Annotated in this window: 101 protein-coding genes and 1 tRNA gene (2 of these 102 running past the window's edge); 62 read left to right on the top strand and 40 right to left on the bottom strand. The window is 39.4% G+C overall.

Annotated elements, in window-relative coordinates:
- A protein-coding gene (locus ACH784_RS09420) for a SulP family inorganic anion transporter (protein WP_404389576.1) crosses the window boundary here: on the bottom strand, positions 1 to 207 show its 5' end (the start). The gene continues 1,446 nt to the left of window position 1, outside the view; only the first 207 of its 1,653 coding nucleotides appear in the window; it begins with the start codon at positions 205 to 207; its stop codon lies off the left edge, out of view.
- Between the two features lie 155 nt (positions 208 to 362).
- On the opposite strand from ACH784_RS09420, the gene ACH784_RS09415 reads away from it, so the two are divergent.
- From ACH784_RS09415 to ACH784_RS09400, 4 genes are all read left to right on the top strand, one after another.
- Positions 363 to 1,571 (top strand): lipoprotein-releasing ABC transporter permease subunit, encoded by a 1,209-nt coding sequence (locus ACH784_RS09415; RefSeq protein WP_404395237.1) that lies wholly within the window; start codon positions 363 to 365, stop codon positions 1,569 to 1,571.
- Complete coding sequence (lolD, locus tag ACH784_RS09410) at positions 1,564 to 2,253, top strand: lipoprotein-releasing ABC transporter ATP-binding protein LolD (RefSeq protein ID WP_404389574.1); 690 nt, start codon at positions 1,564 to 1,566, stop codon at positions 2,251 to 2,253. The genes ACH784_RS09415 and lolD overlap by 8 nt, the downstream gene beginning before the upstream one ends.
- On the top strand, positions 2,243 to 3,472 hold the full coding sequence (locus ACH784_RS09405) for a lipoprotein-releasing ABC transporter permease subunit (protein ID WP_404395236.1): 1,230 nt from the start codon (positions 2,243 to 2,245) through the stop codon (positions 3,470 to 3,472). The genes lolD and ACH784_RS09405 overlap by 11 nt, the downstream gene beginning before the upstream one ends.
- A gap of 80 nt (positions 3,473 to 3,552) precedes the next feature.
- Positions 3,553 to 3,981: a DUF4826 family protein gene (locus ACH784_RS09400; protein ID WP_404389572.1), complete on the top strand. Its 429-nt coding sequence runs from the start codon at positions 3,553 to 3,555 to the stop codon at positions 3,979 to 3,981.
- Here the strand turns inward: ACH784_RS09400 and ACH784_RS09395 are convergent.
- The 8 genes from ACH784_RS09395 to cspD all read right to left on the bottom strand — a co-directional run bounded on the left by ACH784_RS09395 (position 3,968) and on the right by cspD (position 12,447).
- Entirely contained in the window at positions 3,968 to 4,426 is a 459-nt protein-coding gene (locus ACH784_RS09395) for a GNAT family N-acetyltransferase (protein ID WP_404389570.1), read from the bottom strand. The genes ACH784_RS09400 and ACH784_RS09395 overlap by 14 nt on opposite strands.
- Before the next feature lie 87 nt (positions 4,427 to 4,513).
- A complete protein-coding gene (locus ACH784_RS09390) occupies positions 4,514 to 5,665 on the bottom strand; it encodes a JmjC domain-containing protein (protein WP_404389568.1) in 1,152 nt (383 codons plus the stop codon).
- A gap of 62 nt (positions 5,666 to 5,727) precedes the next feature.
- The gene (purB, locus tag ACH784_RS09385) at positions 5,728 to 7,098 is read right to left on the bottom strand and encodes an adenylosuccinate lyase (RefSeq protein ID WP_404389566.1); all 1,371 of its coding nucleotides are present in this window, start codon (positions 7,096 to 7,098) and stop codon (positions 5,728 to 5,730) included.
- A gap of 39 nt (positions 7,099 to 7,137) precedes the next feature.
- Positions 7,138 to 7,740, bottom strand: a complete 603-nt coding sequence (gene hflD, locus ACH784_RS09380) for a high frequency lysogenization protein HflD (RefSeq protein ID WP_404389564.1) — start codon at positions 7,738 to 7,740, stop codon at positions 7,138 to 7,140.
- Positions 7,740 to 8,840 carry a tRNA 2-thiouridine(34) synthase MnmA gene (gene mnmA / locus ACH784_RS09375; RefSeq protein ID WP_404389562.1) on the bottom strand — a complete coding sequence of 367 codons (1,101 nt, stop codon included), beginning with the start codon at positions 8,838 to 8,840 and terminating at the stop codon, positions 7,740 to 7,742. The genes hflD and mnmA overlap by 1 nt, the downstream gene beginning before the upstream one ends.
- Before the next feature lie 87 nt (positions 8,841 to 8,927).
- Positions 8,928 to 9,569 (bottom strand): pseudouridine synthase, encoded by a 642-nt coding sequence (locus ACH784_RS09370; protein ID WP_404389560.1) that lies wholly within the window; start codon positions 9,567 to 9,569, stop codon positions 8,928 to 8,930.
- Positions 9,570 to 9,686: 117 nt separating this feature from the next.
- The gene (locus ACH784_RS09365; protein ID WP_404389558.1) at positions 9,687 to 11,909 is read right to left on the bottom strand and encodes an NADP-dependent isocitrate dehydrogenase; all 2,223 of its coding nucleotides are present in this window, start codon (positions 11,907 to 11,909) and stop codon (positions 9,687 to 9,689) included.
- A 319-nt stretch (positions 11,910 to 12,228) separates the two neighbouring features.
- Positions 12,229 to 12,447: a cold shock domain-containing protein CspD gene (gene cspD / locus ACH784_RS09360; protein WP_138482390.1), complete on the bottom strand. Its 219-nt coding sequence runs from the start codon at positions 12,445 to 12,447 to the stop codon at positions 12,229 to 12,231.
- Positions 12,448 to 12,648: 201 nt separating this feature from the next.
- On the opposite strand from cspD, the gene clpS reads away from it, so the two are divergent.
- The gene (gene clpS, locus ACH784_RS09355; RefSeq protein ID WP_138482388.1) at positions 12,649 to 12,966 is read left to right on the top strand and encodes an ATP-dependent Clp protease adapter ClpS; all 318 of its coding nucleotides are present in this window, start codon (positions 12,649 to 12,651) and stop codon (positions 12,964 to 12,966) included.
- Between the two features lie 29 nt (positions 12,967 to 12,995).
- On the top strand, positions 12,996 to 15,263 hold the full coding sequence (clpA, locus tag ACH784_RS09350; RefSeq protein ID WP_404389555.1) for an ATP-dependent Clp protease ATP-binding subunit ClpA: 2,268 nt from the start codon (positions 12,996 to 12,998) through the stop codon (positions 15,261 to 15,263).
- 152 nt (positions 15,264 to 15,415) lie between these two features.
- Here the strand turns inward: clpA and infA are convergent, their stop codons facing one another.
- The 4 genes from infA to trxB form a co-directional block, all read right to left on the bottom strand.
- Entirely contained in the window at positions 15,416 to 15,634 is a 219-nt protein-coding gene (gene infA, locus ACH784_RS09345; protein WP_058029687.1) for a translation initiation factor IF-1, read from the bottom strand.
- A 95-nt stretch (positions 15,635 to 15,729) separates the two neighbouring features.
- Positions 15,730 to 16,437, bottom strand: a complete 708-nt coding sequence (locus ACH784_RS09340) for an arginyltransferase (RefSeq protein ID WP_404389552.1) — start codon at positions 16,435 to 16,437, stop codon at positions 15,730 to 15,732.
- On the bottom strand, positions 16,430 to 17,149 hold the full coding sequence (gene aat, locus ACH784_RS09335) for a leucyl/phenylalanyl-tRNA--protein transferase (protein WP_404389550.1): 720 nt from the start codon (positions 17,147 to 17,149) through the stop codon (positions 16,430 to 16,432). The genes ACH784_RS09340 and aat overlap by 8 nt, the downstream gene beginning before the upstream one ends.
- A 77-nt stretch (positions 17,150 to 17,226) precedes the next feature.
- Complete coding sequence (gene trxB / locus ACH784_RS09330) at positions 17,227 to 18,177, bottom strand: thioredoxin-disulfide reductase (protein WP_138482380.1); 951 nt, start codon at positions 18,175 to 18,177, stop codon at positions 17,227 to 17,229.
- A gap of 252 nt (positions 18,178 to 18,429) precedes the next feature.
- On the opposite strand from trxB, the gene pssA reads away from it, so the two are divergent.
- The 6 genes from pssA to ACH784_RS09300 all read left to right on the top strand — a co-directional run bounded on the left by pssA (position 18,430) and on the right by ACH784_RS09300 (position 26,431).
- Complete coding sequence (gene pssA / locus ACH784_RS09325) at positions 18,430 to 19,755, top strand: CDP-diacylglycerol--serine O-phosphatidyltransferase (protein ID WP_404389548.1); 1,326 nt, start codon at positions 18,430 to 18,432, stop codon at positions 19,753 to 19,755.
- A gap of 118 nt (positions 19,756 to 19,873) precedes the next feature.
- Positions 19,874 to 21,082: an ABC transporter substrate-binding protein gene (locus tag ACH784_RS09320; protein ID WP_404389546.1), complete on the top strand. Its 1,209-nt coding sequence runs from the start codon at positions 19,874 to 19,876 to the stop codon at positions 21,080 to 21,082.
- Between the two features lie 3 nt (positions 21,083 to 21,085).
- The gene (locus ACH784_RS09315) at positions 21,086 to 24,391 is read left to right on the top strand and encodes a response regulator (protein WP_404389544.1); all 3,306 of its coding nucleotides are present in this window, start codon (positions 21,086 to 21,088) and stop codon (positions 24,389 to 24,391) included.
- A gap of 33 nt (positions 24,392 to 24,424) precedes the next feature.
- Positions 24,425 to 24,775, top strand: a complete 351-nt coding sequence (locus ACH784_RS09310) for a DUF1294 domain-containing protein (protein ID WP_404395234.1) — start codon at positions 24,425 to 24,427, stop codon at positions 24,773 to 24,775.
- A gap of 78 nt (positions 24,776 to 24,853) precedes the next feature.
- Complete coding sequence (locus ACH784_RS09305; RefSeq protein ID WP_404389542.1) at positions 24,854 to 25,609, top strand: Nif3-like dinuclear metal center hexameric protein; 756 nt, start codon at positions 24,854 to 24,856, stop codon at positions 25,607 to 25,609.
- Between the two features lie 9 nt (positions 25,610 to 25,618).
- Positions 25,619 to 26,431, top strand: a complete 813-nt coding sequence (locus ACH784_RS09300; RefSeq protein ID WP_404389540.1) for a methyltransferase domain-containing protein — start codon at positions 25,619 to 25,621, stop codon at positions 26,429 to 26,431.
- A gap of 80 nt (positions 26,432 to 26,511) precedes the next feature.
- On the opposite strand, the gene ACH784_RS09295 is transcribed toward ACH784_RS09300, so the two are convergent.
- Positions 26,512 to 28,284 (bottom strand): DUF885 domain-containing protein, encoded by a 1,773-nt coding sequence (locus ACH784_RS09295; protein ID WP_404389538.1) that lies wholly within the window; start codon positions 28,282 to 28,284, stop codon positions 26,512 to 26,514.
- A gap of 12 nt (positions 28,285 to 28,296) precedes the next feature.
- Positions 28,297 to 28,806, bottom strand: a complete 510-nt coding sequence (soxR, locus tag ACH784_RS09290; protein WP_404389536.1) for a redox-sensitive transcriptional activator SoxR — start codon at positions 28,804 to 28,806, stop codon at positions 28,297 to 28,299.
- Positions 28,807 to 28,911: 105 nt separating this feature from the next.
- Here soxR and ACH784_RS09285 point away from each other — a divergent pair, with 105 nt between their 5' ends.
- Together ACH784_RS09285 and ccoG are read left to right on the top strand one after the other, a co-directional pair.
- A complete protein-coding gene (locus ACH784_RS09285; protein WP_404389534.1) occupies positions 28,912 to 30,348 on the top strand; it encodes a sigma-54 interaction domain-containing protein in 1,437 nt (478 codons plus the stop codon).
- 134 nt (positions 30,349 to 30,482) lie between these two features.
- Entirely contained in the window at positions 30,483 to 31,865 is a 1,383-nt protein-coding gene (ccoG, locus tag ACH784_RS09280) for a cytochrome c oxidase accessory protein CcoG (protein WP_404389532.1), read from the top strand.
- 179 nt (positions 31,866 to 32,044) lie between these two features.
- Here the strand turns inward: ccoG and ACH784_RS09275 are convergent, their stop codons facing one another.
- Positions 32,045 to 32,881, bottom strand: a complete 837-nt coding sequence (locus ACH784_RS09275) for a transporter substrate-binding domain-containing protein (RefSeq protein ID WP_404389530.1) — start codon at positions 32,879 to 32,881, stop codon at positions 32,045 to 32,047.
- A 189-nt stretch (positions 32,882 to 33,070) separates the two neighbouring features.
- Between ACH784_RS09275 and ACH784_RS09270 the strand changes: the two genes are divergently transcribed.
- The 4 genes from ACH784_RS09270 to ACH784_RS09255 all read left to right on the top strand — a co-directional run bounded on the left by ACH784_RS09270 (position 33,071) and on the right by ACH784_RS09255 (position 40,611).
- A complete protein-coding gene (locus ACH784_RS09270; RefSeq protein WP_404389528.1) occupies positions 33,071 to 33,667 on the top strand; it encodes a hypothetical protein in 597 nt (198 codons plus the stop codon).
- 122 nt (positions 33,668 to 33,789) lie between these two features.
- Positions 33,790 to 36,033, top strand: a complete 2,244-nt coding sequence (locus ACH784_RS09265) for a TonB-dependent receptor (RefSeq protein WP_404389526.1) — start codon at positions 33,790 to 33,792, stop codon at positions 36,031 to 36,033.
- 42 nt (positions 36,034 to 36,075) lie between these two features.
- A complete protein-coding gene (locus tag ACH784_RS09260) occupies positions 36,076 to 38,742 on the top strand; it encodes a 7TM diverse intracellular signaling domain-containing protein (RefSeq protein WP_404389524.1) in 2,667 nt (888 codons plus the stop codon).
- 186 nt (positions 38,743 to 38,928) lie between these two features.
- Complete coding sequence (locus ACH784_RS09255; RefSeq protein WP_404395232.1) at positions 38,929 to 40,611, top strand: MFS transporter; 1,683 nt, start codon at positions 38,929 to 38,931, stop codon at positions 40,609 to 40,611.
- A 233-nt stretch (positions 40,612 to 40,844) separates the two neighbouring features.
- Here ACH784_RS09255 and ACH784_RS09250 read toward each other — a convergent pair whose 3' ends face one another.
- A complete protein-coding gene (locus ACH784_RS09250) occupies positions 40,845 to 42,005 on the bottom strand; it encodes a putative manganese transporter (RefSeq protein ID WP_404389522.1) in 1,161 nt (386 codons plus the stop codon).
- Between the two features lie 71 nt (positions 42,006 to 42,076).
- A complete protein-coding gene (locus tag ACH784_RS09245; RefSeq protein ID WP_404389520.1) occupies positions 42,077 to 43,702 on the bottom strand; it encodes a M28 family peptidase in 1,626 nt (541 codons plus the stop codon).
- Positions 43,703 to 43,842: 140 nt separating this feature from the next.
- Here ACH784_RS09245 and ACH784_RS09240 point away from each other — a divergent pair, with 140 nt between their 5' ends.
- Positions 43,843 to 44,643 carry a DUF3025 domain-containing protein gene (locus ACH784_RS09240; RefSeq protein ID WP_404389518.1) on the top strand — a complete coding sequence of 267 codons (801 nt, stop codon included), beginning with the start codon at positions 43,843 to 43,845 and terminating at the stop codon, positions 44,641 to 44,643.
- A 57-nt stretch (positions 44,644 to 44,700) separates the two neighbouring features.
- Here the strand turns inward: ACH784_RS09240 and ACH784_RS09235 are convergent, their stop codons facing one another.
- Positions 44,701 to 46,425 (bottom strand): proline--tRNA ligase, encoded by a 1,725-nt coding sequence (locus ACH784_RS09235; RefSeq protein ID WP_404389516.1) that lies wholly within the window; start codon positions 46,423 to 46,425, stop codon positions 44,701 to 44,703.
- Positions 46,426 to 46,508: 83 nt separating this feature from the next.
- Entirely contained in the window at positions 46,509 to 47,213 is a 705-nt protein-coding gene (gene tsaA / locus ACH784_RS09230) for a tRNA (N6-threonylcarbamoyladenosine(37)-N6)-methyltransferase TrmO (protein ID WP_404389514.1), read from the bottom strand.
- Positions 47,214 to 47,361: 148 nt separating this feature from the next.
- Here tsaA and ACH784_RS09225 point away from each other — a divergent pair, with 148 nt between their 5' ends.
- On the top strand, positions 47,362 to 47,550 hold the full coding sequence (locus tag ACH784_RS09225) for a hypothetical protein (RefSeq protein ID WP_404389512.1): 189 nt from the start codon (positions 47,362 to 47,364) through the stop codon (positions 47,548 to 47,550).
- Complete coding sequence (locus ACH784_RS09220; RefSeq protein ID WP_404389510.1) at positions 47,540 to 47,833, top strand: hypothetical protein; 294 nt, start codon at positions 47,540 to 47,542, stop codon at positions 47,831 to 47,833. The genes ACH784_RS09225 and ACH784_RS09220 overlap by 11 nt, the downstream gene beginning before the upstream one ends.
- A gap of 6 nt (positions 47,834 to 47,839) precedes the next feature.
- On the opposite strand, the gene ACH784_RS09215 is transcribed toward ACH784_RS09220, so the two are convergent.
- Entirely contained in the window at positions 47,840 to 48,316 is a 477-nt protein-coding gene (locus ACH784_RS09215) for an acyl-CoA thioesterase (RefSeq protein ID WP_404389508.1), read from the bottom strand.
- 105 nt (positions 48,317 to 48,421) lie between these two features.
- Entirely contained in the window at positions 48,422 to 50,068 is a 1,647-nt protein-coding gene (locus ACH784_RS09210; protein ID WP_404389506.1) for an electron transfer flavoprotein-ubiquinone oxidoreductase, read from the bottom strand.
- 284 nt (positions 50,069 to 50,352) lie between these two features.
- On the opposite strand from ACH784_RS09210, the gene ACH784_RS09205 reads away from it, so the two are divergent.
- Both ACH784_RS09205 and ACH784_RS09200 read left to right on the top strand, forming a co-directional pair.
- Complete coding sequence (locus ACH784_RS09205; protein WP_138482334.1) at positions 50,353 to 51,105, top strand: electron transfer flavoprotein subunit beta/FixA family protein; 753 nt, start codon at positions 50,353 to 50,355, stop codon at positions 51,103 to 51,105.
- Entirely contained in the window at positions 51,102 to 52,028 is a 927-nt protein-coding gene (locus tag ACH784_RS09200) for an electron transfer flavoprotein subunit alpha/FixB family protein (RefSeq protein ID WP_404389503.1), read from the top strand. Before ACH784_RS09205 ends, ACH784_RS09200 begins: the two co-directional genes overlap by 4 nt.
- 59 nt (positions 52,029 to 52,087) lie before the next feature.
- Here the strand turns inward: ACH784_RS09200 and ACH784_RS09195 are convergent, their stop codons facing one another.
- Both ACH784_RS09195 and ACH784_RS09190 read right to left on the bottom strand, forming a co-directional pair.
- The gene (locus ACH784_RS09195; protein ID WP_404389501.1) at positions 52,088 to 54,832 is read right to left on the bottom strand and encodes a methyl-accepting chemotaxis protein; all 2,745 of its coding nucleotides are present in this window, start codon (positions 54,830 to 54,832) and stop codon (positions 52,088 to 52,090) included.
- A 128-nt stretch (positions 54,833 to 54,960) separates the two neighbouring features.
- Complete coding sequence (locus ACH784_RS09190) at positions 54,961 to 57,429, bottom strand: TonB-dependent receptor (protein ID WP_404389499.1); 2,469 nt, start codon at positions 57,427 to 57,429, stop codon at positions 54,961 to 54,963.
- Between the two features lie 140 nt (positions 57,430 to 57,569).
- Between ACH784_RS09190 and ACH784_RS09185 the strand changes: the two genes are divergently transcribed.
- A complete protein-coding gene (locus ACH784_RS09185) occupies positions 57,570 to 58,094 on the top strand; it encodes a YaeQ family protein (RefSeq protein ID WP_404389497.1) in 525 nt (174 codons plus the stop codon).
- Between the two features lie 2 nt (positions 58,095 to 58,096).
- Here ACH784_RS09185 and yfaE read toward each other — a convergent pair whose 3' ends face one another.
- From yfaE to ubiG, 5 genes are all read right to left on the bottom strand, one after another.
- A complete protein-coding gene (gene yfaE, locus ACH784_RS09180) occupies positions 58,097 to 58,369 on the bottom strand; it encodes a class I ribonucleotide reductase maintenance protein YfaE (RefSeq protein ID WP_404389495.1) in 273 nt (90 codons plus the stop codon).
- A complete protein-coding gene (gene nrdB, locus ACH784_RS09175) occupies positions 58,369 to 59,499 on the bottom strand; it encodes a class Ia ribonucleoside-diphosphate reductase subunit beta (protein ID WP_138482323.1) in 1,131 nt (376 codons plus the stop codon). Before nrdB ends, yfaE begins: the two co-directional genes overlap by 1 nt.
- Positions 59,500 to 59,559: 60 nt before the next feature.
- Positions 59,560 to 61,845, bottom strand: a complete 2,286-nt coding sequence (nrdA, locus tag ACH784_RS09170; RefSeq protein ID WP_404389492.1) for a class 1a ribonucleoside-diphosphate reductase subunit alpha — start codon at positions 61,843 to 61,845, stop codon at positions 59,560 to 59,562.
- 357 nt (positions 61,846 to 62,202) lie between these two features.
- Entirely contained in the window at positions 62,203 to 62,847 is a 645-nt protein-coding gene (locus ACH784_RS09165) for an HAD family hydrolase (protein WP_404389490.1), read from the bottom strand.
- Positions 62,847 to 63,557: a bifunctional 2-polyprenyl-6-hydroxyphenol methylase/3-demethylubiquinol 3-O-methyltransferase UbiG gene (gene ubiG / locus ACH784_RS09160; protein ID WP_404389488.1), complete on the bottom strand. Its 711-nt coding sequence runs from the start codon at positions 63,555 to 63,557 to the stop codon at positions 62,847 to 62,849. The genes ACH784_RS09165 and ubiG overlap by 1 nt, the downstream gene beginning before the upstream one ends.
- Before the next feature lie 178 nt (positions 63,558 to 63,735).
- Here ubiG and gyrA point away from each other — a divergent pair, with 178 nt between their 5' ends.
- The 9 genes from gyrA (at position 63,736) to pyrF (ending at position 74,016) form a co-directional block, all read left to right on the top strand.
- Positions 63,736 to 66,420, top strand: coding sequence for a DNA topoisomerase (ATP-hydrolyzing) subunit A (gene gyrA / locus ACH784_RS09155; protein ID WP_404389486.1), 2,685 nt, complete (start codon positions 63,736 to 63,738; stop codon positions 66,418 to 66,420).
- A gap of 105 nt (positions 66,421 to 66,525) precedes the next feature.
- On the top strand, positions 66,526 to 67,605 hold the full coding sequence (serC, locus tag ACH784_RS09150; protein ID WP_404389484.1) for a 3-phosphoserine/phosphohydroxythreonine transaminase: 1,080 nt from the start codon (positions 66,526 to 66,528) through the stop codon (positions 67,603 to 67,605).
- Positions 67,605 to 68,885, top strand: coding sequence for a 3-phosphoshikimate 1-carboxyvinyltransferase (gene aroA / locus ACH784_RS09145; protein ID WP_404389482.1), 1,281 nt, complete (start codon positions 67,605 to 67,607; stop codon positions 68,883 to 68,885). Before serC ends, aroA begins: the two co-directional genes overlap by 1 nt.
- Before the next feature lie 154 nt (positions 68,886 to 69,039).
- On the top strand, positions 69,040 to 69,753 hold the full coding sequence (cmk, locus tag ACH784_RS09140) for a (d)CMP kinase (RefSeq protein ID WP_349287301.1): 714 nt from the start codon (positions 69,040 to 69,042) through the stop codon (positions 69,751 to 69,753).
- 92 nt (positions 69,754 to 69,845) lie between these two features.
- Positions 69,846 to 71,513, top strand: a complete 1,668-nt coding sequence (rpsA, locus tag ACH784_RS09135; protein ID WP_058029725.1) for a 30S ribosomal protein S1 — start codon at positions 69,846 to 69,848, stop codon at positions 71,511 to 71,513.
- A 58-nt stretch (positions 71,514 to 71,571) separates the two neighbouring features.
- Complete coding sequence (gene ihfB, locus ACH784_RS09130; protein ID WP_404389479.1) at positions 71,572 to 71,862, top strand: integration host factor subunit beta; 291 nt, start codon at positions 71,572 to 71,574, stop codon at positions 71,860 to 71,862.
- A gap of 14 nt (positions 71,863 to 71,876) precedes the next feature.
- The gene (locus ACH784_RS09125; protein WP_138568557.1) at positions 71,877 to 72,143 is read left to right on the top strand and encodes a lipopolysaccharide assembly protein LapA domain-containing protein; all 267 of its coding nucleotides are present in this window, start codon (positions 71,877 to 71,879) and stop codon (positions 72,141 to 72,143) included.
- The gene (locus ACH784_RS09120; protein WP_404389476.1) at positions 72,143 to 73,279 is read left to right on the top strand and encodes a lipopolysaccharide assembly protein LapB; all 1,137 of its coding nucleotides are present in this window, start codon (positions 72,143 to 72,145) and stop codon (positions 73,277 to 73,279) included. Before ACH784_RS09125 ends, ACH784_RS09120 begins: the two co-directional genes overlap by 1 nt.
- Before the next feature lie 32 nt (positions 73,280 to 73,311).
- Positions 73,312 to 74,016 carry an orotidine-5'-phosphate decarboxylase gene (pyrF, locus tag ACH784_RS09115; protein ID WP_404389474.1) on the top strand — a complete coding sequence of 235 codons (705 nt, stop codon included), beginning with the start codon at positions 73,312 to 73,314 and terminating at the stop codon, positions 74,014 to 74,016.
- A 58-nt stretch (positions 74,017 to 74,074) separates the two neighbouring features.
- On the opposite strand, the gene ACH784_RS09110 is transcribed toward pyrF, so the two are convergent.
- Together ACH784_RS09110 and ACH784_RS09105 are read right to left on the bottom strand one after the other, a co-directional pair.
- Complete coding sequence (locus tag ACH784_RS09110) at positions 74,075 to 74,911, bottom strand: S1 RNA-binding domain-containing protein (RefSeq protein ID WP_404395230.1); 837 nt, start codon at positions 74,909 to 74,911, stop codon at positions 74,075 to 74,077.
- The gene (locus ACH784_RS09105) at positions 74,908 to 76,233 is read right to left on the bottom strand and encodes a DEAD/DEAH box helicase (protein ID WP_404389472.1); all 1,326 of its coding nucleotides are present in this window, start codon (positions 76,231 to 76,233) and stop codon (positions 74,908 to 74,910) included. Before ACH784_RS09105 ends, ACH784_RS09110 begins: the two co-directional genes overlap by 4 nt.
- A 198-nt stretch (positions 76,234 to 76,431) precedes the next feature.
- Here ACH784_RS09105 and ACH784_RS09100 point away from each other — a divergent pair, with 198 nt between their 5' ends.
- From ACH784_RS09100 to ACH784_RS09080, 5 genes are all read left to right on the top strand, one after another.
- Positions 76,432 to 77,421, top strand: a complete 990-nt coding sequence (locus tag ACH784_RS09100) for a rhodanese-related sulfurtransferase (RefSeq protein ID WP_138568562.1) — start codon at positions 76,432 to 76,434, stop codon at positions 77,419 to 77,421.
- 113 nt (positions 77,422 to 77,534) lie between these two features.
- Positions 77,535 to 77,906, top strand: coding sequence for a hypothetical protein (locus ACH784_RS09095; protein WP_404389469.1), 372 nt, complete (start codon positions 77,535 to 77,537; stop codon positions 77,904 to 77,906).
- Positions 77,907 to 77,990: 84 nt separating this feature from the next.
- Positions 77,991 to 78,081 (top strand) — tRNA-Ser (locus ACH784_RS09090).
- A 49-nt stretch (positions 78,082 to 78,130) separates the two neighbouring features.
- Positions 78,131 to 78,502 (top strand): hypothetical protein, encoded by a 372-nt coding sequence (locus ACH784_RS09085; protein ID WP_404389467.1) that lies wholly within the window; start codon positions 78,131 to 78,133, stop codon positions 78,500 to 78,502.
- 65 nt (positions 78,503 to 78,567) lie between these two features.
- Complete coding sequence (locus ACH784_RS09080) at positions 78,568 to 79,185, top strand: FKBP-type peptidyl-prolyl cis-trans isomerase (protein WP_138482268.1); 618 nt, start codon at positions 78,568 to 78,570, stop codon at positions 79,183 to 79,185.
- A gap of 160 nt (positions 79,186 to 79,345) precedes the next feature.
- Here the strand turns inward: ACH784_RS09080 and asnS are convergent, their stop codons facing one another.
- Positions 79,346 to 80,743: an asparagine--tRNA ligase gene (gene asnS, locus ACH784_RS09075; RefSeq protein ID WP_404389465.1), complete on the bottom strand. Its 1,398-nt coding sequence runs from the start codon at positions 80,741 to 80,743 to the stop codon at positions 79,346 to 79,348.
- Between the two features lie 230 nt (positions 80,744 to 80,973).
- Here asnS and ACH784_RS09070 point away from each other — a divergent pair, with 230 nt between their 5' ends.
- A complete protein-coding gene (locus ACH784_RS09070) occupies positions 80,974 to 81,408 on the top strand; it encodes an ATP-binding protein (RefSeq protein WP_404389463.1) in 435 nt (144 codons plus the stop codon).
- A gap of 149 nt (positions 81,409 to 81,557) precedes the next feature.
- Complete coding sequence (locus ACH784_RS09065; protein ID WP_404389461.1) at positions 81,558 to 82,889, top strand: IS4 family transposase; 1,332 nt, start codon at positions 81,558 to 81,560, stop codon at positions 82,887 to 82,889.
- 43 nt (positions 82,890 to 82,932) lie between these two features.
- On the opposite strand, the gene ald is transcribed toward ACH784_RS09065, so the two are convergent.
- Entirely contained in the window at positions 82,933 to 84,054 is a 1,122-nt protein-coding gene (ald, locus tag ACH784_RS09060) for an alanine dehydrogenase (protein WP_404389458.1), read from the bottom strand.
- Between the two features lie 143 nt (positions 84,055 to 84,197).
- Here ald and lrp point away from each other — a divergent pair, with 143 nt between their 5' ends.
- The 7 genes from lrp to rmf all read left to right on the top strand — a co-directional run bounded on the left by lrp (position 84,198) and on the right by rmf (position 91,798).
- A complete protein-coding gene (lrp, locus tag ACH784_RS09055; protein WP_404389456.1) occupies positions 84,198 to 84,677 on the top strand; it encodes a leucine-responsive transcriptional regulator Lrp in 480 nt (159 codons plus the stop codon).
- Positions 84,678 to 84,860: 183 nt separating this feature from the next.
- On the top strand, positions 84,861 to 87,470 hold the full coding sequence (locus ACH784_RS09050) for a DNA translocase FtsK 4TM domain-containing protein (RefSeq protein WP_404389454.1): 2,610 nt from the start codon (positions 84,861 to 84,863) through the stop codon (positions 87,468 to 87,470).
- A complete protein-coding gene (gene lolA / locus ACH784_RS09045) occupies positions 87,471 to 88,103 on the top strand; it encodes an outer membrane lipoprotein chaperone LolA (protein ID WP_404389452.1) in 633 nt (210 codons plus the stop codon).
- Positions 88,104 to 88,108: 5 nt separating this feature from the next.
- Complete coding sequence (locus ACH784_RS09040) at positions 88,109 to 89,446, top strand: replication-associated recombination protein A (RefSeq protein WP_404389450.1); 1,338 nt, start codon at positions 88,109 to 88,111, stop codon at positions 89,444 to 89,446.
- Positions 89,439 to 89,819, top strand: a complete 381-nt coding sequence (gene crcB, locus ACH784_RS09035; protein WP_058029743.1) for a fluoride efflux transporter CrcB — start codon at positions 89,439 to 89,441, stop codon at positions 89,817 to 89,819. The genes ACH784_RS09040 and crcB overlap by 8 nt, the downstream gene beginning before the upstream one ends.
- Before the next feature lie 7 nt (positions 89,820 to 89,826).
- Complete coding sequence (serS, locus tag ACH784_RS09030; protein WP_404389448.1) at positions 89,827 to 91,128, top strand: serine--tRNA ligase; 1,302 nt, start codon at positions 89,827 to 89,829, stop codon at positions 91,126 to 91,128.
- Between the two features lie 499 nt (positions 91,129 to 91,627).
- Positions 91,628 to 91,798, top strand: a complete 171-nt coding sequence (rmf, locus tag ACH784_RS09025; protein ID WP_058029745.1) for a ribosome modulation factor — start codon at positions 91,628 to 91,630, stop codon at positions 91,796 to 91,798.
- Between the two features lie 73 nt (positions 91,799 to 91,871).
- Here rmf and fabA read toward each other — a convergent pair whose 3' ends face one another.
- Positions 91,872 to 92,387, bottom strand: coding sequence for a 3-hydroxyacyl-[acyl-carrier-protein] dehydratase FabA (fabA, locus tag ACH784_RS09020; RefSeq protein ID WP_138559954.1), 516 nt, complete (start codon positions 92,385 to 92,387; stop codon positions 91,872 to 91,874).
- A gap of 201 nt (positions 92,388 to 92,588) precedes the next feature.
- Between fabA and ACH784_RS09015 the strand changes: the two genes are divergently transcribed.
- The 3 genes from ACH784_RS09015 to ACH784_RS09005 are packed head-to-tail and all read left to right on the top strand — an operon-like array spanning position 92,589 to position 94,697.
- Positions 92,589 to 93,446: a 6-carboxytetrahydropterin synthase gene (locus ACH784_RS09015; RefSeq protein ID WP_404389445.1), complete on the top strand. Its 858-nt coding sequence runs from the start codon at positions 92,589 to 92,591 to the stop codon at positions 93,444 to 93,446.
- Entirely contained in the window at positions 93,439 to 94,257 is an 819-nt protein-coding gene (locus tag ACH784_RS09010) for a M23 family metallopeptidase (protein ID WP_404389443.1), read from the top strand. The genes ACH784_RS09015 and ACH784_RS09010 overlap by 8 nt, the downstream gene beginning before the upstream one ends.
- Positions 94,258 to 94,265: 8 nt before the next feature.
- Positions 94,266 to 94,697: an acyl-CoA thioesterase gene (locus ACH784_RS09005; protein ID WP_404389441.1), complete on the top strand. Its 432-nt coding sequence runs from the start codon at positions 94,266 to 94,268 to the stop codon at positions 94,695 to 94,697.
- A 28-nt stretch (positions 94,698 to 94,725) separates the two neighbouring features.
- On the opposite strand, the gene ACH784_RS09000 is transcribed toward ACH784_RS09005, so the two are convergent.
- The 3 genes from ACH784_RS09000 to bioA form a co-directional block, all read right to left on the bottom strand.
- Positions 94,726 to 95,565 (bottom strand): HDOD domain-containing protein, encoded by an 840-nt coding sequence (locus ACH784_RS09000; RefSeq protein WP_404389439.1) that lies wholly within the window; start codon positions 95,563 to 95,565, stop codon positions 94,726 to 94,728.
- A gap of 124 nt (positions 95,566 to 95,689) precedes the next feature.
- Entirely contained in the window at positions 95,690 to 97,027 is a 1,338-nt protein-coding gene (locus ACH784_RS08995) for a KamA family radical SAM protein (RefSeq protein WP_404389437.1), read from the bottom strand.
- A gap of 131 nt (positions 97,028 to 97,158) precedes the next feature.
- Complete coding sequence (gene bioA, locus ACH784_RS08990) at positions 97,159 to 98,454, bottom strand: adenosylmethionine--8-amino-7-oxononanoate transaminase (protein WP_404389435.1); 1,296 nt, start codon at positions 98,452 to 98,454, stop codon at positions 97,159 to 97,161.
- Positions 98,455 to 98,576: 122 nt separating this feature from the next.
- Between bioA and bioB the strand changes: the two genes are divergently transcribed.
- Genes bioB through bioD form a run of 4 tightly spaced genes read left to right on the top strand, consistent with a single transcriptional unit; the run spans position 98,577 to position 102,204 of the window.
- The gene (bioB, locus tag ACH784_RS08985) at positions 98,577 to 99,611 is read left to right on the top strand and encodes a biotin synthase BioB (protein WP_404389433.1); all 1,035 of its coding nucleotides are present in this window, start codon (positions 98,577 to 98,579) and stop codon (positions 99,609 to 99,611) included.
- Positions 99,612 to 99,614: 3 nt separating this feature from the next.
- Complete coding sequence (locus ACH784_RS08980; RefSeq protein ID WP_404389431.1) at positions 99,615 to 100,763, top strand: aminotransferase class I/II-fold pyridoxal phosphate-dependent enzyme; 1,149 nt, start codon at positions 99,615 to 99,617, stop codon at positions 100,761 to 100,763.
- Complete coding sequence (locus ACH784_RS08975) at positions 100,760 to 101,521, top strand: methyltransferase domain-containing protein (RefSeq protein WP_404389429.1); 762 nt, start codon at positions 100,760 to 100,762, stop codon at positions 101,519 to 101,521. The genes ACH784_RS08980 and ACH784_RS08975 overlap by 4 nt, the downstream gene beginning before the upstream one ends.
- Complete coding sequence (bioD, locus tag ACH784_RS08970; protein WP_404389427.1) at positions 101,521 to 102,204, top strand: dethiobiotin synthase; 684 nt, start codon at positions 101,521 to 101,523, stop codon at positions 102,202 to 102,204. Before ACH784_RS08975 ends, bioD begins: the two co-directional genes overlap by 1 nt.
- 225 nt (positions 102,205 to 102,429) lie before the next feature.
- On the opposite strand, the gene ACH784_RS08965 is transcribed toward bioD, so the two are convergent.
- Positions 102,430 to 103,932, bottom strand: coding sequence for a sensor histidine kinase (locus ACH784_RS08965; protein ID WP_404389425.1), 1,503 nt, complete (start codon positions 103,930 to 103,932; stop codon positions 102,430 to 102,432).
- On the bottom strand, positions 103,929 to 104,471 hold the full coding sequence (locus tag ACH784_RS08960) for a heme NO-binding domain-containing protein (RefSeq protein WP_404389423.1): 543 nt from the start codon (positions 104,469 to 104,471) through the stop codon (positions 103,929 to 103,931). The genes ACH784_RS08965 and ACH784_RS08960 overlap by 4 nt, the downstream gene beginning before the upstream one ends.
- A gap of 109 nt (positions 104,472 to 104,580) precedes the next feature.
- Between ACH784_RS08960 and ACH784_RS08955 the strand changes: the two genes are divergently transcribed.
- The 6 genes from ACH784_RS08955 to ACH784_RS08930 all read left to right on the top strand — a co-directional run bounded on the left by ACH784_RS08955 (position 104,581) and on the right by ACH784_RS08930 (position 113,060).
- Positions 104,581 to 105,867 (top strand): HD domain-containing phosphohydrolase, encoded by a 1,287-nt coding sequence (locus ACH784_RS08955; RefSeq protein ID WP_404389421.1) that lies wholly within the window; start codon positions 104,581 to 104,583, stop codon positions 105,865 to 105,867.
- A 115-nt stretch (positions 105,868 to 105,982) separates the two neighbouring features.
- On the top strand, positions 105,983 to 107,551 hold the full coding sequence (locus ACH784_RS08950) for an ABC-F family ATPase (RefSeq protein ID WP_404389419.1): 1,569 nt from the start codon (positions 105,983 to 105,985) through the stop codon (positions 107,549 to 107,551).
- Positions 107,552 to 107,673: 122 nt separating this feature from the next.
- Positions 107,674 to 108,156, top strand: coding sequence for a 5-(carboxyamino)imidazole ribonucleotide mutase (purE, locus tag ACH784_RS08945; protein WP_130254288.1), 483 nt, complete (start codon positions 107,674 to 107,676; stop codon positions 108,154 to 108,156).
- A 1-nt stretch (position 108,157) separates the two neighbouring features.
- Positions 108,158 to 109,297, top strand: coding sequence for a 5-(carboxyamino)imidazole ribonucleotide synthase (locus ACH784_RS08940; protein ID WP_404389417.1), 1,140 nt, complete (start codon positions 108,158 to 108,160; stop codon positions 109,295 to 109,297).
- A 76-nt stretch (positions 109,298 to 109,373) separates the two neighbouring features.
- Positions 109,374 to 110,306 (top strand): YeiH family protein, encoded by a 933-nt coding sequence (locus ACH784_RS08935; RefSeq protein WP_404389415.1) that lies wholly within the window; start codon positions 109,374 to 109,376, stop codon positions 110,304 to 110,306.
- A 273-nt stretch (positions 110,307 to 110,579) separates the two neighbouring features.
- Positions 110,580 to 113,060: a prolyl oligopeptidase family serine peptidase gene (locus ACH784_RS08930; protein ID WP_404389413.1), complete on the top strand. Its 2,481-nt coding sequence runs from the start codon at positions 110,580 to 110,582 to the stop codon at positions 113,058 to 113,060.
- A gap of 49 nt (positions 113,061 to 113,109) precedes the next feature.
- Here the strand turns inward: ACH784_RS08930 and ACH784_RS08925 are convergent, their stop codons facing one another.
- Positions 113,110 to 114,435, bottom strand: a complete 1,326-nt coding sequence (locus ACH784_RS08925) for an IS4 family transposase (protein ID WP_404389411.1) — start codon at positions 114,433 to 114,435, stop codon at positions 113,110 to 113,112.
- 287 nt (positions 114,436 to 114,722) lie between these two features.
- On the opposite strand from ACH784_RS08925, the gene ACH784_RS08920 reads away from it, so the two are divergent.
- Positions 114,723 to 114,992: a hypothetical protein gene (locus ACH784_RS08920; protein WP_404389409.1), complete on the top strand. Its 270-nt coding sequence runs from the start codon at positions 114,723 to 114,725 to the stop codon at positions 114,990 to 114,992.
- On the top strand, positions 114,989 to 115,343 hold the 5' portion of the coding sequence (locus tag ACH784_RS08915; protein ID WP_404389407.1) for a hypothetical protein. The gene runs 119 nt beyond the window's last position; only the first 355 of its 474 coding nucleotides appear in the window; its start codon is at positions 114,989 to 114,991; its stop codon lies off the right edge, out of view. Before ACH784_RS08920 ends, ACH784_RS08915 begins: the two co-directional genes overlap by 4 nt.

Below are 115,343 nucleotides of genomic sequence, written 5' to 3'. Positions count from 1 at the left end.
AGTTGGCTCGGAAATCAGAGAAGTAGAACCACCAAATAAGGCAGCGAAGAGACCGACTAAAATTGCACCCCACATTCCTGCTTCAGCACCGGCTCCTGAAGCAACACCAAAGGCGAGGGCAAGCGGGAGAGATATTATGGCAGTGGTCACACCACCGAATAAATCACCCTTTAAATTCATATGCTTATATCGAGATAGAGATAACATAGAACTTCCATACCGCGAGATTTCACGCATTTTACACCAAAATTTCTTTTTAACTATCGGATTTACAAACTTTTTTACAAGTTAGTATTTATATAAGTGATGTTAGTTTGTGATAGTATGCATGCACGTGGAAAATGATAATAAATTTATTGCATATGTTTCAACCAGTTAGCCTTTTTGTTGGGCTGAGATATGCCAAGGCTAGTAAAGGAAATGCGTTTATTTCGTTTATTTCTTTTTTTTCTATTGCGGGCATTGCTTTAGGACTTATGTCCTTGATCACAGTTAGTTCTGTAATGAATGGATTCGAGCAAACATTGAAGAATGCCATGCTTGATATGATCCCACATGTACAAATAAAGCCTAAAAATGATGAAGTGACTACAGATTTTAAATCTCAATTATCTCAACTACCATCCGTTAAACGTGTTCAATCATATTTAACATCTGATGTAATTTTACAGACTAACGATGAGTTACTTGGGGTCCGTTTGCAGGGACTTTTTGACAATGGAACGAGTCTTTTAGAAAGTCATATAGAATCAGGCAGTGTCAAACAATTCCAAACAGAAAAATACCAATTGGCAATTAGCCGTTACTTGGCAAATACATTAAAAGTACAAATTGGTAGTCAAGTTCGCGTAATTATGCCAGAAGTGACCAGCTATTCACCCATGGGGAGAGTGCCTGCGCAAAGACTTTTTACGGTTGCCTTGATTTATAACTCTCGAAGTGAAGCTGATACACAAATTGCATTTGCCAATGGCGATAGTCTAGCAAGACTAATGAGGAAGAAGTCAGAAGAACAGCTTGATATTAGTGTTTCTCTTTATGATGCCTTTTCACTTGAACAATTTTATCTAGAGTTTGCTACTTTGGAATCCAAAAACTACGAAATAACAGATTGGAAAGTACAACAAGGCGCTTTATTTGCAGCCGTAGCAATGGAAAAAAGAGTCATGTCATTACTGCTTGGTTTAATTGTTTTAGTTGCGATTTTTAACATAATTTCTGGTCTTTCAATGATGGTCAAAGAAAAACAAGGAGAAGTGGCAATTTTACAAACTTTAGGCTTTACCCCTGTAATGATCTCAAAAGTATTTATGGTTCAAGGTCTTTATAACGGCTTAATTGGTACCGTGTTGGGATTAATTGGGGGAGTATTGTTAGCCCAATATATAAACGAAGTTATGTCGTTTTTTGGCTTGTCACTTTTAGGCGGAATGGCTTTGCCAGTTAAATTTGAAATAGTTGGATTAGTTGTTATGGCATCTTTAAGCATTTTATTAAGCTTTATTGCGACCCTTTATCCTGCAAAGGAAGCAGCGAAAGTTATGCCAGCTGAGGTTTTAAGATATGAGTAATTTAGTAATTGAATGTAATAGCTTAGGCAAAACTTACCAAGACGGTAAAAATGAAGTCGAAGTGCTTAAAGGAGTAAATCTCACTCTAAAACAAGGTGAAATGCTGGCAATTGTAGGTAGTTCAGGTTCAGGGAAAAGTACTTTGCTACATATATTGGGCACGCTTGATCAAGCAAGTACTGGATTTGCCAAAATTAAGGGTGTGAACGTTTCTGAATTAACTAGAAATCAGCAGGCTGAATTCAGAAATGAATATATGGGATTTATTTACCAATTCCATCACTTGTTGATGGAGTTTTCTGCTCTAGAAAATGTAGCTATGCCGTTATTGATCAGTGGAAAAAAAGCACCATCGGCACAAAAACAGGCTTTAGAGATGCTTGAAAAAGTTGGTTTAGGCCATAGGGCTCAGCATAAACCTTCTGAATTATCAGGTGGCGAGCGTCAACGAGTTGCAATTGCTAGAGCTTTAGTAACAAAACCAGCACTGGTTTTAGCTGATGAGCCTACAGGGAACTTGGATAAACAAAACGCCATAAAGATTTATGATTTACTCAACGAGCTAAATCAACAGTTACAAACTAGTTTTGTAATTGTTACACATGATTTAGAGCTCGCAGAGAAACTAGGTAGAACAGTTCAGCTTGATGATGGTGTTTTAACTGAGGTTAATCATGCTTAGTTTGTTACTGTCTAAACGCTTTAGTCAATCACGACAAAAAGGGTTTGCGTCAATATTGAATAAAGCTTCGACGATCGGCGTGCTTTTGGGCGTTAGTGTTTTAATCGTTGCCCTTTCGGTCATTAACGGTTTTGAAGAACAATTAGAAAATCGCCTTTTGTCAGTTGTATCTCATGTAACTTACGATGCACCCTATGAACCAATTAATGATTGGCAGACTAAAGTTACAATTTTGGAGCAACAAAAAGGGGTCGTTGCTGCTGCACCTGAAATAAATTTAACCGGTATGGTGCAATTCAAAGGTAAACTTAAAGCGGCGCAAATTAAAGGCATTGATGTAAAAGCTCACCAATTTGTGTCTAGTGTTGGTGAATTTGTCGAAGAGTTTGATTTTAGTAATTTACAACAAAACCAAGTTGTATTGGGCTCACAAATTGCAAACAGTTTAAACCTAAATCTAGGTGACACCTTCACATTGTTAATCGCCAACAAAAACTCAAAGTCACCCCTCGCTGCGCCAAAGCGGCTTAAAGTTACACTCGTTGGTTTGATCAAAATGGGTGGGCCAATTGACCAGTCTATGGCACTCATCAGCCTTGGCTCTTTACAATCAGTTCTTGAATTTAAATCAGATCAAGTGACGAGTCTCAGAGTAAAAGTTGCGGACGTATTTGAAGCGCATAATATCGCTATGTCAGCAGGACGCAGTTTGCCCGATTTGGTATATGTGAATAGTTGGTTCAGAACACAAGGCAGTTTATATCAAGACATACAAATGGTCAGAACGATTGTATTTTTGGTTGTGATTTTGATTATAGCAGTTGCCAGTTTCAATATTGTGTCCTCTATGGTAATGGAAGTTAAAGACAAGCAGTCAAATATCGCCATTTTAAAAACGATGGGTGCGAAAGATAGAACCATATTTGCTACATTTGCTTTTAAGGGAGTGGGTAATGCGTTAATCGGCTCTTTAATAGGCAGTACTTTGGGCGTCATTTTATCACTATATTTACCTGATATATTTGTATGGTTTTATGATGAGGGAACAACAAACCCATTATCTGGCGTTTATTTTGTTGAATTCTTACCGTCAAAGTTATTGTGGAGTGATATTGCAATCACTTTAAGTGTGACGGTCGTACTTGCTCTTTTGGCTAGTATTTATCCTGCTTGGCAGGCTACAAAAACAGATCCTGCCAAAGTGTTAGGAAATGGTTAAGGGATTTGGTATATCGTGCTTTGAACAGTTGACTTAGTGTTCTAAAGCCGTAAAGTGATGAAAAAAAATTGAGAAGTAAAATGACAGAAAAAAGCACACAACAAGTACAAATGACCGAAGAACAAGTCAATGCATGGCAAAGAGAGTGTTTAGATAACGCTCAAAAATACATAGCTGATAAAGGTATATTACCAGTTAGCATTATTGAAAAAGAGTGTCGAGTTCTACCTCCTCTATGTGCAGTTTGGAAAATTAAAGGTAATGACGGTAATACCTACTGGGTAATTACCGGCAGGTTGCCAACAGATGCCGTTCAAGCTGGTGCAGCAGACACAGCTAGGGACGTTATGCGACACTTTTCGCTACAATGGCAGCTGAAAGCGAATAGCATCATGGAAAACAAACCCGTTGATAAAACACAAGCTGATTTTGCCAACTTATTAGTTCATCGTGCACATGGTTTATATGAACTATTTGAAAAAGATGAGCTATGGGCTAATGAAGCATAGTAAAAGGCTCAGCACAAAACTCATTTACCGGGCAGCATAACTGCTGCCTTGGTATTCCTGCCTCCATAAAAACACAGCCTTTTTTACAAAAACCGTATTCAATAAAAGAAGGTACCTCATCTAACACTGAGTTGATAAAAATATTGCTCAACCCCTTTTCTTTAGCGATCACAACTAAATAATTCAGTATTGAGTAATACGCATCTTTATTTCTATGCTGACTTATAATTGCAACTCTACTAATTAGGCCATTAGGGCACAGTCTTCCGGTTCCAACTGGCGTATTAGAATCGTCGTATATAATTGCATGCTCAGATTGCTTATCAAGCGAGTCAAACTCAACTTTTTTTGGTAGGTTGAGCTCGTATACAAATACCTTTTCTCTCAGTTCGGTCAACAATGTTTGTTGTTCAAACCAGTTAACCTTTGATACATGGTAAACCATGTTCCCTCCAGTAAGATTCAAATCAAATGTGCAAGCCTGAGCGCTCAAAAGTAAGTTTGCTAGGCTTTGCTTGCACATGGGAGATTTTTATTCTTCCTCTAGGATATAATAAAAGCCTTCATTAATAAGCTTAGTTAACATTTCGGCAAACTCCAAACATTCTAGTGACGAGATTATCTCGTCAGCATCAAAGCTTGTTTTATCTGTGAGAAATTTAACTGCACTTAATGTATTGAAAGGTAATTGAAAACTTTCATTGTTAACACTGAGAAGTAAGCAATCTTCTAGATTTTGGAAAAAGGTTCTAACACCGCCAGCTCTGTTAATTACTTGTGATGATAAGTAGTTAGCTAACTCATCTGATGAGATTGGTTCATCTAATGGCAGTAAATCCATATCATGCTTTGGCTGGCTTAAATAATTGCCAAGCCAACGTTTAATAACATCTTTGTCTTGAATTGCATTTAGCATTAAGTTTTGGATCTGCTCGACTTCATCGTTTTTGAGTTCACCAGATGACTCTCTGAGTGTAAGTGTTTTGTCAGAATAGCGTGTTTTTCCGAGCTCATTATCAATTAAGTAATCGGCAAAATTACTTAAGAAATCTTTGGTGTCTGGCGCTCTGAAGCCAACAGAGTAGTTTAATGCATTCTCAACGGCATAGCCTTCATGCGGGCAGCCCGGTGGAATATAAAGGATATCTCCGGGTTCAAGGACCTCGTCAATGATTGCATTGAATTGCTCAACTTGTAGGAGACTCTTATTTTGTGCAAACTCTTTTAGGTTTGCGTCAGGCATACCCACTCGCCAATGTCTTTTACCTTCACCTTGAATTATGAACACATCATACTGATCAAGGTGAGGGCCAACACCGCCGCCAGGCGTTGAATAGCTTATCATTAAGTCATCAATTCGCCAGTTAGGAATGAATCGAAATGGCTCTAACAATTCAGCAGCAACAGGGTGCCAATGGTCCACAGCTTGAACAAGTAGGGTACTATTTGTTTCTGTTAATAGTGAAAAGTCTTCAAATGGGCCATGGTAAGACTCCCACTTATTGTCATGGTTTGTGATAAGACGAGACTCAATGTCATCTTCCATGGCAAGACCCGCTAACTCTTCAGGCTCAATCGGATCTTCGAAATCAGCAAAACCACCTTTGATTAATAACGGCTTTTTTTGCCAATACTCTTTTAGAAATTCGGCGTGAGTTAATGCGTTAATTTTTAAATCAAACATATTTTTTCCATAAAAAAAGCGAAAGGAAACCCTTTCGCTTTATAAACTAAATTTGTGTGTAATTACACTAATTCGTCAATGAATGCTTCAGCACGGCCAATGTAGTTAGCCGGTGTCATTAGCTTCATTTCAGCTTTTACAGCATCAGGTAATTCTAAACCATCAATGAAATCAGCCATGATTTCTTGGTTTACACGCTTACCACGCGTTAGCTCTTTAAGCTTCTCGTAAGGCTTTTCGATACCGTATTTACGCATAACTGTTTGAATTGGTTCTGCAAGCAGTTCCCAGTTTTGATCTAGCTCTTCTAGAAGACGATCAGCATTTACTTCTAATTTGCTTACACCTTTTAATGTTGCTTGGTACGCAATCAGTGTATAGCCCATACCAACGCCAAGGTTACGAAGAACTGTTGAGTCAGTTAGGTCACGTTGCCAGCGAGATACTGGAAGTTTTTGCGCCAGGTGTGCAAAAATTGCGTTAGCTAGACCTAGGTTACCTTCTGAGTTTTCAAAGTCGATAGGGTTAACTTTGTGTGGCATAGTTGACGAACCAATCTCACCAGCAACTGTTTTTTGCTTGAAGTGGTTTAGTGCAATGTAACCCCAAACGTCACGGTCGAAGTCTAATAAGATCGTGTTGAAACGTGCGATTGCATCGAATAGCTCAGCAATGTAATCGTGTGGTTCGATTTGCGTTGTGAATGCATTCCAAGTTAAGCCAAGGCTAGTTACGAATTGCTCTGCATGTGCATGCCAATCGTAATCAGGGTACGCGCTCAAATGAGCATTGTAGTTACCTACAGCACCATTGATTTTGCCTAGTAATTCTACGTTTGCGATTTGCTGACGTTGACGTTGTAAACGAACATACACGTTTGCAAACTCTTTACCCATAGTTGAAGGAGAAGCTGGCTGACCGTGTGTACGAGTCATCATAGGTACGCTTTTGTACTCAACTGCTTTTGCTTTGATTGCTGCAAGTAGCTCATCACAATATGGTAAAAGTACTTTGTCACGCGCTTCTGCTAACATTAAACCGTGAGAAAGGTTATTGATGTCTTCAGATGTACATGCAAAGTGAATGAATTCATTGATTGCATTTAATTCTGCATTATCTGCAACTTTCTCTTTTAGAAGATACTCAACCGCTTTAACGTCATGGTTCGTTGTGCGCTCGATTTCTTTAACGCGCGCAGCATCTGCTTCGCTAAAGTTGTCAACAATGCTGTCTAAAAGCGCATTTGCTTCGTCACTGAAAGCTGGTACTTCATCAATACCTTGTGCTTTAGCTAGGGCTTGTAACCAACGTACTTCAACAGTTACGCGGTACTTGATAAGGCCGAACTCACTGAAAATGCCACGCAATTCAGTAGTTTTACTACCATAGCGGCCATCCACTGGAGAGATAGCGGTTAACGCTGAAAGCTCCATAATTTCTCCTAAACTAATTGGTTTGTTTGAACGATTTCTTTAAATACTGTTTTTCGCGATTTCGATAATTTTCTTTTTACCAAAGAAAAATTGACGTCGCCTACCACCAAGTTGGCGCCAAAGCACGGCACTACGTATGCCTGCTAATAAAAGCGCTCGGATCTTATGTTGGTAACTTGGTTGTTTTAATAAATCTGGTTGACCAAATACTTGAATTTTTTGCCCAAGGGGGCTCAGTACTTGGCTGTAGATATCAGCAAAAGCAGCAACTATGGTGCTGTCGCAAATATGAAAGTGTAATAGTTGTCTTTCAACTTGATTCAAGCGGCTTGCCAGCTCATCTAACGCTTTGGGGTTAGCTGAAAGTGCACGTTCTAATTGCATCAAACTGCCAACATATTTAACCAACTCAACATCTTTTTCGCCTTCAGGAGAGAGTTGTTGAATAAGCGTTTTATAACCGTCTTTTATCACCCATTTGTCGTCATAAACGTCTTCTGGGTGAGCAGGGCTCAGGTTAACGATACTTTTTAAAAAAGTACTCACTTCGGCTTCATTAAACTGGCCGTATTTTGCTGTTTTTTGAACAAGTTTGCTGATCTGGCACATGGCCGCCAGCGGTAAAACATAACTTGTTGACATTATTTGATCACCGAGTCGATGATACCACCGCCTAAGCAGACGTCTTCAGCATAAAACACAGCTGATTGACCAGGGGTTACTGCTTTTTGAGGCTCATCAAATAAAACCCTTGCCATCCCGTCTTCACCAACTAGTAAAGTACATGGAATGTCAGTTTGTCTGTAACGAGTTTTTACTGTGCAACGAGTTGTACCTTTAGGGCCGACACGGTCAACCCAGTGTAGTTGATTTGCGTTAAGGCCGTTACTAAATAGGCGAGGGTGGTTTTTGCCTTGGCCAACAATTAATACGTTACGCTCTACGTCTTTATCAACTACATACCAAGGCTCGCCACTGCCTTCTTTCATACCACCAATTAATAGGCCTTTTCTCTGACCAAGGGTGTGGTACATTAAACCTTCATGTTCACCCACTTCATGGCCGTCAGTGTCTTCAATTTTACCTGGTTGCGCGGGTAAGAATTTTTGCAAGAAGTCTTTGAACTTACGCTCACCAATAAAGCAGATACCGGTACTGTCTTTTTTGTCGTGAGTAATTAACCCTTGCTCTTCAGCAATACGACGTACTTCAGGCTTTTCTACTTGGCCTACCGGGAATAGGGTTTGAGCAATATGCTCATGGCTAAGTGTATAGAGGAAGTAGCTTTGATCTTTGTTGTCATCAAGACCACGTTGCATCACAAACTTGCCATCACGCTCTTCACGACGAACATAGTGACCAGTTGCAATGTAATCTGCACCAAGAGCTTGTGCAGCGAATTCTAGGAAAGCTTTGAATTTAATTTCTTTGTTACACATGATGTCTGGGTTTGGCGTGCGGCCAGCTTTGTATTCCTCTAAGAAATACTCAAATACGTTGTCCCAGTACTCAGCGGCAAAGTTGACGGTATGAAGTTCAATACCTAACTTATCGCAGACAGCTTGTGCATCTTTAAGATCTTCAGCAGCAGCACAATATTCGTCATTGTCATCTTCTTCCCAGTTCTTCATGAACAGGCCTTCTACCTGATAGCCATGTTGTTTTAATAAGTAAGCTGAAACTGAAGAATCTACACCGCCGGACATACCAACGATGACTTTAATCTGACTATTATCGCTCATATTTTTTGCTGTTAATCTCTATGATTTTGAAAGGCGTGAGTATAGCACGATATTTTAAGAGGCTGAATCCCAAGTTGGTGTTTAACGCTAAAGCACTTTATATTCGCCATTATGAATGCCATCAAGAGTGTATTTTCCAATACGATAGCGGATTAAACGAAGTGTAGGGTGTCCAATATGGGCTGTCATTCTGCGAACCTGGCGGTTTTTTCCTTCAGAAATGGTGATTTCGAGCCAAGTAGTAGGAATATTTTTGCGCTCGCGAATTGGAGGATTACGAGGCCAAATATTTGGTTCGTTAATTATTCTGACTTTTGCAGGCTTAGTAAGGCCATCTTTTAATTCGACGCCTTTATTCAGTGCATAAATTGACTCATCGCTTGGCACACCCTCTACTTGCACCCAGTAGGTTTTATCTGTGTCTTTTTTCGGATTTGTCAGAGTGTGTTGTAATTTTCCGCAATTTGTTAAAAGTAACAACCCTTCGCTGTCTCGGTCTAATCTACCTGCAGCGTATACACCTTTTTCTTTAACAAAGTCTGCCAAAGTTGCACGGTTTTGATCATCGGTGAACTGGCAAAGCACATCAAAAGGTTTATTAAACAGGACAATTTTAACTTGATCTGCAGGAAGCGCTTCTTTGACCACGCGTTTTTTATTAAATGGCTTTTTGTTATGAGGTTTTTTTTGGAATGTTTTGTTATTGCGGTTAGGGGCGCGATTTTGCATTGGTTATAAGAGGTAAAAACATTGATGTGTGCATAATAACAAATTATACCTTTGCTACTAAGTAAAATACCTATAAAAAAGGGCATCAAACGATGCCCTTAATCATTCAAATTAGTATTAAGCTAGTTTCGCTAACACTGCATTGAAAGTTTCACTAGGGCGCATAGCAGCAAAAGCAAGCTCGTCATTTGGCTGGAAATAACCGCCAACATCTTTGCTTACGCCTTGCGCTGCGTTAAGTTCTTCAACAATTGTTTGCTCTTGCGCTGTTAACTCTTCAGCGATTGGCGCGAACAACGCTTGTAGTTCAGCATCGTCTGATTGAGCTGCAAGAGCTTGTGCCCAGTACAGAGATAGGTAGAAGTGGCTACCACGGTTATCAAGTTCGTTTACTTTACGAGACGGTGACTTGTTTTCATCTAGGAATTTACCAGTCGCTGCGTCTAGTGTATCAGCAAGCACTTGTGCTTTAGCATTACCATTCACTTGGCTTAAGTGCTCTAGTGATGCCGCAAGTGCTAGGAACTCACCTAAAGAATCCCAACGTAAGTGGTTTTCTTTTTCGAACTGTTGAACGTGCTTAGGTGCAGAACCACCAGCACCTGTTTCGAATAAGCCACCACCGTTCATTAGAGGAACGATTGAAAGCATTTTCGCACTTGTGCCCAGTTCAAGAATTGGGAATAAGTCAGTTAGGTAGTCACGTAATACGTTACCTGTTACTGAAATCGTATCTTGACCGTCTTTCATGCGAGCAAGAGAGTATTCTGTTGCTTCAACTGGTGCTTTGATAAGAATTTCAAGGCCCGCAGTGTCATGATCAGCTAGATATGTGTTTACTTTCTTGATTAGTTGCGCATCGTGAGCACGGTTTTCGTCTAACCAGAAAACAGCAGGTGTGTTTGTAGCGCGAGCACGGTTAACAGCAAGTTTTACCCAATCTTTGATTGGCGCATCTTTAACCTGACACATACGCCAGATATCACCTTCTGCAACATCATGTTGAAGAAGCACGTTACCGTCAGTATCTACAACACGGATAGTACCAGAAGAAGCCGCTTCAAATGTCTTATCGTGAGAACCATATTCTTCTGCTTTTTGAGCCATTAGACCAACGTTAGGAATTGTACCCATAGTACGAGGGTCGAAAGCACCATTTTTCTTACAGAAGTCGATAGTTGCTTGGTAAACACCAGAGTAACAACGATCTGGAATAACGAAGCTAGTGTCTTGTTGCTTACCTTCAGCATTCCACATCTGACCGCTTGTACGAATAGCAGCAGGCATAGATGCATCGATGATCACATCACTTGGTACATGTAGGTTTGTGATACCACGATCAGAATCAACCATAGCAATGCTAGGGCGCTCAGCGTATACCGCTTGAATGTCAGCTTCAACTTCAGCACGTTTTGCATCGTCTAATTGCGCGATTTTAGCGTAAACGTCGCCAAGACCATTGTTAACATCAACACCTAGCTCTTCAAATAATGCGCCATGTTTAGCAAATACATCTTTGTAGAATACTTTTACAGCGTGACCAAAGATGATTGGATCAGACACTTTCATCATCGTAGCTTTCATATGTAGAGAGAAAAGTACGCCTTTCTCTTTAGCTGCATTGATTTCTTGTTCTAGGAAAGCTTGTAAGTCAGCCGCACGCATGCGAGATGCATCGATGATTTCTCCAGCAAGTAGAGGTGTGCTTGCTTTAAGTACAGTAACGTCGCCATTTTCTGCAACATGCTCGATGCGAACGTCAGTAGCATTTTCTACAGTTGTTGATTGCTCAGAACCAAAGAAGTCACCATCAGTCATGCTAGCAACGTATGATTGTGAGTCTGCAGCCCATGCACCCATTGAATGTGGGTTTTTACGCGCATATGCTTTTACAGAAGCAGGTGCACGACGGTCAGAGTTACCTTCACGTAAAACAGGGTTTACTGCAGAACCTTTGATTTTGTCGTAAGTTGCTTTAATTGCAGCTTCTTCGTCTGATTTTGGTTCTTCAGGGTAGTTAGGTAATGCGTAACCTTTTTCTTGAAGCTCTTTGATTGTCGCTTTTAATTGAGGTACAGAGGCAGAGATATTTGGAAGCTTGATGATATTTGCTTCTGGTGTTTTAGCTAATTCGCCTAGCTCTGCAAGTGCATCGCCAATGCGCTGCTCTTCAGTTAAAAACTCAGGGAAGTTTGCAATTACACGACCTGCAAGTGAAATATCACGAGTTTCAACTTCAACGCCTGCAGCATTAGTGTAAGCTTGAATGATTGGAAGCAGCGAGTATGTTGCTAATGCCGGTGCTTCATCAGTTTTTGTATATATAATTTTAGATGTCATTATCATTCCTAGATCAGGGGCACAGAGTGCCTATCAAAACGCAATGGGAATGCTATGTTGCCTAAGGCAACTGTATATAGCAAGTTTGATAGTTATAACTACTCTAAAAGTCTATATGCACCATTGGCGGTGATATCTTAAAGGTTAATCAAAATAATTGGGTAAACCTAAATAGGCATAACTAACAAGCCTGAAAACAGACACTAGTTTAACAAGCAATTTATATATGGGCTAATTTAAAAATTTAAAGTGGAGAAGATAAATAAAATGAAAGGGGGTGAAGCGAGTTAAAACCCGCTTTATTAATAAGATAATAACATCAAGCGAGTTCAGTCTCTCTAGGAGCGATGTTCGTTGCATGAAGTCCTTTAGGACCTTGTTGCAACTCGAAGGTTACATCTTGACCGGCTTTAAGTGTTTTGTATCCATCCATCACAATCGTTGAGTAATGGGCGAAGATATCTTCTTCACTGCCGTCTTCTACGATGAAACCAAACCCTTTGGCGTTATTGAACCATTTGACTTTTCCGCAAGCCATACTTCCACATCCTTCTATAAGTTGACTAATTTAGTTAATCTAAACTTTATAATTTGCTAGACTGCCCATAGATTAGACAATCTAATAACGACTGTAGTTTAAATGAGCAATCAGTCAAGGCTTTTAGACAAATTTTTAACAAAAAATTTATTTTTTCAATTCAAGTTTGCTTGAGTTAACAACACAAGACTATATTTTATTATGAGTGGTATTAAAGATTCTGGTGTAATCGATACAGTTAGAGAGAAGCAAAAGCAAAAGCTAAGCCCACCTCGAAAGTATAAAGTCATTTTAAATAATGATGATTACACTCCAATGGACTTTGTAATCGAAGTATTAATGACGTTTTTTAATATGGACAGCGAAAAAGCAACTGACGTGATGCTGCGCGTGCATCACGAGGGAAAGGCAGTATGTGGCTTGTATCCTTCAGATATTGCACATACTAAGGCGGAACAAGTAAATCGTTACGCTCGCGACCATGAACATCCACTGCTATGTAGTTGTGAGCAGGAATAACCGATATAAATCTCGTTTGGGGGTTGCTTATGCTAAACAAAGATCTTGAAATTACCTTAAATGCAGCGTTTCGTGAGGCAAGAACACGTCGTCACGAATTTATGACTGTTGAGCATTTATTACTTGCATTAATAGATAACCCATCAGCTGGAGAGGCGCTCGGCGCATGCGGTGTTGATACAGAAACGCTTAAACGTGAGCTTTCTGAGTTTATAGATGAAACAACACCTCTACTCCCAGAAACTGAAAATGATAGAGAAACTCAGCCTACTCTGGGCTTTCAGCGCGTTTTACAAAGAGCTGTATTCCATGTTCAATCATCTGGTCGCACTGAAGTTACAGGTGTCAATGTATTAGTCGCGATTTTTTCTGAACAGGAAAGCCAAGCTGTTTATCTACTGAAAAAAAGTGATATTAGCCGCTTAGACATAGTGAACTTCATTTCTCACGGTGTGGCTAAGTCAGATGACGAGCATCACGAAGATGACCATGAAGACATCAATAGTGATGACTCAAATGACATCCAAGGTGAAGAGAAGACTAAACTTGAAAACTTCACAACTAACCTGAACGCAATGGCTCAAGCGGGCCAGTTAGACCCATTAGTAGGTCGAGATCAAGAAGTAGAACGTACAGTACAGGTTCTATGTCGTCGTAAAAAGAATAACCCTTTACTTGTAGGCGAAGCTGGTGTCGGTAAAACCGCGATTGCAGAAGGGCTTGCCTATAGAATCGTTAATGAGCAAGTACCTGATGTGATTGCCGATGCGGTTGTCTATTCACTCGATATGGGCGCTTTGTTAGCAGGCACTAAATATCGCGGTGATTTTGAAAAGCGTTTTAAAGCCCTTTTAAAAGAGCTACAAGCAAAACCACATTCAATTCTGTTTATTGATGAGATCCATACAATTATCGGTGCAGGTGCTGCGTCAGGTGGCGTAATGGATGCCTCTAATCTGATTAAACCATTACTATCTAGTGGTCAATTAAGATGTATGGGCTCGACAACTTATAACGAATTCAAAAATATTTTTGAAAAAGACAGAGCCCTCGTGCGTCGCTTCCAAAAGATAGATGTGCTCGAGCCAAGTGTTGAAGATACCACAAAGATCCTAATGGGTTTGAAAGACCGTTACGAAGATCACCATGGTATTCGTTATACTCAAAAAGCACTTCGTGCAGCAGCAGAATTGAGTGCTAAATATATCAACGAGCGCCACTTACCAGACAAAGCCATTGATGTGATAGATGAAGCGGGCGCAAACCAACGTTTGCTGCCAGCATCTAAGCGCAAGAAAACCATCAATGTTGCTGACATTGAGCAGATTGTATCTAAGATTGCGCGTATTCCTCAGCAGAGTGTATCTTCAAGCGATAAAGAAACACTCAAAAACTTAGATAGAAACTTAAAAATGTTGGTGTTTGGTCAAGACCAATCTATTGATGCATTAACATCTGCAATTAGATTGTCTCGCTCAGGACTTTCGAATGAAGACAAACCAATTGGTTCTTTCTTGTTTGCAGGCCCAACCGGTGTTGGTAAAACTGAAGTTACAAAGCAACTTGCAAAATGTATGGGCGTCGAATTCATTCGTTTTGATATGTCAGAGTACTCTGAACGTCATGCGGTTAGCCGCTTAATTGGCGCGCCTCCTGGCTACGTAGGTTATGAGCAGGGCGGTTTGCTAACTGATTCCGTGATTAAGCACCCACATGCTGTTGTGCTACTGGACGAGATTGAAAAAGCGCACCCAGATATTTACAACATTTTGCTACAAGTTATGGATCACGGTACGTTGACAGACAACAATGGTCGCAAAGCAGACTTTAGAAACGTTGTACTTGTCATGACCACGAATGCGGGTGTTCAAGAAACCATTCGTCAGTCAATTGGATTCGCGCAGCAAGATCATTCGCACGATGCGATGGTTGAGATTAATAAGGTGTTCACACCAGAATTTAGAAACCGCTTAGACAATATCATTTGGTTTAACCATTTAGATAAAGAGGTTATTTTACAAGTTGTAGATAAATTCTTAGTTGAACTTCAAGCGCAACTTGACCGTAAATCTGTGAACCTTGAGCTGACAGCAGCGGCTAGAGAATGGTTAGCTGATCTAGGCTACGACAAGGCAATGGGCGCTAGACCAATGTCACGAGTTATTCAAGAGCAATTGAAAAAGCCACTTGCAAATGAAATCTTGTTTGGAAAATTAGCCGAAGGTGGCACAGTTAAAGTGGGCCTGAAGAGTAATAAACTTAACTTCCAATTTGATGTTGAAATGGCGGAAGCTTAAAGGTGAGAAGGTGTAAACCCACCTTCCATGAGACCATTAAAAAAGCCTAGCTTAGCTAGGCTTTTTTATTTAACACATCGAATGAAATCACACTGATGAGTTAAAGGTAAAACGAATGAACTTAACCAATACGCTTTACAATCACGGCGTAATTAACGCGCGCGGAAAACGATACGACCTTTAGTTAAATCGTATGGCGTCATTTCAACAGTTACTTTATCGCCTGTTAAAATACGAATGTAGTTTTTGCGCATTTTACCAGAAATATGAGCAACCACTACGTGGCCGTTTTCAAGTTCAACGCGGAACATTGTGTTTGGTAAAGTATCAAGGACCGTGCCTTGCATTTCAATTACGTCTTCTTTCGCCATGTGTAGCGTAACACCTCTTTGATTAGATTAACGCAGCAGATTTTGCCGAAAACCACACAATAAGTAAAGGTAAGGGAAGAAATAAGTTTATTTTATTACAGCTTGAGCTGCCAAATATCCGATATAAAACGTTCTGCAGGTTTAAACTGTGACTTGTATGACATCTTCCTACATTCGTCGATTTGATAACCTAGGTAGAGATATTCACAACCTGACTCAAGGGCATATTCAATTTGTAATAAGATCATTACATTACCCAGACTATATTTGTCGTAATCGGGATGGTAAAACGTATAAATAGCAGATAATGAATTGGGCATTGTGTCGGTAACAGCAACGGCAATCAACTCATCCTCATCCCACAATTCGAGGAAAGTGACAGGAAGCCAATTACAAAATAAAAAACTTTCATACTGTAAACGATTAGGCGGGAACATTGTGCCATCACTGTGTTTTTGATTTATATATTTTTCATATAATTCGTAGTATTCAAGCTGTTCTTTGTTGCTAACCCTAAGTTTAAATTTTGTTTTCGCTAGCTTAAATTTTCTTTTTTGTGACTTAGTCTGTTGGAACTGTGCTACTGGGATGCGCATAGATTCACAGGCATTACAACTTGGGCAATGTGGGCGATAAATTTGATCCCCACTGCGACGAAAGCCTAGTTCAAGCAAATCTTCGAATCTTTTAGGGGTGTAGCACTGGCTATCTAAAATGACCAATAGCTGCTCTTGCCTATCAGGTAGGTAACTGCAATCAAACTGTTGACTCAGGCCAATTTTAGAAGGGAAGTGTTCAGTCATAAATATATTCCAATATCTGTGGTGCCCACATTGAATTTGGGATTTCATAACTTTGCGCTTTATTAAGTCTAGTCAAAAACTCAGACCTTGGAATTAATTTTGCTCCTAAAGTAGTTAAATATGGGTTTTCTAATTGGCAATCAACAAAGTGGGCATCGTGCTTTTTTAGCCAATTTACTAAGGCCCACATTGCGAGCTTTGACCCATTGGGTTGGTGGAAAAACATTGACTCGCCACAAAATACGCCAGAATTCATGATGCCATATAAGCCACCCAGTAAGTTTTTGTCTTGGTCCCAAACTTCAATGCTGTGTGCATAACCTAGTTCGTGCAAATTTTTATATGCCTGCAACATTTGCTGGTTTATCCAGGTACCTTCAGCATTAATTCTTTGCTCTCTACAGGCATTAATGACTGAATCAAAAGCCATGTTTACGGTTACGACAGGTTGCGCCTTTCTAGCTGCTTTTTTTAAACTACGATTTACATGAAATTCATCTAAGTCAATTATCCCCCGCTCACTTGGAGACCACCACATAATAGGCTCTTTTTCGTTGAACCAAGGAAAGATCCCTGACTGATAAGCTAGGTTTAGTCGTTCTGGAGCAAGGCAACCACCGATAGCAAGCAAACCATCCGGATCGTTTAAGGCAAACATAGGATCGGGAAAAATGTAATTATCAGGAGATAAATGGAATAGCCGAGGAGTCATTTAATGAATATCAAAGTTTTTACTTCAGACATCATAAGGTGAAATTGGAGGGTTAAACAACCCTCCGAATATAAAAGTTACTGGTTGTCTAAAAAGCGCTCAGCATCTAGTGCTGCCATACAACCAGTACCTGCAGACGTGATTGCCTGACGATAAATGTGGTCTGATACATCACCTGCAGCAAACACACCCTCAACAGAAGTTTGTGTTGCATTACCGTTTAGGCCTGACTGAACAACTAAATAGCCATCTTTCATTTCAAGTTGGCCTTCAAACATATCAGTGTTTGGTTTGTGACCGATTGCGATGAACACACCAGCTAAATCAAGCTGCTCAACATTGTCAGAGTCAGTATCTTTGATTTTGATGCCAGTCACACCCATTTCATCACCAACTACTTCATCTAAAGTACGATTGAAATGAAGCGTCACGTTGCCGTTTTTCGCTTTTTCCATTAATCGGTCAGACAAAATCTTTTCACTACGGAATGAGTCACGACGGTGAATCACATGAACTTCATCAGCAATGTTAGAAAGATACAGTGCTTCTTCAACCGCTGTGTTACCACCACCAACTACGGCTACTTTTTGACCGCGGTAGAAGAAACCATCACATGTAGCACATGCAGAAACACCACGACCTTGGAAGGCTGTTTCAGATTCAAGACCTAGATACTTTGCAGAAGCACCAGTTGCAATGATAAGCGCATCACAAGTATAAGTACCTTGATCGCCTGTTAGCGTAAATGGACGTTTTGTAACGTCTACTTTGTTGATATGGTCGAAAACAATTTCAGTTTCAAAACGCTCAGCATGTTCTTTCATGCGGTCCATTAGCGCTGGACCTGTTAAACCGTGTGCGTCACCAGGCCAGTTTTCTACTTCTGTTGTTGTGGTTAGCTGGCCACCTTGCTGCATACCAGTAATTAGCACAGGGTTTAAATTTGCGCGCGCAGCGTAAACCGCAGCAGTATAACCAGCAGGACCCGAGCCTAAAATTAAAAGTTTACAGTGTTTTGCATCACTCATGAGGTATTCCTAATCAATTTTCTTTGTAATGAAGTGAGGACGATTCTAAGTAAAACAAGGAAGAAGTAAAATAAATTAATAATATTGAATATGAATAAAATCAAAAGGTGTCAAATAATCTGTACTTGTTGAAAAAATCATCCAAAAGTAGCTGTTTTATCAGAATTTCATGACCTGATAATTTTTTTTTGATATGTTCTAACTAATTTTGTGTATGACTCTGGATTGAGTCACCTTTATTTATAGGTTGTTATGGCATTTTGGCAGGACATTCCAAGCTTTGAGTTAGCAGACAAAGACGTTGAAATATTAAATAGCGCAAAGCAGTATCATGAAAGGCTTTTGAGTCTCATTGAAAGCGCTAAATCTCGGATTTATATCACAGCTTTGTATTTACAAGACGATGATGCTGGTCGAGAAGTCTTATCTGCATTGCATAAAGCTTCTATTGCAAACCCGTCACTTGATATCAATGTATTAGTCGACTTTCATAGGGCGCAACGTGGTTTAATTGGTGCAGCCAAATCTGAGGGTAATGCAGCTTTATATTGTGATGAATTAGAAAAACATCACAGTAATGTCAAAGTATTTGGTGTGCCAGTCAAAGGCAAAGAGCTTTTTGGTGTCTTGCACCTTAAAGGTATCGTGATTGACGATGTACTGCTTTATAGTGGTGCAAGTATCAACAACGTATATATGAACGTTGGTGAAAAGTATCGTTTAGATAGATACTTCATCTTAAAGCAGTCTGGTTTAGCTGACAGCTTTTGTCGCTTTACTGATGACTATTTATTGTCATCGGATGCTGTTCCGAGAATCGATATTAGGCCTATTCCTAAATATAACGAAATCAAGGTTGCACAACGCCAATTAATGAAAGAGCTTAGAAGCGGCCGTTATGATATTACTTCTGATAATAGCGATACCGATCTTAATGTTAGGCCTTTTCTGGGGTTCGGAAGGCGTGCAAACAAGTTAAATCGTTTAATTAAAACCTTGTTTGATACGACTGAAAAAGAATTACTACTGTACACTCCTTATTTCAATTTTCCAGCGCCTTTACTGCGCTCTTTACGCCGCTTACTAAAACAAGGAAAAGAAATAACCATAGTCGTGGGTGATAAGACTGCGAATGACTTTTACATTCCGCCAGAGCAGCCATTCAGTAAAATTGGTGCATTACCTTATCTATATGAAACAATTTTATTTAAGTTTTTAAAGTCTAACAGAAAGTACATCCAATCAGGTTTATTGAAAGTACATTTGTGGAAGCATGAAAGTAATTCATTCCATCTTAAAGGGGTAAGTAAAGATGGAACAATGCATTTATTGAGTGGGCATAACTTAAACCCGAGAGCTTGGGGCTTAGATATTGAAAATGGTATTCTTATCGAAGATAAAAATAGCACTTTAAGCGATATTTTGAATAAAGAGAAACAAGATATTCTCGAGCATTGTCAATTATTAAGTAGCCACGAGGATTTAGAACCTGCGATCGAGTATCCTCAACCTGTCAGGAAGTTATTAGGTCAAGCTAAACGAGTAAAGGTTGATTTCATAATTAAGCGTTTTATTTAAATAAAGGCCTTTATTGGCCTTTTTTATTGCGTGAACTAGAGTTTTCTATCCTTATGGATTTCTACAAAGTTGATTTTTTAGACTAAGGTTAAATAAACAAAATCAGCTAGATGAAATCATGAGAGCTTTTCAGTTTTTACTATACCTTTTTCTTTTTGCTCATAGTTCATTTAATAATGCCGAACAAACACATCATTTCAATATTTATCATGATTCGGATTATTCTAATCATTTTGCATCTGCGAACGCCATTAAAATGGGCTTTTTATCGGCTTTAGAGTCTGAAAAGGATAAATTAAAACATTTAGAATTTAATTTCATAGAGATGGATCATCGGGGTAATAGCAATCGCAGCTTGCTTCATATGAAAAAGTTTTTAAAGGACCCCGAAGCTTTGTTTGTGTTGGCAGGATTGCATTCTCCTCCTTATATCAAAAATCGGACTTTCATAAACAAAGAGGGAGTTTTACTGTTAGTCCCTTGGGCAGCCGGCGGTCCCATTACACGCTATGAACACGGTACAAACTGGGTTTTTAGGTTGTCTGTAGATGATACTAAAGCCGGTTATCGAATTATACAATTTGCAAAAGAAAAACGTTCATGCGAACAACCCCACCTTCTACTTGAAAAAACGCCTTGGGGTAAGTCTAACGAGCGTACTATGCAAGACGCCCTTGGCAAAGCTAAAGCTGAAGTGACCTGGTTTAACTGGAACACAAGAGTTAAGAAAGCGAAATTAGTGCTCAGGGGAATTATTAACTCAGGGGCAGATTGTGTTGTATTTGTGGGTAATGCCATAGAAGGGAAATATTTTACTCAGGCAATGGCAGAAATAGATAAAGAGTTGCAAAAGCCAATCATCAGTCACTGGGGGATTACAGGAGGGAATTTTTTTAACAATACAAAGCAATACTTGTCAGAGGGACTAGAACTTAACTTCATTCAATCTTGCTTCTCTTTTGATGATAATCCACAGACTGAAACGGTTAAAAAAGCGGTTAAATCAGCTAAAAAATTATTTAAAAGTGATTTTGATACTCAAACGTTACAGGCACCTGCAGGTTTTGTTCATGGTTACGATTTAGGCTTACTGTTCGTTCAAGCAATGACACAAATTGCACCTAGTCAAAAAATTAGTGAAACCAGAGAAAAACTTAGACTAGCTTTAGAAAACTTAAACTTACCAGTAGAAGGTTTAATTAAAACTTATATCTCACCATATTCTAATAAGGGTCATGATGCTCACGAAGCACTTGGTTTTGATGATTTATGTATGGCTAAGTATAAGAATAATGGCTCTATTTCTATCATTAAAAATGAAGGTTAGTGAGTGAAGGCGCAACTATTACGAATGCAGTTAGATGCAAACAAAGCTTTTATCGCTTTTGTGGTGATGAGCTTATTTTTATCAGTATTAATTAGCGTCATGTTAGTGGGTAGAGAAGCATCTACCGTACTCAATGGTTATAAGCAGCAAGCCTCAGTAACTGAAGCAAAACTCAGTGCAAAATATATAGAAAATTTTTTAGAGACTCGGATTCTATTGCTTAAAGACTTATCTAGTCAGCCAATTATTACAAATGGTGTTATGGGGTCTGGTTTATCAGAAGCTTCTTTAAATGACTACTTATCAGAATTTAAAATATTGGGCGAAAAAGAAAACCTATGGGTTTTTAATGTGTTAGGTGATTACGTATATAAAAATAATGATGATTTAGCGATATATGACACTCCGAGTGATTGGTTAGAAGATTTGCTTAATGGTGAGCTCGAATATGCCGTTTTACTTGATCAAAGCCAAGGTCAATCCTATTTCAAATTAGCGGTACCAATTAGTTACAACGGCTTCACCGAAGGTGCTTTGATAGTCAAATTTCAAACCCCCATAGATGTATTACTATCGGAAGTCATTGAATCAAAAACACATGGGATCAAGCTTTCTGGTCCATGGCTCAGCTATTCAAACTTGAATTATATGAGTAAATATGGCTCTGTTTATGAAACTAAGTTACAGCACACAGGACTCAAACTAAATTATTTAGTCGACTCGAGCTTGGTTGAGAGGCAGGTCAATCAAGTCATTATCAGTATTGCCAGCGCGATATTTGTGAGTTTATGTCTATCATCTTTATTTTTATTTTTAGTCGGTCAAAAATTACTTCTTAATCCCTATCGAAAACTCGAGTTATCTCAACAAGCAACCAAACTAAGTGAAGAAAGGTTAAATTTAGCAATTAACGGTAGCTTAGATGGTATTTGGGATTGGGACATTAAAACTGGCAAAGTTTTTTGCTCGGAAAGGTTTAGGGAGTTAATTGGCTATAAACCTACAGACGAGTTTCCTGAAGATTACACAGTTTTAGAAAGGATGGTGCATGAAGACGATAGAGAGTACGTGAAAACAAGTTTGAAAGCGCATTTGCAACAGAAGTCTATATATGATGTTCAACACAGATTTAAGACAAAAAATGGTGAGTTTCGTGTTTACAGGGTAAAAGGAGATGCATTATTTGATGAAAACCAAAGAGCAATAAGAATGGCTGGCTCTATGACTGATGTGACAGAGCAAATAGAATCAGAAGAAGCATTAAAGAAAGCAAAAGAAGAAAATGATTTATTGGCGCTGTCAATTGATGCCAGTAACTTAGGTGTGACAATTAGTTCGGTGTCAGAACCTGAACTACCACTCATATACATAAACCAAGCTTTTACCAACATCACAGGTTATGGTGAGGAAATATTAGGTCAAAGCTGGAGCTTCTTACAAGGTGAACAAACTTCTCAGGAATCTGTTGATAAGATCAGACAGGCTTTAAAAAATCACGACATTGTGAAAGTAGATCTTTTAAATTATAAAAAAAATGGCCAACCATTTTGGAATAGTTTACAGCTTTTTCCTGTACATAATGAAGCAGGAGAGCTCACCGCTTATGTGGGTATTCAACAAGACATAACAGATAGAGTTGCTTCAGAAAAAGCGTTAAAAGAAGCCAAAATGATGGCGGAGCAAGCCAGTATTGCCAAAAGCGAGTTTTTGGCCTCAATGAGTCATGAAATACGTACCCCAATGAATGGGGTGCTAGGCATGCTCAATTTACTGCTTAATAGTGACTTAAATGCAGAACAACAACACCGAATAAACGTTGCAATGAGTAGTGCTAATTCTCTTTTAACCTTAATCAATGACATTTTAGACTTTTCAAAAGTGGATGCAGGAAAGCTCGAGCTAGAACACTTAGAATTTGATTTGCGAGGGCTGCTCGGTGACTTTGCTGAGTCGGCGGTTATACAAGCACATAGCAAACGCATTGAACTAATTTTAGATGTAACAAATATAGATGAAGCCGTTGTAATTGGTGACCCAGGTAGGTTGAGGCAAATCTTAAGCAATTTGGTCGGTAATGCCATTAAGTTTACTTCAGATGGTGAAGTACTAATAGAAGCCACGTTGATTGAGTTTGACACTGACAACTGGCAATTAAATTGTAATATCAAAGACACTGGCATTGGTATATCGCCTGAACAACAAACTAAATTGTTTCAATCATTCAGTCAGGTTGATGCTTCAACGACTAGAAAATATGGCGGTACAGGGCTTGGCTTGGCAATTGTAAAAAAACTCTGCGAACTGATGGATGGTGCAGTTTCTGTGTCAAGCCAAGCAGGTAAAGGGTCTTGTTTTAGTTTTTCGATTCTACTAGGAAAGAGTAATGCGTCATTTCATGTAATTCCTGATGTAGAGATGCAAGAACTAAATATTTTGCTGGTAGATGACAACAAAACTAATCGTGAAGTACTCAGAGCGCAGCTTGAACATTGGGGGGCTTCTGTTACAGAAGCTCGTTCTGGCATTGAAGCCCTAACCATCAGCGAAGCTTACTTTGCAAAGCACAATAAATGCTTCGATATTGCCTTTTTGGATATGCAAATGCCAGTCATGGATGGTGCACAGTTGGGGGAACATATAAAAGCAAACGAACACTTAAAAGCCATGAAGTTAATTATGATGACTTCGATGTGTCATAAAGGCGATGCAAAGTTTTTTGCTAACTTAGGGTTTGACGGATATTTTCCTAAGCCTGCGACAACATTCGATTTATTTGCAGCGCTTTCAATCGTTGCAGAAGATGGAGAAGCCCTCAAAGGAGCTAAACCTTTAGTGACGACTCATTACATAAAGTCGCTAAAAGCTCAATCCGCTTTAAAGCTTGAAGAGATAAGCTGGGGAGAGGGGATCCGCATTCTTTTAGCAGAAGATAATCGGGTTAATCAGATTGTTGCACAAAGTATGCTGGCAAAGCTTAATTTGACGCATATCGATATAGCGGCAAACGGTGAAGAAGTCATTCAAAACTTATTAAATACAACAAGAGAGACTAAATACACCGTCATTCTTATGGATTGCCAAATGCCTGAAATGGATGGGTATAAAGCTTCACAAGCGGTTAGAAATGGAAAAGCAGGGGAGCTTTATAAAGATATTCCGATCATTGCGATGACAGCAAATGCGATGGTTGGTGATAAAGATAAATGCCTAGAAGCCGGTATGGATGACTATATTTCAAAGCCAATAAAACCCGAGGTTTTATTTGAACGTTTGTTACAATGGCTGCCTTATAAAAAAATAGAATCATGAGATTAACAGAGCTTGAACTTATTTTTTCGAAGTGTGAACCACTCCCTGCTTATTTTAACACTTTTTTTAGTCACGATTTTTATCGCTTCTAATGACAAACTTTTACCGCTTGTTTTAACCTATTTATTTATAACCAATTCGATTTTTTGTTTTTTATTTTTACTTGATAAAAAGCGGGCAAAAGTGGATGGGCAAAGGATCAGTGAGTTAAGTTTAAGTGTCGCAGCATTCTTTTCGTTCAACCTGTCAACTTTATTAATGCAAGAGTTAATACGTCATAAGACCATAAAGTGGCAGTTCAACGGTAAGCTCTTTATTACGTTTGTAATTCAAAACATACTGTTACTCTCTTATTTTGTTGTTACGGTATTTTATATTTATTAATTAGTCGCTGGTCATTGAGCTTTATCATCATAACTAAACTGTTAAAATACGCGTCAGTTTCAAGGGCCGAGAAATCAAATGAAAAGAACAAAACTAGTTAATCAATTAACTGAACTATTAAAACCATTCTCTATTAGCGACTATTGCCCAAATGGTTTACAAGTTGAAGGGGCTGAAGAAGTTAAAAAAATCGTGACGGGTGTCACAGCCAGTCAGGCACTGATTGATGCGGCAATTGCGGCCGGAGCGGATACGATTTTGGTTCACCATGGTTTTTTTTGGAAAGGTGAAGATCAAACTATTACGGGCATGAAGCAAAGACGTATTAAAGCTTTATTAGAAAACAACATCAATTTACTTGCATACCACCTACCTTTAGATGTTCACCCTGAACTTGGTAACAATGCGCAATTGGCTGAGTTACTCGATATAACTTACGAAAGACCACTGGAGCCGTGGAATAAAAATTGTGTGGCTGTGAAAGGTAAACTTGAGACACCTATGAGCTTAGAGGCATTTGCGCAATTGGTAGAACAGAAACTTGATAGAAAGCCATTAGTAAATCAAGCGGGTGATCACCTAATTAAAACCATCGCTTGGTGTACAGGTGGAGGCCAAAGTTTTATCGATATGGCCGCAAGCCAAGGTATTGATGCCTACTTAACAGGTGAAGCTTCAGAGCAGACAATTCATAGTTCAAATGAGCAAAACATCCACTTTTTAGCAGCAGGTCATCATGCTACGGAGCGTTATGGAGCCAAAGCTTTAGGCGAATACCTTGCTAAAACCTATGATTTAGACGTTGAGTTTATTGATATCAATAATCCGGTTTAACCTTTGAATATGAGTAAGAAAGGCAAAAGCTATAAAGATAAATTAGCGCGAGATAGAAGCTTTAATGCTATCTCGCAAAAATTTAAGAAAAATATTTACGGCACACCTAAAGGCAAAATACGAGAAGCTGTTTTAAAGCGTGACTTTTCTAAGCATATTCCATGGCTAGATAATGCGACTGCACCAAAACGAATCATAGATATCGGCGGTGGGCAAGGTCAGTTAGCAATTTACTTGGCTAGTTTAGGCCATCACATCACACTGGTGGATATATCGGAAGATATGCTAAGACTTGCGAAAGAGCACGTGGACCAAGCGGGTTTAAGTGCTCAATTCGAATTTATTCACGCACCATTACAGGCATTGCCTGAGTTAGAGTTAGGTACTTTCGATTTTGTACTATGCCATGCGGTGCTTGAATGGTTAGTTGATCAAGTTGAGGCGATTACAATTTTGTCGAAGCTTGTCAGTGATGCGGGTTATTTGTCTTTAATGTATTTCAATAAAGATGCGCATTTATTTGCAAATATGGTCTATGGGAATTTTGATTATGTAAATCAAGGGTTGCATGTAAAACAAAAAGTTGGTTTAAGCCCAAATCACCCTGTAGAGCCAGAAGTTGTAGACAATGCTTTAAATCGCGAAAACTTTGAGCGACTTTGTAAAACGGGTGTGCGTTGTTTTCATGATTATTTGCGAGAACTTGAAAAAGGTAAAACGCAATTTGATGATTTACTTGCATTAGAGCTTAAATATAACCAACAAGAGCCTTATGCGTCGCTCGGTCGTTATACGCATTTATTACTTCAAGCAAACTCGTGAATTTTTTAAGCAAAATTTAGATGAACTAGAGCCTAAATAAAAAGCCCTTAAATAAGGGCTTTTTTGATACATTTTTGGTGTTATTTATCTGTCATTAACGCCTTGACGTATTTGACTGGTGTACTGCCATAGCTTAAAAACTGCTCATGGAACGCTTTTAGGTTAAAGTCATCACCTTGAGCGGCTTTTAACGATTCTCTGAAATCATAAATCTCTCTGTAACCGCTGTAGTAGCTGGTTAACTGAACTTGGCTTAATGTCGCACGACGCCATTTGCCTTCAGCTTCTGCTTTTTCTTGGAATGCACCGTTCATTAATAGGTCTAAGCCTTCTTCTTTGCTGATCCCTTTTACTTGAATAGCATAATCTAGGATAGTGTTGCAGATAACACGAAGGTTCCACTTATAGTACATAAGCCACATTTCTGGCTCAAAATCACCATAGCCTTCTTCTAGCATCATACGCTCTGTATATACAGCCCAACCTTCTATCATCGCACCATTTGCAAAAATGCTCTTAATTAAAGAAGGAGACTCGTTTGAGTAAACTAATTGCGTATAGTGACCAGGAATTGCTTCGTGAATATTTAAGATCTGTAAAATCCAGTGGTTATATTCTCGTAAATATGACTCAGCTTGCTCATCAGACATGTTATCTAACGGTGTTACGTTGTAATACGTGTTTTCTTTTTTATCGTATGGTCCAGGTGCACTAATAGACGCACCAGCGAAGCCACGCATATATTCTGGTGTTTCACGAACAACTAATGGCTTTTCAGGATCAAGCGTGATCAGATCTTTTTCTCTCACAAATGCTTCTAAATCTGGAATTTGGCGCTTAATTTCAGGCACGAATTCGTCACGAGCAACATGTTTGACCGAAAGGTGTTTGATGAGTTTAGCTACCGCATCTCTGTCTTTAGAAGGGCGTTCAGTGTTCGGGAAATACTTCGGCCACAGCTTATCTGTGATCTTTACCATCTCAGATGTCACACGATCTTTGTCAGCAACTGCTTTGTGATACATTTCTTTTGCGCTATAACCTGATTGAATATCTAATGCGAACTTCTCTTCATAAAGCTTTTCACCAATTCTAAATGAACGCGCGTTACCATTTTCTACCAGAGATTCTTCAAGTTTAGTTAAGAAGTCGATGTAGCCATTGATTGCGGCTTTTGCTGCATTGAAACGCTTAACAAACAGTGCTTTATCACTTGAGGATAAATTTGAAGCTTCAACTTGCGTTAATAGCTCATCTTTTAGCACACTGAAAGCGCCTTTGTTTTGGCCGATTGCAAGCTGGGTATATTCTAAAGTTGGGTTATCAATGTTTGCTTTTGCAGCATCGTAATATGCAGGCACGTATCGAAGACGTTTTAAAACGGTCGCAAATTTTTCGTCATCAGTTTTAAAGCGGCTATTTAAAATTGTCGCAAAGCCACCAGAGACATTGTAGTTAGACGGATTCCATTGCCAGCTCTTGAAGGTTTCTGAGTGCCAAATGGTGCGTTTTAAAGCATTTTCAATTAGGTAATAATCCGTCTTTTGCGCTGTTGGCAATGAGTCTAAATCGAATTTTGCTAGTTCGTTTAATTTTGCGTTAGCGAAAGCCAATGTGCTGTCACGATAGGCTTGATTTGGAATACTGATAATATCATCGTATTTACCATAGCCTGCCCAAGCGGAATGTTCAGGGAACTGTTTCCAATAATCATGGATAAACTGTTCAGAGAAATTAGCGAAATTTTGTTGTATTTGAACGCTGCTATTTTCAGTTTGTTGTGTACTTGTTTGCGAACAAGCAGTCAGTCCAAGCGCTGCGACAAGTGCGAGCGAGAGTGCAGTTTTTTTCATGGGTGTTCCTTGTTAGTGATTCTTATCTATTTTATCAGTTTTTTCATGATTAGCCTGCGCATCAGGGTTAGAAGGCAAAAAAGCTGCGCCGGATTGCGATTTGCCACAGACATCATCTGGGTTATACATAGGGCATTGCGTCATAGATAAACAGCCACAGCCAATACAGCCATCGACTTTGTCTCTGATCTGCTCTAAATACTCAATTTGCTTGGTCAGTTGAGCGCGCCATCGCTGAGATAAATTTGCCCAATCTTTTTTAGTCGGAGTTCTATTATCAGGCAACGCATCTAGAGTCTCTTTGATGTCTTGTAATGTGACGCCCATATGCTGTGCTGCTTTGATAACAGCAATTCGCCTAAGCACATCGGGTTTATAGCGACGTTGATTTCCTTGATTTCGCCAACTTCTGATAAGCCCTTTGGTTTCATAAAAATGCAAGGTTGAAACTTTTACGCCAGCACGCTTAGCAATATATCCGACAGACAAGGTAGCGTCTTGAAGTGGTTTGCTCATTATCATCTCATAAAAACATGTTTTATCGACTTTAAACACATTTGTCAGAATTTGCTAATGGTATAAGGTGTCAATATGTTACAGTTTTCGTGATATTTCACGAGGAATGCTATGTCTCACTTACTTAAACGCCTACTAAATGACCCTGAACTACTGCTCAACTCTGTTGGCGAAGGCATTTACGGTTTCGACTTATCTGGTAATGCAGTATTTATAAACCCCGCAGCTGAGCGTATGACAGGTTGGAAAGCCGAAGAATTAATAGGTAAAAAAATTCATCAATACCATCATCATAGCCATGCTGATGGTTCGCCGTATCCGGCAGATGAATGTAACATTTACTGCACTATGTTTGATGGCAAAGTAAGGCAAATATCTGATGAAGTGTTCTGGAGAAAAGATGGTACTAGTTTCCCTGTGGAATATACCTCTACGCCAGTATTTAAAGACGGACAGATTATCGGAGCGGTCGCGATATTTCGCGATGTAACAAAGCAGCATGAAGCTGAAAGTGCTTTAAGAGCAGCATTAAAGCAAGTTCAATCATTAACCGAGCAATTAAAAGAAGAAAACTCTTATTTGTTGGAAGAGTTGAATGCAGATTGGCAAGAGTCAGGGCTAGTAGGTCAAAGTCATATATTTCAAACCATGCTTGAGCAAATCAACCTTGTCGCACAAACCAGCAGTACTGTGTTGATTTTAGGTGAAAATGGCACAGGTAAAGAGCTCGTTGCAAGAAACCTACACAGATTGAGCAATCGAAATACGAAACCATTTGTAAAAGTAAATTGTGCAGCTTTTACGCCTAGTTTATTAGAATCTGAGTTATTTGGGCATGAAAAGGGCGCATTCACAGGTGCCAATGAGAGAAGAAAAGGGCGCTTTGAACTCGCCGATACGGGCACCTTGTTTTTAGATGAAATTGCGGAGCTATCGCTTGAGGCACAAAGTAAACTATTGCGCGTACTCCAAGAGCAAGAGTTTGAACGTGTAGGCGGCAGTAAAACGCTAAAAGTGGATATTCGTATCATAGCGGCAACCAATAAAGATTTGTGGCAAATGGTTGGAAAAGGTGAGTTTAGAATGGATCTTTATTATCGCCTCAATGTCTTTCCTATCAGAGTACCAAGCCTAAAAGAGCGAAAAGAAGACATTCCATTACTGTGCACAAACCTTATTAATCAGCTCAATAAAAGACTAGGTAAACATTTAATGGGGCTGACAAAGGCTGCGATAGACAAACTTCAAGCTTATGATTGGCCGGGAAATATCAGAGAGTTACAAAATATATTAGAGCGAGAGGCTATCTTGTCTAAAGGACGATTAGTGTCAATTACTCAGCCACTCAATATGACTGATGAACAAATGCTTGAAGGTCAAAGCTTAAGGCTCGATGAGGCAGAGAGGCTTCATATTGAGCATGTACTTGAGTTAACTAACTGGAGAATAGCAGGTCCAAAAGGTGCTGCGATTAAATTAGGGCTTCCCGAGAGCACACTACGCTCTAAAATGAAAAAGCTGAAAATAACTAAAAATCGCGAAATATAACGCTATTCGCGACATTTCACGTATGTACATTTAATTCATAAAATAAAATGTATAAAAAACAGTATTTTATAAACTTTCAGATTGGACTGAAACTTGCTCTATAGACATTAACCAATGTTAGTAGAGCAAGTACTATGAAGTTTGATATTAAAGAAGAAGACATGATCATTAAGCCACATAAAACGGAGGGGCCGATTTATGTGCGCGAACAAAAAGGTTTTTTCCAAAAAATACGCCGTAATCTTGGTTGGCTACTAATGCTAACTTTCATTGCAATTCCGTGGCTACAATATAACGGCCAGCAGGCGGTATTGTTTGATGTAGGCAGTCAACATTTTAGAATTTTCGGCCTAACATTTTTACCACAAGACTTTATGATTTTAGCTTGGGTATTTATGGCTGGGGCGTTTGCACTTTTTTTTGTGACCAATTGGCTGGGCCGAGTATGGTGTGGTTATGTGTGCCCACAAACCATTTGGATGCTAATGTTTACTTGGGTGGAGCACCGTATTGAAGGCAGTCGCAATAAACGCATTAAACTAGATAAAAGCCCTTGGGATGCAAAAAAAATTGCTTTAAAAACAGCAAAGCATAGTGCTTGGTTAGCTATCTCTCTCTTCACTGCTACGTCATTTATGGCGTATTTTATACCAGCACAAAAATTATATATCGACATGTTTACACTAGAGTGGTCAGGTCTAGTGAGTTTTTGGGTATTCTTATTTGCATTCTGCACCTATGGTAATGCTGGCTTTTTAAGAGAAAAAATGTGTACGGTTGCTTGCCCATATTCACGTTTTCAATCAGTGATGTTTGATAAAGACACATTATTAGTCACCTACGATGCACAACGCGGCGAATCACGAGGTAAACGTAAACGTAAACAAGATCCAAAAGAACTCGGTCTTGGTGACTGTGTTGACTGTAACCTGTGTGTAGAAGTTTGCCCAGCAGGTATTGATATTCGAAATGGTCTGCAATATGAATGTATAAACTGTGGTTTGTGTATTGATGCTTGTGACGACACCATGGATAAATTTGGCTATGCCAAAGGGTTAATTAAATATCAAAGTGAACACGAAGCATCTGGCAAAAAAACCAATCCGTTTAGACTAAAGCTACTTGGATATGCAACCCTTACTGCGCTAATTATTTTAACTATGGTGGTGTGGGCGTTTAATCGTACGCCAATTGAGGCATCGGTGATCCGAGACCGTAATGCGTTATATCGTGTTAACTATGAAGGCTTAGTTGAAAACCCTTATACATTAAGCGTGATCAACAAAACGCAAACCACCATGAGCTATACAGTTAGTCTTGAGGGGTTAGAAAATGCTCAGCTCAATGTGCCTGCTGTGATTGAAATTGAAGGGGGAGAAATGTTGCAAATACCTGTTACCGTTATTAAAGACGGTTATGACTTAAAGCTTAAAGCAACCCCCATTAGTTTTACAATAGAGTCTCAGCAAAGAGCAGATATAAAAATAACGAAAGAAAGTTATTTTTATAAAAACTAGTTAGTTATATGGGGCTTATATTAGCCCCTTTTTTGAAGCAGTTGAGTACGTATTAGTTAACTTATTGACCATTAATACTGGATACTAAGAATAAAACTGCATATTTTTGAAAAATTTATTTCAGGTCAGAAAAGTTTAAGTACCATACTTAATAATTCATCATAGTAACCCGTTAAAATTTATTGATTGTTTAATTCATTGACAAAGTTCTGTTGTAAATTTCTTGGAACCCACCTCAGCATTAGCGAAGCGTATTCAGGTGATGCTTTGATCATACTAAGGCTCATATCAGCTTTTTTTAAAAATTGCTCACTCTCTTTAGATTGATTACATCCAATGAAACCTAAAACGGTTTTTGGTGATTCTGAGATTTGCAATTGAATAAACTGACTCTCTTTTTTTAGCTTGGATTGAAGATAAAGGTGTTCGCCGGGGTAACCAATAATTAAGTCGACTCTTTTCTTGAGTAGCATATAAGTTAGACTTTCTAAGGAGTCTTTACCTGCACGAACTATCATATCGTCTTGTGGAATTTTAAGGATAATCCTATCGACATTTTGACCATACGAACGTTCAGTTGATTTACCAAGGAGCAGAGCGTTTTTGAAGATAAGGTCTTTTAACGAAGTAGTGGTGATACCTTTGGGGATTATTTTGTCGGCAATATCTTTGTGCATAGCAATGGTTGGTGCTAGGCCAATTGTGGAGTATTGTTCAGAAAAGTAAAATTGCTGCTTTCTTTGCTCTGTTTTATACAGTGACAACATACAAGTTGTTTTTTTACTATGTTGTAATTCAAATAAAGCTCTACTAGATGGAATAAATACCTGTTTAAATTTGTATTCAGGAAGCGACTTCTTTAGTAAATTTATGACGGCTTCATCCCTACCTTGTCCTTTATCTACCCCATCGAGTATATAATATGGTGCAAAGTCTACTTTTAGAAATGTGACTGTTTTAGCAGCTGATTCAAAACCCAATAGCAGAAAAAAAATAATAACTAGGAACTTAAGCATTTTTCTACATTTCAAGTATACAGAAGTTAAGTGTAGCAAATGGTTGATATAAAATTCAGAATAAACAAAATCTTTACAATTATTTATCAAGTGGTAGATTGGAGAAAAGTTAATTTCACATCACCAATACGTTGTTCAGTGGTAGAATATGAAAGTTTAATAAGAGTCTGTTAATAAGGACCCACAGCTATGAGAACATTAATTGTATCCGATATTTTTGGTTGTACAAACCAGCTAAAAAGTTTTTGTGAGCAGTTTTCTGGTGAAGTGTTAATTGTTTCTCCTTATGAAGCAACCACAGCAGAAAATGAACTGCATGAGCAATTAATGTACGATAAGTTTATAGACAGGTTAGGCCATGATGGGTACGCAAATAAGGTTCAAGAAGCGCTGATCAAATTTAGCCCTGACTTTATAATTGCTTTTAGTGCAGGTGCAACTGCGGCTTGGCGTGCTTTAGCCATGACCCCCTTGAAGCGCGTGCAAAAGATGATTGCTTTTTACCCAGGCCAAATTAGACATTTCACAAGTTTAAATCCAAACTGTCATGTAGATATCTATTTTCCTGATGTTGAAAAGCATTTTGATCTTAATCCTGTTATAGCCACATTGAAGACAATTCCATGTCTTTACGTTGTTAAATCACGTTATAAACATGGTTTCATGAATGCAATATCTGAAAACTTTAACAATGATGCATATCAGCATTACGCGAATATTTGTTTGAATGAACAACGAAACCTACAAGAAATCACAGACAATCATCTTCTTTCTTGTCAGGTGTAGATTATTTTTTTTAATTTACAAGTAGCTTATTGAAAAACAAAGTTAAGTATCTCCTTTGGTCACATAAGACATTTAAACTATACTTCGTCTTGCACACCTAAATCTGCACTGAGAGTATGGAAATGTCTAATTTATCCCCGAAAAGCCTGTTATCAACAATGATATCTTTGTCTTTAATGCAATCGTGTTATGCATATGCGAATGAAAGTATTGAAGTCATCGAAGTGTACGCTCAAAAAAGAAAGCAACTCGAAAGTAAAGTCAGCGTGACTGTTAATCAGCTTAAAGGGGAGCAGATAAGTAGTACTGGTTTAAAAGATACAACCGACTTAGGCTTACTTATTTCAGGTCTTAAAATCAGTCAAAATGCAGCAGAAGGTACGCCACCCGCAATAAATATTCGGGGAATAGGCTTAATAGATTACAACACTGCAAATACTTCCCCGATAGCCATGTATGTAGATGGAGCATCTGTTGGCTCTGCTAATAATCAATTATTAAACCTATTTGATATTGAGCAAGTAGAAGTTTTGAAAGGCCCTCAAGGCACTTTGTTTGGTCGAAACAGCACAGGCGGTGCAATCCTGATCAGAAGTAAACGGCCGGATGCTGGTGATTATGGGCAACTTACAGTCGGTGCTGGTACCGATGGTTTTTATAAAAGTAATGGCTTGTATAATGTGCAGATAGATGATGCATCAGCATTTAGGGCTACGTTTAATCATAATCGCTACGACTATACGAGTTATAATGTATTTCCTACTTCACCAGAAGCAGGAATGGAACAAAATGATCTGCGATTGAGTTATCTGAGTCAATGGGATGAGCTGGAATGGTACTTAAAGTTAAATTACAGTCACTGGAATGGCATTGCTCAACCGGTAGGTAATATAGGTATATTCGAAGATCCGATTAATGGTGTTATGTGCTCAGTGAGCGACATAAATGCAGGAAACTGTGTAGATGCATTTGGGTTTAATGATGGCGTTGATGACTTCTGGGCTGTGAGCGTAAATAATGACTCTCCTCATCATGGTATAAACAAAGGTTGGACGAGTGAATTAACTTGGCAATTAAGTGATGATGCATCAGTCATTTGGCTTAACAGCTTTAACCGCTTAGATAGAGAGCATGCATTCAATTGTGATGGCTCTCCTGCGAGGTTATGTGAAGGTCAATTGGGTGTTAAAGCAGAAGTGTTAAACAACGAAGTACGTTTGAACTATGAATTAGGTGATGATCATTTCACATTTGGCCTATTCTCACTACAAGAAAGAATTTATCAAGACAACTACAATGATATTCTAAGAGATTTACGTGGCACGCAATTTGGCAGTAACTCCGCCAATTTCTTTTATGATAATGACTTAGTCAGTAAGTCATTCGCAGTATTTGGACAGTATGATTGGCAACTGTCCGAGCGCTTAATCCTCACAACGGGTCTTCGTTACTCCGACGAAGTGTTTGAATACGATTCAATAAGCAACATTAACGTTGTAGTAGACCCTAACTCATTAGAAGGTGTTTTATTGCCTTTCTATCGCGTTGAAGGCGAAGTTAAGGATGATGACATTTCAGGCAAACTTTCACTCATTTACTCATTGAGTAACAATCATTCAGTATTTTATAGTCTAAGCAATGGCTATAAAAGTGGTGGTTATTATGGGGGATACTTATCAAGCCCTGAGCAAGCTATGCTTGCAGATTATGGTCCAGAAGAACTTATTTCGAATGAAGTCGGTGGTAAGTATATTAATGACAATAGAACGTTAAAAGTAAACTGGGCCTTGTTTCACTATGACTATAAAGGTCAACAAGTCTTTATGAATCAGCCCTCTCTCATTGAAGGTGCTCCGCCGATACAACTTTTAGAAAATGTCGGTGACTCAAAAATTTACGGTTCAGATATTGATGTTAAGTATAAATTAACAGATGAATTTAACACCACCTTAGGGTTTAGCTATATTCCACATGCCGAATTTGAAAAATTTATTGACCCACTTGGCAATGAACTGACAAACCATCGCTTACCTTTTACTTCAGAAATGAATATAAATGGCGCGCTTACTTATGAAACAGATCTACAAGCTAACCTAAGGATGACAGCAACCTTGGGTTTTGATTACCAGTCGGATTATTATTTTGATCAAAACCAAAATATCCTGGCTCATCAACCAAGCTATACATTGTGGTATTTGAATAGCCAAATTTCTTTTGAAGACTATCAGCTAAGATTTTGGGCTAAAAATCTATTTGATAAAGAATATAGTCACTTAAAATTCGATTTATCTAGCTTCTTAGGTATGTTAGAAGACTTTAAAGGTGAGGGCAGGCGTGTTGGGCTAGAGGTTTCATATAACTTTTGATTGATACGATGAATAAATATAGAAGAGTAGTTGGCTGACTAAATGCGTAAATTGATACTTTCTATTACGCTAATTATATTGAGTATTGTGTGTGCTGTGTCACACGCACAGACATTTAATTATCACCATAACATGCAAGAAACAAACTTGCATGATTCTGCCTTACTTTTAAAATCCAAAGAAAGTGTGGTTTTCCCTTCAGACTATCGGTCTGTAAAAGCGTGGCAACAAGGCCTTGAGATACTGCCAAAGAGGGCGCTTTTCGGAGGAAAGTACTGGCTTGTTACAGAACTTGTAAATCATACCATTGACACAGAGTTTGTCTTATATCCCTACAATACCGTTGTATCAAGAATAGAAAGTAAGCTATTCAGTGAAGAAGGCGAAATTCAAACTATTGTGACGGGGGGGGAAGTCAATAATGAATTTGCTTTTCATTACGGCAACTCGATTCGACTCAACCCTAATGAAAAGTATATATTGGTGACCTCTTTTGAAAGTGACTTCTTTTACACACCAATCAAATTTGTCATTAAACCTAAAGCTGAGTTTGAACGTTTAGTCGTTACTGAAAACTTGGTAATGATTCTATGCTTTGGTGTTGGCATAGTTCTAGGCTTGTACAATCTACTCATTTACTTCGGTTCAAAAGACAAAACGCATTTATATTATGCATTATTTGCCATTTGCTGGGTCTTTGCATGGAGTCATTTTTTCCATATTTCTGATCAACTATATGGCCTTTATTCGCCGAACTTACACTGGCTTGGTTTTGCCTTAACGCCGCTCACGAATATCCTGTTTTATATTAACTTATTGAAACTTAAAGAAACCCATCCAAAATTAACCAATGGGTCACTCGTACTCGGTGTTATAGCAGCGTGTGGGATACCAATGGCAATGTTGTTTCCAAGTTTTGGTTTTCTCTGGGCCACAGTGGTAACTGGGGCAGCACTTTGTTTGGGACTCTATGTGGGTTTTTTGCGAATAAGCGAAGGCTTTAAACCAGCAAGATATTTTGTACTTGCGTATGTCGCAATGGCCATTCCAAACATGATTGGTAATCTAACCAACCTTGGCGTGTTGCCTCCGTCTAGTTTAAACCTCTACCTACTTGGGCTAATTGGTACCGCAATGGATGCGCTGTTGCTGGCATTTGCTGTTGCAGATAAGTTTAGATTAACCAATTTGGAAAATATTGAGCTAAACAAAAACCTCGAGTTGAAAGTATTACAGCGGACTCAGGAGTTAGAAGATTTAGCTTCTGAATTGCGTGATGCCAGTGAAGCTAAAAGTCGATTTTTAGCAAATATGAGTCACGAAATTAGAACGCCGATGACTTCAATCATCGGTTATGCAGATGGCATGTTGCTAGGTGACATAAAGCCCTCTGAAAAAGGGCATGCTATCAATGTAATTCTCCAAAATGCCAGACATGTACAAAACCTGATAAACGACATTTTGGATATGTCTAAGATTGAAGCCAATAGGTTGGAAGTAGAATTAATTGAAGCAGATATGTTTAGGTGTATTGCTGAAATTGAATCACTCCTCGGTAAACAGATAAGAGATAAAGGCTTAGAATTTGAGTTAAATTATCATTTTCCTTTACCGAACTTAATTGTTATTGACCCGACCAGATTCAGACAAATATTGCTAAATTTAACTTCAAACGCATTAAAATTTACCAGTGTGGGTAAGATCTGTATTGATGTGTCATGTGGTGACGAGAAGTTGAAAATCTCGGTGAGAGATACTGGAATAGGCATGACCAAAGATGAAATTAAATCGTTGTTTACTGCTTTCCATCAGGCTGATACCTCTACCACACGCCGTTATGGTGGTACGGGCTTAGGTCTTAATATATCAAAAAGTTTAGCTCGTAAGCTTGATGGTGATATTACTGTTGAAAGTAATGTTGGCTCAGGTACAACGTTTACACTTGAGTTAGGTTTATATACAACCAAAGATACTCAATGGGTGAGCAATCTTAATGAGTTGCCGCAATCTCAATTAGATTTACAATCTATAGATACATCAGGCACGCTTAAAGGCAAAGTATTGCTTGCTGAAGACCATCCTGATAACAGAAAGCTTATCACCATTATACTTGAAGGCATGGGGCTTCAGGTGATCGCAGCTGAAAATGGCCAAGAAGCCGTTCAAGCTGTTTTAGATCATGAGTTTGATTTAATCTTATTGGATATACAAATGCCTATAATGGACGGTGAAGAAGCATTTAAGTTTATCCAAGCTACTGGGGTTAGTTCGCCCGTATTAGCTTTAACCGCGAATACCATGACCCATGAAGTAGAGCGTTATCTAAAAATGGGCTTTACGGATCATTTGTCAAAACCCATCGACAGAACAAAGTTCCATAAGAAAATCAGTCATTATCTCAACCTAGAAGTAGAAGAATTAAACCTGCCTATCGGTGAATTTGAAGCACTACAAAATAACTACCTTCAGGGTTTAGACGAACAAAAATACCTATTGCATTCAAGTTATGAAAATAGTGATTTCGTGGCGCTAAAGAGGCATGTACATGCCATCAAAGGGACTGCAGGTATGTTTGAGTGTCACGAAATTCATAACTATGCGACACAACTTGATGAGTTACTGAAAAGCGGAAGTTTAGAAGGTGTTGACGTACTGTTAGACCTGTTAGTCAATGCGATGTCTGATGCTTCTAAAGCAGTGATAAGTTAATCATTTTGCATCTTTTTACTATTTTTCAAAAATAATACTTCTTTGTTAAAGATCCCTCTTTAAGAATTAATACTTTACATTGCTCGATATAATGATGGTATATTGTATGCAAAAATAGAGTGGAGAGCTTAAGTGTACACTAATAATAAAGCGGGATTTGGAAAGAGCTTTTATATTGCCAATATCATGGAAATTTTTGAGCGATTAGCTTGGTATGGCTTTTTTGCAGTGTCATCTATTTATATGACGACTCCAAAGTCACAAGGGGGTGTCGGATTTTCTGATATTGAGAGAGGAGCAATTCAAGGGATAATTCCTTTCTTTTTGTATTTATTGCCTGTTTTAACTGGTGCACTTGGTGACCGAATTGGTTATAAAAAAATGTTTATCATTTCTTTTGTCATTATGGCACCGAGTTATTTCTTACTTGGCCAAGTCAAAGACTTCTGGCCATTTTTTATAGTACTCAGCTTTGTCGCTTTAGGTGCAGCATGTTTTAAGCCAGTCGTTGTTGGCACGATTGCTCATAGCACCAATGACCAAAATAGAGGACTTGGTTTTGGTATTTTCTATACCATGGTTAATGTCGGTGGGTTTCTGGGTCCGCTTATAGCTGGTACTATGCGCGCAATAAGTTGGGATGCGGTATTTATGATGTCGGCGGCTTGGATATTATTAAATTTTTTGCCTGTTTTATTATTCTACAAAAACCCACCATCACTTAAGAAGCAAAACGATAAAAGCTTAAAAGAAACGATCAATGAGGCACAAAGTGTATTAGGGAATGGCCGTTTTGCCTTGGTTTTATTTGTTTCTATCATATTACTAATGTGTGCGGGGGTTGAGTGGTTAACTTACCCTCAAGCGTTTTTGGCGATTGTGCTTTGGCTCATTTCAAATGTAATTTGGAACTTATTTGCAAAAGAAAGTGCATCAAGCTGGTGGCAACAGAAAGTAAAAGTCAGTAATGCTAAATTTGCGATTTATCTTGCGATATTAACGGGTTTTTGGACCGTTTATAATCAACTTTTTTATACTGTTCCTCTGTTTATTCGTGACTTTGTTGATACCAAAGATTTAGTTCAGTTCTTATCATTGTTTGGGCAGGGTGCTGTCGATTTCTTTGCCTTCGTAGATGAAGAAAAAATATCTGTAGCTATAGTGGCTTTGTTTAATGATATTAAGATGAGTAATGCCATTGAATTTGAAACTTTGAGGCTGGAGTGGGTGCATTTAAAAGTAAATGTGCCAGCTAATAAGTTAGCAAATCTAGTGACAGAGTTACGTTTAATTGCAAACAATACAAGCGAATTAAATAGTACTCAAATACAAAGCTATACAGCTCACCTGTTGGCATACCGACAGGTAAACCCTGAGTATCTAATCAACTTAGACTTTGCTGCAATTGTGCTACTACAAATCTTTGTGAGTTTACTTTGCCAAAGGTTTAAGTCTATATATGTGCTAATTGCTGGACTCATCATCATCGCGGCTGCATTCATATTCTTAATTGGTTCTCAACACAATATGGTTGGCTGGGTGATTACAGTTGTGATTTTATTAATTGCATTAGGTGAAATGCTTACTTCACCAAAGAGTCAAGAATATGTGGCAAGCATAGCACCTAAAGAGCAAGCAGCCTTGTATATGGGTTATTACTTTGTTTCTATGGCATTAGGTTTTTTGTGTGCAGGATTTTTGTCAGGCTGGAGTTATGCGAATCTAGCATTAGGTATGAATAAACCAGAACTGATGTGGTTATTATTTGCTGCTATTGCTGGTGTCACATCTATTTCGTTGTGGTTTTTTAATCTTTACTCGAAAAATGTGGCATCAGAGCACATGATACCAATCCGCAAAAACACTTAATCATTTCGAGGGATTAAACCTGACGATAGCTGCGTTAAAGATATCTCATTTAGAACAACTAAATAACGAAATCTTTGCCTTGCTATCAACAAGGTTTTCTTGCCTCAAAATAGACCACGTTGTTAAGCGGATTGGTATTATAAATTAACGTCGAATACTTAAACTAAAACAATGAAGCCTTTAGAGTAAACCCTAAAGGCTTTTTTCTTGTCTATACAAGTACTGAGCCTTGGCTATAAATACCAAAACAAAAAGTAACTCACTAATAATGCGGGTATTGCTGAATATAGCGTGGCAATTAATGCAGCCTTAGGTGCCATTGCTAAAGCAGGGAAAAGCGCGTCTCCATCATTTGATATGGCATTACCAACTAAAGCACTAAATGGGATAATACCTTGTATATACAATGTGGTGATGACTATTTGAGGGCCACAACCAGGTAATAAACCGATTGCAACTGCAATGAGTGGGGCATAAATCGCATATTCACTAAACCAAGCTCTAAGGTCTAGTCCAAACACACTCACTGCAATTTCATAGAGCATAAAGCTCGCGATGACCCAGGCTGTTACAAAGTGGGTATCTTGTATTATTCGAGAAAACTTACTTGGCGGTGATACTTCTTCATCTTCAGAAGCAATTTGTTGATAGGTTTTACCTTCTGAAGAAAATGCCCAAATGGTGACTGCGATGGCAGCAAACAAAGCACCAAAATAAGTGATGGCATTATCAAACTCGCCAAAATCAACATTAAATGCAATGAGTAAAGATATAACCACACAAGGCGCTAGAAAACACTTCCATAACTTTTCACCAATATGAATGGCCTTATTAGATTTAATGCAATCATGAGCATAATTTGCGGCTTTTTGAGGGTGACAAAATGAATCAGCATGGAACAAGTGAACAATTAAACCACTTATTATACCGGTAGCGACGCCGATACTAATAACACTGAGTGCAGCAATAGGGTCTTTAGCTAATAGCAGAAAAGCAGCATCTCCCATAGTGGCAGTTAAAACTGCGACAACCGAAGCAAAGCTGGCTTGTTTCTTGGTAAATTGTGTCACAACGATAATTGCACCGCCACAGCCAGGTAGTGCACCGAGTATTGCTGCGAAGGTGATTTCTAATGAAGGTGATTTTGCTTTTAAGTAACTGAGTTCAAGTTGAGGTAACCTACCGACTAAATAGTAATAGATGAATAAGGTTGCTGCGACGAAAACAGTGACCTGAAAAAATGCATCTGCAAGAGTAGGTATTGTAATAGCTCTTATTGGTTCATAGAGAAAAGACAGAAGTATAAAAACAGGTAAAACAAGTCGCTTATTGGCAAGCATGAATGCAAGCGAATTGAAAACAGGCGAATGCCTTAATGTTGTGAGAGTGATCATAAAGTGCAACCAATAAATATTATCAGTTGCACTTTAATCTTAATTTAAATGAAAATCAATCTCATTTAAATTTATTTGCGTTTAAATTCAGCGCCGGCTTTCCATGTTGGCCAATCAGCTTGTTGAGAAACGTCATAACCGACTTGGAAGAACAACTGCAAATCTTGAACTGCACCGCTTAAGTCCCACTCATCACGGTATCTATCACATGGTTGGTGATAACAGCCACGAAGTACTAAACTCATTTTCTTCCGATAGTTTGCCGTTGCTTCATCTAGTGCTTCTGTACCACCACCAGCGTACATTGCAGGTACACCCATATTTGCAAATGCAAAGTGATCAGAGCGGTAATAACCACCTGATGCCGGGCGAGGGTCACCAGAAACTACACGACCTTGAGCCTTAGCAGCATCAGCCAACATCTCGTCTAGACTTGATTTACCGATACCCACTACGCTGATATCTTTCACTTTACCAAGTAGGTTTAAGCTATCCATGTTGATGTTAGCAACGGTCTGTTTTGCTGGAATGACCGGCGTATTCGCATAGAATTTTGAGCCAAGTAAGCCTTGCTCTTCAGCGGTTACAGCTAAGAAGGTGATTGAGCGGTCTGGACGAGTTGGCAGCTTAGCGAATGCTTCTGCCACTTCAATCATACCACCAGTACCCGTGGCATTATCATGCGCGCCGTTATAGATTTGGTCACCTTTACGGTTTTTATCTATACCCAAGTGGTCCCAGTGTGCAGAGTAAACAATGTGTTCTTCTGGCTTTTTGCTACCAGGTAAAGTCGCAATAAAGTTATACGATGTTGATGTCTTGATTTTGCTCTTAACAGTCACTGAGGCGGTTAAGTCGCCCATATCAACATGATAGGCGCCTTGTGCTGCTTTTTTCTTAGCATCCTCAAAGCTTAGACCAGCTTTTTCGAACAACTCTTTAGCTACATCGACAGTAACCCAACCTTCAACGGCTACACGGTCCATGTTTTTATTCTCTTTTTGGAAGCCAAATTGCTCGCCACTCCAAGAGTTTTCAACAACGCTCCAAGGGTAAGAGGCTGGTGCGGTTTCATGAATGATAATGGCACCCGCAGCACCTTGACGGCTGGCTTCTTCGTATTTATATGTCCAGCGACCATAGTAGGTCATAGCTTCACCGGTGAACATACTCGGATCTTTAGTCGCAAAGCCAGGATCATTAACCAGCATTACAACCGTTTTACCCTTAACATCTAGGCCTTCGTAATCGTTCCAGCCGTATTCTGGCGCATTCACACCATAGCCAACAAATACCATCTCAGAGTTGTTAATAGACTCGAGTTCGCTAATGCGGCCTGTGCCCATGACCATTTCTTTCTTATATTGGTAAGCTTTACCACCAATGACTAACTCCATGTCAGAGTCAGCTTCAATTGAAACAAGGGGTACTTCTTGGAAGAAGCTGTCACCATTACCCGGTTCATAACCCAGTGCTTTAAAGTGCTTTGTTAAGTAGGCTAGAGTAAGCTCTTCACCTTTCGAAGAAGGGGCACGGCCTTCGAACTCATCAGAAGCTAGTGTTTTAATGTGCTCTGCAAGTTGTGTTTCGTTGATGCTGTTATAAGCGGCTTGAATATCGTTGGATGTGTTACTTGTTGATACGCAACCTGCAAGCACGGCAGCTGCAATTGCGCTAAGTGTTATTCTCAGTTTCATAATCACTTTTTCTTTTAATTAAAATCGCTTAAGTATACACATTTAAAGACTGTTTGTTCGAGTTAAAGCGATTAACCGCCTTGGTTGGCGTGAAGACAAGTTTACGATAAAATCGCGAAAATTTTTAAGTCTGTTGTCCTATGAAAAGATTTGTTGCCTCAGAGACATTTTCTCAATCTTGTCTTGATAATGGTGCTTTTGAGCATCTAAATACATTGTTTAACCTCAATTCACATACTGACTGGCCAAGTTTTGGCTGGTTAAATGGGTTAAAAGACTTAAAGAACCCGCAAGGGTTAAATATTCGCTTTACGCCTAACTCTGAATTAGAAAATGAAACACGTTATTACGAAGCGATTATCTTCGAAACAGGGCAAGTGCCAACGCGAGAGCAAAACTGGCATGACTTATTCGGCGCTTTCATCTGGTGTTTATTTCCAAAAACAAAAGCACTTCTTAACGAATTGCATATTGAAGAAATAGAAGCGCACGGCACTAAACAAAGAAGCAAAAAAAGAAATGCAATCACATTATTTGACGAATGTGGCGTTATTTTAGCGGTTAATAATGATGAAATAATTTCTCAGCTTAAATCACATCAATGGTCAGAAGCTTTTGTTGAACAAAAAGCACAGTGGGGTAAAAACTATTTACCTTTTACATTTGGCCACGCTAACTACGAAATGATGACCAACCCGTTTATAGGGCTGACTGGTAAGTTAGTTTGTATAAAGGTTGAAGAAAGTTTTTACCAATTAAGCTTAGAACAGCAATATCACTATTTAGACGTGCAGCTTTATCAAATGATTAAAGATGGGTTATTAGAAGACAATAAAAAGATGTCACCCTTACCATTATTAGGTGTGCCTTCATGGTATGAAGAAAACAAAGAGGCAAGTTTTTATGCTAATACCGATTATTTTCGCCCAAAACGAAAATAATAGCGTTGAAGACAATAAAAAAGCGGCTTAATAGCCGCTTTTTTTGATGCTGTAAGATTAAGCCTTGATAGCTTTCGTGATCTCAGCAACTGCTGAATCAATATCAAGCATTAGCTTTTCACCAGTAAGACGGTTCTTAAGCTCAACTTTATTCTCGTCAAGGTTACGCTCACCAATAACGAGTGTGTATGGAATACCAACCAGTTCCATGTCATTAAACATGACACCAGGACGCTCTTTACGGTCATCGAATAACACATCAACACCAGCAGCTTGGAACTCGCTGTATAAACGCTCTGCAATATCAGGAATACGATGCGACTTGTGCATGTTCATTGGCACAATAGCAAGCTCGAATGGCGCAAGTGTTTTTGGCCACTTAATACCAAACTTATCATTGTTTTGCTCAATCGCAGCAGCAACGATACGAGATACACCAATACCATAACAACCCATGGTCATGATTTGGTTTTTACCGTTTTCGCCAAGCACGCCAGCATTCATTGCTTCAGAATATTTACTGCCAAGTTGGAAAATATGACCCACTTCAATACCGCGTTTGATATGCAGCGTACCATTTCCGCAAGGGCTTGGATCGCCTTCAACCACGTTGCGAATATCTTCTACAGTGTAGTCAGTGACATCACGGTCGAAGTTGATACCACTGTAATGCACACCATCTTTGTTTGCGCCAGCAACAAAATCAGCCATCACAGCAGCACTGCGATCAACAATGATTGGTATATCAAGACCTACAGGACCTAATGAACCAGGACGAGCACCAATTGCTGCAACGATGTCTTCTTCTTTCGCCATTTCAAGCGGTGAATCGACAAGAGCTAGCTTTTCAGCTTTTAACTCATTTAATTCATGGTCGCCACGAACGATAAGTGCAACTAAACCACGTTCTTCATTTTCATCAGGTGCACCATAAACAATAAGGGTTTTAACACCACGATGTGGTTTAACACCATGTTTTGCTCTCAGCTCTTCAATGGTTTTTGCTTCTGGCGTATCGAATGTGTTTAATTCTTTAGATGGAGCAGGGCGTGCTTCGCTAGGTGCAACTGCCTCGGCTTTTTCAATATTTGCTGCGTAATCACTTGCATCACTGAATGCGATTGCATCTTCACCTGATTCTGCTAATACGTGGAATTCATGAGAAACACTCCCACCAATTGAACCTGTGTCTGCAATTACTGGACGGTAATCTAGACCTAAACGCTCAAAAATATTGCAGTACGCTTGATGCATACGTTGGTAGGTATTATCCAGACACTCTTCTGTCATATGGAAAGAGTATGCATCTTTCATGGTGAATTCACGTGCTCGCATTACACCAAAACGAGGGCGTACTTCGTCGCGTACTTTAGTTTGAATTTGGTAGAAATTAATTGGTAACTGCTTATAGCTGTTAATTTCTTTACGTACGAGATCTGTGATCACTTCTTCGTGTGTAGGGCCAAGCGCAAACGGACGATTATGTCTGTCGTTAATACGCAATAGCTCAGGGCCAAACTGTTCCCAGCGGCCAGACTCTTCCCACAGATCAGCAGGTTGAATAACCGGCATAAGTAACTCGATTGCACCGGCTTTGTTCATTTCTTCACGAACTACTTGTTCAACTTTGCGTAAAACTTTCAAGCCTGATGGCAACCAAGTGTACAAACCTGATGCAAGTTTACGGATCATGCCTGCACGAAGCATAAGTTGGTGGCTGATAATTTCAGCATCAGAAGGCGTCTCTTTTAGAGTCGCAAGAATATATTGACTGGTACGCATGGTGGTTCCGTTCGTATAGTATTTTGTTTTTCTAGAAAATGGCCGTTAGTTTAGCAGTGCTAACGAGCCATACAAAGTGTTTATTAACGTTCAATACTGATTTCTGTGACAAGATTGTGTTCACCGTCGACTTGCCAGCGAATATTGTAATGATACAAGTTCATTCCGTAAGTCTGTGTGCCTGCTTTTTGTTTTTTGTAAGCTGGTCGAGGGTCTTGTTTAAGTACATTGGCGATAAACTCTGGCAGTGATTTATCAGCTTGCGTTGCCAAAAACTCAGCCGCTTGTTTTGAAAACTCAACAGTCATTAAGGTTTCTGGACGTGTATCGGCAAAACCTGCTGAAGCTTCAGGCATGGCATCTGAATAAGGTAAATAGGGCTTTATATCTATAATCGGTGTGCCATCAAGTAAATCTATACCAGATAAAAGTAGCGCAAGTTGACCATTCTTATATTCAACACCTTCTAATTTCACCGCACTCATGCCAATGCCATTTGGCCGAAAAGTGGCTCGGGTTGCAAATACGCCTTTTTTTTCATTCCCGCCTAAACGGGGCGGACGTACAAGCGCAGAATAGCCTTTGTCAGCGGTTTCGTGAAAACGAAACAACAACCATAAGTGTGTAAACTCTTCGATACCTCGAACAAACTCTTCGCGGCTAAATTCTTTACTAAAAATCAGTTTGGCTTTTGCCTCAGGCACTAAACGGGGCTGTCTAGGTATAGCAAACTTTTGTTTATAAGGAGATTGAATAAAACCGATAGGCTCAATTTGGTAGTTTTCCACAAGCAACTAAATATAAAAACATAGATGTTCGGATTGTATCTTTTCTTAAGCAAATAAACCATGTAATGAAGGTGTAATGGCGTGTAATTGGATTATTTTGCAAACCGACATAATCTAATATCTGAATTATCATTTAAGTTACAGAAAAATGACCGATAAAAAAAACGCATCTAGGTTTATTGCCAGTAACCATCAACCTGCTGAGCATGAGCGAGAATTATTGATGAGTGCAAGAGCTTCAGCCTTAAAAGATCATTTTGCGTCTAGAACAATATTTAACCTTAAGGGCACGATTAATAACTCAAAAGGGAGTGATGAGAGTGAACATGGGATTTGAGCACAATATTGATGTCGTATGTAGAAAGGTAATCTTAAAATATAGTTGTGAAGAGTTACACAATCCGATTAAAGATTCACTGATATCGAGAAAAACAAAGCTAAATGAGCTTGTTTCACAGATCCAAGATGGCTTAGTGAGTCCTAAAAACTTTGAACTCTTGATTGAAGAACAAAAATCACTATTAATTCATGATTTAAAAACGAGCAAACATAATCAGCAGCAAATAAATGACATTGCAAATATGGCCATTTATGAACTGGCTAAGCACGCCCTTAATTAAAACGCTTTATTCCTCTACTGTGCGATGAAGCAAGGATTCAGTTTCTATCGCTATTTCTTTCATTTTAATTGCATATTGCTCTAACTTTTTCTGCTCTTTAGTTTTTGCTACAAACTGTGGCACTGGCACAGGGTAACCTGCTTTATCCATCGCAATAAAACTAATAATGCAGTGATTACTTTCAGATAGAATATTGTTTTGTGGATCGCCACATTTTACTCGGATGAAAATTTGCATGCTTGTTTTACCCGTATGTGCGATTTGGGCTGTGACTTCTACTACTTGGCCGACAAGAATAGGGCGTTTAAATCTGACACCTGCAACCGAAACGGTGACACAATAACTGCCACTCCAGCCTGCAGCACACGCATAACCGGCTTGATCAATCCATTTCATAACAACGCCGCCATGCACTTTACCGCCAAAATTGACATCAGTGGGTTCTGCTAAAAATCGAAAAACAAGCTCAGATTGCTGATTCATATATTTCAACCTATTACGATGTGTAATGTTAAGTATAGTCAACAGGCCGTAAAACGAAAAAAGGGCCATAAGGCCCTTGTGCAATTTAGGTATAGGAATACAGCTTTACATATTCGGGTAGTTCGGACCACCGGTCCCTTCAGGCGTCACCCAAGTGATGTTTTGACTCGGATCTTTGATGTCGCAGGTCTTACAATGAATACAGTTTTGGGCGTTAATGACGAACTGCTTCTCACCTTCGTTTTCAGAAATTTCGTAAACACCAGCAGGGCAATAACGCTGTGCAGGCTCATCAAATTTAGCAAGATTAACGTTAATAGGGATCGCTTTATCTTTTAAATGCAAGTGACAAGGTTGCACTTCTTCATGGTTGGTATTTGATAAAAATACAGAAGATAATTTATCAAAACTAAGTTTACCATCAGGTTTCGGGTAGCTAATGGTGTCACACTCATTCGCAGGCTTCATGCATGCATGGTCGAAGCTAGTGTCTTTAAATGTGAATGGTAAAGACCCATTGAAAAAGTTTTGATCTAGGGTGTTATAGGCGCCACCTAAAATACTACCAAACTTATGAATAACCGGGCCGAAGTTTCGTGATTGATATAACTCATCATACAACCAGCTTGATTTAAATAACTCGGCAAAAGAACTTAAATCAGCAGTTGGATTTTCTTGCGCTAGGCCTTCTATAATTGCATCGGCAGCTAACATGCCCGATTTCATTGCGGTGTGATTACCTTTGATTTTGGCAAAGTTTAACGTACCCGCATCGCAGCCAATTAATAAGCCGCCAGGGAAATGCATTTTAGGCAGTGAATGGAAACCACCTTTTGCAATAGCTCTTGCACCATAGGCGATGCGCTCACCACCTTCCAGTGTTTCTTTAAAGACAGGATGGTGTTTCATTCGCTGGAATTCATCAAATGGACTCAAATGTGGATTCGAGTAATTTAAGTCAACAATAAGACCCACAACGACCTGATTATTTTCAGCATGGTACATAAATGAACCACCCGTTGTATCGCCTGTTAGTGGCCAGCCAGTACCGTGTACAACTGTACCTTCTTTGTGTTTACTTGGATCTATTTGCCAGATCTCTTTAAAGCCTAAGCCGTAATGTTGTGGTGTTGCATCTTTATCGAGTTCAAACTCTTTAATCAACTGTTTACCTAAATGACCACGGCAACCTTCAGCAAAAACAGTGTATTTTGCTCTAAGCTCCATACCTGGCATGTAGCTATCTTTCGGCTGACCTTCTCTGTCTAGGCCCATATCACCTGTGACAATACCTTTCACTTGATTGTCTTCAATAATGAGAGAGTGTGCACTGAAACCTGGGAATACCTCAATACCTAAGCTTTCAGCTTGTTCAGCAAGCCAACGACATACATTACCCATAGATACTATATAGTTGCCATCATTCTTGAATGTCTTTGGGATCGCAAAATGAGGAATGCTGGTGGCGTTTTCTTCATTTTTGAATAGATATATTTCGTCTTCGGTGACTTGCGTATTTAAAGGTGCACCTAAAGTTTTCCATTCAGGTAATAATTCATCCAGTGCTTTGGTTTCAAATACAGCACCAGATAAAATATGTGCGCCGACTTCAGAGCCTTTCTCAACAACGCAGATCATTAATTCTTGTTCTTTTTGTTGTGCTTGTTGAGCCAGACGAATTGCACATGAAAGGCCTGCAGGTCCTGCGCCAACAATTACAACGTCAAACTCCATCGTTTCGCGTTCGACCATATTATCCTCACTTATCTTGACGGTAGCGTAAACGTTTAAATGTTTTATTGTGACCTAGTTATAGGATGCAATCTTGATCTTGACCGCAATTATATGACTCTGAACACATTAAAATGGCTGACGGATTGCCAAATAAACGTTTATTTAAATATTAAGTTTTTTATAAGTTAATCTAAGGTTATTTTAGGTTGACGTTTACGTCAACAGGAAGTAGGCTGATTGCATTAAATAAATGTATTGACGTTAGCGTCATCTTCAAGAATTAACCAGATCATGGAGTAACTATGAAAGTACTTGTGCCAATCAAACGCGTGATTGACTACAACGTCAAGGCAAGAGTAAAGCCTGATAACAGTGATGTTGATCTAACGAATGTAAAAATGGCAATGAACCCTTTCTGTGAGATTGCGGTAGAAGAAGCCATCAGATTAAAAGAAGCGGGCATTGCGACAGAAGTGATTGCTGTGTCTATTGGTGACAAAGCTTGCCAAGAGCAGCTTCGTACCGCACTAGCACTAGGCGCTGACAAAGCCATTCAAATCGATACAGATGCAAAGCTTGAGTCAATTCACGTTGCTAAGCTACTAAGTAAGCTTGTAGAGCAAGAACAACCTGAATTAGTTATTTTAGGTAAGCAGTCGATTGATTCTGACAATAACCAAACTGGTCAAATGCTTGCAGCATTAACAGGTCGTAGCCAAGGTACATTTGCTTCAAAAGTGGTTGTTGAAGGTGGCAAAGCATTAGTTACTCGTGAAGTTGACGGTGGTTTACAAACTGTGTCGCTATCACTTCCTGCAGTTGTTACGACAGACTTACGATTAAATGAACCGCGTTATGCTTCTCTACCGAACATTATGAAAGCAAAGCGTAAGCCATTAGACGTAATTGCAGCTGACAGCCTAGGTGTTGATTTAGCACCTCGAACTGAGCTTTTAAAAGTTGAAGAGCCAGCGAAGCGTGAAGCAGGTATCATTGTTGAAGATGTGGCAGAGCTTGTAAATAAATTAAAAACTGAAGCTAAGGTGATCTCATGAGTGTATTAGTAATTGCAGAGCACGAGCAGGGCGCTCTTAAACCTGAAACAGCTAAAGTTATCAATGCAGCTGCAAAGATTTCAGACAATATCACAGTGTTAGTTGCAGGCCATTCAGTCGCAGCAGTCGCTGAATCTGCATCTAAAATCGCAGGTGTTACGGCAGTAATTGTTGCTGATAAGCCTGTGTTTGAACATCAGCTAGCAGAAAGTACTGCGGACTTAGTTGTGGAGCTTGCTGCTGATTATTCACATATTCTTGCGAGTGCTTCAACCACAGGTAAAAACACTTTACCTCGCGTTGCTGCACTACTAGATAAGTCGCAGATTTCTGAAATCATTGATGTTATTGATGCAGATACTTTCAAGCGACCAATTTATGCGGGTAACGCAATCGCGACGGTTAAGTCATCAGAAGATAAAAAGATTATTACAGTGCGAGCAAGTGCATTTGATGCGCAAGGTGAGCAGTCTGCAGTTGCAGTTTCATCTGTTGAAAGTGGTGCTGATAATACTCTTTCTGAATTTGTTTCAGTTGAGCAAACTGAATCAGAGCGTCCTGAATTAAATGCAGCACCTGTCGTGATTTCAGGTGGTCGCGGTATGCAAAATGGTGAAAACTTTGCGCTACTAAATGGCATCGCAGATAAGCTAGGCGCAGCTATTGGTGCATCTCGCGCCGCAGTTGATGCAGGCTTCGTACCAAATGACATGCAGGTAGGTCAAACAGGTAAGATTGTTGCGCCAGACTTATACATTGCAGTAGGCATCAGCGGTGCAATTCAGCACTTAGCTGGTATGAAAGACTCTAAAGTTATTGTTGCTATTAACAAAGATCCGGATGCACCAATTTTCCAAGTTGCTGACTATGGTCTAGTAGCAGATTTATTTGATGTGTTGCCTGAACTAGAAAACGCATTATAAGAACAACAATAGTTTCTGGTTGTAAAGCCGCGCTCCATTTTATGGTCGCGGCTTTTTTATTACACAGTAAATTGGCTGACTAAAGCTTTCAAGTGCGAGGCTTGTTTATCCAAAGACGCACCGGCATGACTGGTTTGCTCAACCAACGAGTTGTTTTGTTGGACACTTTGGTCGATTTGTTTAATGGCAATATTGATTTGTGATACACCATTTGACTGCTCACTACTTGATAACGCTATGTCATTCATAAGTTTCGATAGAGTCTGTATGCTACTTACAATATCACGTAAGGTATTGCCAGATTGCTCAGCAAGCATCAAACCATTTTCAACCTTGTCGGCACTGTCTTTCAGTAAACCAGAGATTTCTTTAGCTGCATCTGAGCTTCGTTGTGCTAACTGACGCACTTCAGCGGCAACCACGGCAAAGCCTCGACCTTTTTCGCCTGCTCTCGCGGCTTCAACGGCTGCATTGAGCGCAAGTAGATTAGTTTGAAATGCAATACCATTGATTACTTCAATGATATTAGAAATTTCATTTGAACTGTCACTAATGGCCTTCATTGCAATCACAGTGTTATTGACTAATTCCCCCCCTTCGATTGCTTGTTGGTCGGCATTTTGTGCATGCTCATTTGCGGTTTGTGCATGCTTGGTATTACTGGTGACTTTATCAGTCACTTCACCCATAGAGACGGTGGTTTCTTCAATAGAAGCCGCTTGTGATTCTGTGGATGAATTCAACTCTTGTGTAGATTGACTTATCTGCGCTGAGGCATTCGCAACGGTATTCGCTGTTTCGTTAATTTCGGTGACCATAGCAGCAAGATTTTCGATACTTTGGTTTACGGAGTCTTTTAGACTTGCAAAGTCACCTGAGTAGTTACCATTGATTTTTTTAGTTAGATCGCCTTGCTCTAAGGCATTCATCACGGTAATACAAGACTGTAATGGGGTAGAGATAGCATCTAGTGTATCGTTGATTGAAGAAACTATATCTTTATAAGCTCCTTGATGTAATTCACTATTTGCGCGCTCTGATAGCTCACCTAAATTAGCGGCTTTTGCTAGCATTGAGGTATCAGATAGAAGTCGCTCAATGGCATGCACGCTGGTTTCAAAGCTATTCAATATTTTTTCAAAATCACCTTTGAATTGTGTTTTATCTAGTTCGGGTAATTGCCCAATGGCAATATTATCAAGATAATTAGACGTGAGTTGTACAGGTTTAATAATTGCATCAAGCGTTTGATTGATACCGGTAATAATAGATTTAAATTCTCCATTATGTGCGTTGCTATCTGCACGGTTTGAAAGCTTGCCAGCTAAGGCTGAATCTACTAAATACGTAGAGTCAGAAATTAATAAGTTAATCGCTTTAGCGCTTTGTTCCAAAGATTGTTTAATCTTTAAAAAGTCGCCTCTATAGCTCCCTTCAATTTTACTTGGTATTTCACCACGTGAAATAGCAGTGAGGTATTTTTCTGTTTGCTGGACGGGCGAAACGATAGCATCAAGCAAGCGATTGATACCTTGGCTCAGTGTCAGCATGAAGCCGTTTAGATTATGAACCTCTAACCTGGCGTCTAATTGGCCTGCTACTGCAGCATTAATAATGTCGTCAACTTTATTTTCTGTGTTTCTCTGTTCGGTTAGATCATTGAGTTCAACGACCACACCAATTACTTCATTAGCATTATTTAAAACAGGGCTCGCTGTAACATTGAGATAAACATGCTCGATATTCATTTCGAATTGAACTTGTTGAGTTTTAGCTTGCTCAATATGTTGTTCATAGTTACTCGACAATATCTGAATAATATTAGACCCAATCAGTGTTGAAGGAGGGTTGATTAAACCTTGATAGCGATTGAATAGGGCGTTTGTTTGATTATTGACGTAAATGACTTCATTGGTTGTCTTGTAGAGTAATACTGGAGAAGAGGCATTGTCTAAAGCTTGTTTAATACGGCCGCTTTCTTCTGCTTGCTGTTTTTGTTGAAGCATTTGTTGAGTCAATTGCTCATTAGCTTTACGAATGTTCGTTTGCATCTTGTCGAGTGAGGCGAGTAAAACGCCAATCTCATCTTTGCTAGATGAGTTGATGCTATTTTCCAAATTACCGTTTGATATTTCATTTGCTATTTGTGAAGCTGATTTTATAGGGTGAGTGATCCAACGCTGAATTAACAATGCCATGCCAACGATGACAATAAAAGAAACAGCTAAGGTGATTACTGTGCTTTCAAAGATCGCTGCTTGTTTTTCTTCTCGAAGTCTGTTTACCGCTTTATCAACATATTTATCTATAGAACTGTTTAGTTGTTTCAGATGGGTGGATGCGGCTCTATCTATGCCTTTCACGGCTTTGTCGCCTGCTTGAGTATTGTAATTGGCAGACTGAAAGTCAGCCAATCCTAGTCGATATAACTCTCCGAGTTTTACGTGTTCATTTTTGAACTTATTAAGCTGATTTCTTATTTCATTAGGTAAATAATCATTCGCCATGAGATCAGAAGTCAGACTTTGTACGATTGTTTCTTGCTCATTAAACTGCTTTAGGTATTTTTTAAATTGATCAGGGTTTTCACCACGAATAAGTATATTTTTCCATTCTTGAACTTGAGTTTTGAATGTATTTAAGATGAGGTTGACTTTTAGTTGAGCACTTAGCTCTTCCTGAATAAGAACATCATATTCTTGAGCGATATATTTAACAGAGTTGATTGCGAACATAGCGCTAAGAAGTACTAAAGCTAGCCCACCAAAAACTGTGGTTAGTAACTTCGCTTTTACAGTCTTCATCTTCGTTCCCTAAAATTATTTCAGTATTATGAAGACTAGTGAAAAAAAATATAAATTCAATTACTTGGTTGGATAAAAACAACAAAAGGCCAATAAATCGGCCTTTTGTTAGAGTGATTACTTAAATTTTAGAAGAAGGCTCTAAAACCAAGCTTAAAGTTCCTACCTGGAAGCGGTGCTTGCTCTTTGATTACAGAAGTATGAACGAAGCCTAATTCATCTGTTAAGTTATCGATATTAAAATAAGCCATTACATCATTACCGGCGATATCAAAATCATACTGCATGCTGAAATCAACCAACGTATAACCGTCTGTTTTACTTTCGTAGGCAGTAATTTTATTTTGACTTGCGTAATGGGTAACAGTTACATCTGCAACTAAATTCTCTAGTGCGTATTCGTATTTAACACCAATTTTATTACTCGGAATACGAGGTAAATAACTTGAGTCTTTTAGTTTTGCTGTGATTGAATCAGCAAACAACTTAACCGTGTTTTCTTCATTCAGCTTGTAGTGAGTATCTAGTTCAAAACCATATAACTCAGCATTTTGGCTCTTGAATCGGTATACAGGCAACGCGCCTTCATGCTCATGATCAGCTTCTTCAATACCGTGTTCAGAAGAGTAAATTAAGCCAGTATTTTCTTGATAGTAATAGTTTTCAACATCGTTATAGAAGAAGTTTAGCGTATATCCAAACTCACCTGTGAATTTTCTGAAACTAATGTCAAAGTTTGTTGAGACTTCTTGGTCGATGTTTTCTGGTTCAAAGTGTATCTCACCTTCTTCTAAGTGATAACCAAGCCCTAACTCATAAGTACTTGTTGCTATATGCGTACCGTTAGAAAGTAGTTCGGCGGTTAAAGGTGAACGTTCAGAGTGTGACAAGTTAACAGCTATGTTTTGTCCTTCAGCATAATCATATACACCACCAATAGAGTAGCTCATATTTGTTTGGTTTAACTCATATGCAAGTAAACGTTTTTCGCCATGCTCTTCGTGCTCGTCCTCGTGCTCGTGCTCGTCATGCTCTTCGTGTGCTTCCTCAGTGATAACACTAGAAAGTTTGTAATCTTCAATTCTAGCACCAAGCTCAAGGGTAAAGTCACCAAACTTTTTTTCTTCCAACACGTAAAGTGCATGACTCGTTGTTTCAGTTGCAGGTGTAAATGCTTCAGCACCTTGTGCTTCATAATCACTATCAGAGAAATGGTAGCCGATAATACCATGCCAACCAGCAAGCTTATGTTCAAGGCTAGTTCTTAACTCAGACGTTTTATTTTTGAAAGTTGTGCCTACAGTGCCACCTTCAATCTCACTGTGTTGATAATCAGTAAAGCCCGCTTTTACGTTGATATTTTCAATGTAATCATTGTGCAGAGCGTAATTAAAAAGTGCTTGCCAACGGTCTTGTTTTACCCGTGCAAAAACACTTTCTTCATTATGACCTTCGTCTTCATGAGATTCATGTTCATCTTCTTCATGGCCTTCGTGCTCATGTTCTTCATGATCGTGGTCATGACCAGCATGGCTATGAGCTGGAATTCCATAATCTGTATCAATTCTGCCAAATGAGAACCCTAAAGTTAGGTGGTCATTTACATAGCTTGTACCAAAGTTAACCTGTTGAGAATCGATGAATGTATTTGGTACCGATTTTAAAAGTTCTTCGTGTTCCTCGTGCTCATCATGCTCACCGTGTTCCTCATGGGCTTCGTGTTCATCATGATCACTATGTTCTTCATGAGAAGGGTACTCAGGTGTGTCATAATCTTTACCGTTTCTTACCACACCGTCAAAATGGAAATTGAATCCATCTTTACCTGTTTCGAATAAAGCAGCATAAGTATTCGTGTTAGACACAGTATCGAAGCTATATCCAACAGCACCAGTTGGCGACTCAATGATGTCTGTCGGAATACGGTTATCTACAACGTTTACAACACCACCTATTGCACCAGAGCCATAAAGTAGGGTTGCTGGGCCACGTAATACCTCTATTTGTTCCGCGGATAAACTTTCGTTACTAGTCGCATGGTCAGGACCAATACGAGAAGCGTCGCTACTATCTAAGCCATTTTGAGTGATCTTAACTCTTGGGCCATCTAAGCCACGAATTATTGGGCTTGATGATACAGGGCCAAAGTAGCTGGCATTGATACCAGGTTGCCCTTTAAGTGTTTCACCTAAAGTTGGTTTAGCTTGTTTCTTTAATTCATCACCAGATAATACGGTTACTGGAGACGCCATTTCTAAATTATTTTTATGAAGGGCAGATGCATATACCACGATACTCTCAACAGAGCTTGGCTTTAGTGAAACTAAGACGTTTCCTTGATCTGATGTTATATCGATGCGCTCATCAATATAGTTATTCTTTGAAATATGTAGTTGACTATCAGCATCTGTATTTATTGTGAATTTACCAAATCGGTCGCTTAAAACCGTTTGTTTTTTACCATGTAAGTGTATTTTAGCGCCAGAAATAGGCTGGTTCTTTGAATCGACTACTTTTCCCGATATCTGTGCTGCATATAAAGGGGCTGAGGAGAGTGCAGCAAAAATTGCTGTCGCTAAAATTGAATACTTCTTCATGCTAAAAACTTCACTAACTTAATTAAATTAACGTTATGGTATAACAACACTGTCACCTAATCAACGAATGTTATAGTGTAACTTTGTTGAATTATCGCAATTTGTGCCTAAAATTAGCTAGAGTTAGTCAGGAGCATCTGATGAGTAAACCGTTTGTGTTTAAGGCCAGATTAAAGGTCGCAGATTTGTTTCATCATGCGAATCATGTTGAAGTTTTTACTACTGCATTGCTTAAAAGAGAAAGTGTTGATCATTTTCTATTAAGAGTACTTGGTTTTTGTGCACTTTCTTACAATGAAATGACTTTTTTAAATCAAAAGTCAGATAAATCCATGCCAGATGTTTGGTGTGAAAATGAAAACCAAGATGTTGTATTGGCTTTATATGCTTCTGAACTTGAACTCGAAGATTTAGCAAGGCTTAGTAAATTATACGAGAAACTGATTATCTTAAGTATTGAGGCTGAACCTTGGTTTAATGAAATATCAGCACACTTAATTCAATTTCATAATATTAGCGTTTTTAGTATCGATAGAACATTCATTGAAGAATTAAAAGATAATCTAACGAACAGTATTCATTGGGATATTTTGATAGAGCAAAACTCAATGAGCGTCAGTGACAAAGTAGGGTATTATCAAACCGAAGTTAAACAACTATGCTGAAGTTAAATAAGCGTAATTGAAATATCGGTCAGAGGTTTAGAGCAACACATTAACACTTCACCATCTCTTACAAATGCTAACGGCTCTTGGTTGTAAATCACTTCACCTGAGTTAAGTTTGGCTCTACATGCACCACAAAAGCCTTCTCTACATTGATAAGTAACTTCAATATTTGCTTTTTCGAGTGCATCCAGTATGGAAGGGCACTGAGCCGCAAATGTAAGCGGCTCAGAATGTTCTTCAATAGATATTTTAGAACTGGGTTTCGAATTCATTATAAATCGAAATCACCGAAGTCAGATGCATCAACTTGAGAGTCGATTTGACCAACTAAGTAAGAGCTGATCTCAGCTTCTTGTGGTGCAACTTGTACGTTGTCTGATACTAACCAGGCGTTGATCCAAGGGATTGGGTTGCTCTTAGTTTCAAAGATAGGCTTTAAACCAACAGCTGACATACGAGTGTTCGTAATGTATTCAACATATTGGCAAAGAATGTCTTTGTTTAAACCAATCATAGAACCATCTTTAAACAGATATTCAGCCCATTCTTTCTCTTGCTGTGCAGCTTCTTCGAACATACGAATTGCTTCGGCTTCACATTGCGCAGCAACAATAGACATCTCAGGATCGTCTTTACCTTCTTGCATAATATTTAGAATATGCTGAGTACCAGAAAGGTGAAGGGCTTCGTCACGGGCGATAAGCTTGATGATCTTTGCGTTACCTTCCATCAGTTCACGCTCTGCAAAAGCAAATGAACAAGCGAAGCTTACATAGAAGCGGATAGCTTCTAAAATGTTTACAGACATGATGCAAAGATAAAGCAGTTTCTTAAGCTCAAATAAGTTAATTCGAACTTCTTCACCATTAATTACATGCTTGCCTTCACCGTAAAGGTTATAAATAGACACCTTTTCGATTAACTCGTCATAATACTTAGTAACCGCGTCAGCACGCTCATTGATTTTATCGTTGCTTACGATGTCGTCAAAGATAACTTCAGGTGACTGCGTTACGTTACGAATAATATGTGTATATGAACGGCTGTGAATTGTTTCACTGAACGCCCAAGTTTCAATCCAAGTTTCAAGCTCTGGGATTGAAACGATAGGTAATAATGCAACGTTTGGCGAACGGCCTTGAACACTATCTAGCAATGTTTGATATTTCAAGTTGCTTAAGAAAATGTGCTTTTCATGTTCAGGCAACGCTTGGAAATCTAAGCGGTCTTTAGACACATCAACTTCTTCTGGACGCCAGAAAAACGAAAGCTGCTTTTCAATTAACTTTTCAAAAATAGGGTATTTCTGCTGGTCATAACGTGACACGTTTACAGTTTGACCAAAAAACATTGGTTCTTTTAACTGGTCGTTATGATTTCTGCTAAATGTAGAATAAGACATATTTAATAATACTCGATAACGCAAAAAAGTGAGTAAGCACATTGCTTACTCACGTCTTAATTAAATTTTACACGCGCCGCCTTCGCAGCCATCATCTTCAATTTCTGGTTTTAATTCGTCTTGAGAGTCTGACGCACCATCACGTGTATTGTGATAATAAAGTGTCTTAACACCCAACTTATAAGCAGTAAGCAGGTCTTTAAGAAGCAACTTCATTGGTACTTTACCACCTTCAAAGCGGCTTGGATCATAATTTGTGTTTGCAGAGATAGTTTGGTCTATAAACTTCTGCATAATACCAACAAGACCAAGGTAACCGTCATTCGATGGGATGTCCCAAAGTAGCTCATATTGATCTTTTAGCTTTTCGTACTCAGGCACAACTTGCTTCAAGATACCATCTTTACTTGCTTTAACACTGATATGGCCTCGAGGTGGCTCAATACCATTTGTCGCATTTGAGATCTGTGAAGAGGTCTCTGATGGCATCAGCGCAGATACAGTAGAGTTACGCATGCCGTGCTCTTGAATGCTCGCGCGCAGCGCATCCCAATCAAGACGAAGTTCTTCGCTACAAATATTATCTAAGTCACGCTTGTAAGTATCAATCGGCATAATACCTTTTGAGTACGTTGTCTCATTGAACTTAGGACATGCACCACGCTCTTTAGCAAGTTCATTTGAAGCTTTCATTAGATAGTATTGAATCGCTTCGAATGTGCGGTGTGTTAGGTTATTTGCACTACCATCAGAGTATTTAACGCCATTTTTCGCAAGATAATAAGCATAATTAATTACACCAATACCTAGCGTACGACGACCCATAGTTGCAGTGTGAGCAGCAGGAACAGGGTAGTCTTGGAAATCTAATAGATTATCAAGTGCACGAACGGCAAGCTCGGCTAACTCTTCAAGTTCGTCTAGAGATTCGATTGCGCCAAGGTTAAATGCTGATAGCGTACACAGCGCGATTTCACCTTCTGGATCATTAATGTGTGAAAGCGGCTTTGTCGGCAACGCAATTTCAAGACATAAGTTAGACTGACGAATAGGTGCAACTTTTGAATCAAACGGACTATGTGTATTACAGTGGTCAACGTTTTGTAAGTAAACGCGGCCTGTACTCGCACGCTCTTGCGCAAACATAGAGAATAATTCAATGGCTTTAATGCGCTTTTTACGAATAGACTCATCTTGCTCGTACTGCGTATATAAACGCTCGAACTCTTCTTGATCTTCAAAGAATGCATCATAAAGACCAGGCACATCAGACGGGCTGAATAGTGTGATGTAGTCGTCTTTGATAAGGCGAGCGTACATTGTTTTGTTGAACTGCACACCGTAATCTAGGTGACGAACACGGTTTTCTTCAACACCACGGTTGTTTTTAAGTACCAGTAGGTTTTCTACTTCTAAATGCCAAAGCGGGTAGAATAGGGTAGCTGCACCACCGCGTACACCACCTTGAGAACAACTTTTAACAGCCGTTTGGAAGTGCTTATAAAAAGGAATACACCCTGTGTGGTAAGCTTCACCGTTACGAATTGGGCTGCCTAGGGCACGAATACGACCCGCATTAATACCAATACCAGCACGTTGGCTGACATATTTAACGATTGCTGATGAAGTCGCATTGATTGAATCTAAGCTATCACCCGTTTCAATTAATACACAAGAGCTGAATTGTCGTGTTGGTGTACGAACACCTGCCATGATAGGTGTCGGTAATGAAATCTTGAATAAAGAAACCGCATCGTAGAAACGTTTGATGTAATCAAGACGAGTTTCTTTCGGGTAATCAGAGAATAAACTTGCGGCTACAAGAATATATAAAAACTGAGCACTCTCATAGATTTCGCCAGTTACACGGTTTTGTACAAGGTACTTACCTTCTAACTGTTTCACTGCTGCATAGCTGAAGTTTAAGTCGCGGCTATGATCTAAGTAGTTATCAAGCTCGTCAATTTCTTGCTCGGTATAATCGATAAGAAGGTGTTGATCATAACGCTTTTGTTCAACCAGCTTTGTAATGTGGTCGTATAAACGTGGCGGCTCAAACTGGCCATATGCTTTCTTGCGTAAGTGAAAAATAGCTAAACGCGCAGCAAGGTACTGGTAATCCGGAGAATCTTTATCGATTAAATCAGCAGCAGCTTTAATGATAGTTTCATGAATATCTTCAGTACGGATCCCATCATAAAATTGAATGTGTGACTTTAATTCAACCTGAGAAACTGAAACATTATCTAAGCCTTCTGCAGCCCAAGTAATGACGCGGTGAATTTTATCGAGATCGAGCGGCTCTTTGCGGCCGTTTCTTTTACTGACAGATAACTGTTGGTTCATAGCTGTGCCTGTAATCCTTCGGATTGAATATTTAAAAAATAATTGGCGAAAAATAGCTCAGGTTTTGACCACTATATATGGTGGTTCTTCTGATTGGGATCACAAGATAGTGGGGTTCAATTTAATTTGCAATAGCAAGGTAAATGCACAAATGTGGATAAGTTTGGGATAAATAAAAAGTGTTAGTAACTATTAACCTTTTGAGGTTTGATGCAAGTAACCTCAGCAGGAAATCAATAAAAATGATGCGATTTTTAAAGAAAATAAAAAAAATTTTAGAGTGTTTTCTTAATGAGCAGCTTGTGGCGATGAAAGAGCCAAAACACTAGATATAGTGTTTTGGCGTAAATATGAGCACTAGATATGGTCAAGCACTAAAAGTGGGTTAGTTAAATTTAGATCTGCTTGCCAACTGTACGCGTCTTCTAGACTTGGGATGTATCCCCACAAAGCACAAGCAGAAGTCATACCTGCCGCTTTTGCTGCTTGAATATCTCGTTGTGCATCACCGACATAAAGGCATTCGGATGAGCTAATGCCTAATTGTTCCGCTGCATATAATAATGGCTTCGGTGAAGGCTTAGCTTCATCTAATGTGTCTCCACAAACAATAACTTCAATTTCTTTAAGTGCAGAAATTTGTCCAACAAGAGGTAAAGTCAGGAATGTGGGCTTATTTGTCATGATAGCGACTTTAATATCATCATTAATTAAAGATTGAATTAATTTTGGTACACCGTCAAAGCAATCAGTATGCACAGCAATATTGGCTTCATAATGATCAAGTACATCTTGTCTTAAGCGAGCTAAATCAAATTCAGCGAGCCGACTACCAAAGCCAACTTCTAAAAGTGCTTTTACACCATCAGAAATCGCAGGGCTATATACTTCTCGAGAAACAGCAGCAAGACCATTTATTTCGAGAACGTGGTTTAAAGCTGCCCCCAAGTCGTCAGTGGTGTCGAGTAGGGTGCCATCTAAATCGAATATGACAGCCTTCATTAATCAAGTTTCTCGAAATGTAGTAAGTAATTCACACTGACATCATCAGTCAAGGTGAATGTTTTATTGATTGGGTTGTAATTGATCCCCGCACTGGCGCGTACTTTAAGACCAGCTTTTTCAGCCCAGCCGATTAAAACAGAAGGGCGAATAAACTTATCGTGCTCATGTGTACCCTCAGGTACCATTTTTAGAATTTTTTCAGCACCGACGATAGCAAGCAAATACGCTTTAATGGTTTTGTTTAACGTTGAAAAGAACACACTTGCGCCAGGCTTTGCCATTTTTGCAGCAGCTTGAACAATAGATTCAGGATCTGGGACGTGCTCAAGCATTTCCATGCATGTTACTACATCAAATTTATCAGTATTGTTTGCGGCAAATTCTTCTGCGGGTACTTTTATATAGTCAACTTTTACACCCACTTCTAAAGCGTGCAGTTTGGCAACATTGAGTGGCTCTTGGCCTAAGTCTATACCGGTCGCTTTGGCCCCAAGTTTCGCCATGCTTTCAGTTAAAATACCGCCACCACAGCCGATATCAACAACTTGTTTATCAAATAAACCATTAGATTTGTCATTAATAAAATCGAGACGTAACGGATTAATATCGTGAAGGGGTTTAAATTCTCCTTCTGTATCCCACCATCTTTCTGCGATGCTCTCAAATTTCGCAATTTCTTGTGGATCTACATTCTGATGCTCGGTCATAAAAAACTTCCTCGTGAATCTGAGCGCATTTAAATTGGATTATTTCAAAATCACACGGATTTTGCGCCTGTAATAATAATAAATCTGTGTTAGCATGGGCGTTGATATTAATAATAACTTAATCTCTAGGGCACTTGATAGTGCTAATAGAGATAGACTCTGAAGGAAAGTGCAATCAATGACTGATCTCGCCAATGAAATCCTCCCAGTCAATATCGAAGACGAGTTAAAAAATTCATACCTAGATTACGCGATGAGTGTAATCGTAGGTCGTGCATTACCAGACGTACGTGACGGTCTAAAGCCTGTTCACCGTCGTGTATTATTTGCCATGAATGAGCTTCGTAACGACTGGAATAAGCCTTATAAGAAGTCGGCTCGTGTTGTCGGTGATGTTATCGGTAAATACCACCCGCATGGTGACAGTGCTGTATACGACACCATTGTTCGTATGGCTCAGCCTTTCTCTCTACGTTATATGCTGGTTGACGGTCAAGGTAACTTCGGCTCTGTTGACGGTGACTCTGCTGCTGCTATGCGTTATACCGAAGTACGTATGGCGAAAATGTCGCATGAACTATTAGCTGATCTTGAAAAAGAAACGGTTGACTATGTACCTAACTACGATGGTACAGAGCAAATCCCTGATGTTTTACCAACGAAAGTGCCTAACTTATTAGTAAATGGCTCATCGGGTATCGCTGTTGGTATGGCAACAAACATTCCACCTCATAACTTAACTGAGGTGATCAACGGCTGTTTAGCGCTTATTCAAAATCCTGATTTAACGATTGAAGAGTTAATCGAATATATCCCAGGTCCAGATTTCCCAACTGCCGCGATCATTAACGGTAAGAAGGGCATCGAACAAGCATACAAAACGGGTCGTGGTAAGATTTACATTCGTGCGCGTGCTGAAATTGAAGTGGATGAAAAATCAGGTCGTGAAACGATCATCGTCCATGAAATTCCATATCAAGTTAACAAAGCACGCTTAATCGAAAAAATTGCTGAGCTTGTAAAAGATAAGAAAATCGAAGGCATTAGTGCACTTCGTGACGAGTCTGACAAAGACGGTATGCGTATCGTTATTGAGGTTAAGCGTGGTGAAGTGGGTGAAGTTCTATTAAATAACCTTTACGCACAAACACAAATGCAAACTGTATTCGGTATGAATATGGTTGCGCTAGATAATAACCAACCTAAGTGTTTCAACTTAAAAGAAATGCTTGATGCGTTTATTATCCACCGTCGTGAAGTTGTAACTCGTCGTACGGTATTCGATTTACGTAAAGCACGTGATCGAGCGCATACACTTGAAGGTCTCGCAATTGCACTTGCGAATATCGACCCAATTATTGAGTTAATTCGTAAGTCTCCAACCCCATCAGAAGCGAAGCAAGCGCTTGTTTCACGTCCTTGGGAGTTGGGTACTGTTAAAGCCATGCTTGAAAAAGCAGGTGAAGACAACGTTGCACGTCCTGATTGGTTAGCTGCTGAACTTGGTATCCGTGACGGTCAGTACTATTTATCTGAGCAACAAGCACAAGCTATTCTTGATTTACGCTTACACAAGCTAACAGGCCTTGAACACGAGAAGATCCTTGGTGAATATCAGGAGCTATTAGACCTAATTGCAGAACTTCTTTATATCCTTTCTTCACCAGAAAGATTAATGGAAGTTATTCGTGATGAGCTTGTTGAGATCAAAGAGCAATATGGTGATGAGCGTCGTACTGAGATCAGTGCTGCTGCCCACGATATTAGCCTTGAAGATCTGATTAATGAAGAAGATGTAGTTGTAACACTTTCTCACGAAGGCTATGTAAAGTATCAGCCATTATCTGATTACGAAGCGCAGCGTCGTGGCGGTAAAGGTAAAGCTGCAACTAAGATGAAGGATGAAGACTTCATCGAACGTCTGTTAGTTGCAAATACCCACGATACTATCTTGTGTTTCTCGACAGCTGGTCGATTGTACTGGTTGAAAGTTTATCAATTACCACTCGCATCTCGTCAAGCACGCGGCAAGCCAATCGTTAACTTGTTACCACTTGAAGCGGATGAACGTATCACAACCATTTTACCGGTTCGTGAATATGAAGATGACAAGTATGTATTAATGGCAACAGCAAACGGTACTGTTAAGAAGACACCTTTAACAGCGTATAGCCGTCAACGCGCAAGCGGTATTATTGCAATCAACCTTAACGAAGGTGATAACCTGATCGGTGCTGATATCACAGATGGTAGCAACGACATCATGCTATTCACAGATCATGGTAAGGTAGTTCGATTCAACGAAAAGCTTCGTGATTCAGAAACAGGTGAAGTTAAGATCGATCCTGAGACTGGCGAAGAAATGCTTGCTTTACGTCCTATGGGCCGTACAGCAACCGGTGTTCGCGGTATTAAGATGCCTGAGGGTGTTAAAGTTGTATCGTTGATCGTACCTAAGAATGACGGTGCAATCTTGACCGTTACTGAGAATGGTTATGGTAAACGTACACCATTAGAAGACTATCCAGCGAAGAGCCGTGCAACACAAGGGGTTGTATCAATTAAGGTATCTGAGCGTAACGGTAACGTAGTCGGTGCGGTGCAAGTTGAAGATAATAATGAAATCATGATTATCTCAAACCGCGGTACGCTTGTACGTACTCGTGTTAACGAAGTTTCTACAGTAGGTCGTAACACACAAGGTGTTATTTTGATAAGAACTATTGACGAAGAACAAGTAGTTGGTTTACAACGTATCGAGGAAATCGAAGTTGATGAATTACCTGAAGACGGTTCTGAAGCAGTAGTGCAAGATAACCTGGAAGGTACACAAGAGAGTAGCGAAGATACTCCAAGTGAATAAATCTTAAAAAGCGGCTTCGGCCGCTTTTTTTAACTCTAAAAAGCGTGAAGTTATTTATAACGATAACTCAATGTGTTCACAAATATACAGTTTAGGAATGAGGAAATGACGGTATATAACTTTTGTGCTGGTCCGGCAATGTTGCCACCAGAAGTAATGAAAAAAGCACAACAAGAATTTTTAAATTGGCAGAACCTAGGTGTATCTGTCATGGAAGTGAGCCACAGAGCTCAGCCTTACCTAGAAATGGTAAAAGAGTGCGAAGCAAGCCTTCGTCGTTTAATGAATATTTCAGATGAATTTGAAGTTTTATTTATGCATGGCGGTGGTCGTGGACAATTTGCTGCTGTGCCTTTAAATCTACACCTAGATGATGCTCCTGGTGTTTATGTTGAGAATGGTATTTGGTCTAGTGGCGCGACGACAGAAGGTGCTAAATTTACTGAAGTAGAAGGCATTAATATTCGCACTGATGTAGATGGTCAATTCGATATTCAGCCAGTAGCACAGTGGAACTTACCAGAGAAAGCATCGTTTATTCATTATTGTCCTAACGAAACAATCGACGGTATTGAGATATACGAAGTACCAAAGCACGATGCACCTATCGTGGCAGATATGTCTTCAATGATCTTGTCACGTGAAATCAATGTAGATGATTTTGATTTAATTTATGCTGGTGCTCAGAAAAATATCGGCCCTTCAGGTTTATGTATTGTTATCGTGCGTAAAACCTTGTTAAAGCGAGAAGGCTTACCACGTCCAGCTATACTTGATTATGCGATTGAAGCAAAACAAGGCAGTATGTATAACACGCCGCCAACTTTTGCATGGTATTTAGCAAATGAAGTATTTCAATACCTAGAGTCAATCGGTGGTGTTAAAGCAATGGAAGCGCATAATAAGAAAAAAGCAGCGATCTTATATGACTATATTGATAGCTCAGATTTTTATTCTAATAAAGTTGCTACACACTGTCGCTCATTGATGAATGTCCCATTTTGGCTGAAAGATGATGCTTTAAACGATAAGTTCTTAGCTGAAGCTGAAGCCGCAGGGTTGTTAGCCCTTGAAGGACATAGGTTTGTTGGCGGTATGCGTGCAAGTATTTATAACGCAATGCCAGTAGAAGGTATTGAAGCTCTAGTCGCGTTTATGGATAAATTTGCACAGGAAAATAGTTAATGGAACAACTTACCTTAAAGCCAATTAAAAAGGTAAGCGGTTCAGTAACCTTACCTGGCTCAAAAAGCCTTTCAAACCGAATTTTGCTCCTTGCAGCACTTGCAGATGGTGTGACGCAAGTCACTAACTTGCTTGATAGCGATGACATCAGACACATGCTAAAAGCACTTGGACAGTTAGGTGTTAAAGTTGAACTTAACGAAGACAAGACCATCGCAACTGTGCATGGTGTTTCAGGAAAATTCAAAACACCAGATGAACCGCTATTTTTAGGTAATGCTGGTACTGCATATCGTCCTTTGACAGCTGTTTTAGCTGCTATTGAAGGCAATTATGAGCTCATTGGCGAGCCTAGAATGGAGGAGCGCCCGATAGGTCATTTAGTTGATGCATTAGATTCTATTGATGCAGATATTACTTACCTTAAAAATAAAGATTATCCACCATTAAAAATCATTGGTAAAAAGCTAGTAGGCGGACATGTAGAGATTGATGGCAGTATTTCAAGTCAATTTTTGACAGCTATTTTAATGGCTGCCCCTTTATTCGATGGTGATTTAAATATCTCGATCATTGGTGAATTAGTTTCTAAACCTTATATCGATATTACAATTGGTGTGATGGCAAAATTTGGTGTGCATGTAGAAAATGACAATTACCAGCATTTTGTTGTTAAAGCAGGTCAAAGCTATCAGTCACCAAAGAGCATTATGGTAGAAGGGGATGCCTCATCTGCGTCTTACTTTATTGCTGCTGCAGCCATTAATGGTGGTGAAATAGAAATCAATGGCGTCGGCAAGGCAAGTGTGCAGGGTGATATTGGTTTTGCAAAAGTGATGGAGCAAGTTGGCGCGAAGATCGATTGGTATGATGAAAAACTGGTCGTTCGCAAAGGCGAATTAAAGGGCGTTGATATCAATGCCAACGCAATTCCTGATGCTGCTATGACATTAGCGACAGTGGCACTGTTTGCCAAAGGCAAAACGGCTATTAGAGATATATACAATTGGCGTGTAAAAGAAACAGATCGATTACATGCTATGGCAACTGAATTAAAAAAATTAGGTGCTGAAGTTGTTGAAGGTAATGACTTTATTGAAGTTACACCGCCTGAAAAATTGCACCTAGTTGATATTGATACTTATGATGATCATAGAATCGCCATGTGTTTTTCAATGGTCGCAGTGGGCGGCCAAGAAGTGATCATTAATGATCCAAAATGTACGGCGAAAACCTTCCCAACATACTTCGATGTACTTGCATCATTGAGCACTCATTAATCTCCCAAGATCTTGAAAAAGCAGGGTTATAACATTATAGCCCTGTACCTCAATTATATTATTTAACAAAAAGTTACAGCTAAAACAGGATCTATTCATAAAACATGATGTATAATGCCGCGGAATTTTTTGGTGAGCATTTCAGGAGGTTTAAATGCAGGCTGCAATGCCAGTTATCACCGTTGACGGTCCAAGTGGTTCAGGTAAAGGAACTGTTTGTCGTTTATTAGCTGAAAAATTGAATTGGGAAGTGCTAGATAGTGGTGCGATTTATCGTGTTTTAGCACTTGCTGCAATTCATCACCACATAGAATTAGACAACGAAGAAGCATTAGTGCCTCTTGCTGCTAATCTTGATGTGCAATTTCCAATCGACCGTGAAACTAAATCATGTAAAGTGATTTTAGAAGGCGAAGACGTTAGTTTAACGATCCGAAATGAAGAAGTGGGCGCTGCTGCATCAAAAGTTGCTGCGTTACCACGAGTTCGTGAAGCTTTGTTGCGTCGCCAGCGTGCATTTAGAACCGAAGCAGGTTTAATTGCAGATGGTCGTGATATGGGCACAGTTGTATTTCCAAATGCAGAAGTTAAGATTTACCTTACAGCAAGCGCAGAAGAGCGTGCTCAACGTCGTTTCGACGAGTTGAATGGTCGTGGGTTAAATGTTACACTAAGTGGTCTTCTTGCTGATATTCAAGCGAGAGATGACAGAGATATGAATCGTAAAGTAGCGCCGCTAGTGCCTGCTGAAGATGCCATTGTAATTGATACGACAACATTAAACGCTGAACAAGTGTTTAATGAAGTTCAAAACATTCTTGAACAAGCCGTCATTAATGGTAAGTTAAAACAATCTCTTATAGCATAGATTTTTAATGTACTGACAGGAAGTCGGTGCTTGTTAAACTACCCCATGCGGCATGGTTGCCAATTGGATTATTAAATATTTAGAGACGTATAATGTCAGAAAATTTTGCGCAGTTATTTGAAGAAAGCCTAAAGGGTTTTGAAGCAGAACAAGGTTCAATCGTTAAAGGTACTGTTATCTCAATCGAGAACAACATCGTTCTTGTTGACGCTGGCCTTAAATCTGAAAGTGCAATCCCTGCTGAGCAATTCAAAAATGCTGCTGGTGAACTAGAAGTTGCTGTTGGTGATGAAGTAGACGTAGCACTAGATGCTATCGAAGATGGTTTCGGTGAAACTATCCTTTCTCGTGAGAAAGCTAAGCGTCACGAAGCTTGGATCCGTCTTGAAAAAGCATGTGAAGAGCAAGAGACTGTTACTGGTATCATCAATGGTAAAGTTAAAGGCGGTTTCACTGTTGAAGTTGATTCAATCCGTGCATTCCTACCTGGTTCACTTGTTGATGTTCGTCCAGTACGTGACACAACTCACCTTGAAGGTAAAGAGTTAGAGTTCAAAGTAATCAAGCTTGACCAGAAGCGTAACAACGTTGTTGTTTCTCGTCGTGCAGTTATCGAGTCTGAAAACTCACAAGAGCGTGATGAACTACTTGCTAACCTTGTTGAAGGTCAAGAAGTTAAAGGTATCGTTAAGAACCTTACTGACTACGGTGCATTCGTAGACCTAGGTGGTGTTGATGGTCTTCTACACATCACTGACATGGCTTGGAAACGCGTTAAGCACCCAAGTGAAATCGTTAACGTTGGTGACGAAATCGCAGTTAAAGTACTTAAGTTCGACAAAGAGAAGACACGTGTTTCTCTAGGTCTTAAGCAACTTGGCGAAGATCCATGGGCAGCTATCGCTGGTCGTTACCCTGAAGGTGCTAAGCTTTCAGGTCGTGTAACTAACCTAACTGACTACGGTTGTTTCGTTGAAATCGAAGAAGGTGTTGAAGGTCTAGTTCACGTTTCAGAAATGGATTGGACTAACAAAAACATCCACCCTTCAAAAGTTGTTTCACTAGGTGACACTGTTGAAGTTATGGTTCTTGAAATCGACGAAGAGCGTCGTCGTATTTCTCTAGGTCTTAAGCAGTGTATTGCTAACCCATGGCAAGAATTTGCTCGCCTACAGAACAAAGGCGACCAAGTTACTGGTAAGATCAAGTCAATCACTGACTTCGGTATCTTCATCGGTCTTGAAGGTGGTATCGACGGTCTTGTACACCTATCTGACATCTCTTGGAACACTCCAGGTGAAGAAGCGGTACGTGAGTACAAGAAAGGCGACGAAATCACTGCAATCGTACTTCAAGTTGACCCAGAGCGTGAGCGTATCTCACTAGGCGTTAAGCAAATTGAAGCAGATCCTTTCAATAACTACCTAGACGCAAACAAAAAAGGTGCTATTGTTAAAGGTAAAGTGACTGAAGTTGACGCGAAAGGTGCAACTGTTGAGCTTATCGAAGGTGTTGAAGGTTACATCCGTGTAGCTGACATCGCTCAAGAGCGTGTTGAAGATGCAACAACTGTTGTTTCTGCAGGCGACGAAATCGAAGCTAAATTCGTAGGTGTTGATCGTAAGAACCGTACTATCAGCCTATCAGTTAAAGCTATGTTCGAAGCTGAAGAGAAAGAAGTTCTTGAGAAGCTTAAGAAAGAAGAGCCTGCATTCGAAAATGCAATGGCTGCAGCTTTCAAAAACGCTCAGAAAGACTAATTTCGAGTACAGATAGAAAGGGCACTTTTGCCCTTTCTTTTTATTTTGAGGAAAAATTATGACAAAGTCAGAATTGATAGAACAGTTAGCTGAACAACATATTCATATTCCTGTGAAGGACGTTGAAAATGCCGTTAAAGAGATTCTTGAACAAATGGCAGGGTCATTAGCAGATTCAGATCGCATTGAGATCCGTGGATTTGGTAGTTTTTCGCTACATTACCGTGCCCCTCGTACTGGTCGTAACCCTAAGACTGGTGAAACAGTTGAATTAGATGGTAAACACGTCCCACACTTTAAGCCTGGTAAAGAGCTTAGAGACAGAGTAAACGCAAGTATTGCAGGTTAAGGGTAGGGTAGCAGTTGGTAAAGATCGCCAAAAAAGGATTGTTGTTAGTTCTAATAGTTTTAGCTTTTGTAATAGGTTCACAAAACCCTTCAGAAGTACAAGTAAACTATATATTAGCGAGTAGCACTTTACCTCTTGCCACTATTCTCGCAATCACATTTATTATTGGGTTGTTGATTGGTTGTTTAATCGGCACTGCTTCAGTTTCTAAACTAAAATGGCAGAATTACCGTTTAAATAGAAAAGATAAAGTAAACGCTGATCAGATAAATACTCAATAATGATAGAACTGCTGTTTTTACTTCTTCCTGTTGCTGCTGCTTACGGTTATGTAATGGGTAAGAATAGTGCTAAAAATCAAGCTCATGAATACAGCAGAAAAATAACGTCCGAATATAGTAAAGGGCTAAAATTCTTACTAGACCGTGAAGAAGATCAGGGTCTTGAACACCTTATTCAACTTCTTGAAGTTTCTGCCGACTCTGTCGAGCATTACCTTACTTTAGCCAGTTTATTTCGCAAACGAGGCGAAATAGATAGAGCAATCAAAATTCATGAACTCCTTCTTAATCAGCCTAATTTAGATGAACGCATCATGTCTGATTGCAGACTTGAGCTTGCGCAAGATTACATTATGGCTGGCTTATTAGACAGTGCTGAAGAGCATTTAATTATTCTAGTTAAGTCTAATAACACCCAAGCACTAGAGCCAATTATTAATTTATATTCACAAATGAGCGAATGGCAAAAAGGCGTGAATATGTTTGAAGCTCACAGTGACTTATTTAGTAAAAGAAGTCATTGTGCCGCAATCGCAAACTTCTATTGTGAAACCGCATTATCTAATCAAACGCCTAAATTAATGGAAAAGACGTTTGCACTAAACCATAAAACAATTCGCCCTATGTATGAACTTGGTTTAGATGCTTATAACAATGAAGATTATGTGAAGAGTATATATTATTGGCGAAAACTCATTTGTAGCTTTACTGATACAGCGCCAATTTATATGGAACAACTTGAGCATAGCTATAATGCACTTAATTTACAGTCTCAGTTTTATGAACTGATCAGTGAATTATTGCCCAAGGGCGGTATGCTGATAAAAATAAAACATTGCCAATCTTTATTGGAATTAAATAAAGCAAATGAAGCGATAGAATTTCTAACTGATAGTTTAAAACGTGAGCCATCAATTAGAGGTTTTAGTTACTTATTAAAACTGCTGAGTAGTAAAAACCACAAACTACAAGATGTATTAAATGAGATAGATCATTTAGTTACATCCTACATAAATACCAAACCAGAGTATCAGTGTCGTCACTGTGGTTTTACAAGCCATAAATTATATTGGCTTTGCCCTTCTTGTAAGCACTGGGAGACCATTCGACCAAATAAAGGCGTTGATGGTTTTTAAGGCTTACTTAACTTTATTCGATTAGGATTATTATGTCTCAACACGATTCTAAAAAAGTATTAATTGCGCTTGACTATGACAATGAACAAGCAGCATTAGACTTTGTTAAGCAACTTTCTCCTCAAACGTGTCGCCTTAAAGTCGGTAAAGAAATGTTCACCTATTTCGGACCTCAGTTTGTTAAACAGTTAGTTGACTTAGGTTTTGATGTATTCTTAGACCTAAAATTCCATGATATTCCTAATACAGTTGCTAAAGCTGTAACAGCCGCTGCTGAGCTAGGTGTGTGGATGGTTAACGTGCATGCAAGTGGTGGTCTAGAAATGATGCAAAAGGCAAAAGAAGCTTTAGCTAAATATGAAAATGGTCCATTACTGATTGCTGTAACTGTTCTAACAAGTATGGATCAGGCACAGTTATCACGTTTAGGTGTTGATAAAACGCCACAAGAGCAAGTTTTATATCTTGCCAAGCTTGCACAAGAAGCAGGCCTTGATGGTGTCGTATGTTCAGCTCAAGAAGCTGAAAGCTTAAAAACTGAATTGGGTGCTGACTTCAAATTAGTGACACCAGGTATTCGTCCTGTTGGTGCAGATGTTGGCGACCAAAAGCGCATTATGACACCAAAGAAAGCGGTTGAAGCGGGAAGTGATTATTTAGTAATAGGTAGACCAATTACTAAAGCTGAAGATCCTGTTAAAGCGTTAGAAGCCATTAATTTGGAAATTAACGCTTAAATTGACTAACGAAGGTATAAAAGGCAGCGCAAGCTGCCTTTTTCTTAAATAGTTTTGTTTACTTTTCTTTCAAAGAAATAGACTTAGCTTCGATATCAATCAAGCCTTGTTTAAACAAACCGCCGATAGCTTTTTTAAAGTTTGCTTTACTTGAGCCAAAACGTTTCTTAATTTCTTCAGGATCAGATTTATCGCCAAGAGGAATAAAGCCCTCTGAGTTTTTAAGTTCAGACAAAATCTGCTCACCAAGATCTTTAAATTTTTGCACGCCTTGCTTTTCAAGTACGACATCTATTTTGCCATCTTCTCTAACTTGTTTGATAAATCCTTTTAACTTCTGACCGATAAACAGTCTTTTGAAAACGGTATTAAAAAACACCACACCTGTATGACTGTCATTAATGATAACTTTAAAGCCAATATCTGTTTTAGAAGCAACGATTAAATCGACTTCTTCGTTTGGTTGATATGACGGTGTTTCTTTGTCTAAAAATTTCTTTAAGTTACTAGATGCACAAATACGTTTACTTGCATTATCTAAATATAATTTAACAAGATAGCTATAGCCTTCACGCATTTTTGGCTTTTGTTCATTGTAAGGAGACAAAATATCTTTATCGATACCAATATCTAAGAAAGCGCCAATCTTATTTATTTCTTTAACTCTTAATAAAGCGAAATCGCCAACTTGAGCAATTACATCTTTAGTCGTAGCAGTAGGGTGACCTAAATTATCTTGGTAGATGAAAACCTGAACGCTATCACCTTCTTCTAAATACTCTGGTACTTCAGACTTTTTCAGAAAAACTTCGCCTAGTTGACCGCCGTCTAAATAAGCCCCTTCAGCGCAAAGCTCAGTGATTTGTAAATGTTGTTTTGTGCCTAACATAATTATTCCTCAGTTGGCTTTGGCTTACGTCTTAATGGTGCTGCACCATCCACGTCGAATGGCGCAGGGATAGGCTTTTTATTTTTCTTAATCGGCTTTTTATAAGGTTTTTTCTTAACCTTTTTAACCGTATCTTTTGATTTTGGAGTAATTTTTTTGGCCGGTTTTGGTGGTCTAAGGCCTTTAAATTTACCCTCTAACCCTTCAATGACTTTGAAATCAGGGATTTCATGTAAATATGACTTAATGGCTAGGTAGCTCTTCCAATCTTTAGGACCTACGAATGATACTGCAACACCTTTAAAGCCAGCTCGCCCGGTACGACCTATTCGGTGCACATATTCTTCGGCTTGTTTAGGAAGATCGAAATTAATAACGTGCGTGACGCTTAACAAGTCAAGACCCCGTGACGCAACGTCTGTGGTCACTAATACTTTAAATAAGCCGCGACTAAATGAATCCATAATATCTAAGCGCTTGGTTTGCGTTAAATCACCCGCAAGACCTACTGCAGAGATATCCATTTCTTTAAGTAATTCACTAATGCGCTGCGTGTCGTTTCTTGTGGCTGTAAAAATGATGCATTGACCAACAGAAGCATCAGCAACTAAATGTTTGAGAAGTGCTTCTTTGTGATCAAGGTGATCAGCAAAATATAGTGCTTGCTCAATGTCGTCGTGTTTCTGCTGAGCATCACTCAAAATGATGCGTTTTGGTGCTTTTAAGAGCTGACGAGAAGTGACTTCAACTTGTGCATGATCTAAAGTCGCTGAAAATAGCAATGTTTGCCTTAGACGATGATCAGCTGATTGGTTGATTAAGTTTAATTGTTCTTCGAAACCTAAATCTAACATGCGATCAGCTTCATCGAAAATTAGCAGTTCTAAACCGTTCAATTGCACTGTATTTTGAGAAAGGTGATCGGCTAAGCGACCTGGTGTAGCTACAACAATGTGTGGGTTTTTACGAAGTGCTTTCACTTGGTCATTAAAGTTCTCACCGCCAAGGATTTTTACTAAAGAAATATTAGTACTTGCAATTAACAGTCGGCATTGATTAAAAACTTGTGTCGCGAGCTCACGTGTAGGTGCAATGATAAGCGCTCTAGGATCGCGTTTACTCAATGCTTTTTGTTTCATTATTCTGTGCACTGCAGGCAGTAAGAAGGCTAATGTCTTACCTGAGCCAGTTTTAGATTGTGCAAATACATCGTGACCTGCGATTGCAGTTGGAACGGCCTGAGCCTGAATTTCAGTAGGTGAAACTATCCCTTGGTGCGAAAGTTGTTGAGCCAAGCGGCTATCAATACCTAATTCGGTAAATTGCAAAGTTACTACTCCAAATAAAGTTTAAGCAGCAATTATATCAAACAGAGTTCTGCAACACAGGGATATTTTAGCTTTATTAGTGCATTTTTTTGTTAAATCCGTACAATACCGCCTCCGGCGCCGGATTTACGATCCGGTAGTTAGCTATTAGTCGTGCTTAAGAACTAATAGCCTTATTCAAAGCTAATTAGGAATATTATGTCTGCTCAATATGTTGTATGTGCACTTTATAAATTCGTTTCATTACCAAACTTCAAAGAAATTCGTCAGCCTCTTTTAGAGGTTATGGAAGCAAATGAAGTACGTGGTACTTTGCTTCTTGCTGCTGAAGGTATTAACGGTACTGTTGCTGCAAAACGTGAAGGTATTGATACATTACTTGCTTGGTTAGATGCGCAACCAGGTTTAGATAATATTGTTTCTAAAGAGTCTTACGACGAAACGTGTCCGTTCTATAGAACAAAAGTAAAACTTAAAAAAGAAATCGTGACTATGGGTGTGGAAGGTATCGACCCATTAAAAGTGGTTGGTTCTTACGTTAAGCCACAAGATTGGAACGCGCTTATTTCGGACCCAGATGTTGTGGTTGTTGATACACGTAATGATTACGAAATTGAAATCGGCACGTTTAAACATGCTATTGACCCAAACACTAAGACTTTCCGTGAATTCCCTGAGTGGGCAGAGAAAAACTTAGACCCTGCTAAAAATAAAAAAGTAGCGATGTTCTGTACTGGCGGCATTCGTTGTGAAAAATCGACTGCTTATATGAAAGAGCAGGGCTTTGATGAAGTTTACCACTTAGAAGGCGGCATTCTTAAGTACCTTGAAGAAGTACCGAAAGAAGAATCTTTATGGGAAGGTGAGTGTTTTGTATTCGATAACCGTGTAGCCGTCGATCATGACTTACAAAAAGGTCAATACGATCAGTGTCATGCTTGTCGTATGCCAATCACCGAAGAAGAAAAACAAAAGCCTGAATATGAAGAGGGTGTTTCTTGTCATCACTGTATTGATAATGTAACTGAAGAGCAGCGTGCACGCTTCGCTGAGCGTCAAAAACAAATGAAATTGGCGCAAGAGCGTGGCGAAGGCCATATCGGGCATGAAGCTCAAGAAGCTTTACTACAGCGCAAGCAAGCAAAACAGCAGCAAAAAGAAGCTCAACGAAAAGCTTTAAAATCATAATTAAGAAAGCGCTCAATTGAGCGCTTTTTTGTTGCCCGAGACGGTTGTTTTATAGCCAGTATATTTGTTAGTCTTATAAAGATATTAATAATAATAAAATCATGTGACACTTTATGGGCAATCTATTTTTAAAAGAAAAAGAGAATTGGTGGGTTTGGTTATTGTGGTCCGCAATAGGGGCTGTTCTTTCTTACTATTCATCTTATGTCACGGAACAAGTTCAATATTTATTTCTTCCAGCATCATTTTTACTTTTAGTGCTTACTTGGTGGATGAACTATAGTAAACGCTATGAATTCTCTAGAGCTTTTAAAGTGTTGCTTTTTGTCGGAAGCATTTCATTTGCACCGCTTTTATATACACAAAATTATACATTAGATGAGATCACAAAATTATTTGTTGATTCAGCATTTGTACTCATAAGCTTAACTTGCGTGAGTTTAATGGGCGCATTCATAGCAAAACGACCAAAACAGTATTATTAGTAATCAAACAATTCAATATTGGTTCTTTTTTTAAAATAGTACTTTACAAGGTTTGTAAAACTATCTATTATTCGCGCCAACAACGGAGAGATGGCTGAGTGGTTGAAAGCACCGGTCTTGAAAACCGGCATACGTTAATAGCGTATCTAGGGTTCAAATCCCTATCTCTCCGCCACCTCATTCCCAAAACCGCCTTTAGGCGGTTTTTTTCGTTTGGAGGAAGTATGAAACTTGATTTGGTAAAGCGTTTTTCACTTTGGATCATTTTTAGTTTTTTCTATGTCAGTGGCTTGGAAATGGCATTGCAATTATCAATCGATGCACAACAAGACCCGAATCTTCTTAACACCGTTCTCTACACATTTCTGTTTAATCTATTAGTTGGTCACTTAATTGTGAAGTACGAAAAAGTATGGCCAGTATTCTGTGCAACCATAGTTGGAACTTTCGGGATTATTGGTTTCGGATATTTTTTCACAGAGCAACTTATCGACTACAGCAAAGAGTTAAAGCTTGCCTTAGTTTTAAGCTTACCTTTTGCAACATTTGTTGTGATTGAGCTTAAGAAATTAATGGATAAGCAGCAAGCAGAGTAACCTTTATCTCAATCTGCAGTGTGTTACACTGCAACATTCTTTAAATTAAAAAAGCGAAAATTTACATGTCTGATTTATTTAATACAGGTGCAGAAAAAGCAAGCTACGGTATCGGTCTTCAAATGGGCGAACAGCTTAAAGCTAACCCTTTCGATGGTCTTAACCTTCACTCAGTGTTTGAAGGTATGAAAGATGCGTATGCTGGTGAAGCACTTCGTGTTGAAATCCCTGAGATTCAAGCTGCATTTGAAGCAATCAATGCAGAAATTCAAAAGCGTCGCGAAGAAGAAGCTAAAGTTTTAGCTGCTGAAGGTACGGCTTTCCTAGAAGACAACGCTAAGCGTGCAGAAGTAACTGTTACTGAGTCAGGCTTACAATATGAAGTGCTAGCAACAGGTGAAGGTGACAAGCCAGCTGCAGATTCAACTGTACGTGTTCATTACCACGGTACATTAATCAACGGTACTGTTTTCGACAGCTCTGTTGAGCGTGGTCAACCTGCTGAATTCCCAGTAAATGGTGTTATCAAAGGTTGGACTGAAGCACTTCAACTAATGGCGCCTGGTGCTAAATTCCGTCTATATATCCCACATGACCTAGCATACGGTGAGCGTGGTGCTGGTGCATCAATCGCACCTTTCTCAACACTTGTATTCGATGTTGAGCTATTAGAAGTTCTTTAATTAAGAATTTACCACTTTTTCAATTTCACTCAGTGAATTGAATCAGCTATAAAAAATCCCCGTTTTGTACGGGGATTTTTTTTGCATAAGTTTTTGGTTCATCTATTCGTAACAGACAAAAAAAGCGCCAATTTGGCGCTTTTTTATCAGCTAATGCTGATTAATAGTTTGCATTGCCTTTAGTACGAGGGAAGGCGATTACATCACGTACATTGCCCATACCTGTCACATAAGCTACTAAACGCTCAAAACCAAGACCAAAGCCTGAGTGAGGCACTGTGCCGTATTTACGTAGATCGCGGTACCAGCTGTAGTCTTCTTTGTGTAGACCCATCTCTTCTAAACGTGCATCTAGTACATCTAAACGTTCTTCACGTTGAGAGCCACCAATGATTTCACCAATACCTGGTGCTACTACGTCCATAGCTGCTACTGTTTTGCCATCTTCATTCTGGCGCATGTAGAATGCTTTAATGTCACGAGGGTAGTTTTTAATTACTACTGGTGCTTTAAAGTGCTCTTCAGCAAGATAACGTTCGTGCTCAGATTGTAAATCTACACCCCATTCAACTGGGAACTCAAATTTCTTACCACAGTTCTCAAGGATTGTGATTGCATCAGTATAATCAACTTGCGCGAAATCTTTTTCAACAAACTCTTCTAAACGAGAGATCGCTGTTTTCTCGATACGCTGAGCAAAAAATTCCATATCGTCACGACGCTCATCAAGTACTGCTTTAAATACATACTTAAGCATATCTTCAGCAAGGCTAGCGATGTCTTCTAAGTCAGCAAATGCAACTTCTGGTTCTACCATCCAGAACTCAGCAAGGTGACGAGACGTATTTGAGTTCTCAGCACGGAAAGTTGGACCAAATGTGTAGATTTTTGACATCGCACTTGCGTATGTTTCACCATTTAACTGACCAGATACAGTTAAGAACGCTTCTTTACCGAAGAAATCTTCAGAGTAGTCAATGTCACCTTTATCTGTAAGCGGAAGATTCTGCATATCTAATGTTGATACACGGAACATTTCACCCGCACCTTCACAGTCACTTGCTGTGATGATTGGTGTACTGATCCACATGTAACCACGCTCGTGGAAGAAACGGTGAATGGCTTGTGATAAACAGTTGCGAACACGTGTTACAGCACCAATTACGTTTGTACGAGGACGTAAGTGCGCGTGTTCACGTAAGAATTCGATACTATGGCGCTTTGCAGCCATAGGGTAAGTATCTGGGTTTTCAACCAGACCAATAACTTCAACTGTCTCAGCTTGAATTTCGAATGCTTGGCCCTGGCCTTGAGACTCAACCAGTTTACCTGTTACGCTAACTGAACAACCAGCTGTTAAATTGGTAACTTCATCATAATTATTGAGCGAATTCGGAACAACTGCTTGAATAGGGTTAAAACAAGAACCGTCGTGTACGGCTAAGAAAGAAATACCTGCTTTAGAATCGCGGCGTGTACGGATCCAACCTTTTACTGTTACTTGGCTGTCTACCGCAACGGTGCCTTTAAGTAGCTCCGTTATCGCTATGTGGCTCATCTTCACTCCAATGATTTAGTTACTCTAATAATTATTTAAACTGTCGTACCCTTTGGTACGAGGGCATTATCTTACCTGTGATGAGCAAATAAAAAAACCATTTATGACAACTCTTTTCAGCTCAATAGCACTAAATAACTCTCTATGTATAAGTATCATGACTAATTTACATAAATATGGCATTATTGGCGTATATTAAGTGATAAAAATAAGTAATTAGTTGAGAGGCAATGAAGCAAGTTTTTATTCTAAGAGGGCTCCCAGGTTCAGGTAAAAGCCATTATGCACAAAACTTAGTCGATGAACTCGTTGCAGGTGACGAGACACAATACGCAATATGTGCGACCGACGACTACTTCTATAATGAACAAGGTGAGTACCATTTCGATAAATTCAAGCTATCAGAATTTCATAATATGAATCTTGCTCGATATATCAATGCGCTGGCTGAGGGGATTCCACTTGTGATCGTTGATAACACGAATATAAAAAAATGGGAGTTCGTTGCTTATGCACAAGCAGCCCATGCTTTAGGTTATCAAGTCAAAGAAGTTGTGGTGGGTGAGCTAAAAGACAAATCATTACAACATTTATATGCAAAACGAAATACACATAACGTCGCTTTAAGAACGATAAGTAAAATGGCTTATTTGTTTGAGTGGTAATGACTGCCTTCTAAATTTTTCATTTCATATAGTTATAAAAAAACCCGCGTATAGCGCAATGCTGATCAGTTAAGAAACAAATAGATCAGTTGACCGATCTTTTAAAGGGTTCAGAATCCGATATTAGGAAACTAATATCGGATTTTTTTATGCCTCTTTCTAATCACTGTGACGACCTAACTTCGTTTTTAGATGATGTACACACCCTGGATAAACTAAAGAATGTCCTTGATGCCGATATACTTGAACAGGCGTTCGAATATGCTGGAGTTGCAACCGTGCGTCGAAGAAGGTTGCCGTTAGAAGCTATAATGTGGTCAGTCATTGGTATGAGCCTATTTCGTAACGAAACAGTATGGGATATCGCAAGCCGATTAGATATTACGCTGCCGGGGAAAAATAAACTGGTTGCGCCCAGCGCTTTGGTTCAAGGCCGTCAACGTTTAGGGGTTGATGCAGTGTGTCACTCGTTTCGATTGTTGGCCCAAAGAGCATTTTACAAGCATGCCTTTGAGCAGTGGTGTGGACTGAATTTGTTAGCTGTTGATGGAGTGAGCTTTAGAACTCAAGATAACGAAGAAAATCGTATTGCGTTTGGTAGTGACAGTAATCAATTTGGTGAAGGCAGTTATCCTCAAATCAGGATGTGTAGTTTGATGGAGGTATCAAGCCATCTATTACTGGATAGTAGCTTTGATGCACGCCATGTAGGGGAAATGACACTTGCCAAAAGACTTTTATCGTCTGTCCCAGATGACTCTTTAACGCTATTTGACCGTGGCTATTACTCTTTAGGCCTTTTATATCAGTGGCAAAGACAAGGTAAAAATACACATTGGATGTTACCAGCTCGCAAGGATTTACAATACCAAGTTGAACGTCATATCAGCGATGAAGATAAAATAATCTCTTTACATACTAGCCCTCAAGCTAAAAGTAAATTTAAAGATTTACCAGAGCAAATAACCGCCCGACTCACTACGTATAAAGTTGATGGGAAAAGCTACCGTGTACTGAGTTCATTAATCGATCCCATGCGTTATCCATATGATGAATTAACAGAAGTCTATACTCAGCGTTGGGAAATAGAGTTGGGCTTTAGAGAAATGAAACAAGGGTTGCATCAGTCTAAACATGCATTACGAAGTAAAAAGCCAGATATGGTACGTCAAGAGTTATGGGGACTACTGTTAGCTTACAACTTAATCCGCATTGCAATGATTGATGCAACGAAAGCGGAAGAAATCCTGATACCCAGACAACTTAGTTTTAGTTTATGTATGCGCCATATCATCGCATTTTTTATGCTCACTCCTATCCACAGTGCGAGTAAGTTGCCAGTACATTATGAAGAGCTGCTGACAACACTAAGATTGTTTGTATTACCAGACCGGCTTCCTGATAGGAGATACCCAAGAGAGGTTAGAAAGAAACCAAGGAAATATCCGTATAAAAGAAAATGCCAGTCAATTCTTAACTGACTGGCATTACGCGTAAAGCGGGTTTTTCTTGTAGCTTAATGAATTAAGCGTTTTCTAAAGCTGTACGTGGCTCAACGAATTCCATGTTGAAGCCTTCAGCAACTTCTTTACATGTAATTTTACCGTTGATCACGTTAAGGCCGTTTAAGAAGTGCTCGTCTTCAAGAAGTGCAGCTTTATAGCCTTTGTTTGCTAGCTTGATGATGTACGGTAATGTCGCATTGTTAAGTGCAAACGTTGAAGTACGCGGAACAGCACCTGGCATGTTAGCAACACAGTAGTGAACAACATCATCCACAATGTAAGTAGGATCAGCGTGAGTTGTTGCTTTTGAAGTTGCAATACAACCACCTTGGTCGATTGCAACGTCAACGATTGCAGAACCAGGTTTCATGTTCTTGATGTGCTCAGCAGTAACTAGTTTTGGCGCTGCTGCACCAGGGATTAGTACGCCACCGATTACAAGATCAGCTTCTAATACGTGCTTTTCTAGTGCGTCAGCAGTTGAATATACTGCTTTAACACGGTTTCCGAATTGTGCGTCAATACGACGAAGAACGTCAACGTTGCGGTCAAGAACTACAACATCTGCACCCATGCCTACAGCCATCTGTGCTGCGTTATTACCAACCATACCAGCACCGATAACAACAACTTTAGCCGGCTCAACACCAGGTACACCACCTAGAAGCATACCGCGGCCTGCATTTGATTTTTCAAGTGCCTGTGCACCAGCTTGAATTGACATACGGCCAGCAACTTCTGACATAGGCGCTAATAGTGGTAAACCACCACGAGCATCAGTTACAGTTTCGTATGCGATACAGATAGACTTGCTCTTAACTAGGTCTTCAGTTTGTGGAAGGTCTGGTGCAAGGTGAAGGTAAGTAAATAAGATTTGACCTTCACGTAACATTGCACGCTCAACTGCCTGTGGCTCTTTTACTTTAACGATCATGTCTGCTTGAGCAAAAACGTCAGCAGCGGTTGGTAAAATCTCAGCACCAACAGCAACATAATCTTCATCAGTAAAACCAATGCCGATACCAGCATTTGTTTCAACTACAACTTGGTGGCCGTTGTTGATTAGTTCACGAACACTCGCTGGAACCATACCAACGCGGTATTCATGGTTTTTTATTTCTTTAGGTACACCGATAAGCATAATAATCGCCTCATAAATAAGAACGGGATAAAATTTTCGACTATTATATTGGTCCATAGCTAGTATGTCCTACCTTTTTTGGTGTATCTTTTAGGTGTTAATCCTGTAAAGGCTCAAATGGTAGATAAAAATACTGGAATACTATGTATCAACAGTTAGATCGAATAGACAGAAACATTTTAGTAGAACTTCAGAAAGACGGCAGGCTTTCTAATGTAGAACTTGCTAGGCGAATAGGCTTAAGTGCAACACCTTGCTTAGAACGTGTAAAAAAGCTTGAGCGAGAAGGCTATATAAAAGGATATAAAGCGGTTGTTGACCCAGTAAAACTTGGCCAAGCCTTATTAGTTTATGTTGAAGTATCAATTAATAAAAATAGTCCTGATGTGTTCGATAAATTTAATCAAGCAGTTCGACAGCATGACGAGATTATTGAATGTCACTTAGTATCAGGTAACTTTGATTTTCTTTTAAAAACGCGAGTAACAGATATGTCTGAGTATCGAGCTGTACTTGGTGATATACTTCTTCAACTTCCTAACATTAGTGATAGCCGTACTTATGTTGTAATGGAAGAGGTGAAAGGGGAGCTTGGTGAAATCATAAAACCCTGTGAAGCATAAGAATTTCTTGATATTGTTGTATTAACGAAGAATAAAACGTTTTAAGCGTTTATTCAGGTTAAACCGAATTTAATATCCGTAAAGTTCAAATTGAGTGTCGATTCAATAAAAAAGCATAGTGAAAACACTCTAACTATTCTTCATTCAGTTTGAACAAAGTAAAACTAGGGGTAAACGCACCTTATGCGTCTTAACGGAATTCAAAGGCTGTTAGAAACAGGCCTTATTATTAGTACATTTGCTGCATTATTTACCTTATGCGCTTTGATAAGTTTCGATCCATCTGACCCTGCTTGGTCTCAGACTGGAGAATATCTTGAAGTAAAAAATATTACAGGCACAGCAGGTGCGTGGGTTGCTGATATTTTGCTAGTCAGCTTTGGTTGGATGGCTTTTTTAGTGCCTGCAGCTATTCAATTAGCAGGCTATTTGTTGTTTAAGAAGCCACACAAGTTATTTCACCTTGATTACGTCACTCTAGCTCTAAGACTGATTGGTCTAGTTTTGTTTGTGTCTTCAGCAAGTGCCATCAGTAGCATCAACTTTGATGATATCTATCATGTGTCATCAGGTGGATTTATTGGTGACGTCGTTCGTGATGCGATGATCCCAGCATTTAAATTCACGGGCACTTCAATTATTTTATTATGCTTTTTCTTTGCAGGTTTAACCTTAATGACGGGGGTATCTTGGGTTGAGTTTGTTGACTACATTGGTGAAAAAGTTATTCAAGCTTGTCGTTTATTATTCAACAAGTTCCAAGACTTCCAATCAAACAAGCAAGCACAGCCTGTCGTTAGACAAGAAACTGAAGTTCAGTTAGATGAAATGACAACTCTTGAAGATATGTCAGATAAAACCGAAATCACCCATGCTGAATCTGAAATTACTTCTCAACAATCGCTAGAACAAAAACCAATTGCGAAATTAAAAGATAGACTATTTGCTAAGCAAACTGATTCAGAAACAATTCAAGACACTGAAAGCAAAGTAATAAAAAGTGAACCTGTTGTTGAGAGTTCAAGTTTGGATAACTCTCGAGCTGATGTATTTGATGAATTAGATGATATTCTAGAGCAAGAAATTAACTTTTCAGCGATTGATGATGACGACTTTGATGCCTCTAGCGCGTTACAAGGGTTAGACGATGCACCAGTTCTAGCTCAAGAGCCAGAAACCCGAGTTCAGTCTCCAGCAAGACCACTAAAACCAAAAGCAGAACCTGAAAAACCAGTTTTCGTGCCAGAGCCAACAGCGAAAGAAAAGTTTGAAGAATTGCTGAATGCTGAGCCGCCAAAGGATCCTCTTCCATCACTCGATTTATTAGATAGGCCTGATAAACAGAAAAATCCTATATCAAAAGAAGAATTGGATGCCGTTTCTCGTCTTGTAGAAGTGAAGCTACTGGATTTTAATATTCAAGCGAGTGTAGTAGGGGTGTACCCAGGTCCCGTTGTCACGCGATTTGAGCTCGATTTAGCACCAGGCATTAAGGTTGCGAAAATCACCGGTCTAGCAAAAGATTTAGCGCGTTCGTTATCTGCAGTCAGTGTTCGTGTTGTAGAAGTAATCCCAGGTAAAACCTATGTTGGTCTTGAGCTACCAAACAAACATAGAGAAATTGTTCGCCTATCTGAAGTGATTAATGCCCCTAAATTTGAACAAAACCCATCACCATTGACCATGGTGTTAGGTAAAGACATTGCTGGTCAGCCTGTGGTTGCAGATTTAGGTAAAATGCCTCATCTATTAGTTGCGGGTACAACGGGTTCTGGTAAATCTGTTGGTGTAAATGTCATGATTTTGAGCCTGCTCTACAAGTCGCCGCCAGAAGATGTGCGCATGATCATGATAGACCCGAAAATGCTAGAGCTTTCTGTTTATGAAGGTATTCCGCACTTACTATGTGAAGTTGTCACAGACATGAAAGAAGCGTCAAATGCACTGCGATGGTGTGTTGGCGAGATGGAACGCCGTTACAAACTCATGTCAGCGCTTGGTGTTCGTAACTTAAAAGGTTACAACCAAAAAGTGCTTGCGGCAAAAGAAGCGGGTCAACCAATTTTAGATCCGCTGTTCAAAGACACAGATGGTATGGCGAATGAGCCTGAAGCGCTCGATAAACTGCCAAGTATCGTTGTCGTCATTGACGAGTTTGCTGACATGATGATGATTGTCGGTAAGAAAGTTGAAGAGTTGATTGCGCGTATAGCACAAAAAGCACGAGCTGCTGGTATTCACTTAGTGCTTGCTACACAAAGACCGTCTGTTGATGTTATTACGGGTCTTATCAAAGCGAATATTCCAACTCGTATGGCTTTCCAAGTATCAAGTAAAATTGACTCTCGCACCATCCTAGACCAGCAAGGGGCAGAAAACTTACTTGGTATGGGTGACATGTTGTATTTACCACCGGGTACCAGTGTACCAATTCGTGTTCACGGCGCGTTTGTTGATGACCACGAAGTACATGCTGTTGTAAATGACTGGAAAGCCCGTGGTAAACCGAATTACATTGAAGAAATCTTATGTGGTGATGCCACGGAAGATATTCTCTTACCGGGTGAAACACCAGAGGGTGGCGACGACGAATCTGATCCACTTTATGACGAAGCCGTCAGCTTTGTTATTGAATCAGGCAAGGTGTCTGTTTCGAGTGTGCAGCGTAAGCTTCGTGTTGGTTATAACCGAGCTGCTCGTTTAGTTGAACAAATGGAAGCGTCAGGTGTCGTAAGTTCACCAGGGCACAATGGTGCTCGAGAAGTATTAGTCCCTAAAGGGGGAGTAAATTAAATGATGAAAAAAACACTATTATCAAGTTTAGTCGGTTTGTCTACTCTGTTTTTGTCACAAGCCGCATTTGCAGATGCTGCAATTGAGCTTAAAGCAAAGCTATCTGAAATGACGACGTTTAAAGCGAGCTTTAATCAAAAAGTAACAGATGAAGCGGGTGAAGTATTACAAACAGGATCGGGTAACTTAGCGTTAGCACAGCCTTTAAAAATTCATTGGCAACAACAAGAGCCTGATTCAACCATGTTAGTGTCTGACGGTCATCGTGCTTATTATTACGATGAGTTTGCAGAGCAAGTGACCATTATGGCCAGTCTTAACCTTATCGAAACAACGCCTTTTGTGTTATTAACTACAAATGCAAAAACACAATGGGAAAAGTATCAGGTTTCTAAGACTAAAGATAATTACAAAATCATCCCTAAATCGACAACTGATTCGCAAGTAGAATCGTTAGAGCTACAGTTTAATACTGACAAACAACTATCAAAAATATTGGTGGTGGATTTATCAGGTCAATTAACTGAGTTTAAATTTTCTGACATCAAATTAAACGGTACTTTAGACAGTAACCTGTTTAACTTTACCATTCCTGAGCATGTTGTTATTGACGATCAAACACAAAGTGAATAGTTTTTGTGAGTAATTTAGGATTTGATTTTGGCAACGATGTAAAGCCACTGGCCGCAAGAATGCGGCCAACACAGTTAGAAGACTACATCGGCCAATCACATATATTAGCCGCAGATAAACCCTTACATAAAGCCATACTGTCTGGTAGAGCACATAGTTTAATTGTTTGGGGCCCGCCTGGTGTTGGTAAAACCACCATTGCTGAAATAATTGCAAATCATGCCAATGCGCGCATTCAGCACTTATCTGCTGTGACTTCCGGTGTGAAAGAAATCCGTGAAGCCGTGTTAGAAGCAAAACAAAACCTCAGTATGGGACAAAGAACGTTATTGTTTGTTGACGAAGTCCATCGATTTAACAAGTCTCAGCAAGATGCCTTTTTACCTCACATTGAAGATGGCACTTTTATATTCATTGGTGCCACCACTGAAAACCCAAGTTTTGCTCTGAATAATGCGATTCTATCCCGGGCACGTGTTTACACACTGAAGGCTTTAACCGATGAAGAACTTGTTCAGGTATTAAAACGCGCTATCTCCAAAGATGAGACACTCTCGAAGCTGAAAATCACGGTCTCAGATGTACAACTTATGCAAATCGCACAGGTAAGTAGTGGCGATGCGCGTAAAGCTTTGAATCTACTTGAGCAAGCTGTTGAATTATCTGATCAACATGGCGAAGTGGTTATTACTTCTGATGTGCTTACCCAGCTATTACCTTCTCATTTTGCAAAATATGATAAAGGGGGGGATTTATTCTACGACCTGATCTCAGCTTTTCATAAATCAGTTAGGGGGAGCGATCCAGATGCGGCACTTTATTGGTACTGTCGAATATTAGCAGGTGGTGGTGACCCACTCTATGTTGCAAGACGCCTGTTAGCTATCGCTACCGAAGATATTGGTAATGCTGACCCAAGAGCCATGCAAGTAGCTTTAAATGCGTGGGATATATTTCAACGCGTCGGCCCCAGTGAAGGTGAAAGAGCCATTGCCCAGGCGACTATCTATTTAGCCAGTGCAGCGAAGAGTAATGCGGTTTATATGGCGTTTAACCAAGCAAAGCAAGATGCTTCGACCGACCCAGATTACCAAGTGCCCGTTCATTTACGCAACGCACCAACAAAGCTCATGAAAGAGCTAGGTTATGGCGATGAATATCGTTATGCCCATAATGAAGAAGGGGCATTTGCCGCAGGTGAAAATTACTTTCCTGAAGAAATTAAAGACAGGCAATATTATGTGCCCTCTGAACGCGGCTTAGAAAAGCAGATCAAAGATAAGCTTGAATATTTAAAGTCATTAAATCATATGAGTGTGAACAAAAGATATTCAAATGATTAAAATGTACCTCTCAATTGCACTTGGAGGCGCACTTGGTGCGTGTTTAAGGTTTTTTATTAGTGATACAATGCTCAAACTGCTGGGTAGGGGATTCCCATTTGGCACTTTGACCGTTAATATAATCGGTTCATTATTATTGGGAGTTGTATTTGGCTTACTTGAAAAACAAGTACTCGCGGTAAGCCCTTATAAGTCACTTATTGTGATTGGTTTCTTAGGTGCATTAACAACTTTCTCTACATTCTCGATGGACTCTTTGTTGCTACTTCAACAAGGGCAAATTGTGAAGATGATTCTCAATATCACCTTAAATGTGGTGTTATGTATTTTTATGGCTTGGTTAGGCCTTAACTTAGTCATGCAAAAAGGTTAAAAGCAAAATGTTAGATTCAAAATATTTACGTCAGGATATTGCTGAAGCAGCAGCTCGACTAGCTAAACGTGGCTTTGAGCTTGATGTTGATGCGATTAATGCTTTAGAAGAGCAACGCAAAGCGCTTCAAACAAAAACACAAGAATTACAAAGCGAAAGAAACAGCCGCTCCAAAGCAATTGGTCAAGCAAAAGCAAAAGGCGAAGATATTCAGCCACTACTAGACGCTGTTGCTAACTTAGGCGACCAACTTACAGCGGCTAAGAACGAACAAGATGAAATTTTGGCTAAGCTAAATAATATCGCTTTAACTTTACCTAACTTACCGGCAGAAGATGTGCCTGCAGGCAGTGATGAAAGTGAAAATGTTGAAATCATCAAATGGGGCGAACCTAAGCAATACGATTTCGAAGTTAAAGATCACGTAGATTTAGGCGAAGCGCTAGACAAAGGCTTAGACTTTGAAACGGGTGTTAAACTAACTGGCTCTCGCTTCACTGTAATGCGTGGTGGTGTTGCTCGTATGCACCGTGCACTTGTACAATTCATGCTTGATACACATGCAGATAAGCATGGTTACACAGAAATGTACGTACCTTACCTGGTAAACAAAGACAGCTTATTTGGTACAGGTCAATTACCGAAATTCGCAGGTGACTTATTCCACACTAAAGGTTTAATCAACGACGACGGTGAAGAGCAAGAAGGTTTCAGCTTAATTCCAACGGCTGAAGTACCGCTTACAAACTGTGCACGTGATGAAATCTTTGATGAAAAAGAACTACCAATCAAAATGACTGCACACACACCGTGTTTCAGAAGTGAAGCGGGTAGTTACGGCCGTGATACACGTGGTTTAATTCGTCAACACCAGTTTGATAAAGTAGAACTTGTACAACTTGTAAAACCAGAAGACTCAATGGCAGCGCTTGAAGAGCTAACTGGCCACGCTGAATATATTTTACAAGCATTAGAGCTACCGTACAGAAAAGTCGTGTTATGTACTGGTGATATGGGCTTTGGCGCAACAAAAACATACGATCTAGAAGTATGGTTACCAGCGCAAGACACGTACCGTGAAATTTCATCTTGCTCAAACATGTGGGATTTCCAAGCACGTCGTATGCAAGCGCGTTTCCGTCGTCAAGGTGAGAAGAAGCCTGAACTACTTCATACATTAAATGGTTCTGGTTTAGCTGTTGGCCGGACGTTAGTAGCAATTTTAGAAAACTACCAACAAGCAGATGGTTCAATCGTGGTACCAGAAGTATTACGTCAATACATGGGCGGTTTAGAAGTTATTAATTAAGACTTCTCTCAATAACTGTTTATACGATCAAGGTCGCTTTATGGCGACCTTTTTTGTGTCTGTAAGATCTTAAAAAATATGCACTTTATTTAGGCAAATAATTACAGAGAAATGAAAATGTGAATTTTATTTAATTTTAGATTTTTAATGCGCGCCTTTCTATTTGCTGAATTTAAAATTTAAAAATTATTTCATGTTTATTTAAATTATTCTTTTTTGGCTTGGGTTAATTTTAATTATGTAAATTATATTGCAGCTATATGAAGAATATGTTTTATTAGGTTTCAAGGGTTGGCCAATCCTGCTTTTATGAAGCGTTAAAGTCATTTCTTTAATCGTCTTCGTGTTCTCGTATTTACAAAATTAGACTTTATAAAACATGCATCATTTTAATTTGAGCGTAAAGGCCAATAACATTTGAATTTTACGTTTTTATTAACTATTCATTAAATGTTGCAATGTTTTGCAGTGTTAATAAACAAAAGGTGAGGATTTACCTATGAAGAGACAAAAGCGTGATCGATTAGAAAGAGCACATTCCCAAGGATACAAAGCAGGTTTAGCAGGACGCTCAAAAGAACTTTGTCCATATCAACAATTAGAATCTAGATCAGAATGGTTAGGCGGGTGGCGAGAAGCCATTGATGACCGCAATATGTTTAAAACTTAATTTACAGAGAATTTAATACAACAAAGCCCTCAATTGAGGGCTTTGTTGTTACAGTAACTTTTAAAAAGTCTAATTAGAAAGCACTCGTATCTTGGAAAAGACCTACTTTAAGATCTTTTGCTTCATAGATAACGCGACCATCTACTTCAACAGTACCGTCAGCCATACCCATGAATAATTTACGCTTAATTACACGCTTCATATCTACACGGTAAGTCACTTTTTTAGCCGTTGGTAAGATTTGGCCTGTGAATTTCACTTCGCCTACACCTAGAGCACGCCCAAGACCTGGGCCACCAGACCAACCTAAGAAAAAGCCAACGATCTGCCACATTGCGTCTAGACCAAGACAACCAGGCATTACAGGGTCGCCTTTAAAGTGACAATCGAAGAACCAAAGGCTAGGGTCAATGTCTAACTCAGCAATAATTTGACCTTTGCCAAATTCACCACCGTTATCGTTGATCTCAATGATGCGATCCATCATTAGCATGTTGTCACTTGGTAAACGGCAGTTGCCTTCACCAAACATTTCACCACGACCACATAGGATCAATTCTTCTTTTGTGTAGCTGTTCTTTGGTTCCATAGTATTAATACTTTTTCTTCAAAATAAAAATCCAGGCTACTTTAGCTTACAGATGTACGCCAAACAACTCTGAACAGTTGATTATTGTTAATATTTTAAACATTTAAACATTTTTATATGACAACTTGCATCAACTTGGGCGATTTTTAGAATACATTTCTTTATAATGATTCTTGTTAACTTAGTTCATTTTGGATCGACATGATTTTATTCGTAGACGCTTTAACTGTTATTGATTTTTCTTACTTTTGTAATAAAAGAGGGCCGGTAGGTGAAAGTTGGATTGCAGACTTAACCCTTCATGGAGACTTGAATGATGAGTCTATGGTTTTAGATTTTGCACTGGTAAAAAAACAGATTAAACGCATTATCGATGACACAATCGATCATAAGCTTGCAATACCTAAACGTTTGAATGGCACTTGTAGTATTGAAAGCGAACAAGTCAAGCTTGACGCACAATTCGGTGACGATCATCACATTGCGATGTATGCACCTGAACAAGCTGTTTGCTTAATTGATGCTGAAACGGTTACAGAACAGTCTGTCATTGCATTTTTGAAGCAGCAGATCATGCCTAAGATGCCTGAAAACGTAAAAGACATCGATATTGAACTTCGCCCTGAGCAAACGTCTAGTTTTTATTACCACTACAGCCATGGCTTGAAAAAGCATGATGGTAATTGTCAGCGTATTGTTCACGGCCACCGCTCATTGATTGGTATCAGTCTTGATAACATTCCTATGCCTCGTCTGCAAAAAGAATGGTCACGCAAATGGGAAGATATTTACCTAGGCTCTGAAGAAGACTTAATCGCTAACTCAGAACTAAAACATATTAAAGCCTTAGACACTGATTACGCATTTTCTTATACGTCTACACAGGGCTATTTCGAATTAGCAATCAGTAAAGCCCGTTGTGATATTTTACCTTGTGATACAACAGTAGAGTGTATTGCTGATTACTTAGCAACAGAAATTAAAAAAGCGCACCCTGACAATGCTGTGAAAGTAAAAGCATTTGAAGGTGTTGGGAAAGGAGCCATTGCATATGCTTAAAGCCGTATTATTCGCTTTAATTAGTTTGACTGCCAGTATCAGTACAATGGCATTAGAGCTTAAAGGCAGTCTAACGCAAGGCGGTATGATCATAGGTAAGCTAGACAACCCAAACTCGGTCTATTTTAATGGCAAAGCATTAAAAGTAACCAAAGACGGAGAGTTTGTGTTCGGCTTCGGTCGAGATGCAGATACAAAACACATGCTTACTTGGGTAGACCAAGCAGGTAAACAGCATACACAAGACATTGTGATCACTAAGCGTGAATATAAAATTGATCGCATTACGGGTGTCGAAAAGAAGTACGTTTCACCACCTGACTCCGTACTTGCTCGTATCAAAGATGATGCAAAACGTGTGCGAGCTGCACGAGCAGGAGAGTCTGATTTTACATATTTTAAAGACACCGTTTTACGTCCAGCCAAAGGCCGTATTTCAGGCGTTTATGGCAGTCAGCGTTTCTTTAATGGCAAACCAAGAAACCCACATTTTGGTTTAGACATTGCCAATAAAACGGGCACGCCAGTTTGGGCCCCACTTGCGGGTAAAGTCGTAATGGCAGATCCTGAACTATATTATAGCGGTGGCACGGTGATCATCGACCACGGTCATGGCATTACATCAACCTATATTCACCTTAATAAAATACACGTAAACGTGGGTGATAAGGTTAAAGTCGGTGACCATTTTGCAGATATAGGTGCGACCGGCCGTGTAACTGGCCCGCATTTAGATTGGCGTTTCAACTGGTTCAACGAACGTCTTGATCCAGCATTATTAATGACAGATAAATTAGCAAATACGAAGTAGTAACTTAAATGAATGATATTGATAAACAAGCAGTGATTGAGCAACGCATTAAAGAGTCTGTTACGTCTGTAACTAAGACAGTTTTTCCTGGGCGTACAAATCACCACAATACCTTATTCGGTGGTGATGCATTGGCTTGGATGGACGAAGTTGCCTTTATTGCCGCAACGCGTTTTTGTCGCAAGCCTCTCGTTACTATTTCTTCAGATAGAGTAGATTTTAAAGAAGCTATTCCAGCTGGGACTTTCGCAGAATTAGTAGCAACTGTGTCTCATGTTGGTAATACCAGCTTAAAAGTGGATGTTAATATCTTCCTAGAGCGTATGCACAAAGATGATAAACACTTAGCTATTTCGGGTAGTTTCACCTTTGTTGCTGTTGATGATAATCATAGGCCAACACCAGTTGTTTGTGAAAATATGCTTAAAGGCTTTAAATAGCATTTATGCAACGAGGGCTTTTTAGCCCTCATATTTCATCTGTAATATCTTCGATAATACTAAATAACTGTTCTTCTTCCATATCTAGATGATCTATCACGTCATCCATGATGTTTTGCCATTCACCATTTATTTCACTTGGTTTCTCTTTCAAAAAAGCACAGTGTCTTGAGAGTTTGAGAATACACAGTAAATTTAAGCCGACTTTATCCAATTCTTCTGACTGGAATAAACCATCAGTGTCATGTTGGTAGTAAATAATGTTAATCATGACTTTGGGTAAGCGCCATTGCTGCGCTAGTAAAGCCCCAATAGTCGCGTGATTTGTCTGGTATTTTTCAAACTGCAATTTAGCTGCGGCATCCCAATTGTTTTCATCTGCATAAGACATCACTTCTTCAAAGTCGTCAAAATGCTGATTCAGAATTGCCACACCAACACCGTGAAAAAGCGCAAGCATATAAGCATGATTTGACAGCGCAGGTTTATCGAGTTTTATCGCAACTATACTGGCAATATGAGCAATATCGGTTTGAACATCCCAAAATTTAGCCATAGTTGGATCTGTACCAACAGCAGCTTTAACTGCCACGGCTTTAACCAAGGGAATTAACCGCTTTAAGCCTAAGATCATAATGGCTTGATCGATTGATTCTATTTCTTTTGCACGTCGAAAAGCACTGGAATTTACAACCTGAAGTATTGCTGCGCAGATCCCCACATCATCTTGCAGTATTTCAGATACCCGTGAAATATTGGGTTCTGGCTTTTTTGTTTCTTCAGAAAACTTTATTAAAGCTTCTGGTCGAGGCGGGATTGAAACGCTTCTAAGAATCGCCTTTTCTTCATTGGTTAATGATATCGGCATATCATAACTCCAATCTAATTAACTATTTAAATCATAGTTTATGGTTCAGAAAAGTGGTATTGAATTGACGGGTAGGAGTGGAAAAGAATTGCGTAGTTAACTACGCAATTCATATTTAACTTATTTACATTGCTTCGTATTCTTCTTGCCAGAAGAACTTTTCTTCACCGAAAGCAGGAACAAGTCCATCAAGCCAAGTGGCTTCTTCATCGTATTTTGCGAAGAACGGACGCTGAACCCACTCAGGATTACGCGCTTGAATAAAGCGAAGTACAAATACTTTTTCACCAGCAATTTCAGCAACACCTGACACTTCAACTTTACCAGGGCCTGCACTCATCGAAGGGCCACGTACTGTTCTACTTACACCTGAAACTTGTTTATAAGCATCGCGGAAAATTTCCCAAGTTTTGTAAAGTGGTAATTCGAAGTAGCGTTTAGCACCTGTATCACGTTCAATGAACATATAGTAAGGGATCATGCCCATTTGCGTTTGTTCTTTCCACATCTCAGCCCACATATCAGAATCAACGTTTAAGTTGTTTAACAGTGGAGCCTGAGTACGGATCTGCGCGCCGGTTTTACGAATAAGCTTTATAGCTTCACGGCTAATATCAGTACGTAATTCTTGTTTGTGGTTAACGTGCGCCATAATTGACACATGCTTTCCTGCATCTACAAGCTCTTTTAATAATGCTAATAAATCTTGTGCATCAGGATCAGTAACGTAACGGAATGGCCAGAATGTTAAAGACTTAGTACCAATACGAATAGTCTTGATGTGCTCAAAACGCGGCTCTTTAAGTGCTTCTAGGTACTTACGTAACTTAACTGTACGCATAACCATAGGGTCGCCACCTGTCATTAATAGGTCTGTCACTTCTGTGTGTGATGCAAGGTAGTTATGCAGTAACTCTTCATCGTTATTGTTGAAACGTGTTGCTTTACCTACGAATTGCGCCCAACGGAAACAGAAAGTACAGTAAGAGTGGCAATATTGGCCTTGAGCTGGGAAGAACAATACAGTTTCTTTGTATTTATGTTGGATACCTTCAACTTGCTCACCTTCAAAAGTTGGCACATTTTTATCCATTTGCCCAGCAGGGTGCGGGTTCAACTTTTGACGAAGTTGTGTTGCTAATTCAAAAACTTCTTCAGGTGTATGTTCGCGCTTCAATAACGCAGCCATTTGCTCATATGACTCATCATCAAGCATGCCGCGCTGTGGGAAAGTTAATTGGAACACCGGATCATTCGGTACTTTATCCCAATCAATTAGCTCTTCGATTACATAATTATTAACTCGAAATGGAAAAACATTGGCCACAACGCGCATCTCAAAGCGTAAATGCTCAGGAAGTTGATGAAGTTGTTCAATCTTATCTATTTGACGATGTTGATAAACATTGAATTTTGGTGGTACATAAGCTTCTGCTGGCTGCAATTGGACGGTTTGCTGCATATGTTTGTTTACTCTACTACTAATTACATAAAGCGCAGTAGTCTAACAAAATTATGGTTATGTTTCAGCGTTATTTATATCAACTCGAACAAATAACGCTGCGTTCTAAAAGGTAAGTTTTAGATTATGCACTAGAACTGTTCTGAGTCGATAGCTTGATAAATAGCATGACATAAAGTGTTTATGTCGTCATTTGTACTAATATAAGGTGGCATTATATAAATTAGTTTACCAAATGGTCTGATCCAAACCTTATGTTCTCTAATAAAATACTTTTGAATCTTAGCAACATCAACGGCACGTTTTACTTGGACGACACCAATCCCACCGAGCACTCTGACATCTTCTACAGCATCTAATTCTGAACATTGAGATAGGTGGGTATTCATTGTCTGTTCGATTCGATTAATTTGTGAAAGCCAATCGTTTTCTTCTAGTAGTTTTAAACTAGCATTGGCTGCAGAGCAGGCAAGCGGGTTGCCCATAAATGTTGGTCCGTGCATTAACACGCCAGCTTCACCTTCACTGATCCCGACAGCGACTTCTTCTGTCGCCAATGTCGCAGAGAGAGTCATCGCACCACCAGTTAATGCTTTACCAATACACATAATATCGGGGCTGATATTTGCGTGTTCACAGGCAAACATTTTTCCTGTTCTGCCAAAGCCAGTAGCGATTTCATCTAAAATGAGGAGTACATGATATTTATCACACAGTGCTCTGAGCTTTTTGAGATAAGAGGGATGATAAAAGTTCATGCCACCAGCATTTTGTACAATGGGTTCAATGATAAAAGCAGCGACTTCACCGTTATGTTGTTCAAACGCCTGTTCTAACGCTGCAAGTTCAGCTTCATCTTCGTTATCGTAAAAACCAGCTTTTGGTGCTTCGACGAAAATATGTTCAGGTAAGAAGCCTTGATACATGCTGTGCATTGAATTTACTGGGTCACAAACACTCATCGCAGCAAAGGTATCACCGTGATAGCCTTTTTTGGCGGTCATGAGCTTTGTTTTATTTGTTTGACCTTTACTTATCCAATATTGCAATGCCATTTTGATCGCAACTTCAACGCTTACAGAGCCGCTGTCGGCTAAAAACACTTTTTGTAAAGGCTCTGGGCTTATTGCAACCAGCTTTTTACATAGCTCAACCGCTGGAGCATGTGTGATACCACCGAACATAACGTGGCACATTGTTTGTGCTTGGTCTTGTATTGCAGAGACTATTTTAGGGTGATTATAACCATGAATGGCACTCCACCAAGAGGCCATGCCATCGATGAGCTCAGTGCCGTCATCAAGATAAAGTTTGTTCTGCTCAGTATGTGTAACACCATAAACAGGTAAAGGATCACCTATAGACGTATAGGGGTGCCAAATATGTTGTTTATCGAATTTGATATCTATAGGGTGATTATTGTTCACTTGTAAACCTTTAGTTTTGCTGTGACGTTGACAATACTACGACACTCAGTAGACTAAGCCAATCACCGTCAAATCAAACGCCTAATTAATAAACAGGCTAAGAATAAAAAGAGTATCAGATTATGGCTACAGTTCGTCACGATTGGACTTACGAAGAAGTAAAAGCACTATTTAACATGCCGTTTAACGACTTGCTATTTCAAGCGGCAAGTATTCACCGTGAGAACTTTAACCCAAACGAAGTACAGATCTCGACCTTACTTTCAATTAAAACGGGTGCATGCCCTGAAGACTGTAAATACTGTCCACAGTCAGCGCATTATAAAACAGACTTAGACCGTGAACGTTTAATGGAAGTAGAAAAGGTTGTTGAACAAGCGAGATTAGCGCGTGAAAAAGGCGCAACACGTTTCTGTATGGGCGCAGCATGGTCTGATCCAAAAGACAGAGACATGCCTTACATTGCTAAAATGGTGCGTGAAGTAAAAGAGCTTGGTTTAGAAACTTGTATGACACTTGGCATGCTTGATAATGAAAAAGCGCATGCACTAAGAGATGCCGGCCTTGATTACTACAATCATAACCTAGATACCTCGCCTGAATATTATGAGCAAATTATCACAACACGTACTTATCAAGACAGACTTGATACCTTAGACAATGTGCGTGATGCAGGCATGAAAGTGTGCTCTGGTGGTATTGTTGGTATGGGCGAGCAAGCAGGTGACCGTTACGGTTTATTAATGCAGCTTGCTAACTTACCAAAACAACCTGAAAGTGTACCAATTAACATGCTTGTAAAAGTGAAAGGTACGCCACTTGAAGACGTTGAAGATCTAGACCATTTTGAATTTATTCGTACTATCGCCACTGCGCGTATTATGATGCCGCACAGTTACGTACGTTTATCAGCGGGTAGAACAGCAATGAATGAGCAAATGCAATCAATGTGTTTCTTTGCTGGCGCTAACTCAATTTTCTACGGTGATAAGTTACTGACTACGGAAAACCCTGAAGCCGATGCAGATATGAACTTACTTAAAAAACTAGGTATGAATCCAGAGAAGCGTCAAGACTACTCTGATGAAGCATACGAAGCGTCTTTAAGTTCAAAAATTGCTGATAAAGCAACGTCAGAGCTATTTTACGAAGCATAGTGAATGGCTTTTGAATTTATACAAGTAGCGTTGCAACAAAGACGAGTTGAGTCTTTGTTGCGTGCTCGTCATGTGATTGCTGATTCAAGTGACGCACGCTTTTTAACGAGCAAAGAGGGTAAGCAATATTTAAACTTTGCCAGTAATGATTATCTTGGTTTAGGGTCTAAATTAGAGTTACAAGGTGGACTAACAGGTAGCCGTTCTTCGGCACTTGTTACAGGATACCAACAGTGCCATAAAGATTTTGAAGCCTTGCTGTGCAAACATTTTGGCTATGAGTCTGCTTTACTTTTTAGTACGGGCTTTAGTGCAAACAGCAGTGTAATTAAGGCTCTTTTTTCACAGAGCTCAAGCTCAAAATCCGCCCTTGATTCAGCCATTTTCCAAGACAAACTCAACCACGCCAGTTTAATTGATGGGGCTTTACAATCTGATGCCAAGCATATCCGTTTTAACCATAATGACATGGGGCACTTACGTCACCGTTTAGAAAAAAGTAAAGCCGTAAATAAGTTGATCATTAGTGAAGGCGTGTTCTCAATGGATGGAGACAGCGCGCCACTACAGCAACTAATCGAATTAAAACAACAACACAATGCTTGGCTGATGATAGATGATGCACACAGCTTTGGTGTATTGGGCGAAAACGGCCTGGGAAGTGTGGGTTTGGGTTGTAAGCCAGAAATTCTGGTGATCACATTTGGTAAGGCAATGGCGTGTCAGGGCGCGGCTGTTTTAGCAAGCAAATCTGTCATCGATTTTTTACTTCAGTTTAATCGTGATTATATTTACTCGACGTCTATGTCACCGCTTATGGTTCAAGCTGCAGAGCAACAGTTTTTACGTGTACTTGAGGCGAGTGAGCAGAGACAGCATTTGTTTAGCAATATTGCGTTATTCAAGCAGCTTTGTTTTGATCAAAGCATCCCTGTTATGCCATCAGAGACAGCCATACAACCGGTTGTGTTAGGTAGCGCTGAAAATGCATTAAATGCGCAAGCTAAGCTTAAAGAGCTTGGCATTTGGCTAACTGCAATTCGCCCACCAACAGTGCCACATAATACGGCCAGACTTAGGATCACAATTACTGCAGCACATACTCATGATGATATTGAGAAGCTTGTATCAGCCTTAAAGGTGTCAATATGATTGCAACACCAAATAAACTGTCAACGGCGAAGCAGTTTTCAAAAGCTGCAGGGCAATACAAGCAACATGCACATGTGCAAAAGCTAGCTGCCGAATTGTTATTCTCAAGATTAAATAAACACAGCCAAGTTATGCTCGATCTTGGTGCTGGTCCTTTATTGCATCAGCATAAACTTAAACATCATAGTGATTGTCTGGTTGCGATGGATCTGAGTTTGGGTATGTTGGCTGAAACACACCCTGAGAATAATGTGAATCGTGTCTGTGCAGATATGGATAAATTGCCTTTTACAGACAACGTATTCGATGCTGTATTTTCAAATTTTGCAATTCAATGGAGCGCCGATCCTGAAGTTTTATTTAAATCACTTTATTCTGCGAGTAAAGCAGGCTCTCAAGTTCTACTATCGACGGTTTTAGATGGCTCTTTGTCTGAAATAGCTCAAGCATGGAAAGCAGTGGATGATAAACAACACATTAATGATTTTTTGAATCTAACTCAGTTGATTAAAATTGCACAAAGCGTTGGATTCAAAGTGGTGTACTCAAATCAGCACTGTCTTCAAGATCACTATGACAAAGCAATCAGTGCCATCAAGTCGGTGAAAAATATTGGTGCAAATCATCTGACCGATTGTCAAAAAGAGCAAGGCCTATTGGGCAAAGCGGCTTATAAAAATCTATTGTCAGCTTTTCCATTGCAAGACGGTAAAGCCGTTATTAGCTACCAAGTCGGTATTTTGGAGTTAACGAAATAATGAATTCTTTTTTTATTACAGGTACCGACACTGAAGTCGGTAAAACCCATGTCACTTGTTTACTACTCAAGTTTTTGACCCAACATAAACGCTCAGCGATCGGTTTTAAGCCTATTGCAGCCGGAGCTGAAGAAGCATTTGGCCAGTTAGTCAATGAAGACGCTTTAAACATCATGGAGTCTTCAAACGTCCATGCTAAATATGAACAAATAAATCCAATTTGTTTCGAGCCGCCAATCGCGCCCCATATTGCAGCACAACGCGCAAACAAAGTAATTACACAAATAGAGCTTAATCACCATTATAAAGAGATTTTATCTGTTGGGGCCGAGTTCACTCTTGTAGAAGGTGCTGGTGGCTGGTCTTTACCAATTAATGACACGGAATATTTATCTGACTGGGTAAAAGCCCGAGAAATCCCAGTCATTTTAGTTGTCGGTATGAAACTAGGGTGTTTGAATCATACACTTCTTACAATTCAAGCGCTCAAAGCTCAAGGGGTGAAATGTGTGGGCTGGATTGCCAATGAGATTGACCCTAACATGTCAGAGTTTGATGCAAACCTTGAAAGCTTGAAAGCGCGAATTGATGCCCCTTTATTGGCTGTCGCACCATTTGCAAAAAGCAAAGCAAAATTGAAAATTTATAAGGAACTAACCGATCTTTTTGCAATTAACTTGTAAGTGCGTGGCTTAAGGCAAGTTTAATTTGAATGTAAAAGGTGATATCTAAATAGATATCACCTTTCATTTTGAGGGACTAAAACTGACGCTAACTTCGTTAGAAATTTCTTATTTAGAACAACTAAATTGCACAATTTCCGCCTCGTTACCGACAAGTTTTCCTCGCCTCAAAATAGATCGCTTAATTAAGAGGATTAGTATAATAAGTTCTCGTTTGAATTTAGATTAGAAAAATTCGAAGAATGAGATCACAAACTCGGTGCCCTTATCGGGCTCACTTAACACTTCAACTTTTGCGTTATGTTGCTGCAAAATACTGTATGAAATAGATAAACCTAAACCTGTGCCTTCGCCAGGTGCCTTTGTAGTAAAAAACGGCGTGAATATTTCTTTTAAGTTTTCTTGAGGAATGCCTTTACCTTCATCTTTTACACGCACCATGATTTTTGTGCGCTCTCTATAGCATCGAACAAACAAAGTACCGCCTTCAGCCATAGCTTGTTTTGCGTTAACAAACAGGTTTATAAAGACTTGTTGTAATTTACTTTCTATTCCTAAAATCGTGGCGCTTTCTAACAGGTCAGTTTCGATATGGTGCTTATATTTGAATTCATTACTTACCATATTAAGAGATTTATTAATGACCTTGGTTACATCGATAGGCTCCAATTCATCGTTATCCATTCGTGAGAAAGTACTTAAATCAGCAACAATGGCTTTGACCCGCTCTAAGCCTTCGACTGAAGATTTCAAAATTTCGTCACTGTCTTCAAATAAAAATGGCAACTCATATTCTTCATAGTTTTTATTTAGCTCGGAAATAGTGTTACTCGAAGGCTTATCAGTAAGCGGCTGCAAAGCAGATTTAATATCTTGAATATAGTCAGCCATGGTATCGAGGTTACTTAATACAAAGCCAACCGGATTATTAATTTCATGGGCAACACCTGCAGCCAAGTAACCTAATGATGCGAGCTTTTCTTGCCCAACCAGTTGTAACTGTGTTTGTTCTAAAACTTTATTTGTTTCTTCAAGGTTTATAAGTTGTTGTTGAAGCTCTTCTTCAGCTCTCTTTCTTTCTATGGCGATAGAAAGCATACTTCTTGATGACTCAAGGGTTTGTAGCTTGGTGATATTGATATCTTGTTGGTCTTCGTAGAGTAAAACTGCAACACCAACCGTTTTTTTATCTTCGAGCGTGAGTGTGTATAAAGGCACCATAACGCAAAACTGATAAAAGTCTTGCGCTTCATTACTTATGTCATTGGTATCTATGAGTTGTGTTTCTTGCTCTTGAAGTAATAAATCAAACACTTTTTCTCTGTCAAGTTGAGCAAGAAAAGACTTCAACAGTTGCAAGTGTTCATTTATGTCAGACTCGGTACTTGATTGAGTATAGTATTGAAATTGACCGTAATTACATTGGTTATCGAGTTCAATGAATAAATTATCTGGTTTAGATAAAAACGCACAGGTTCGTTCGAGATAGTTTTCAACAATCTTTTTTAGTGTGGGCTTGCTCCAGGTTTCAGCTAAAAGACCCGTCAAAAAAGACAGTTGAGTTTGTTGGTTTTCGACTTCCATACGCGTTTCATCATTTAAAACTTCTTGTTCTAATAGCTCTCGAGTATAGTTTTCAAGCTGCATTTCGGCGAGCTTTCTTGCTGCTCGCTCTCGTTTCAGTGCGCGTTCGAGTATGTCTACTTTGTTTTGTGCTTCTTCACTCATAGAAACCTTACTTCTATATGGCAAGCGTCATCACCTTCATGACAACATTTCGATTGAGAAATAGATACTTCTTCACCGAAGTGTTTAGCAGCCCCTAAAATCAGGCCCTCTGACAAATGACATAGTTTTCGTTCTGAGCGATAAATCATCGTCAGATGTTGATCATTTTGGTCTGCATAATCAAATTCAGGTAAGTTTGAATCTGCGTAAATTTTTTTTACCTCGACATGAATTAAGTTATCAACCATATAAAGAAACGCGTGCAGAGAGGGGGCTTTTTTTGCTTCACTGGGTGCCAGAGGTATAAGCTTCACAAATAAAAACTCACCAAAAGTTCTAAGTAAATCAGAAGCTGGTACGTTTAATGCTTCGCAATAATAAGTAACGATGCTGAACATTTCGCTATCATCGTATTTAATTGAAGATGTGTAGATCCCTTGAGAGGGAAGGTCGAGTGTATTTAACATGGTGTCCCATGCTTCTAAGCCATGATTATTTTCTACAAACTCTTGTAGCGCGTTGAAAACACTACCTTTCATATAAATCTCCGCATTTCGCGTTATGAGGTTGATATATTTTTAAAATAGTGTCACTTTTTACTTAACGCAATGTTTTAAAATCATTTGTAGAAACATAAGGTTTTATTAAATGTCTGATAAGTTGCCAATTTTAATTGTGGATGATGAGACACAAGTACTTAACGCTTTAAAACGCCTGTTTAGAAAGGAGTTTGAAGTGACTGTGTGCGATAAACCACTCGAAGCTGTAGAAATTTTAAAACAGCAGGAATTTGCAGTGATTATATCAGACATGAAAATGCCATTAATGAGCGGAGCAGAGCTGCTTGCTCAGGCTTTTATCATCAATCCAAATACAGCGCGTATTCTTTTAACGGGCTATTCCGACATTGACTCAACTGCTTTAGCAATTAATGAAGGCAAGATTTCAAACTATGTAAGTAAGCCTTGGCGCAACGACGACTTAAAAGAAATAGTGATGCAAGCTTGTGATCAGTATCAATTGAAGCAGTCTGTGATACGTTTGCAAAATGAGCTTGAAGAGAAAAATCAACAATTACAAAATTACAACGATGAGCTTGAAAGTAAAGTTCAGGCACGAACATCATCACTTTCTCAGCTCACTGACAAACTGAAAAACGTGAATCAAAAGCAGCGCAAACTATTTCATGATGTCATTGAGATGATAAACCTAATCATTGAAGACACCACAGGGAGTGATGATGGACACATAAAACGTGTCGCATCACATTGTCGGCTCGTTGCCAAACACATGGGACTTGAAAAGCCGCTTGTCACTCAAGCCTATTTAGCTGGCCTGATGCATGAAATTGGTAAGGTGTCTTTACCTGATGAGCTTGTTAAGTGCACTGAAAATGAATTGACCAAAGATCAACTCATAGCAAAGCAACAAAATGCCATCAAAGGCGCTGAAATACTTCAAAAGTTGCCTAATCTGCAAATCATAGGCAAAGGTATTTTGCACCAATATGAACACTATAATGGCACGGGATTACCTGAGCATTTAATTGCTGACAACATACCGACGATCAGTCGTATTCTCACCATAGTAAATGATTACGACAAGTTATTAATTGGTCGTATTACTGGTGAGAAGATGCAGCAAGATCAAGCAATGCAAACCATGAAGACCTTGGCAACTGAGTTTTATGACCCTCACATTCTAGAGGTTTATTTTGAATTACTGTCTAGCGGTAAGGTGTTCGAAAATCACGATATTGACGTATGTGTGGGAGTAAGTTGTTTAGAAACAGGTATGCACTTAACACAGGATTTATTGAACAAACAAGGCGCTGTGATTTTAACTGCTGGCACCGAAATCACACCTAGCATCATTGAAAAGTTGCAAAAGTATCAAAAAGACTGGAATTATATTTTTAATGTGTTCGTGCATTAGTTTCTATTCTTAGCCACTCTCTGGTGGCTCTCAAAAAACCTTTAGTTTAAAATACCGCTAGTTTTATTTTATATGCTATTTGGAGCTCGTTATTTTAAACGTATCTAATGTCACCATGCAGTTTGGTGCAAAACCACTTTTTGAAAACATTTCTGTTAAATTTGGTGATGGAAATCGCTACGGTCTAATCGGTGCCAATGGATGTGGTAAATCGACATTCATGAAGATTTTAGGGGCTGAGCTTGAGCCTTCTGCGGGTAACGTAAGTGTAGCTCCAAATATTCGTTTAGCGAAACTAAATCAGGATCAGTTTGCCTACGAGCAATACACTGTAATCGATACGGTTATTATGGGTCATAAAGAGCTTTGGGAAATTAAAGCTGAGCGCGACCGTATTTATTCTTTACCAGAAATGAGTGAAGAAGATGGTATGAAAGTGGCCGATCTTGAAACGCAATTTGCAGAAATGGATGGTTACTCGGCTGAAGCAAAAGCCGGTGAGTTACTTTTAGGTGTTGGTATTGGTACTGAGCAACACTATGGCTTAATGTCAGAAGTAGCACCAGGTTTCAAGTTACGTGTTCTTCTCGCACAGGTGCTATTTGCTGATCCTGACATCATGCTACTAGACGAACCAACCAACAACTTGGACATTTATACAATCAAATGGTTAGAAGAAGTCCTTAACCAGCGTGATTGCACCATGTTAATTATTTCGCACGACCGTCACTTTTTAAACTCTGTTTGTACGCACATGGCCGATATCGACTACGGTGAATTACGTGTCTATCCAGGTAACTATGACGAGTATATGTTTGCAGCGACTCAAGCGCGCGAAAAACTATTAAACGAGAATGCTAAGAAGAAAGCACAAATTGCAGAACTTCAACAATTCGTGTCTCGCTTCTCTGCAAATGCGTCAAAAGCAAAACAAGCCACCTCTCGTGCAAAACAGATTGATAAAATTCAACTTGATGAAGTTAAAGCGTCATCTCGTCAATCGCCGTTTATTCGTTTTGAACAAAGTAAGCAGCTTTTCAGAAATGCGCTTGAAATTACCAATGTCTCACAAGGCTATGACAGCACTTTATTCTCAGGCTTAGAAGGCTTAGTTGAAGTGGGTGAGCGTATCGCGATCATAGGTGAAAATGGTGTGGGTAAATCAACCTTACTACACACTTTAGCGGGTCGTTTAGCGCCTAAAACTGGTGAGTTTAAATGGTCTGAGAATTCAAACATTGGTTATTATGCACAAGACCATGCAGATGAGTTTGAGAAAGACCAAACTGTATTTCAGTGGATGGAGCAATGGCAGCAAGAAGGGGATGACGAGCAAGTAGTTCGTGGTTTCTTAGGTCGAATGCTGTTCTCACAAAATGACATCAAAAAGTCGGTAAAAGTACTTTCTGGTGGTGAGCAAGGTCGTATGTTGTTTGGCAAATTAATGATGCACAAGCATAATATTTTGCTGATGGATGAACCTACAAACCACATGGACATGGAGTCAATCGAAGCGCTTAACTTAGCCCTTGAACAGTACGAAGGTACTCTTTTATTCGTTTCACATGACCGCCAGTTTGTATCATCACTTGCAACCCGTATTTGGGAAATTAAGGACGGTAAAGTTATCGACTTTAAAGGTACTTATGAAGAGTATCTAGCGCAACAAGAAGCGGCTAAATAAGCACTTTTGCAATGGTATTACCTAACTAGATAGGTATAATACCCACATAGAAACTGCAGGCTTACCCCCAATAAGAGCCTGCAGTTTGTTTTTCTATCGTTCAAAACTTCTGAGGATTTATTATGACGGTTGGCATTATCATGGGCTCAAAATCAGACTGGCCTACTATGCAACATGCAGCAGACATGCTGGACAAGTTTGGCATCGACTATGAAACAAAAGTAGTTTCGGCTCACCGTACACCTCAACTTCTAGCTGATTACGCGTCAAGCGCAGCTGATCGTGGTATCAAAATTATCATTGCTGGTGCTGGTGGCGCTGCACACCTTCCAGGTATGGCTGCAGCTTTCACAAGCTTACCAGTGCTGGGTGTACCAGTTAAATCAAAAACACTAAACGGTGTTGATTCATTACTTTCAATTTGCCAAATGCCAAAAGGCGTAGCCGTTGGTACATTAGCGATTGGTGATGCGGGTGCGGCTAACGCGGGCTTACTTGCAGCTCAGATTTTAGGTTGTCAACAACCAGAGATCTTTGCAAAAGTTGAAGCTTTCCGTAAAGAACAAACAGAAACAATTTTAGCTAACCCAAATCCTGCTGAGTAATATGAACGTTTTAGTCCTTGGCGCAGGGCAACTTGCGCGAATGATGAGCTTGTCATCGAAGAACTTAGACATTCATGTTACAGCTTACGATGTTGGCTCTCAAAAAGTCATCGATCCTGTTACCTTTTTAACAGTTGATCAGTCATTACAACAAGCCATTGACTCAGCTGATGCTATTACTGCTGAGTTTGAGCATATTCCTTTAGATATTCTAAAGCTATGTGATGAAAGTGGTAAGTTTTACCCAGGCACAGAAGCCATCGCAACGGGCGGTGATAGAGCGAAAGAAAAAGCGCTGTTAGATACTGCAAAAGTTGCATGCGCACCTTATAAAATCATCACTGAAAAACAGCACTTGCTGGATTCGATTGATGAATTGGCAATGCCTTTGGTTGTCAAAACTTGCCAAGCAGGTTACGACGGTAAAGGGCAGTGGCGCGTAAAATCTCTGGATGACGTTGAGCGAATTTGGGCTGAAATGTCTGAATTTTTAGCGAAAGACGCATCTCATCAAATTATTGCAGAGAAAATGATCCCATTTGATCGCGAAGTATCTATCATAGGTGTTCGTGCGAAAAATGGTGAAACTGCAATCTACCCACTGACTGAAAACCAACATACCAATGGGGTATTAACGCTTTCAATCGCGGGTAAAGAGAAAAATGCAATTCAAGCGCAAGCTGAGTCTGCGTTTAACGCTATCGCCAATGCATTAGACTATGTGGGTGTATTAGCCATAGAGTTTTTCGATGTAGATGGCACTTTGTTGGTCAATGAAATTGCGCCACGTGTACATAACTCGGGTCATTGGACTCAGCAGGGATGTCATGTAAGCCAATTCGAAAACCACATGCGCGCTGTAACTGGTTTACCACTAGGTTCAACGGTTTTGAATCGCCCAACCGCGATGATAAATGTGTTAGGGCAAGCTGCTATTCCAAAAGCGGTATTGTCTGTTGCTGACACAACCAGCCACTGGTATGGCAAATCTGCAAAACCAGGCCGTAAGATGGGTCATATTAACGTTTCAGCTGATAGCTTATCAGAACTTGGTGATAAACTTGTTGAGTTGGCAAAAATACTGCCAGAACAAGATTACCCAGGTGTTCAGGCAACTGCTGAGCAGTTAAAAGCACTGTAATAAAAAAGCCGAGTTTAACTCGGCTTTTTTGACTCAAGTTATTTGAATTCAATAAACTAAATAAGGCTTTTGTAAAGTGACTAGTCAGTCTATTAAACAGTTTTCGTTTATTGGATTATTTGTACTTTGTCTAACAGGGTTTATAGGTCCTGCATTTTCTCTTCTTCTTGGTCTTGCTTTCACACTGATTTTTACAAATCCGTACTTGTCTTTAAGTAATCAAGCAAGTAAATGGTTATTAAAATTAGCTGTGATAGGGCTAGGATTTAATGTCGACTTTAATGATGTACTTGAAGTCGGGCGAAGCTCATTTGTTCTCACCATTGTGAGCATAACTGCCATAATAGGGCTTGGCGAAATATTAGGGCAGCTCTTTAAAGTAAATAAAAATACCAGTGTGTTATTGTCTTTTGGTACTGCTATTTGTGGAGGCAGCGCAATTGCGGCAATGGCCCCAGTGATAAAAGCTAAACAGCACGAGATTGCGGTGTCATTGGCCATCGTATTTCTATTAAATGGCTTAGCTTTGCTGATTTTTCCTGCAATCGGGCATTACTTTCAGTTAACTGAAGAACAATTTGCGATTTGGGCTGCGCTTGCGATCCATGATACGAGCAGTGTGGTTGCAACAGCATCTACATACGGCCCAATCGCAGTCGGTATTGCAACAACAATCAAGCTCACTCGCGCTATGTGGATCATTCCATATACTGCATTAGCTGGCGTATTTTGGAAAAGTGAAGAAAAGGCAAGTATTCCACTTTTTATTGTCGGCTTTTTATTAGCAGCCCTTATTAATACCTATCTTCCTGAATATTCGACTTTTTGGCAGTTGGGCTATGCAGGAGCAAAACATGTGCTTTATGCTTGTTTATTTTTAGTTGGTTCAAGCGTATCTCTGGCTATGTTAAAACAAACAGGATGGCGCCCACTAGCAATGGCCACCATACTTTGGGGCATTGTTAGTTCAGTTATATTATTACTCATCATCGATGGAGTGATAAATTAATGCAATTTTCTTGGAACTTTTCAAAAATGGACTAGTCTTAGGTAATGAGGCGCGGATAGGCCTCATTTCATAATCGTTGTTCATCAACGACTATGTGAGCGCAGAGAGTATTTGGCCAGCATCCTATGCTGGCCTTTTTTATGTTCATAAACCCCAAGGTTTTACTCCAAGAATTACGCACTTCCTTAATTATTGTTATTTTATCTAAAATTATTCGTATTCTAACGTCGCATTTGCTTAAATTGACCTAGTCTAACAAGTTGAAGAATAACTATGATCAAACACTCTCTAATTTCTGCTGCGGTTGCAGCTGGCCTGTTCTTAACAGGTTGCCAAACAACCACATCGACTGACGCTGTAAAGGCTGAACCAGCTTCAAATTTCGCTCCTGTTGTGGCAACGCCTTTAGATTTTGGTGGTGAAAACATCACATTAAAGCAAGCAATGGCACACCCTGATTGGTTGGGTCGTCAACCTGAGCGCGCATTTTGGGCTGCAGATAGCCAAACTGTGGTTTTCAACCGCAAGCAAGCGGGTAATGAATTACGCGATACGTTTGCTGTTACAGCTGGTAAAGCGCCTACACAAGTTGTATTAAACCAACTTCATACAGTTGGTGCAAAAAACGCGGTTTATTCAAAAGATGGTGCAGTGCAAGCCTATACGTTTGAAGGCAATGTGTTTGTTAAGAACATCAAAACGGGCGCAATCAAACAGCTTACACAGAGCTCTGATAGAGCGCGCTCTTTACAGTTTTTAAATTCTGGTGAATTAGCTTATCGCACTGGTAATAGCTTCTTTAGCGTTGATATTAATTCAGGTCTTACTAAAGAGCTTGTTAAATTACATCTAGCTGATAAACCTAAAGGCACACAAGAGCCATCAACTTACATTGCCAAAGAGCAACATAAGTTAATCGATTTTGTAAAGCTAACGCATAAAAACGCACTCGATAAAGAACAGCGTAAAGAGCAATTAAATGCTGAAAATGAAACAATTGCATCTAACCAATTTTATCTAGGTAAGGGTAACCGTCTTGTAGAGGCAAGCCTTTCTCCAAAAGGCGATAAACTTATCGCCGTTGTGACAAAGAGTACACCATGGCGCGCTGATACCGACATTATGCCTAACTATGTGTCACAAAACGGTGATATCGAAGCAGTACCAGCTCGTCGTCGCGTAGCTGATTCTAAACCATCTAGCTCAGATGTGATTTTCATTGATATCGCATCTAAAGCACAAACAACTTTAAGTTATGAAACACTACCGGGTTTTGATGAAGATGTTTTAGCAGCCGAAAAAGCAGAGAATGCAAAAGCTGAAGGCAGAACTTACGAATCAAAACGTGAGCCTCGTCATATTAACTTGATGATGGACTGGGGTTGGGATCAAAGTGCGGTGCAGTGGAATACGTCGGGCTCTCAAGTTGCGGTAATGCTTGAAGCATGGGATAACAAAGACCGTTGGATCGCAACCGTTGATTTTGACAATAACGAGTTCAAATCACAACATCGTTTACACGACGATGCATGGGTGAACTACACGTACAATGACTTTGGCTGGATGAACAATTCAGATACCTTGTATTACTTGTCTGAAGAATCAGGTTATAGCCATATTTATACTAAACCTGTAAATGGCAAAGCAAAGCAACTAACTAAAGGTCAATTTGTTGTATCACATCTGACGCTAAGCAAAGATGATTCGCAAATTTACTTTAAGGCGAATGTTAAGCACCCAGGTATTTACGAAGTTTATCGCGTGAATACGCAAACAGCTGAAAAAGTAGCGCTAACTGACTTAGATGGTATGACGGATTATGAATTGAGCCAAGATGAGCAAAAACTATTGCTTAATCACTCAAAAATCATGATGCCGAATGAACTATATGTTGCAGATGCTAAACCAAACGCACAAGTAACGCGTTTAACAAATACTGTGTCTGACGAATTCTTAAATAAGAAATTAATCGCACCAAAAATCGTTGCTGTACCTTCTAGTCATACTGATCAACCAATCTATGCAAAAGTGTATTACCCAGCTGACTACGTAGAAGGTGAGATTGGTAAAACACGTAAAGCTGTTATCTTCAATCACGGTGCGGGTTACTTACAAAACTCACATATGGGTTGGTCTGGTTACTTCCGTGAGTTTATGTTTCATTCACTGTTAGCAAGCGAAGGCTATGTGGTAATGGATATGGACTACAGAGCGTCTAAAGGTTATGGCCGTGATTGGCGTACAGCTATTTACCGCCAAATGGGCACACCTGAAATTCAAGATTTAGAAGACGGCGTTAAATGGATGGCTGAAAATGTGAATGTTGATACAGGCTCAGTAGGTACCTATGGTGGTTCTTACGGTGGCTTTATGACATTTATGGCACTGCTTACAAAGCCTGATTTATTCCAAGCGGGTGCTGCACTTCGACCAGTGTCAGATTGGGCTTATTATAATACGCCATACACATCTAACATTCTTAACCATCCAGATGTAGACCCGATTGCGTATCGTCGTAGTTCTCCAATCTACTTTGCTGAAGGTTTAGAGAAACCATTACTTATCAACGCTCCAATGGTTGATGATAATGTTTTCTTCCAAGACGTAGTTCGACTCGTTCAACGCTTTATTGAACTTGAGAAAGAAAACTTCGAAACAGCGATTTACCCAGTAGAACCGCATGGTTTTAGACAGCCAACGGGTTGGTTAGACGAGTACCGCCGTATTTATAAGTTGTTTAAAGAAAATCTTTAAACAACTTTTACGAAAATAAAAATTAAAGGACCTAAATAGGTAATGCCGTTCACTTAAGGTGAACGGCATTATTACGTTTAGCAACTGGGTATCGGTTTTTAGACACCTTCAATAGCCTCGGGTAACTTCGTTCTCGCTTTCCCTCAAGCTTAAACTGACTAGCATTTTTTTCTATATCTAGAATGATTTTAGGGACATTTCCTGGAGCATATATTGGCATTTGAGTAAGTTTGTAGATGATATGTGATGAAGCATCTCTGAAGCTAAGTTGATTTGGGTAAACACTTTTTAGTGATTTAGCCATCAATATCATTTTGTAACGGATAAGGTTGTAAGCCAGTAACAAGCCCCATAACTCTTGGTGAATTAGCTCCGGTAAATTGCTGCGCAAGGTGAATCGACTTTCCAATAGATATTGCTTCATTTCTCGATAGCCCATTTCAATTTCCCAGCGATGCGCATATAAATCTACAATCTCCGAAGCGGGATATTCCATTGCATCAGTCATTGATGTGAGTACGCTTACTTCTTTCCCTTTCACTCGCCTAGTCAATAATCTCACTGTTATAGAGTCGGGTAAGTTAGGGCGCTTCTTCTTAGCCTGCGGCGTCGTTGTTAGACGAACCAGCTTATCTTGCTTGCCTAGGCTATCTACAACTTCATACTGAGTGCCTTTTTTGAGGGGGAGCAACCAATGCGTATTATTTCCCTTTTGCTCCCATTCATGTAGCAAGCCAAGTGAATAAAACCCTTTATCGAATAGCGTCAAGCTGTTATCTGGCACATGACTTATGAGTTTGCTCGCTAGATTCATCTCGTTTTCACTTACACTATCAAAGGCGCTCCCCAGTATGAGGTGACTGCTTAACTCCATTAAGCAGACCATTCGGACTTGCGGATAACCAGCATAACTGGCTTTGTTGGCAGTTCGAGCAAAGACTGCACTATTTGCAGCGCTATCAGGCGTTCGCCAAACGACACCATCAACACCGTAAATATTAAGGCCGTTCCAATGTGGATGTTCCGCACGGTCATGCCAGGTTTGGGCTGTACGGTAAAAAACATCTTGTACTACATTACTGCCTAACTTTTTTCTGGCTTGAGTGACGGCACTTCGGGCAACATAATCCACGTCTTGAGGTAAAACAATGTCTAATTTGTTAATTAGCTGACGAACGGACTCCGTTCGGAACAAAGACATGCCAATAACAGCCCAAATCATGGCATCCATTGGGAGCTTGCGTTTACGTAATGTTGCTACACCATTGGAATCTAAACAGGCTTGTATAATCTCTGGCTCTAAAACATCGGCCAAGCTTTGAAATTCAGTGAGACGAGAAATAGATGTGCGCGCAAGTGCTTCAGACAATTCCATAAAAAAATCCGATACCAGTAAACTGATATCGGATTGTGAAGCTTTGAAAAGATCGGTCAACTGATCATTAAAATATTTCTTAACTGATCGGCATTACCTAAATAGGTCCTTTTTTTGTTGAAATACTCCGGCTCGTTTACAATTCCTGATTTTATCCATTTACAATTCCCGTTTTTGCCCCTCGAAATTTATAAGGTATTGAGTCTGTTTGAAAAACAAGATATTGTTAACAGAAATAAACAGGAATCTTTCCCGATTTTACTCCGACAAAATCAGAAAAAATTCCCATGAAAAAGCTGTTACACGTGCTTGGAGACATCGTGATTAAAACTGACCACATATCAATCCAGTGCCCTCAGTGTGGAGATATTGAGTTTGAGAAGCCAGAGAATCCAAAGGATGACGACTTTGTGAAATGTAATAACTGTCATTTTGAAATCATGTTGGCAGACCTTAAAGAAGTAGGTATTGAGCAAGCTAAAGAAGTCGTCATTCCTGAAGCGAAGGCAGAAATTGAAAAAATGCTCAAAAAAGCATTTAAGGGACGCTTTAAATGAGTAATTTTGAAGTTTTAAGTTTACTTGTTTCTTCTTTGGCTGTGATAATTTCAACAGTATCTCTTACGCGCACAAGGAAATTAGCAAAGGAGCAGTTGGAACTTGAAAAAGTTACTGCGGAGCTATCTAGGCTTCAAATTGAAAGTATTGCGGAAGAGAAATCGAATAAAACCAAGCCAAAATTTAATGTAAATCTCACTAAGCTAGGTAAGTCTTATAGTTTCTATATTTCCAATACTGGTCAAGGTAGTGCCTACAATGTCAATTTTGAGTTAATTGACTGCGAAGATAGCCCTTTGTCATCTCACGACCTCGAAGATAAGTTCCCTCATCAAGAGTTAAAGCCAAACT

It is taken from the genome of Pseudoalteromonas phenolica (genome assembly GCF_044788725.1).
Taxonomy (GTDB): Bacteria; Pseudomonadota; Gammaproteobacteria; order Enterobacterales; family Alteromonadaceae; genus Pseudoalteromonas; species Pseudoalteromonas phenolica_C.
The sequence above is the reverse complement of the archived record's forward strand: the minus strand, read 5'-3'. Positions and strand labels throughout refer to the sequence as shown.

Coding starts and splice junctions, on each gene's coding strand:
- ACH784_RS09415 (WP_404395237.1), top strand. CDS start 363: ATGTTTCAACCAGTTAGCCTTTTTGTTGGGCTGAGATATGCCAAGGCT.
- lolD (WP_404389574.1), top strand. CDS start 1,564: ATGAGTAATTTAGTAATTGAATGTAATAGCTTAGGCAAAACTTACCAA.
- ACH784_RS09400 (WP_404389572.1), top strand. CDS start 3,553: ATGACAGAAAAAAGCACACAACAAGTACAAATGACCGAAGAACAAGTC.
- ACH784_RS09395 (WP_404389570.1), bottom strand. CDS start 4,426: ATGGTTTACCATGTATCAAAGGTTAACTGGTTTGAACAACAAACATTG.
- ACH784_RS09390 (WP_404389568.1), bottom strand. CDS start 5,665: ATGTTTGATTTAAAAATTAACGCATTAACTCACGCCGAATTTCTAAAA.
- purB (WP_404389566.1), bottom strand. CDS start 7,098: ATGGAGCTTTCAGCGTTAACCGCTATCTCTCCAGTGGATGGCCGCTAT.
- hflD (WP_404389564.1), bottom strand. CDS start 7,740: ATGTCAACAAGTTATGTTTTACCGCTGGCGGCCATGTGCCAGATCAGC.
- mnmA (WP_404389562.1), bottom strand. CDS start 8,840: ATGAGCGATAATAGTCAGATTAAAGTCATCGTTGGTATGTCCGGCGGT.
- ACH784_RS09370 (WP_404389560.1), bottom strand. CDS start 9,569: ATGCAAAATCGCGCCCCTAACCGCAATAACAAAACATTCCAAAAAAAA.
- ACH784_RS09365 (WP_404389558.1), bottom strand. CDS start 11,909: ATGACATCTAAAATTATATATACAAAAACTGATGAAGCACCGGCATTA.
- cspD (WP_138482390.1), bottom strand. CDS start 12,447: ATGGCTTGCGGAAAAGTCAAATGGTTCAATAACGCCAAAGGGTTTGGT.
- clpS (WP_138482388.1), top strand. CDS start 12,649: ATGAGTGGTATTAAAGATTCTGGTGTAATCGATACAGTTAGAGAGAAG.
- clpA (WP_404389555.1), top strand. CDS start 12,996: ATGCTAAACAAAGATCTTGAAATTACCTTAAATGCAGCGTTTCGTGAG.
- infA (WP_058029687.1), bottom strand. CDS start 15,634: ATGGCGAAAGAAGACGTAATTGAAATGCAAGGCACGGTCCTTGATACT.
- ACH784_RS09340 (WP_404389552.1), bottom strand. CDS start 16,437: ATGACTGAACACTTCCCTTCTAAAATTGGCCTGAGTCAACAGTTTGAT.
- aat (WP_404389550.1), bottom strand. CDS start 17,149: ATGACTCCTCGGCTATTCCATTTATCTCCTGATAATTACATTTTTCCC.
- trxB (WP_138482380.1), bottom strand. CDS start 18,177: ATGAGTGATGCAAAACACTGTAAACTTTTAATTTTAGGCTCGGGTCCT.
- pssA (WP_404389548.1), top strand. CDS start 18,430: ATGGCATTTTGGCAGGACATTCCAAGCTTTGAGTTAGCAGACAAAGAC.
- ACH784_RS09320 (WP_404389546.1), top strand. CDS start 19,874: ATGAGAGCTTTTCAGTTTTTACTATACCTTTTTCTTTTTGCTCATAGT.
- ACH784_RS09305 (WP_404389542.1), top strand. CDS start 24,854: ATGAAAAGAACAAAACTAGTTAATCAATTAACTGAACTATTAAAACCA.
- ACH784_RS09300 (WP_404389540.1), top strand. CDS start 25,619: ATGAGTAAGAAAGGCAAAAGCTATAAAGATAAATTAGCGCGAGATAGA.
- ACH784_RS09295 (WP_404389538.1), bottom strand. CDS start 28,284: ATGAAAAAAACTGCACTCTCGCTCGCACTTGTCGCAGCGCTTGGACTG.
- soxR (WP_404389536.1), bottom strand. CDS start 28,806: ATGATAATGAGCAAACCACTTCAAGACGCTACCTTGTCTGTCGGATAT.
- ACH784_RS09285 (WP_404389534.1), top strand. CDS start 28,912: ATGTCTCACTTACTTAAACGCCTACTAAATGACCCTGAACTACTGCTC.
- ccoG (WP_404389532.1), top strand. CDS start 30,483: ATGAAGTTTGATATTAAAGAAGAAGACATGATCATTAAGCCACATAAA.
- ACH784_RS09275 (WP_404389530.1), bottom strand. CDS start 32,881: ATGCTTAAGTTCCTAGTTATTATTTTTTTTCTGCTATTGGGTTTTGAA.
- ACH784_RS09270 (WP_404389528.1), top strand. CDS start 33,071: ATGAGAACATTAATTGTATCCGATATTTTTGGTTGTACAAACCAGCTA.
- ACH784_RS09265 (WP_404389526.1), top strand. CDS start 33,790: ATGTCTAATTTATCCCCGAAAAGCCTGTTATCAACAATGATATCTTTG.
- ACH784_RS09260 (WP_404389524.1), top strand. CDS start 36,076: ATGCGTAAATTGATACTTTCTATTACGCTAATTATATTGAGTATTGTG.
- ACH784_RS09255 (WP_404395232.1), top strand. CDS start 38,929: ATGGAAATTTTTGAGCGATTAGCTTGGTATGGCTTTTTTGCAGTGTCA.
- ACH784_RS09250 (WP_404389522.1), bottom strand. CDS start 42,005: ATGATCACTCTCACAACATTAAGGCATTCGCCTGTTTTCAATTCGCTT.
- ACH784_RS09245 (WP_404389520.1), bottom strand. CDS start 43,702: ATGAAACTGAGAATAACACTTAGCGCAATTGCAGCTGCCGTGCTTGCA.
- ACH784_RS09240 (WP_404389518.1), top strand. CDS start 43,843: ATGAAAAGATTTGTTGCCTCAGAGACATTTTCTCAATCTTGTCTTGAT.
- ACH784_RS09235 (WP_404389516.1), bottom strand. CDS start 46,425: ATGCGTACCAGTCAATATATTCTTGCGACTCTAAAAGAGACGCCTTCT.
- ACH784_RS09225 (WP_404389512.1), top strand. CDS start 47,362: ATGACCGATAAAAAAAACGCATCTAGGTTTATTGCCAGTAACCATCAA.
- ACH784_RS09220 (WP_404389510.1), top strand. CDS start 47,540: ATGGGATTTGAGCACAATATTGATGTCGTATGTAGAAAGGTAATCTTA.
- ACH784_RS09215 (WP_404389508.1), bottom strand. CDS start 48,316: ATGAATCAGCAATCTGAGCTTGTTTTTCGATTTTTAGCAGAACCCACT.
- ACH784_RS09210 (WP_404389506.1), bottom strand. CDS start 50,068: ATGGTCGAACGCGAAACGATGGAGTTTGACGTTGTAATTGTTGGCGCA.
- ACH784_RS09205 (WP_138482334.1), top strand. CDS start 50,353: ATGAAAGTACTTGTGCCAATCAAACGCGTGATTGACTACAACGTCAAG.
- ACH784_RS09200 (WP_404389503.1), top strand. CDS start 51,102: ATGAGTGTATTAGTAATTGCAGAGCACGAGCAGGGCGCTCTTAAACCT.
- ACH784_RS09195 (WP_404389501.1), bottom strand. CDS start 54,832: ATGAAGACTGTAAAAGCGAAGTTACTAACCACAGTTTTTGGTGGGCTA.
- ACH784_RS09190 (WP_404389499.1), bottom strand. CDS start 57,429: ATGAAGAAGTATTCAATTTTAGCGACAGCAATTTTTGCTGCACTCTCC.
- ACH784_RS09185 (WP_404389497.1), top strand. CDS start 57,570: ATGAGTAAACCGTTTGTGTTTAAGGCCAGATTAAAGGTCGCAGATTTG.
- yfaE (WP_404389495.1), bottom strand. CDS start 58,369: ATGAATTCGAAACCCAGTTCTAAAATATCTATTGAAGAACATTCTGAG.
- nrdB (WP_138482323.1), bottom strand. CDS start 59,499: ATGTCTTATTCTACATTTAGCAGAAATCATAACGACCAGTTAAAAGAA.
- nrdA (WP_404389492.1), bottom strand. CDS start 61,845: ATGAACCAACAGTTATCTGTCAGTAAAAGAAACGGCCGCAAAGAGCCG.
- ACH784_RS09165 (WP_404389490.1), bottom strand. CDS start 62,847: ATGAAGGCTGTCATATTCGATTTAGATGGCACCCTACTCGACACCACT.
- ubiG (WP_404389488.1), bottom strand. CDS start 63,557: ATGACCGAGCATCAGAATGTAGATCCACAAGAAATTGCGAAATTTGAG.
- gyrA (WP_404389486.1), top strand. CDS start 63,736: ATGACTGATCTCGCCAATGAAATCCTCCCAGTCAATATCGAAGACGAG.
- serC (WP_404389484.1), top strand. CDS start 66,526: ATGACGGTATATAACTTTTGTGCTGGTCCGGCAATGTTGCCACCAGAA.
- aroA (WP_404389482.1), top strand. CDS start 67,605: ATGGAACAACTTACCTTAAAGCCAATTAAAAAGGTAAGCGGTTCAGTA.
- cmk (WP_349287301.1), top strand. CDS start 69,040: ATGCAGGCTGCAATGCCAGTTATCACCGTTGACGGTCCAAGTGGTTCA.
- rpsA (WP_058029725.1), top strand. CDS start 69,846: ATGTCAGAAAATTTTGCGCAGTTATTTGAAGAAAGCCTAAAGGGTTTT.
- ihfB (WP_404389479.1), top strand. CDS start 71,572: ATGACAAAGTCAGAATTGATAGAACAGTTAGCTGAACAACATATTCAT.
- ACH784_RS09120 (WP_404389476.1), top strand. CDS start 72,143: ATGATAGAACTGCTGTTTTTACTTCTTCCTGTTGCTGCTGCTTACGGT.
- pyrF (WP_404389474.1), top strand. CDS start 73,312: ATGTCTCAACACGATTCTAAAAAAGTATTAATTGCGCTTGACTATGAC.
- ACH784_RS09100 (WP_138568562.1), top strand. CDS start 76,432: ATGTCTGCTCAATATGTTGTATGTGCACTTTATAAATTCGTTTCATTA.
- ACH784_RS09095 (WP_404389469.1), top strand. CDS start 77,535: ATGGGCAATCTATTTTTAAAAGAAAAAGAGAATTGGTGGGTTTGGTTA.
- ACH784_RS09085 (WP_404389467.1), top strand. CDS start 78,131: ATGAAACTTGATTTGGTAAAGCGTTTTTCACTTTGGATCATTTTTAGT.
- ACH784_RS09080 (WP_138482268.1), top strand. CDS start 78,568: ATGTCTGATTTATTTAATACAGGTGCAGAAAAAGCAAGCTACGGTATC.
- asnS (WP_404389465.1), bottom strand. CDS start 80,743: ATGAGCCACATAGCGATAACGGAGCTACTTAAAGGCACCGTTGCGGTA.
- ACH784_RS09070 (WP_404389463.1), top strand. CDS start 80,974: ATGAAGCAAGTTTTTATTCTAAGAGGGCTCCCAGGTTCAGGTAAAAGC.
- ACH784_RS09065 (WP_404389461.1), top strand. CDS start 81,558: ATGCCTCTTTCTAATCACTGTGACGACCTAACTTCGTTTTTAGATGAT.
- ald (WP_404389458.1), bottom strand. CDS start 84,054: ATGCTTATCGGTGTACCTAAAGAAATAAAAAACCATGAATACCGCGTT.
- lrp (WP_404389456.1), top strand. CDS start 84,198: ATGTATCAACAGTTAGATCGAATAGACAGAAACATTTTAGTAGAACTT.
- ACH784_RS09050 (WP_404389454.1), top strand. CDS start 84,861: ATGCGTCTTAACGGAATTCAAAGGCTGTTAGAAACAGGCCTTATTATT.
- lolA (WP_404389452.1), top strand. CDS start 87,471: ATGATGAAAAAAACACTATTATCAAGTTTAGTCGGTTTGTCTACTCTG.
- crcB (WP_058029743.1), top strand. CDS start 89,439: ATGATTAAAATGTACCTCTCAATTGCACTTGGAGGCGCACTTGGTGCG.
- serS (WP_404389448.1), top strand. CDS start 89,827: ATGTTAGATTCAAAATATTTACGTCAGGATATTGCTGAAGCAGCAGCT.
- rmf (WP_058029745.1), top strand. CDS start 91,628: ATGAAGAGACAAAAGCGTGATCGATTAGAAAGAGCACATTCCCAAGGA.
- fabA (WP_138559954.1), bottom strand. CDS start 92,387: ATGGAACCAAAGAACAGCTACACAAAAGAAGAATTGATCCTATGTGGT.
- ACH784_RS09015 (WP_404389445.1), top strand. CDS start 92,589: ATGATTTTATTCGTAGACGCTTTAACTGTTATTGATTTTTCTTACTTT.
- ACH784_RS09010 (WP_404389443.1), top strand. CDS start 93,439: ATGCTTAAAGCCGTATTATTCGCTTTAATTAGTTTGACTGCCAGTATC.
- ACH784_RS09005 (WP_404389441.1), top strand. CDS start 94,266: ATGAATGATATTGATAAACAAGCAGTGATTGAGCAACGCATTAAAGAG.
- ACH784_RS09000 (WP_404389439.1), bottom strand. CDS start 95,565: ATGCCGATATCATTAACCAATGAAGAAAAGGCGATTCTTAGAAGCGTT.
- ACH784_RS08995 (WP_404389437.1), bottom strand. CDS start 97,027: ATGCAGCAAACCGTCCAATTGCAGCCAGCAGAAGCTTATGTACCACCA.
- bioB (WP_404389433.1), top strand. CDS start 98,577: ATGGCTACAGTTCGTCACGATTGGACTTACGAAGAAGTAAAAGCACTA.
- ACH784_RS08980 (WP_404389431.1), top strand. CDS start 99,615: ATGGCTTTTGAATTTATACAAGTAGCGTTGCAACAAAGACGAGTTGAG.
- ACH784_RS08975 (WP_404389429.1), top strand. CDS start 100,760: ATGATTGCAACACCAAATAAACTGTCAACGGCGAAGCAGTTTTCAAAA.
- bioD (WP_404389427.1), top strand. CDS start 101,521: ATGAATTCTTTTTTTATTACAGGTACCGACACTGAAGTCGGTAAAACC.
- ACH784_RS08965 (WP_404389425.1), bottom strand. CDS start 103,932: ATGAGTGAAGAAGCACAAAACAAAGTAGACATACTCGAACGCGCACTG.
- ACH784_RS08960 (WP_404389423.1), bottom strand. CDS start 104,471: ATGAAAGGTAGTGTTTTCAACGCGCTACAAGAGTTTGTAGAAAATAAT.
- ACH784_RS08955 (WP_404389421.1), top strand. CDS start 104,581: ATGTCTGATAAGTTGCCAATTTTAATTGTGGATGATGAGACACAAGTA.
- ACH784_RS08950 (WP_404389419.1), top strand. CDS start 105,983: ATGCAGTTTGGTGCAAAACCACTTTTTGAAAACATTTCTGTTAAATTT.
- purE (WP_130254288.1), top strand. CDS start 107,674: ATGACGGTTGGCATTATCATGGGCTCAAAATCAGACTGGCCTACTATG.
- ACH784_RS08940 (WP_404389417.1), top strand. CDS start 108,158: ATGAACGTTTTAGTCCTTGGCGCAGGGCAACTTGCGCGAATGATGAGC.
- ACH784_RS08930 (WP_404389413.1), top strand. CDS start 110,580: ATGATCAAACACTCTCTAATTTCTGCTGCGGTTGCAGCTGGCCTGTTC.
- ACH784_RS08925 (WP_404389411.1), bottom strand. CDS start 114,435: ATGGAATTGTCTGAAGCACTTGCGCGCACATCTATTTCTCGTCTCACT.
- ACH784_RS08920 (WP_404389409.1), top strand. CDS start 114,723: ATGAAAAAGCTGTTACACGTGCTTGGAGACATCGTGATTAAAACTGAC.